Origin of the sequence: Alkaliphilus sp. B6464 (genome assembly GCF_018141165.1) — a bacterium.
Classification (GTDB): domain Bacteria; phylum Bacillota; class Clostridia; order Peptostreptococcales; family Natronincolaceae; genus Alkaliphilus_B.
On sequence record NZ_CP058557.1, the window covers coordinates 2,018,500 to 2,133,842 of the forward strand.

The window sequence follows — 115,343 nt, forward strand, 5'->3', positions numbered from 1 at the left end:
TATTCCAACTGTTAATATTACAAAGGATTTTCCATGGAATTCAGAAGTAGTTAATTCAATTATGGATATGACAAGAAAGTTTGGTACTCCATACTTTGCTAATTTTTTAAATTCTGATTTGTCACCTGAGGATATTAGATCTATGTGCTGTAGACTAAGACTGGATAATCGTGAGCTTAGAAAAAGAGGGGGAGGATTATTTGGAGCAAATCCACTTACAGGCTCAATAAATGTTGTAACATTAAATATGGGTAGAATAGGCTATCTGTCTAACTCTATGGAAGAATTTAAGAAAAGAGTTAGAGAATTAATGGAAATATCTAAAGAAATTTGCGAAACTAAAAGAGATGTATTAGAAAAATATATGGATGCAGGACTATACCCTTATTCAAGATATTACTTAGAAGGAGTAAAAAATGCAACAGGTGGATATTTCAAAAATCACTTCTCTACAATTGGTTTAAATGGAATGAACGAAGCTTGTATAAACTTATTAGGCGTTGACATTACCACAGAAGAAGGTAATGAGTTTGCAGTAGAGATAATGGAATTTATGAATCGTGTTATACAAATATTTCAAGAGGAAACTGGAAGCCTATGGAACCTTGAAGCATCCCCGGCTGAAGGTGCAGCATATAGATTTGCCAGAATAGATAAAAAAATGTATCCGAAGATATATACTCAAGGTGAAAATGAGCCTTATTATACAAACTCCACACAGCTTCCTGTTAATTATACAAAAGATGTTTTTGAAGCTGTAGAATTGCAAGAAAAATTACAGTCCCTATATACCGGTGGAACAGTATTTCACGGATTTATAGGTGAAGAAATTAAAGATGTGGAAACTTGTAAAATGCTAATCAAAAAGGTAATGGAAAGAAGTAGTATTCCATACTTTACTGTTAGTCCTACATTTTCAATATGTTCTGATCATGGATATTTATCTGGAGAGCATTTTGAGTGTCCAGAGTGTGGAAGAGATGCAGAAGTTTGGACTAGGGTAGTTGGTTTCCATAGACCTGTTCAAGCATGGAACAAGGGTAAGCAGGAGGAGTACAAAGATCGTACTGAGTTTGAGGCAGCTAGCAGTTTAGAAACCTTAGAAGTTATGGTAGAAGAGAATATAAATGTAGGATAGATATAAAATGAATATTATAGGAATAGAAAAGTCTTCCTTTATAGACTATCCGAATAATATTTGTACTGTACTATTTACAGGAGGGTGTAACTTTAGGTGCCCTTACTGTCATAATAGCTCTATTGTAAATAATACAGGAGATAAGATAGATGAAGAGGAGATAATTGATTTTTTAAAGAAGAGAAAGAAGTTTATAGATACCTTATGTATTTCTGGAGGAGAGCCAACACTTCAAAAAGACTTATATGATTTTATTTGTAGAGTTAAAGAAGAAGGTTTTATTATAAAATTAGATACTAATGGTACAAATCCTACCATATTAAGAAATTTAATAGATAAAAAACTAATAGATTATGTTGCCATGGATATAAAGGCACCCTTGATTAAATATCCATCTATTGTTAAATCTTTTGTGGATTTAAATGACATACAAGAGAGCATAAATATTTTATTGAAAAATAAAGTTGATTATGAGTTTAGAACTACAATATGCAAAGAGCTACTTAGCATAGAAGATATTGAAACAATAGCTAAAGAACTTAAAGGCTGTAAAACATATGTGCTGCAAAACTTTAGGGATGGAGAAACAGTTTTAGCAGGGAAAAATAGATTTACATCATATAAAGCTGAGGAGCTAAAAGAGATCGAGGAAGCTATATCTTCCCTATTAAATAAGGTCGTTATTCGATAATAAAAACATCTGTATAGTTAGAAAGTGAATTTATACACTTTCAACTATTCAGGTGTTTTTTATTTTGAGAAGTTATATTAAATATACAAATATTTAAACAAATTACAAGGGATTAATAGGAAAAAGAAGAATAGTACTATTATGTCTATTTAATAAAATAAGATTTTATGTAAATCAAATATAACAAGGTTTATTAAAGGAGTTTTATTAGAGAATATACTAGGACATCAAAAATTAAATTTGAAGATATTTATGGTTCCTGTAGTAGCTGCAAGACTTAAAGAGAGAATACCTGGGGAAGAAGAGTGGTTACTAAGTGTTATAGATATGAAGTTAAAATACCTAGCTGGATAGCTTGTAATATTATATAAAGGGAAACGGCGTGATTATTGTCTATACGCAATTCTTGATAATGAATGGAGATGATTTTAAATGGAATGGATAAAAGATTTTTATATAGATCAGTATAATTTTATGATGAAATTGATGGGGGAAGCCTCACTAGAAATAACTAAACACCACTTGAATCAAGTAAAAATTATAAAAGAAGCATGTGAAGTATATGGAGGGAATATTTTAGAGTTAGGAGCAGGCTTCGGACAATTTGCAGTAGCAGCTGCTGAAGGTGGTTATAATGTAACAGCTATAGAACTTGCCTCCAACGCAGTCCAAAATATGAAGGAACTATCTAATAGATATTTGGCTGGCGGTATAGAAATTATAGAAGGAGATTTTTATGAAATTAACCTAGATAAACAATTCGATGTAGTATGCTATTGGGATGGATTTGGAATTGGTTCTGATAAAGAGCAAAGACATTTACTTAATCGTATTAATAATTGGTTGAAACCAGAAGGTGTTGCATTTATTGATATATACACACCATGGTACTGGGCGGCCGTTAGTGGACAGGAAATGGACTTTGGTAAGATAAAAAGAAAATATAGTTTCGATGCTAAAGAATGTTGTATGTTAGATACATGGTGGTTAGAAGGTGAAGAAGATAAATCTGTAACACAGAAATTACGTTGCTATTCTCCAGTAGATATGGATTTATTACTCCAAGGTATTGGACTGAAAATTGAAAGCATTGAACCTGGAGGAGGAATTAAGGATTATAAAACATTAGAATATGAAGAAAAGGTGTCATTGGATAAAGCAATGTCCTATAGAGTTAAATTAGTAAAAGAATTCAAGGAACGACCAGAACATGATTTAGAGTGTAGCAAGCTTAACGAAGATAAAGTAAAAAAGTATATTTACGAACCAGAGGATTCGACAATAAAGTATAACAAACTTATAAGAGATAAAATTCCAGAAATTTGTTCTAAGAATGGAAAAGAGGCAATAACAAAAGAGCTAAACGATGAAGAATTTGCAGATTTTTTAGCATATAAGTTAAAAGAAGAAAGTGAAGAGTATATAGAAAGTAGAGAAATAGAGGAAATTGCTGATGTGCTAGAAGTTATACATGCTATAACAAAAAATTCTGGTAAGAGATGTATAGATGTAGAAAATATAATGATTGCAAAGAGGGAAGAAAGAGGTGGTTTTGATAAAAAATTATTATTAATCGAAACTAGATCTAAAAAATAAACACAATTATTTTTATTATGTGAAGTATTATTTTTAAAAAATGTAGGAGATATTAGATGATCGATTTTAATATTAAGTAAATGTGCATTATGCAGTTACCTGGAGTGAAAAGGGTAAAAAAGGAAAGAAGATAGTAGTCGGTACCCATGGAAATATAATGTCTATTATTTTAGACTACTATAACGACAAGTATGGCTATGAATTTTGGAGAGGCTTGAGTATGCCTGGCATATAAGTTAAGCTTTGAAGAAAATACTCTAGTTGAAGTAAAAATAATTTGGCAAGATTAGATTGAAAGCAAATACATATAATAGACAGATTTTTTAAAATATGTACAAGATAAATATAATTTGATACTGGAGATAATGCGATGATAGAAATTATTAAAACAATAATTGATCTTAAAAATAAACAAAGCAATACTATGGTAGCTATTGATGGTCTGGGCGGATCGGGCAAAACAACAATAACAAAGAGTATAGCAGAAAATTTAAAAACTAAAGGTTACAATCCAGTTATTATACATATTGATGATTTTATTCAGCCCAAATCAGTTAGATACAATGAAAAATATGAAGAATGGTTTTGCTACTACCATTTACAGTGGAGGTATAAGTATTTAATAGATAATATATTATGCCCAATTTATGACGGAGAAAAAATGATAGATAGAAAAATAGAGTTATATGATAAAGACATAGATGAATATAAAGTAAAAGATTTTAAATATGACTCAGATAAATCACTGTTGATTATTGAAGGTGTTTTTCTTCAAAGACCAGAACTAAAAAAATTTTTGAATTATGTAATATATCTTGATATACCAAAAGATATAAGGTTAGAAAGAGTGATTAAAAGAGATAGATATATAGGAAACGATCAGCAAATAGTAGATAAATATAAAACAAGGTATTTCCCAGCTGAAGAAAGATATATATCTACATGCTGTCCGAAAGATAATGCAGATCTAGTTATTAGCTACATCTAAAATGATATAATTTAAAAATAGATAAGTATAACATAAAAGCACATTATTAAATGAGGGGGAGCTAATATGTTTAAAGAAATGAGAAGAAAAGATAAGGAAATAACAAAAGATGAAATAGAAGAAATTTTGACCAAAGGAGAATATGGAGTTCTTTCCACGATTGATGATAATGGATACCCATATACTGTTCCTTTAAGTTTTGTTTATTATAATAATAGTATATATTTTCATTGTGCTATTGAAGGGCAAAAACTTGATAATATGAGGCAAAATGATAAAGTATCTTTTTGTGTGGTTACAGACACAGAAGTATTGGCTAAAAAGTTTACCACAAAATATAAAAGTGTGGTGATTTTTGGTGCAGCAAGTGAAGTAGTAGACTCTTTAAAAGAAGAGGTTTTATTTGAACTTGCAAATAAGTATTCTCCACAGTTTTTAGTAGAAGGAAAAAAATATATACAAAATGCTAAGGACAAGACAAAAGTAATAAAAATAGATATACACCATATAACAGGAAAGGCTGGAAAGTAATAAAGAATAGTATTAATCGAAACTAAGAACAATATATTAAGGCAGGTAATTTATAAAGATGCTCTTAAAAGATAAATAAACTAGATAGGAAGATGGAAATGGATAAGAAATACTCTAAACCAGATGAAAAGACATTAAAAGAGAAATTAACTACTATTCAATACGAGGTTACACAAAATAATGCTACAGAAAGACCATTTACTAGCGAATATAATAATAACAATGAAGAAGGCATATATGTAGACATAATTTCAGGAGAACCTTTGTTTAGCTCAAAACATAAATTTGATGCAGGTTGTGGATGGCCTAGTTTTTCAGAAACTATAGAAAATGACAATATTATTGAAAAGAGAGATACTAGCCATGGTATGATAAGGACTGAAGTTAGAAGTAAACATGGAAACTCCCACTTAGGTCATTTATTTAATGATGGTCCAAAAGAGATGGGTGGACTTAGATATTGCATAAACGGTGCTTCACTTAGGTTTATTAAGAAAGAAGATTTAGAAAAAGAGGGCTATGGAGAGTATCTGAAAATATTTCAATAATACAGTAGGCTTAAGATAACCAGTAGATAGGAGATTATATAAAAAACAGGAATGACATATTAAAAATCATCCTGTTTTTTTATTTTTGTTTAATATAATTGGGTGTGCAATTCATAAATATAACTAATATTATCACTTATTATTTTATATATATTATTCCATAAATCATATAGCAATAGAAGGAATTATTGGTAAAAAGAAGAATGATATAATAAATGAAGAGGGTAATCATTGATTAGTTTATTTATATTTGACGAAGAATTGAGTATTACAATAAATTAAGCAAGTTCACTAATATCTAGAAGAAAAATCATCTGCTAACAATATGTTCGGCAAAAATGTGCTGGTAGGTAAGGGTCTGGAAATATTATGGAAAAGGTTGATTAATCTTTGTTATTTACTACACCATGTTTTAAAAAATTAAGTGAGAGAGGTAAATTATACTATGATTATGTATTATACAGATAAAAAAGTTGATTATGATAAGTTAAAAACTTTGTTTAATGATGTAGGATGGAATGATAAAACTGAGGATACTAATAGATTAAAAGCCATGGTAGAGAATTCTCAAATAGTAGTTACTGCATGGGATGAAGAAATAATGGTTGGATTTGCCAGGTGTACAACTGATTATGTATTTAATGGACAAATAAATAATGTAGTGGTTGATTCAAAATACAGGAGAAAAGGTATTGGCAAAGTTTTAATAAATAAGATATTAGATAGTAGCAAACAAGTTACATACATGTTAAGGGGAAGTATTAGTAATGAGGAATTCTATAGAGGTTTAGGTTTTGAAGATGGTCCAATATCTTTGGTTTATAAACGCAAAGAATAAGATAGGGTTCGGGAATTGTAAGAATGTTCTCTGAAACATGGCACATGTACGTTCTTCAAGCTTTCGGTTTCTGGATGGCATAGAAAGGAATTTCATTCTTATTTGAAATAACATAATAATGACAATATAAATTAGTAATATAGGAGGAGAGTTAAAATGAAAAGATTTTTGTGTTTATTTATAGTAATGGTGATTTTGTTGGTTGGATGTACCCCATCTAAGGCAATACAAACAAAATCATCGGAATCGTCAGAACCATCAGAGTCATCAGTTCTGTATAAGACTATGCTTTCACCAGATAATAAATTGAGTATTGTCAGAAAACCTAATGCAGCAGATTATTCTTTCATTCATCCAGGAAAAATGACTGAATTGCCAAGCTATAATCCAAATTCAGGTCAAATGTGGCAGGTGGATTTAAGAAGTAGTGACCTAACGAATCTTGACTTATCAGAAAAGCTTGATGACCTGCTTTATGCTGATTTTGATAGCAAGACCAAATGGCCTAATAAATTACCTTATGGTTTTGAGCCGCAGATGATAATGGAGTTAGGAAAAAATCCTGGCCTGAGATTAAGAGAACTTCATAAAAAAGGAATTACGGGAAAAGGAATTGGTCTAGCAATAATTGACCAGGGATTGTTAGTTGATCATATGGAGTATAAAGAACAGTTAAAAATGTATGAAGAAATTCATTGTTCTGATGAAAATGCATCAATGCATGGACCTGCAGTTGCATCTATTGCTGTAGGGAAGACAGTTGGAGTAGCACCTGAAGCAGATCTTTATTATATTGCTGAAACGCATGGAGTTTTCAATGAAAAAGGGCAATTTGATTTGGATCTTTCCTGGCTTGCAAAATCTATAGACCGTATTGTTGAAGTTAATAAGACATTGCCTGAAGGTGAAAAAATCAGAGTCATATCAATTTCCTTAGGAATAGGAGGAAATGCAAATGGATATGGGAAAGCGCTAGAGTCTATTAAAAAGGCAAAACAGGAAGGAATCTATACTGTATATGTAGGAAGTAACCAATATATGGGACTTGGTCGTGATCCTTTAAAAAATGCAGATGATATTACTTCATTTACAAAAGGAGAGTTTTGGAAGAAACAAGAATATAATAAGTACCAGCTTTTAATTCCTATGGATTCTAGATGTACTGCCAGTCCTACGGGTGTTAATGATTATGTGTTTTATAGGAAAGGTGGTCTGAGTTGGTCAATACCTTATGTTGCAGGGTTATATGCATTGGCATGTCAAGTTAAACCTGATATTACACCTGATGTTTTTTGGGAAGAAGCATTTAATACAAGCGATACAATATCTGCCGACAATAGTAGTAAAACGACATTTGGAAGAATTGTTAATCCAGTAAAATTAATTGAAAAAATTGAGAAAATGAAATAGTACTGTTTATAGTTATATAGTAAATGCTAAGTAGCAAGAATAATTGAGATAAAGTCTAAGGAGAATTATTGATGCATGTAGTAAAGGTTATTATAATGGTTTGGAGAGGATATGATGAAAAATAATACACTTTCTCAAATAATACAAGAATATGTAAAAGATATGATATCTACAAAAGATACTATATGACACCCTTAGGCGATTATTTGTGTAGTAAGGATAGTTATTTAATAAAAAATCTAAAAAGCATAAGATATGCACAGATAAAATTGTTAAAGACATATATTGAATAATACTTATAGGAGGCTTGACTATGAACTACAGAAAAATCAAACTTAATGATAGTAGTGACGACAAGGAATTAGAGTTACTTTTAACTCAAATTGCAAAATGGCATAATACTACACCAAAGTTATGGATGCCAGATTACAGAGTATCAACTGTAGATATAGAGGAAACAGTGCAAAGAATTCGAAATACAAAAAATGAAGACTTATTTCTCGTCATTGCAGAAAACGATGAAGACCAAGTACAGGGATTTATATGGGCATATAAACAAGAAAAACCTCAATACAGTGTCATGATTCTATCATTGTATATTACAGAAGGCTACAGAGGGCGTGGTATAGCTACAAATCTAAAAATATTATTAGAACAATGGTGTCGCCTTGAAGGCATTAAAACCATACAGACAACAATTCATTACAACAATCATAATATGATGGCATTGAATCAAAAACTTGGATATATCCCAGGTATGGTATATATGACTAAAACCGTATAAGGTGTTTATTTTATAAAAGACGAGGTAATACGTAAAGTAGAATGTTTTGAATTCATCAGTAGGAGGGTCTAAAATGGAATACATGGGAAGTAAAGAATACCGGGATAAAAAGTTCTTAAATAGAAGTGATAAACTATTAAGTCCTGAAAAATCAATAATTGAAAATATAAAATATTTCAAAGAAGGTTCTGTTCTTGATATAGCCTGTGGAGATGGTAGAAATACTCTACTTTTTCTTGAAAAAGGCTTTAGGGTAACAGGAATTGACTTTAGTAGTAAAGCACTTGAACGTTTGGAGATGTTTGCTAGAAGAAATAATTATTTAGTGAATACAAAACAAATTGATTTAAGTACATCAAATTCATTAAAGAATATTGGTATATTTGATAATATTGTAATTAATCACTATAGATTAAATAAGGAGCAGCTTGCAGACATGAAAAATCATATAGCTGATGATGGTATTTTATTTATCTGTGGCTTTGGATATAAGCATAAAGTTAATTCTAAAATTAGAAAAGAGGATTTAATTCAATCAACTGACTTTGATGACATGGACAAGTCATTTGATCTAATTAGTTATATTGAAAATGAAGACGATAGAGGTTTTTTTGTCACTTATATTTTTCGTAAGAAGAAAAGCTAAAATCGAATTTTTGTGTGAAAATTTATAGGAATGAAAGACGTAATTATTTGTTATGACAAAGTATCTGCATAATGGTTGAGCATTGTTGCTAAGCTTTTAAAAAAGGAGAATTTACTTATGGAATATAGACTTTTAAAAAGAGAAGAAATAGAAAGATTAAGAGAGATAGATCGAAGTGAAATTATTGAGAAATTATATTTAGAAAATAATGGTAGGTTAGAATTGAAAAATGAATTTTATGATGTTAAAAATGAATGGTGGATTAATGAAGAAGTTGAAAAAATACTAGTACCACGTCTATACGATTTATTTGATAGAGGAGGAACAATAATCGGAGTTTTTAAAGGTAGAGAGATCAGCGGTATGGTGGCATTAGAAAGCGAATTTATCGGCAAGAATAAGGACCAACTTAAACTGGATATTCTTTTTGTCAGTAAAAAACATAGAAAAACAGGGATAGGTAAAAATCTTATGAACCTTGCAATAGAAAAAGCTAGAGAAAAAGGCGCATCTAAATTGTATATTTCTGCTACACCTTCTCAAAATACTGTAGATTTTTATCTGAGTCTAGGCTGTAAGGTTGCAACTGAAATTGATAAAGAACTATTTGAATTGGAACCTGAGGATATTCATTTAGAGCTTGAATTATAAGTAGATAATGGATGAATGTGATACTTTATTTATGAAGGGAGATGAAATTTTGATAGTATCTTTTAAGGATATTCCTGGTTCTAATAATTGGAGTATAGTAAAGCCAATTAATAAAGGATGGTCAGATGATAAAAAGTATTATATAAAAACCGTAGATGAAAAAGAGCTATTACTTAGAATATCAGACATAACACAATATGAAAATAAGGAAAAAGAATTTGAAAGCTTAAAATTACTTATTAACATGGATATATTAATGTCTCGTCCTATTGATTTTGGAATTTGCAATAAGGGTCAATTAGTTTATTCTTTGCTTACTTGGATTAATGGTGAAGATGCTGAAGTTATACTCCCTAAGCTTGATAATAAAGAACAATACAATCTAGGCACTAAGGCTGGTGTGTTTCTTAAACAAATACACAGAGCTCCTGCCCCTCAAAACCTACCCAGTTGGGCAGAAAGATTTAATGCTAAAATTGATAAAAAAATAGCTAATTATAAAGATTGTAGTATTCATTTTCATGGTGCTGATAGAATAATTGAATATATTGAACATAATCGTTCTCTTCTATTAAATCGACCACAGTCTTTTCAACATGGAGATTATCATGTTGGGAATATGATTATTACACCAGAAGGGGAATTAGGTATAGTTGATTTTAATAGAATGGATTATGGAGATCCATGGGAGGAATTTAACCGAATTACATTTTGTGTGAGTACGAGTCCTGCATTTGCATCGGGATACATTAACGGATATTTTGATAATAAAGTACCTGATTTGTTTTTTAGATTAATGGCGTTGTATATTGGAATTAATCAGCTTTCATCTATACCTTGGGCTATCCATTTTGGAGAGGAAGAAGTGAATACAATGCTTAAACAGGCGCAAAGTGTTTTGAAATGGTATGACGATTTTAAAACATATATTCCAAACTGGTATGTCACAAACCATGATTAATAAAGCACGGTCTTTATTGTGAGTAAGATAAGTGCAGAGATTATTGATGAGAATGAATATTCGATAATAGAAATGAAGATAGAATTAAAGTAACCTTTTAATAGGCCTAGCTTTCTTTTTCATACATATTAAAATGCATAGTTGCTCTATAGGTAAGCTACCATCATAAAATGAAATATTTAAATATGCAATTAAAGAACGTTATATGTCATATTATGCAGGAGGTTTAGACTGTGAAGAAATATATTGAAATAGCAAATAGAATATATCAAGAGAAGTATAGCAATGCAGAGTTCTTAATATTGGCGGGTTCAATAATCAGAGGCGAAGGGACAATGACGTCTGATTTAGATATAGTTGTAATTTATGAGAAAATAGATTGTGCATTTCGGGAGTCATTTATTTATGAAGGAATTATGGTTGAGGTATTTGCACATGATCTATCTACTGCAAAATATTTCATGCATACTGTAGATTTTAATAATGGTGCACCAATTATTGCGACTATGATTACTGAAGGAATCGTAATACCGAAAAAAATAGGATTATCTGATGAACTAAAGAGGATAGCTGAAGAATTCATATCAAAAGGACCCAATGAAGCAAATATCAACAAAATCAATAGCATGAGATATTCAATAACAAATCTGATTGACGATTTAATAGATAGCAAAAATAGATATGAACAAATTGCTACAGGATGTAGACTTTATGAAGAAGTTGCAGAGTTATATTTTAGTGCAAATAGAATTTGGAATGGCAAAGCTAAATCTATTGTCCGAGTTATGAAAAAGCATGATCACGAATTTGCAGAACGATATAATGATAGCTTTGATTTATTATTCAAAAATGGGGATGATTCAATGGCAGTTGAAATAAGTGAAGAGGTACTAAATTTGGTTGGTGGTTATTTATTTAATGGCTATAGATTGGTAGCTAAGCCTGAGTGGAGGATAGTATAGAAAACACCTGACAAATCAAGTGAATCTATTTAAGTAAATGCTGGGTGAGTTTATATAGAATTAGAAGATGAGCGGTAAATGAAAAAAGATATATATGAATGATATGTTCTATATTCTTTAGATTTAATATGGGCTAAGCAAACCGCAGAAATCATTGGAAAGCATATGAATTCAAAAGTTATTGAAGAAATGGGACTTCGTGAGATAAATACTGGAATTGCAACAGGAAAAACAAAAAATTGGGTTAAAGAAAATATAAGCCTAGGCCTTGTTATAACTTTGATATAGATCATCAAGCTTGAAGTAGAATTACTAGGGGGAAGTCCATAACCTAACAGTCGGCTTTTATCATAAAAAATTACTATAGCGGAAACTGATAAAATGTTATGCACAGTAATAAATTAAAATCAAGACATTGTAAAGGGGTACTGAAATGGAAAGAGAAAAGATTGAATATTTAATCAAAGGTTTAGCCGTAAGAAATATTGATGGATATTTCTTTGAAACCTTTGAGGAAGCCAAGTCAAAAGCTATAGAGATGATACCTGCTGATGCTAGTATTGGGATTGGTAATTCAATAACTTTGAAAAACATGAGAATAAGTAAAGAGTTAGGGGATAGAGGGAATATTGTATATGATAAGACAATAGCTAAGAGCAAAGAAGAAAGCAAAGAACTCAAAAGAAAATCATTATTGACTGATTGGTATATTACTGGAACTAATGCTATTTCATTAGAAGGGCACTTAGTTAACATGGATCATAGTGGCAACAGGGTAGCTGCTATGCTATATGGTCCCGATAATGTAATAGTTATAATCGGTATTAATAAAATTACAAACACTTTAGATGAAGCAATATATAGGGTAAGAAATATTGCTTCACCTCAAAATGCTAGAAGAGCAGGCTTCAATCCACCATGTGTAGATTTAGGAAGGTGTATAGATTGTAGATCAACTGAAAGAGTGTGCAATAATTTGGTGGTTATAGAAGGACAAAATAATAATGGTAGAATAAAGGTATTTATCGTGAATGAGAATGATGGTTTTTAGTTACTAGAGGAATATGGCTAAAAATCACAGAGTATGGTACTGCATACAAGTAGAGAGTGTATCAACACATTAATGAATGTATTTCCAGGTTGGTATCGAAGGATTTACTGGCAAAGTAAGTATATTTTAGGAGGAAAAAAATGAGTCAACAAATGATTACTAAAAAAATTGAACAAATAGTAGAGGAACAGTGCAAAGCGGATACTAATGCTTTTGGTTATGGAATATGGACTCATCATATTGTGGTTGTTGTTAAATATGCTAGAATGCTTGCACACAGACTAGATGTGGATTTAGAAATAGTTGAAATATCTGCATTATTGCACGACTACGCTAGCATCAAAGATAAGGAATTATATAAGGAACACCATATTCATGGAGCAACTGAAGCAGAAAGAATTTTAAAGAAATTGAATTATCCAATAGAAAAAATTGAAGCTGTGAAAGATTGTATTTTATCACATAGGGGGAGTGTAAGTAAGAAAATTAAAACGAAAGAAGCACTTTGCATTGCAAGTGCAGATGCAATGGCTCACATTGATTATATTCCGTCACTACTGCATTTAGCATATGTAAAATTAGAAATGGATACAGATGATGGAGCAAAGTGGGTAAGAGAGAAAATAGAAAGAAGTTGGAATAAACTATGTCCAGAAGCAAGAGAAATAATGCTGGATAAATATAATAGTGCTATAAGTGTGTTAAAAAGTAACACAAACATTTTTTAAAAATAACTATAGTTAAAAACTAAAAAAAGTATTGATAATAATTGTTTAATAAGTAGTAACTCCACGTTATCATCTGATATTAGTTGAAGGAGGAACAATAAGTGATAAACGGAATTAATCATATAACATTTGCAATAATAAATTTAGAACGATCTTTGGATTTTTATGTTAATTTGTTAGGACTTAGATTAGTTGGAAAATGGGAAAAAGGAGCATATTTATTAGCTGGGAATCAGTGGATTGCTTTAAATGTTGATGAAGAGAGAATTATAGAACCTACGAAAGATTATACACATATCGCATTTAATGTCCTATCTTCAGATTTTAAGAGTCTAAAAGAAAAACTTGAAAAAGCAGGAGTAAAATCATTCAAAGAAAATACATCAGAGGGAGAATCATTTTATTTTCTTGATCCAGATGGTCACAAATTGGAACTACATTACAATACTTTGGAAGATCGATTGAAATGGGTGAGAGAAAATAATTGGTCGACATTTAAACACGTGTAATGAAGAATTTGATTTTTTATTGGAAGAAGAATTGAAAAGAGATAACTGGATTGTTGACGAAAACTATAATAGAACAATAAAACAGAGAATTGATAAATGTGATACTGTTATCTATTTGGATTATTCTCGACTTACTTGTTTAAGAGGTGTAATAAAAAGAGTAATAAGTAATTATAGCAAAGTTCGTTCAGATATGGGGGAAGGTTGTCCTGAAAAATTTGACTTTGGGTTTCTAAAATGGATATGGAATTTCAATAACCAACACCGAAATAATTACTATATTTTACTTAATAATTTGGAAGATAAAAAAGTTCTTATATTCAAAAACAGAAAACAATGTTCCGCTTTTATAAATAACATAAACCACTCAACAAAATAAAGCTAATCTATCAATAGAATTGAAGCTACAATAACACCTGTGAATGATGCATCTGTTAAAGCACTAAGCAAGCTAAATTTCATTCAAGAAGGAATAGTCAGAGAAAGGGATTTGATAAAGGGAAAACTAGAGGATGGAATAATTATGTCAATTCTCAAGAGAGATTATATAAAAAAATTTGAGTTATATAAAACATGTGAATTATGAGTTCGTAATAATTATTAAGTAGCTAAGAAACCGCTGTCGATATAAAGGGGATAATATTTATGATAAGGCAATTTCAAGATACAGTAATAGATGTATACGGAAAAGAAGGAAAAAAGTTTTTATATAGGTTACCAGAACTATTAAAAAGTTGCGCTTCTAAGTGGTCGTTAACTGAGATTAATGAGTTTGATAATTTATCATATAATTATGTAGCTAGGGCTATAAGTGAAACTAATCAAGAAGTAGTGTTAAAGCTAGGGATACAATCAAAGGAGTTTTTATCAGAGGTTGAAGCATTAAAATTATATGCTGGGCAAGGATGTGCTAGATTACTGGATTATGATGAAAATTTAGGGGCCATGCTTCTAGAGCGTTTGGCTCCTGGAACTGTATTGTCAACTTTAAAAGATGATGATCAAGCAACATTAGTTGCAGCTAAGCTAATGTCTAGAATTAAGATTAAGGAGCCAAAAGAACATAAATTTCAAAGCTTAATGGACTGGGCTAAGGATTTAGAAAATTTAAGGAAGCATTTTGGTAATGGAATGGGGCCATTTTCTAAGGAATTATTGGAGAGAGCTGAAATAAATTATTATTATTTGATAGACTCAACAAAAGAGAATATGTTATTACATGGAGATTTGCACCATGACAATATATTGTCTACAAATAAGAGCTGGAAAGCAATAGATCCCAAAGGAGTAGTTGGAGATCCAGTATTTGAGCCAGTAAATTATATGAAAAATTATCTATTGAGAACCAATAATCCAAAGGAGGCTTTAGCTCGCCGTATACATATTTTTTCAAAGGAATTAGGATATGATAAGCAACGGCTAATTAGTTGGGGAGTAGCTCATTCAGTATTATCAGCATTATGGAGCTATGAAGATCATGGAGAAATACCCCAAGAGACATTAATTTGTGCTAGATTATTTAGAGATATGGAAAAGGGTATATGTTAGGCGGCCTAGAAGTAGCAAATCGTTTACAAAAATCATTATAAAGGCAATAAAGGTCTAATTTACTACTATCATAATACTTTCTTGTTTTAACTCACTACTTTATGTAAAATTTCATAAAATATAGAAGGGATTATTGGTAAAAAGAAGAAATACATAATTATAAGTTTATGATAATTTGATAGAAGATGGTGGGGAAGCTATGGGAGAAAGTAGAGATTATAGAAAGGATTTTCAATGGGCAATATTGATTACCATAGGGGTAATGATACTACATCTATTTGTAATCAATATATTCGTAAATGGGAAAATATTAGGTGTTTGGATTGGATCTTTAATAGGAAGTCTGATGGGATTTTTTGTAAGAGATAAAGAAAAAAATGGGAAGGACAAAGAAGCTTTTCTTATTTCTATAGTTATGATAGGAAACTTTATTCTTTTTAAAAATGATATCTACATACCTGATTATATTGTATTTTTCGTAAGTATCGGACTGATGTGTGTATACTATTCGACTAAGATAGAATCTAAATATAAACTTGTTAATTTAGGGCTAGTATTTATATTATTTATAGGTTTTTTCTCTTTAGATTATTATATGTATTCTAATCGCCTTATAAAAGATCGTAATTTATATAGAGCTGTAAAACATGAATATAATATTACTGAAAAAATAGACAAGGATAGTTTAAGGGGTATAGAAAAATTAAATATTGGAAGTAGAGAGAACACAAATAGTTTAAAAGGTATCGAGCATTTTGAGGATTTGAAAACCTTGTATATATGGGAAGGCCAAAGGATAAAAGATCTTACACCTATAAATCTATCACCTAATTTAGAACACCTAATGCTATGGTATATTAATCTAGAACAGCTACAACAGTTAAATGGAATAGAAACATTAGAGTGGCTAGAAATTATATATCCTAAAAAGGGCGAACTGAGTACTTTAGATAATTTATCTAGCTTAAAGCATTTAGAGCTACAAGGTATGAATTTGGATAACTTAAATGGGTTAAGAGGTGCTAAAAAATTAGAGAAGTTGAGTATTGCTTATGGTCAAATAGGTAGCCTTGATGGAATAGAAAGCTTTCCCTATTTAAAAGAAGTAAGCATATCTAACCTTGATGTTATTGATATAAGTCCACTATTTAGATTAGAAAATATAGAGAACATTTCTCTTCACAATTGTAAAATAGATAATGATGATGAACGTATTAAAAATGCTAGAGAAAAAGGAATAAAAATAGAAATAACAAACACAAATAATGATTTTTTAAAGAGGTTATAAAACTGAAACCAAGTAAAAATTAAATCAAATCTTCTTTTAGTATTACAAATGATATTTATTCAAATAATACCTATTCTCCTACTATTCATTAATTGGATGAAGTACAAAGTTTAGTTGAGAAAACTGGATACACAGGTAAATAAATAGGAAGAATATAAGACTCCATACAAGTGGAGTCCTACTATTTCAAAAATACAATTATAAAAGATTTTTCTCTCCCCACACACTCATGCTCTGTAAAACAGGTAATAGAGATTTTCCTAGTTCTGTTAAAGAATACTCAACCTTTGGAGGAACTTGAGGATATTCTTCACGATGTATTAATCCATTAGCCTCTAGTTCTTTTAATTGCTGACTTAACATTTTATGAGTAATTCCAGAAAGGCTCCTCTTTATTTCCCCATATCTCATTACTTTATCATTTGTCAGATGCCATAATATAACAAGCTTCCACTTTCCACCTATCATATCTAATGTATACTGAATCGGACAATTAGAGTGCAATTCCTTTGAGTTTTTCATAATAAATGACACTATCCTTTCGTATAGTACCTTACTTAAAAGTGCATACTTTTATATTTACTAATATGGTATATAATTTTAGTATAACAATAATTATTTAAAACATAAAGAGAAATTTTAAAATGCAGATGAGTAGCAATACTCTAATAGAATAACAATACAGTTGCATTAAATTTTTAGGGATACAGATACTACCAATAATTAATTAAAAAAGAGAGGAAGATTTGAAATGACAAAAGATTTTTATACTGCTGTAAAAGAAAGAAGAACAATATATGGGATTAGTAAAGAAACAACTATTTCAGATGAAAGAATTCAGGAAATAATAAACGATGCTATAAAGTATACTCCTTCAGCATTTAACTCTCAGAGTGCAAGAGTTGTTGTTTTATTTAATGAAAACCATGATAAATTATGGGATATAACAAAAGAGGCTTTAAGAAAGGTTGTTCCAGAAAATAATTTTGCTCCTACTGAAGAAAAAATTAACTCATTCAAAAATGGATATGGTACAGTTTTGTTTTTTGAGGATAATAGTGTAATCGAATCACTACAACAACAATTTGCAGCTTATAAAGATAATTTTCCGATTTGGTCACAACAAGCTTCAGGTATGAATCAATATGTAATTTGGACTTCGCTATCAATCGAAGGAATGGGAGTATCATTACAGCATTATAATGAACTTATTGAAGAGGATGTAAAGAAGCAGTGGGATATACCAAATAACTGGAAGCTAATTGCACAGATGCCTTTTGGAAAACCAACAGCTTCTGCCGGTGATAAGGAATTTATTCCACTAGAAGAAAGAATAAAGGTCTTTAAATAATATGAAAAAAGGGTATTAGATTTATACAAAATAAAGTAAGTGAGGTGATATTATGTTAAGAAAACTAGAAAATAGTAACATGGGGAGAAGTGACCTAGGCTGGCTTAAAAGTATATTCCATTTTTCTTTTGCAGAGTACTATAACTCAAAAAATATAAATTTTGGAGTACTGAGAGTTATAAATGATGATTTAATTGAACCAGATAAAGGGTTTGATACACATCCTCATAGGGATATGGAGATTATTTCCTATGTTATAAATGGTGAATTAACCCATGGAGATAGTATGGGTAATAAAGGCACCATTACTCGCGGACATGTTCAGTATATGAGTGCTGGAACAGGAGTGTATCATAGTGAACATAATTTTGGCCATGAAACTACAAGGCTTTTACAGATATGGATTATTCCAGATGAAAAGGGACACACCCCAAGCTATGGAGATTATGAATTTGAATGGGAAATGAGAAAAAACAGGTGGTTGCATATAGTTTCTAGTAAAGATGGAGATGCTCCAATAAAAATAAATCAAGATGTAAATTTTTATGTTTTAGAGTTAGATGAGAAAAATAAAATAGATTTTTCAGTTCAAAAAGGTAGGCAAGCATATTTAGTACAAATAGAAGGATCTTCACAAATAAAAGATAATATATTAAATGCTAGAGATGCTATGGAGATTACTGAAGAAGACATCTTGATAACAGCTAATGAAAATTCACACTTGCTTATTATCGAAATGGAAAAAGAAAAGTAATTTATTAAATGTAAGGAATAAGACTCTATATTGAGTCTTATTTCTTATGCTTGTTATTAGGTTTTGAAAATGTATTTATACTATACACCGGGGTAAAGATGTTAACGGATGAAAAACACAAAAAAATAATATATACTATTATTAGTTAGGGAAAATTGATTAGACTGGGAGTGATTGTATGAACAATGAATATAGAGCTTTTTGTTCTTGGAGTGGTGGGAAAGATTCTTGTCTTGCTCTTTACAGAGCATTAGAAAAAGGAATTAAAGTAGAATATTTATTTACTATGCTTAATGAGGATGGCTCAAGATCTAGGGGACATGGATTAAAACCAGAAATAATAAAAAAGTATGCAGAGCTTTTGGATATAGATTTTATCCATGGAATGGCAACATGGGGAGGCTATGAGAAGGCATTTAAAGAAAAAATGAATATACTAGAGAGTAAGGGAATAAATATGGGCATATTTGGTGACATAGACATATTAGCTCATAGGGAGTGGCTACTAGAAACATTTAAAGATACAGATATAGAAGTTTTTCATCCTCTTTGGGGAGAGCAGCGTAAAGCGATTATTGAAGAGTTTGTTGATAGAGGCTTTAAATCTATTATTAACACTGTAAATGGTGAAAAGCTTTCTAAAGAATATTTAGGAAGATTATTCGACAAAACTCTAATAACTGAGTTTGAGGAATTAGGCATAGATGCTTGTGGGGAAAATGGTGAATTTCATACTGTAGTAATAGATGGACCTATATTTAAAGAAGCTCTAAAATTGAAGGAGAAAGACATAATACAAGTAGATAAATATTGGATGCTCGATTTGGAATTAGAATAAACTAATAAAACATATACATATCTATAAATTCAACCCATATTATTTAAAAAAGCATTGCAAGATATTAAATAATAGGAATAAATACATTCTAGTTATGAACCTAGTAGTTTTCGCTACTAGGTTCATTTTTAAATTTTTGAAGAAATTATGAAAGGGATTATCTAATAATATATAGGTGGTTTATTTTGTTACCTAACTAAAATAACAGCATAATAGATAAACTAAACTAATAATATAAGAGATAAATTAAAATAATAATGCTATGAATATAAATTATGGAGATATTAAAATATAAGTAATATAATTTATAAAAAGTAAGAGGTGGTAATCATATGTACAATAAAGAAAAAGATGTGATATTAAAGGAATTAGATACAAACTTAGAAAATGGACTTGTAAAAGGCCAGGTAGTTGAAAGGGCAAAGAACGGTAGAAATGAGCTAACAGCTGATAAACCTAGATCTTTATTTATGAAAATTTTAGATCAATTAAATGAACCTATGGTATATATATTAATTGTAGCTTCAGCCGTTTCGGCTATTATGAAAGAGATAAGTGATGCAGTTATAATTATGATAGTAATAGTATTAAATGCAGTGGTTGGGCTCGTACAAGAAGATAGAGCGCAAAAATCCTTAGATGCTTTAAAAAAGCTTTCCACACCAAAAACTTTAGTAAAACGAAATGGGGTTTTAGAAGAAGTCCCTGTGGAGGAATTAGTAGCTGGAGATATTGTACATATTGAAGCAGGGCGTTATATACCAGCAGATTTAAGGCTTGTGGAAGTAGCAAATTTAAAGATAGATGAATCTATTTTAACTGGAGAATCAGTTCCAGTAGAAAAAATAGATGGCATTGTTAGTGAAGAAAATACGGCATTAGGAGATTTGAAAAATATGGCCTTCATGTCTAGTTATGCCACCTATGGCAGGGGGATTGGTGTTGTTACATCAATAGGCATGAATACTGAAATTGGAAAAATTGCAGCTATGATAGATAAGGCAGAACAAATTAAAACTCCATTGCAAAAGAGATTAGAAAAATTAAGTAAATACTTAGGAATAGGAGCACTTTTAATTTGTATTTTAATATTTGGTATCGCTATTGTACAAGGTAAGAATTTAATGGAAATGCTTCTAGTATCGATATCTCTTGCAGTTGCTATTATTCCAGAAGGACTTCCAGCAGTAATTACTGTTGTGTTAGCATTAGGTGTACAAAAAATGATAAAGCACAATGCTATAGTAAAAAAGTTGCCGGCAGTAGAGACCTTAGGTTCTGTTAATGTTATATGTTCAGATAAAACTGGAACTATTACTCAAAACAAAATGACAGTAACTAAAGTATATTATAATAATAATTTAAAGTCAGTTGAGGAGTTAACAGAAAAGGATAGATTATTGGTAGATGGTTTTATGCTATGTAATGATGCTGGTAATGAAGGTAACCTTGTTGGGGATCCAACTGAAATAGCACTTTTGGATATGGGAAGTGTTCTTTCTTTAAAGAAGAGCAGTATAGATAAAAATTTTCCACGTATAGATGAAATACCATTTGATTCTGATAGGAAGATGATGACTACTGTAAATAAGTATAATGGAAAGGATATAGTATTTACTAAGGGTGCATTAGACTTATTACTTAAAAAGACTACTCATATATTATTAGAGGATAATAAACAACCTATTGAAAATTATCTAGATGAAATACATAATAATGCTGCTAATATGTCAAAGGAAGCTTTAAGAGTATTAGCCTTAGCTTATAAAGAAAAAGATGGAGAAGAATATGAAAGCGATTTAACGTTTATTGGATTAGTCGGTATGATAGATCCTGCTAGGGAGGAAGTAAAGGAAGCTGTTGAAAAATGTTACAGTGCAGGGATTAGGACTGTAATGATAACTGGAGATCATAAGGATACAGCTTTTGCCATAGCTAATGAAGTAGGCATTAGCCAAAATATAGATCAAGTAATGGAAGGTAAAACACTGGCCAATATGCAGCAAGAAAAATTAAATGAAATTATAGATCAGTATAGAGTATTTGCAAGGGTACAGCCTGAGCATAAGGTAATGATAGTAAAAGCTCTACAATCTAAAGGCTATGTTGTTTCTATGACTGGTGATGGAGTAAATGATGCACCATCATTAAAAGCAGCTAATATTGGAGTTGCCATGGGAATTACGGGCAGTGATGTATCTAAAGAAGCCGCTGATATGATTTTGACTGATGACAATTTTGCTACTATTGTTAAAGCAGTAGAAGAAGGCAGGAACATATATAATAACATTAAAAAAGCTATTTTATTTTTACTATCCTGTAACTTAGGAGAGCTTTTTGCGCTGTTTGTAGCCGTAATACTAAACTGGTCTATTCCATTAAAACCAATTCATATTTTATGGGTAAACTTAGTTACTGATACGTTCCCCGCCTTATCCTTAGGAGTAGATCCTGGTACTGCCGATGTAATGACAGAAAAACCACGGAGTCAAGATGAAAGTATTTTTTCGGAAGGTGGGCTTATATATTTACTTCTAAATGGGCTCTTTATAGGTATAATTACATTGATAGCATTTAGATATGGACTAAAGGATGGAAGCTTGACTCATGGGCAGACTATGGCATTTTTAGTACTAAGTATATCTCAGTTATTCCACTCAATGAATAATAGAAATTTAAAACAGTCTATTTTTAAAACAGGTATATCTAGAAATAAGTTTTTAATATATTCAATAGTGCTTGGAATAGTTCTTCAATCGGCTATAGTACAAATACCAATCTTTAATAATATATTTAGTACTACACCTTTAACTTTTATGGATTGGATTATTGTTATAGGAATTTCGCTATCAATAATTTTAGTTAATGAGATAGGAAAAGCACTGTTTATAAAGAGAGAAGAAAAGTAGATTATTGTATAGCTACATATTAATTGGAATTATAAACTCCTAGCAAAAAAACTAGGAGTTTATAATTTATATTTATTAGTAATATAGATGAGGATAGGTTACTAAGTGATCAAAATTTCATATATAAAACTCCATTAGGAATTTCTAAAGGAATATTAGAATTTATAGGTATAAAGTATAATCAAGATGGTAAAGAAGATAATATAAGTCAGTGGCAAAGGAAGATAAAGACATATAGAAGTTATATTAAAAATATTAATATAACTTCTATATATATTAATAAAATTAAAAAGATTTATTAATTATTTAAAAAAATATATTTAATACTATGAAAAATATAAGATTTGTAATATAATTATGATTATAAGGGACATACATATATTTTCCAATTTCTATACTAAGTATGTTAAATTGGAAACAATAAAAATCACAAAGGAAGAGGAAGATAATAGTGAACAATCATTTTAAAGGCTTAAGTCAAAATGAGGTAGAGCTATCAAGACAAAAGAATGGGTCTAACTCTCTAACACAATTGGAAACTGAGACTTTTTGGCAAAAGTTTATTGGGAATTTTAATGATCCAATTATAAAAATATTAATTTTTGCCTTAGTCATCAATGTTATATTTGTATTTATGGGTAAAGCTCATTGGTATGAATCAGCAGGTATTGCAGTTGCAGTTTTACTTGCAACACTTGTAGGTACTTGGTCAGAGCATAGTAATGAAAATGCCTTTCAGAAATTACAGGAAGATGCATCTAAAATTAAGGTTAAGGTGTTTAGAGATAGTAAAATAGAGGAAGTATTAATAGATGATATTGTTGTAGAGGATTTAGTTGTTCTACAGTCAGGAGATTTAATTCCAGCAGATGGAAAACTGATTGATGGGGAATTAAGAGTAGACCAGGCAACTTTAAATGGTGAGTCTAAAGAAGCTAAGAAATTTGTTATGCCTAAGGACTATATTGAGACAGAAGAAGAAAAGAAAAAAAACTTCTTCAACGAGTATAAACTATTTAGGGGAACTGTTGTAGTAAGTGGGGAAGGTGTTATGGAGGTTATAACTGTAGGTGATAATACACAATACGGAAAACTGGCTCAAGAGATGCAGACCGAAGACAGAGAATCTCCACTTAAAATCAAACTTGAAAAATTAGCAGAACAAATTTCGATGTTTGGATATATCGGCGGTGGATTAATAACTATTGCCTACTTTTTTCAAAGATCAGTAATTGACAATAACTTTGATATGGCAAAAATCGCCACATATTTTAGTAATTGGTCTAATCCTGTTAATGATTTAGTAACTGCTATTATTCTTGGTGTAATTATTATAGTTGTTGCTGTTCCAGAAGGATTACCTATGATGATAGCCATGGTGCTTTCATTAAACATGAGAAAGATGCTTAGGGATAACGTTCTTGTTAGAAAGCTAGTTGGTATAGAGACTGCTGGAGGTCTAAATATATTGTTTTCAGATAAAACTGGTACAATTACTAAAGGCCAGCTTGAGGTAGTAGAATTTATAACTGGAGATATTCAAAAGCATAATAATTATGACTCTATTCAAAGTAACTTAAAAAAAATACTACATTTATCATTAACTGAAAATACAAATGCTCTCATTAGTGAGCCAGAGAAGGATAATGGCACATATCAAATAATTGGAGGTAATGCTACCGAGAGAGCTGTTCTTGGATTTATAAATCATAGCAAGAAACAAGATCTTTATAATGTAAAAAAAGTAAAAACTATGCCTTTTAGCTCTGATAAAAAGTATTCAGCTAGTCAAGTTGATGGCGATTACAACTTAACTCTAATAAAAGGCGCACCAGAAAAAATTATTTCAAAGTGTAAATTTTATTATGATGAAAATGGGGACAAGCAGGCTTTCAAAAATTATGAAGAAATTGAAAATCAAATGAATGAAATGGCATCAAGGGCAATTAGAATACTAGCTATAGCAACTTCTGAGGAAGCATTAGATGAAGATGGAGAATTTGATAATCTTACTCTTGTAGGTATTCTAGGTATAAGAGATGATGTAAGACCAGAGGCTACTAAGGCTATCCGTGAAGTGCAACAAGCGGGAATACAGGTTGTTATGATTACTGGCGATAGAAAAGAAACTGCAGTATCTATTGCAAGAGATTCGGGTCTATTAACGGATGAAAGTCAGATAGTATTAACTTCTGATGAACTACAAAAAATATCAGATGAAGATTTAAAGAAAATGCTTCCAAATATTCGGGTTATAGCAAGAGCATTGCCTACTGATAAATCTAGACTTGTAAGGATTTCACAAGAGCTTAACCTTGTAGTTGGTATGACAGGAGATGGAGTTAATGACTCTCCTGCTTTAAAACAAGCTGATGTTGGGTTTGCTATGGGTTCTGGAACAGAGGTAGCAAAAGAAGCCGGAGATATTGTTATTTTAGATGATAACTTCCAATCTATCGCTAGAGCAGTGTTGTATGGAAGAACAATTTTTAAGAGTATTAGAAAGTTTATTATTTTCCAATTAACAATAAATGTTTCAGCGGTATTTATAAGTTTTATAGGACCATTTATTGGTATTCATGAAGCTCTGACTATTACACAAATGCTTTGGGTTAATTTAGTTATGGATACGTTAGCTGCTCTTGCTTTTGGTGGAGAGCCAGCCCTTAAGCGATATATGAATGAAAAGCCAAAAAGAAGAGACGAGAATATTCTTTCAAAATATATGTGGTCTTCAATAGGTGTAGGGGGAATTTTTACAGCATTAGTTAGCATATTCTTCCTGACTTCTAAGACTGTTGGTGACATGTTTATAGGTGGAAGTCAAGGACTACACCATATGACTGCGTTTTTCAGCTTCTTTATTTTAACTGCAGTATTTAACAGCTTTAATGCTAGAACATCAAACATGAATATATTCGAGCATATTGGTCAAAATAAAGATTTCCTAAAGGTTATGGGGCTTATTGTAATTATTCAAGTAGTTATGACATATATAGGCGGTGTAGTTTTAAGAACTACTCCTCTTGCATTAAATGAATGGCTGATTGTATTGTTATTCTCAGTAATGATTATACCGGTAGATTTAATAAGAAAAACAATAATGAAAAGCGATGAAGCTTACTAAATAAATAACAAAATACCTCTATTCAGAAATGAATAGAGGTATTTTGTAGTATAATAAATTAGAACGGAGATGATAAAATGATTAATAGTACTAAAACTGTTCTTGTAGTGGATGATGAGGAGAATATAGTTAACGTTGTAAAGGCCTATTTAGAGAAAGAAGGCTATACTGTATTAATTTCATATAAAGGTCAAGAAGCTTTAAATATATTTGATGAGAAAGAAATTGACTTTATTATATTAGACCTAATGCTACCTGATTTGTCGGGAGAAGAAGTGTGTAAGAAAATAAGAATAAAATCAAATGTACCTATCTTGATGCTAACAGCTAAGGTCGGTGAAGGCGATAGGATATATGGATTAGACATCGGGGCAGATGATTATATGCCTAAGCCATTTAGTCCGAAGGAATTAGTAGCTAGGGTTAGGGCAATTTTAAGAAGAACAGCTGGAAATAGAATAGCTACTGAAATACTAGAACTTAATAGTGGAGATCTAACAATTAATTTTAAAAATATGGAAGTAAAAAAACAAGGTAAGCTGGTAGACTTAACAGCTACAGAACTTAGACTTTTAAGTTTATTGGCTCAAAATATAGGTATGGTTTTCTCGAGAGATGCATTAATTGAGAAAGTGCTTGGATATGATTATGAAGGCTATGATAGAACAATAGATACCCATATCAAAAACATAAGACAAAAAATTGAGGACAAAGATATTAAATATATTGTTACTGTTTATGGTGTAGGATACAAATTTGTGGAGGAATAGGAATGTTTAATAAACTTAAGTCTAGACTTATTTTGCTTATTATGGGTGGCGCAATATTTGCTATTGCATTGGTGAGTATTATTACTAACGTTACACTATTTAACCAGTTCGATATATACATGGCTACGAAACAGGATAAAAAAATAGATGCAGTAGTTGATATGATCTATGAAGCATATATTACAGATGGTTATTGGTCAAATAAGGTTCTACAATATATTAGCTTATCTCCCTTAACTAGTGACTTTGATATCGTAATTAAGGATAGTAAAGATAGTATTATTTTTGAAGATGTTTTAGATGATACAATGGTAAGTCATCATAATCGAATGATGCAAAGAATGGGACATGGGATGATGAGGAAAAATTATTCTAATAGTATGGATGAATTAGCGAAAAATGAGGATTATGTTAAGACAAGTTATACATTAAATGTGGATAATAATAAGATAGGAACTGTTGATATTGGCTATGTAGGCCCTTTTTATGTATCTGAAAGTGATGTTATCTTTACAGAAGGAATCAACAGATCTATATTTTATGCAGCACTTATTTCAATTTTAGCTTCTATTATTTTAGGGCTTTATTCATCAAAAGTTTTTTCAAAGCCTATTCTAAAAATAACTAAGGTGGCCAACGATATACGTGATGGGAAATTGGATACTAAGGTGGATGAGAATAACAATATTATTGAGTTAAGAGAACTGTCTAAATCTATAAATCATCTTTCAAAGTCCCTAGGTGAGCAAGAATTATTAAGAAAAAGATTGACTTCTGATATTTCACATGAATTAAGAACACCTCTAACCGTACTACAAAGCCATATTGAAGCTATAATTGATGGCGTGTGGGAACCTACTGAAGAAAGGTTAAATGTTTGTAAAAATGAGGTTGTACGCCTAATTAAACTTGTTGAAGAACTTAAATATTTAACTGATATAGATAATCGTAAAATTATATTAGAAAATAAAAGTTATAATTTGTCTAGAGAAATAATAGAAGTTGTTGAAGGTTTTAAGTCACAATTTATAGAAAAGGAAATTACTTTAAATAGTAATATAATGGAGGATGTTTTTTTAGTAGGAGATCGGGATAAAATTAGACAAGTGATAATTAATCTACTCTCAAATGCATTAAAATTTACTAATACAGGTGGTAGAGTAGAGGTTAAATTAGAGGATAATGGAAATGAGGTAGTTATTACAGTTAATGATAATGGTATTGGCGTAGATAAAAAGGATATACCTTATTTATTTGAAAGATTATATAGAAGTGATATTTCTAGAAATAGAAAAACCGGAGGTATGGGCATAGGTCTTACTATTACTAAATCGTTAATAGAGGAACATGGTGGTAGAATTGAAGTGGAAAGTGAGAAGGATAGAGGAACTAAAGTTATAGTTAAGTTACCCAAAAAAGTAAAATAAGTAAATCCATATTACAAAAATAACTTTTTTGTTTTTTCAAAGCATTGAAATTTAAGGACTATTAGTTTATAGTATAATTATTCATATAAATATAAAGGAGGGGACGATATATTGAAAAAATTTATTTTAATATTGGTCGCGTTATTGATAATTATAAGTCCTAGTACCTTTAGTTATGCAGAGGGCGAAATAGGAACTACAGAGCAGGTTCAGTCAGAATTGGTAAAGGCAAAGATTTTAAATGTTGAACAATTAGAAAATGATCCTGATAATCCAATTTTTACAAAGCTTATGATGGTAAAAGTTGAAATATTAAATGGTGAATATAAAGGAGAACAATTTGAAATACCTCATAATTTAACTGGAAGTTATGGATATGACATTGATGTAGAACCAGGAGATAAGGTATTAGTTACAGTTGAAAAGATAGAGGATGGTAGTGTAGAGGTATATATTTCTGAACACTTAAGGGATACATATGTTTACATTGTCGCCGCAATATTTGTTGCTCTAATATTAATTATTGGTAGAGTAAAAGGTTTAAAAACAATAATTACTCTAATACTAACTATTTTATTAGTATTAAAGGGATTATTACCAGGATTACTAGCAGGCTATAATCCTATATTATTAACAATTGGTATAGCCTTTATTATTACAGTTGTAACAATTTTAACTGTTGGTGGTATAAATAGGAAAAGCTATGCGGCAATTATTGGAGTGCTAGGTGGAGTTTTTGTAGCAGGTTTAATTGCTTATGTTATAGGTTCCAAAGTTAAGCTGACAGGATTATCTAGTGAAGAAGCAGTAATGTTAATGTATATACCACAAGGAATAAAGTTTGATTTTAAAGGACTATTATTTGCTGGTATTATTATGGGTGCTTTAGGGGCAGTGATGGATGTAGGTATGTCAATTTCCTCATCTATGGAGGAGATTAAAAATGCAGATCCTACTATGTCAACAAAGACTTTAATAATGTCTGGTATGAATGTAGGTAAGGATATTATGGGTACTATGGCTAATACTCTTATATTAGCTTATACAGGAAGTTCTATCCCTTTATTGCTACTATTTACTGCTTATGGAGAAGACTTTACTAAAATTATTAATCTAGATATTATAGCTACAGAAATTATACGTGCATTTGCAGGTAGTATAGGACTTATTTTATGTATCCCATTAACTGCATTAGTGGCAGGAGTGTTAATGGAGAAACATAAAACTGCTGAAGAAAATATAACTGATATGGATAAGATATAGGGATCCCTATATCTTATTCAATATAAACAATGGCTCAGTTAACATTGGGTCTTAGGATTATTAGATATCAGATTAATGTATTAAAGAGGATGATTGAAAATGGATTTAAGAAAAATTGTATCCAGTGTTCAAAATATTTCAGAAGCAATATCTAGTGTTATAAAAGTAGATGTAACGGTTGTTGACAATAAGCTAAATAGGATTGCTGGTACAGGGTGCTATAAGTGGAGAATTGGGGAGACAGTAAGTAATAACTCTGTTTTTGGATTTGCACTAAGACAAGGAGAAAGTTTTATTATAGAAAATCCAGGAGAGCATAGTGCGTGTTTAAAGTGCGATAATATAGGAGACTGCAATGAATATGCAGAGGTTTGTTGTCCTATTAAGATAGAAAATCATATAGTTGGTGTTATTGGATTAATTGCATTTGAGGAAGATCAAAGAAGTGCTATTGTTAGCAATCAGAAAAATCTAATTAAGTTTTTAAACAAGATGGCAGAATTGATTTCATCTAAGCTTTTAGAACAAGAAAATACGGATAAAATTAAGCTTTTAGCAAGGGAGCTAGAAATTGTACTAAATTCTGTAGATAAAGGAATTATTGCTGTTGACAATATTGGTCAGGTACTGCGTTATAATAAAAAGGCAATTGAATTATTTAAAATTGATGAAAATATTGCTGATAAAATGAATATTCGTGATTTTATTGGAGATTTTGATTTTACATTACTGGTAAATGAATGTGCAGGAGTAAAGAATATTGAATTTATATATAATAGAGCTAAGCATCGGTTTAGAGGTGTTTTTGATGCTAATATTATTAGCCTAGAAAATAAAACTTTTGGTTTCTTGTTTACCTTTAGTAATCTTTCTGAAGTATTAAACATTGTAAACGACATTACTACTGGAAATATTATGACTAACTTTGAGGATATTATAGGGAATAGTATCTCATTTAAAAATGTAAAGATTAAGGCAGAAAGAGCTGCAAGATCAACTTCTACTATATTAATTCAGGGCGAGAGCGGAACTGGAAAAGAGTTATTTGCAAGAGCAATACATCTACATAGTTATCAGAATAATGGGCCATTTATTGCTATAAATTGTGCTGCAATTCCAGAACAACTTTTGGAAAGTGAACTTTTTGGATATGAGGAAGGAGCATTTACAGGTGCTATAAGAGGAGGTAAGGCCGGGAAATTTGAATTGGCCAATAAAGGAACTATTTTTCTTGATGAGATAGGAGATATGCCCCTACATTTACAAACTAAGCTTTTAAGGGTACTACAAGACCATGTAATAGAAAAGGTAGGGGGCAAGGAACTTATACCAATAGATGTAAGAATAATCGCGGCAACTAATAAGGATTTAGAAAAAAAGGTTTTAGACGGAGAATTTAGACAAGATTTATTTTATAGAATTAATGTTATACCTATTAATATTCCACCTCTTAGATATAGATTGGACGACATATTTATATTGGTCGAATATTTATTGGGAAAATGCAATGATAAGTTAGGAAAACACATTAATCAAGTTGATGAAAATGTATTTAATATTTTTATGAATTATGAGTGGCCAGGAAATGTAAGAGAGCTAGAAAATACTATAGAATATGCTGTTAATATGTGTACTACTAATATTATAGAAGAAAAAGACTTGCCTAATAGGCTAATAAGAAAGAATAGGATGCGAGATAAGAGTTGTTTTGAAGGCATAACTCCTATTAAAGAATTAGAAAAAAAAGAAATTGAAAAGGCACTTCTATATTTTCAAAATAGAAATCAGTCTATTAACTGTGCAGCAAAGGCATTGGGTATAAGTAGGGCGACCTTATATAGAAAGATAAAAGAATACGAAATAAAGATAATATAAACAAAAGCAGTCTCAAAATGATACGAAATATCATTTTGAGACTGCTTTTATAAAACTATTATCATTTTGAGAAAAAGTATTAAAATGATGGCTATTTTTCAATGATTTTATGTTGGCATGGTAATTGCTTTTTAAATCTATATAGTGAAATATAGACTTAAGAGGAGGTCGATTAGCATGCAATTAGAAGAATTGATATTAAGAACATTAAAAGAGGAAGTAGTACCAGCAATGGGATGTACAGATCCAGTAGCTGTAGCTTTAGCATGCGCAAAGGCTATGGAGTTAGTTAATCATCAAGAAATATTAAGTTTAGATATTTGGCTTAGTCCAAATATTTATAAAAATGGATTAGCTGTAGGAATACCTAATACTAATGAAGTAGGATTACCCATTGCGTCAGCACTAGGGGCAATGGGTGGACGGAGTGAAAAGGGCCTCGAAGTACTAGAAGGGATTACTGATAAGGAAATAGAATTGGCAAATAAATTGATCGAAAGCGATAGAATTTCTATAAATATTAAAGATACAACAGAAAAAATATATATAGAAGTAAAATTGTATACTGAAAAAGGATATTCTATCGTAATTATACAGAACAAACATAATGAATTTGTTTATCTAGAAACAGACAAAAAAATAATATTAAATAAAATACAAACTAATAATGAAAATATAAAATCAATAAATCCTTTATATGAATTAAATATAAAAGATATTATAAGTGAAATTGAAAGGATAGATTATGAAAAGCTTAGTTTCATGTTAGAAGGTTTAGAAATGAATGAGAAAATAGCAATGGCTGGACTAAGTAAAAAGTCTGGTATGTCAGTAGGATTAACAATCTACGAAAATGTACAAAAAGGAATTTTAGCTGATGATTTAATGAATAGAGCTATGATGTTAACGGCAGCAGGAGCTGATGCTAGGATGTCTGGTATTAATATGCCAGTTATGAGTAGCAACGGAAGTGGAAATAATGGTTTAACTGCTATTTTGCCTATTTTAGCTTATCATAAAAAATTCTCTGTTGATAACGAAAAATTAGCTAGAGCTATAGCTATTAGTCATATTTTAAATAGTTATATTAAGCACTATATAGGTAGATTATCAGCTTTATGTGGTTGTGGAGTAGCTGCTGCAACGGGAGCAAGTGTGGCTATAGCATGGTTAATGGGAGCTAAAGAACAACAAATAGATGCTGTAGTTAAAAATATGCTAGCAAATATAAGTGGTATGATTTGTGATGGTGCTAAAGTAGGTTGTGCATTAAAACTTGCAACTTCTGCATCGGCAGCAATTCAATCAGCATTATTGGCTTTAAATGATCAAGTTGTTCCTAATAAAAATGGAATGATAGCAAATACCGCTGAGGATACTATTAGAAATCTAGGTATATTATCGGAGGAAGGAATGAACGTTACAGACCATGTAATATTAAAAGTTATGAGACAAATGGAAGCATAATATTAATTTAAAAGATTAAGAGAGTGTAAATAATTTTGGCAACGATTTTTATCATCGGATAGTATGCCTTTAACCCAAGTAGCATAGGCTGTTCATCACCCGTTATGGTTTAGTCGCTAAGTTTCTCTAGGAGGTAATGCATCATCTTTTCTAGATATGAGGCACTATCCGTTCTTCGAACATAATAATAAGTTGATTGATGTATTGGACCTAGTTTCTATGATGCTGGGTTCATTTTTTTATGATATTTTTACTGGATAGATAAAGCATCTTTGAATTAGTGCCTTAGTATACGCTGTGGCGATTGCCTATTTTAATCCAGTTAAACCTTCTACACCACTTTTTTAAAATTAATTTTAAAAAGTGGTTGATTATCTTGACTTAAATTTCTTTTTATATAGTGTAAGACGAAACAAGTTGGCCAACAGAGAAAGTCTTAAAAAAATAAAAAAACTAAAGGAGGAAATGTAATGGTAACTTATTCAATACCAAGTCGTTCAGATGGCATAACTATAATTACACAATTAAGTGCTCAAAGATATGGTCAAGAAACAGCTCATACATTCTTAAAAGGAGCAAAAGCTCGTGAATTTGCAAGAGGACTTAGAGATTCATCTGTAAAGAGCGTACTTACGCTAATATTAGGCTTAACAAGTGTTTATACCGGTATTTATGCAGGGGTATATACATTGTATAAACAAAGTATTATTGATCAAATCATGGATTATTCAGATACTTACCCAGGAGTTTATATAAAAGTAATTGATTCAACTTATGGCCGATTCTATGCTGTAGAGCCTTGGGAAGATACATCAAGGGCTACTGTAAGTTTAGTAAACTCCGAAACTACTTCTGAAAGGATTGCAGAAGTGATTCGCTATTAGTCAAAGTATAAAATAACTTAATGTATATAGTGTATTATATTTAAAAGGCGCATCTTTATGATGTGCCTTCTCTGCCTTTTTATATAAGAAACTCAACACCTGTATTTTATGCTTTTAGGTATACTTGAATCCATATATTACATATGATATTATTGCGAGTATGAACTACATTAAAATTTGATTAGAAGGGAGTTGACAAAAGTTATATGACTTATAATGAGAGTACAATTAAAGTATTTATAATAATTGGTTTTTTAATTCTAATAAGTGCTATTATACAAAAAAAATTCCCTTATCTATATGAAAAAATAGTAGTTTGGGATAATTCAAAAAATATCTTTAAATTCAAATCTAAATTCATCTCAAAATTAATAACTGCATGTTCTTTTTTTATATACTCAATATTTATGGCTCGATTTCCTAGCTTAAGGAGAGTTGAAGTCGCATTTGTATTTGTTATTTTATATCACATTTACATTTGGATTTTTACAAAAATACTTCAAAATAAAGATAAACAAAAATGATTATATTAGATAATTGAAAATTTATTTTCTTTAAAGTAATATCGCTCCGGTAATTTATAATGATATAGAACACATGATTATAGTAACAAAGGATGCAAATGGCTATTATTCCAAAAGTGAGATTGTACTTAATGAAGAAGAAACTAACGTTATAAAAGTTAAAGATTTAAGTAATATAATAATCACATTCTCATATAAAGAACCCACTGATGTTTAAATTAGTGGGTTTTAGTATAATACTATTTATTTTTCATTGCCTCTTCTGCAAATTTTGTAGTAACAACTTTATCGTATGGCACTCGCTGGTTTAGCTCTCCCGCTTCTGTCATGACATCTTGAAGCCTATTCAGACCTTCTTCTGTCATTATAAGATCTGGAGCCCAAGCGCCTATAGAACGGTATCTGTCTGCTACATTGGCCAATACATCTAAATCAGCATCTGGAAAGTGGGGTTGTAGCGACTTTGCTATCTCTTCCGCACTATGACTTTCAACCCATAGCGTCCCTTTATATATTGCATTACTAAACTTTTGTATTATATCAGGATTCTTTTCTATATAGCTCTTTTTGGCACTGTATGCTGTATAAGGAATATATCCACTTTCTTCTCCGACTGAAGCAACTACAAATCCTTTACCTTCTTTTTCCATCAAAGATGCTACTGGCTCGAAGAGTGTTGTGTAATCCCCTTCTCCACCAGCAAAGGCACCAGCCATTACATCGAACTGAATGTCGGTACGTACATTTAAGTCTTTACCAGGTACTAAGCCATTTTTCTTTAAAACATACTCTAATGTCATGTTAGGCATTCCGCCCTTACGTCCACCAAGTAGTTCTTTTCCTCTAAGATCTTCTAATTTAAAATTAGGGTTTGGCTCTCTAGCCACTATAAATGAGCCATCACGTTGAGTTAGTTGGGCAAAGTTAATAGCGTAATCCTCTTTACCTTGATTATAAACATAGATTGAAGCTTCAGGACCCATAAAGCCAATTTCCACTTGATTACTTAATAGAGCTGCCATGGTCTTATCAGCACCTTTACCATCTATAATCTCGACCTTTAACCCTTCTTCTTCAAAGAACCCTTCAGTAACTGCGATATAATGGGGTGCATAAAATACGGAATGGGTTACTTCCATTACTTGTATTTTAGTAAGTTTTGTCTTACCACTGCATCCTGATAAGATCATGGTAGTAATCATTAGCAAAACAATTAGAAAGCTAAGATACTTTTTGTGTATCAATTTAATCCCCTCCAGCTTAAAAATAGAAAACTATGTAATCTATTATATTCTTATGTAAAATTTGTGTTACTTCATTGATAAACAAAGATAGTCGTTTAGAAGGGGTTTTACGACTGTTTGCTATCAAATGAATAAGAATGAAAAAACTGGCATAAAATCTTAGTATAGCGGACTAGAGGGGGGATTAGATTGTTCAATATAAAGGTTAATTATGGAACTAAAAGTAGATATGGTTATATAAAAGGAGAAATTGATAATTTTAGCTGGTTTGCATTAGTTCATAAGGATGAAGTAGAATTTGGAATAAATCCCGAAAATTTAGAAATAGGTAAAGGTAGAGTATCTAGATTATGTTTATATAAGGATATACCTATGTCAAACTATACAAAGAGACTAATTTATGCTAATTATAAAAGAGAATGGGATGTATTTAATAGAACCTATGAAGAAATGATAATGGATTTAGTTGGATATTTAGATAGAATATATTCTATTAAGGCAGTAAAATAGTATAAAGCTTAAATCAAATAATTTCTGGTATAAGTTTTGCAAATTTAATAAAATATGGTATTATTTATATTGTATGGTACATAGTCACAAAAATTGCTCTGAGACGAGGTGTATTAATGAACTTACCAAACATATTGACTACCGTGCGTTTTATGCTTATACCATTATTTGTAGGAGTATTTTTTTCACCTTTAGAAAAAAGCTTATTATATTCTGTTATAATCTTTATTCTTGCAGGAATTACAGATGTTTTAGATGGATATATTGCAAGAAAATATGATGTTATAACTAAGTGGGGACAAGCTATGGATCCATTAGCAGATAAATTAATGCAGCTAACAGTACTTATCTGCTTTACATTAAAGCAGTTTATACCAATATGGGTTATAAGCATATATGGAATAAAGGAGATTTCTATGATACTGGGAGGAATTGTTCTATATACTAAGAAAGATAAATTAGTAGTCCCAGCAAATTCCTATGGAAAGATAGCCACTATAGTTTTTTATATCGCTATTTTAGCTATAGCTTTTGATTTTATATATGGTAAAGCCTTGATTATAATTGCAGCATTACTTACTTTATATGCATTTGTAAGATATGCACTCTTAGGAATACAGGAAATAAAAAAACCGCCAATCTCTGGAACACCTGAGTAAAAATTAGTATTATAATATAATTATGGTGATGTTATTTAAAGATTATGTTATATAATAAAAAATAAATTTGAGAAACCTATTGACAAATCCTGTTAAATGGTTATAATAATATTAAATTTTATTAAGTAATCAACAATGATGAAGAGGAGTAAATAGTACACCCTTAAGAGATAAAAACCCATAGGCTGAAAGGTTTTTTAGGGCAAAGGCTATTGAAGGTAGCTTCTGAGTTTCTACGCTGAATAGAGTAGGTGTAGACGGGTAAACCGTTATATTTATTTAAGTGTCTATTTACATTATTTTTTGTAAATAGAAATTAAGGTGGTACCGCGAATATATCCTTCGTCCTTATTTTGGACGGAGGATTTTTTTATTTAAGAAAATATAAAATTTGAAGGAGGAATAGGTAATGGAAAATAATTTAGAAAAGAATTATAATCCTCAGGCGTTTGAAGAACGTATTTATAAACATTGGATGGATGCTAATTATTTTAAAGCAAAAGTAGATCCAGAAAAACAACCATTCAGCATTGTTCTGCCGCCACCAAACATAACAGGACAACTCCATATGGGTCATGCACTAGATCATACACTTCAAGATATTTTAATTCGTTGGAAAAGGATGCAGGGTTATGAAGCATTATGGCAGCCAGGCACAGACCATGCAAGTATAGCAACAGAGGTAAAGGTAGTTGAAAGTATTAAGGAAGAAGAAGGACTAAGTAAGCTGGATGTAGGTAGAGAAGGATTTTTAGAAAGAGCCTGGAAGTGGAAAGAGGAGTATGGGGGAAGAATAGTAGATCAAATGAAAAAATTAGGGGACTCTTGTGACTGGTCTAGAGAACGATTTACATTAGATGAAGGACTTAGTAATGCAGTAACAGAGGTATTTGTTAAATTATATGAAAAGGGATTAATATATAGAGGAAATCGTATTATTAATTGGTGTCCAGAGTGTAAAACTTCTCTTTCAGATGTAGAAGTTGAACATGATGAGAAGGCAGGACATTTTTGGCATATAAACTATCCAATTAAGGATAGTGATGAAGTAATAGAAATTGCAACAACAAGACCAGAAACTATGCTTGGTGATACAGCTATTGCAGTACATCCAGAAGATGAAAGATATAAGCACTTAATTGGTAAATATGCAATTTTACCTCTAGTTAATAGAGAAATTATCATAGTAGCCGATGAATATGTAGATCCTAAATTTGGAACAGGAGCTGTAAAAATTACTCCAGCCCATGATCCTAACGACTTTGAAGTAGGACTAAGACATAATCTTCCTCAAATTATTGTTATGAATGATGATGCTACAATAAATGCAAAGGGTGGCAAATATGCAGGTATGTCAAGATACGAGGCAAGGAAGGCTATTGTAAAGGATTTAGAGGAACAAGGATTGTTAGTTAAAATTAAGGAGCATAGCCATAATGTAGGCCAATGCTATAGATGTGATACAGTAGTAGAACCTTTAACATCAGATCAATGGTTTGTAAAAATGGAACCTCTTGCAGCACCAGCTATTGAAGCTGTTAAGGATGGAAGAATTAAATTTGTTCCAGATCGTTTCTCTAAAACCTATCTACATTGGTTAGAAAATATTAGAGACTGGTGTATTTCTAGACAATTATGGTGGGGTCATCGTATTCCAGCTTATTATTGTTCTGATTGTGGACACCTAGTTGTTTCAAAGGAAGCACCAACTACTTGTGAAAAATGTAATTCAAATAACTTTAAACAGGATGAGGATGTATTAGATACTTGGTTTAGCTCAGCTCTATGGCCATTTTCCACATTAGGTTGGCCAGAGGCAACTAAGGAACTTGAATATTTCTACCCAACAGATGTATTAGTAACAGGATATGATATTATTTTCTTCTGGGTAGTTCGTATGGCTTTTTCAGGACTAGAGTTTATGAATGAGATACCATTTAAACATGTATTTATTCATGGACTTGTAAGAGATGCAGAAGGTAGAAAAATGAGCAAATCCTTAGGGAATGGTATTGATCCCCTTGAAATTATAGATCAATATGGAGCAGATGCATTAAGATTTACTTTAGTTACGGGAAATTCCCCGGGAAATGACATGCGATTCCATATGGAAAAATTAGAATCTAGTCGAAATTTTGCAAATAAGCTATGGAATGCTACAAGATTTGTATTAATGAACTTAGATGTTGATTATATTGATAAGGACAGTGTAGAGGCTGAACTTACTGTAGTAGATAGATGGATAATTTCTAGACTTAATAAAGTATCCAGAGAAATAACAGAAAACATGGATAAATTTGAGTTAGGTCTTGCTGTACAAAAACTTTATGATTTTATATGGAATGAGTATTGTGACTGGTATATCGAGTTAGTAAAGCCAAGACTTTATGGCGAAGACATTAATAAGAAAAGAGCAGCACAATATACTCTAACTTATATATTAGAGAATATTTTAAAACTGTTACATCCGTTTATGCCATTTATAACAGAAGAGATATGGCAAAATTTACCTACTGTGAAAGATAGTGTAATTGTAGCAGAGTGGCCTAAGTACAAAGAAAATGAAATATGCAGTTTAGCAGAAGAGCAAATGGAATTAATCATGAATGCAATTAAAAGCATTCGTAATGTTAGAGCAGAGATGAATGTTATCCCTTCAAGAAAAGCAAAGCTTATTGCTCTAACTACAAAGGATGAAATTGCTAAAACAATATTAGACAACGAGGAATATTTTAGGACTTTAGCAAGTGTTTCAGAAATTGAGTTGGCAAAAAGTAAAGATCAAATACCTTCTGATGCTGTATCTACAGTTATTCAAGGAGCCGAGCTGTTTTTACCTTTAGATGACTTAATTGACTTTGAAAAGGAAATTGAAAGATTAGAAAAGGAAAAGTCAAAACTAGAGGGAGAAATTAAAAGAGTAGTAGGTAAACTTTCTAACGAAGGATTTGTTAGTAAGGCGCCAGCTCATTTAATAGAGGAAGAAAAGCAGAAACAGGCAAAGTATGAGCAAATGCTAAACAGTGTGTTAGAAAGATTAGAATCACTAAAAAATAGAGGATAAACAATATAAACAGTAGCCTGCATTTAATGTAGGCTATTTTTACTTAATAAAAAATAAGATTTAATATATATCCAAACTTTGATATTATAATTAAAAGACTAAATATTATAACATTTAGAATGGAGTGGAAAAATGAATTATCAGGAAGCCTTGGATTACATTCATGGAACTTATAAATTTGGTAGCAAATTAGGTTTAGAAAATATAAAGTATTTATTAAGCCTATTGGGTGATCCACATAAAAAACTAAAAATTATACATGTAGCAGGGACAAATGGCAAAGGATCGACCTCTTCATATATACACAGCATATTAAAAGAAGCAGGATATCGTGTTGGACTATATACCTCACCATACCTTGAGGAATTTACCGAAAGAATGAGGATAAATGGTGAAAATATTCCGAAGGATAAACTGGCTAATATAACTGCTATTGTTAAAGAGAAAATAGAAGGAATGGTTAATGAAGGGAAAAATCATCCTACGGAGTTTGAGGTTGTAACAGCTATAGCATTTTACTATTATGCTAAGGAAAATATAGATTTTCTTGTATTAGAAGTAGGGCTTGGTGGCAGATTGGATGCGACTAATGTTGTAGAAGATCCACTTCTATCTGTAATTACACCTATTGGACTGGATCATACAGAATATTTAGGAGATACACTAGATAAAATTGCATATGAAAAAGGCGGTATAATTAAAGAAAATAGCTTGGTATTATCTTATCCTCAGGAAGCGGAAGTTATAGATGTATTTAGAAATTTATGCGCGGAAAGAAATAGTAAACTTTTCGTAACAAGCTTTAACGAGTTAACCATACATAAAAGTACTATAGAAGAACAAGTTTTTTCAGTAAATATATTAGGTAATGTTTATGATAATATAAAAATACAATTAGTTGGAATCCACCAAATATATAATGCTTGCACAGCTATTGGTGCAGTTGAAGTTTTGCGTAAGTATAGAAATATTAATATTAGCGATGAAGCAGTATTAGGTGGGCTTTATAATGCAAAATGGCCAGGTCGCTTCGAAGTTTTACAAAGAGATCCGGTAGTAATTATTGATGGAGCACATAATCTACATGGTGCAGAAGCGCTTAGAAAAAGTATAGGGGCTTTACTAAAAGATTATAAAATTACTTTTGTTATAGGAATGCTTCAAGACAAGGATGTGGAAGGAGTGCTTAAGGATCTTATACCTTTAATGAGTAAGATTATTGCTACAAGGCCAGCTAATCCAAGAGCTATGAATGCAATAGATTTGGCAGATAAGTTAAAGGTATTTGGAAAAGAAACCTATGTAAGTGAAGATATTAAGGAAGCGATAAACATGGCTATTGAAGAAACAGAAGCAAATGAAGCAATTATTTTTGCAGGGTCACTTTATATGATAGGAGAAGTAAGAAAATTATTAATTAAATAAGCCGTAGATTTAGGTGTTAGATTTAAAATCTCTTATAAGGACAATAGGCAATATTATTATTTTAATAAAGAAAAGATATAACACGTATCCTCTGTCACATATATAAAATGCAATCATAAGATAATAAATATAGTTGAGTAGTCGGAAATATATTTTGTATACTTTTGATTGAGAGGTGATGGGATGAAGTGTTTATCCAATGACACTTTAATCATTTCTAACTTCTCCGATGATTCTATTTCCGTTATAGATTTAGTCGGAGGAAGAGAAATCCAAAGAATTAAATTATGCTATAATGGACAACGCTCTTCATCTTCACAATTCGGGCCTCACCATATTGCTCTGGATGAAAGAAGTAAACTTTTGTATGTCCCTAATAGCTGGCACAGTAGTGTTTCTGTAGTAGATTTAATTAGTGAGAAGATAATTGATACTATCTTTGTAGGAAGTTGCCCAAGTCAAGTTATCCTATGCCCCAAATACAATCATATATACGTGGCAAATACGGATTCTAATAGTCTGTCGATTTTAAGTATGGATAATCTGAAATTAATTATACAGCTTCCTACAGGAGAAATGCCTCACGGTATGGCTATGACAAATGATCAGGAGCGCATTTTTATAGGTAATTATGGTTCTGGCGAGATAACTGAGATTGAAACTAGAACAAACGAGAGACTTAAAAACCATAAGGTGAAATGTAACCCATGGCATTTAAGAATTGATGCTAGTGGTGAGTTTTTATTTGCAGTTAATTATAGTGATCAATTTAGTCGAAAAGGAAAGGTAGTTATTTACGAAACAAAAACATTAAAAGAAATAAAAACAATAACTATTGGCAAAATGCCAGTTGAAGCAACTAGTGATAAAACAAATGAATACTTATATATTACAGATTCTGATATGAGCTGCGTTCATATATATGATATACAAAATAATAAATATTCTGGAGAGATTAAAGTTAACTCTATGCCCCATGGTATAGAGTTAGATAGCGAAAAAGGAAGACTCTTTGTTACTAGTATACAGAAAAATACGGTTGATATAGTTGATACACATACAAGAAAAGTGATACAAAGTATATCAGTAGGTAAAGAGCCTACTAGCATAATTAAAAAATCCTTTAATTAAATCCTACTCTAGTGTTATTACTTATACAACTCATATAGCTGGCATATTTCTACATAGTAGATATTATGCCAGCTAATACTTTAAACATAAAACTATTCAATTAATAGATTGATAATTTGACCATACAGGCTTGGAGCACTTTCACGCCATTTTTCACAAATTTGTTTTGCATGTTTATTATTAGCTACACTTAATTTTAAATTAATAATAGGCATGTCTTTCTCAATTACTCCAAGCTTAACTAAATATTCATCATCTTTTATCTTTATGTAATCAGCCTTAACTTGTGTGTTCTTTATAAACTTTTCTTTTTGAACATTTAACAATTGATCTATTCGATCAATTTGAGATTTGGGGATACGATTAACAAAATAACTTAATGCGCTTTTTCCCTTTTCTGTAATTATAAAAATATGTTCATTATCCTTTTGTTTTTCAATAATAAACTTTGAATCCTTTAGCTCACCTAAAAATTGTTGAAGCATAAAATAATTCATAATATCATTTTCTAAAACAAACTGAGTAATCTGTGGGTTTGACATTGGAAACTCAATACGATCAAATATATGAAGAAGAAGCAGTTTGTTTTCTGCTAACTGTTGAGAGTTATTGGTAAACATAAATACACCTCTTTCTAAAAACGTTTAACCTTTATATAATATATTAATCTATTTATAGCTATTTTTAAAGTATAATTGTTGAAATGAATTATAATATATGACTTTTAATCTAAAAAACAAGATGATATTTAAAGAGGCACTGAAAAAGCATAGTTTTTCCGGTACCTTCTTTAAATAGACTATTTTTTAATATATTGGATCTACTATAGGTGATAAAGGTGTAAATGGCATTGTAAAAGAAGACAAACTAGGCTTCTACAATATATATTTAAGCTAAGCGTTGAGATATTGATAGAAGAGTTAGAATATCCGAATTAGAAAAAGTTCTATACAAAACTAATAATTTTAATGAAATTGTTGTATGTGTCGGAATATGTTCTATAATGCCATATGGTTATCATTGAATAATATGAAAACATATAGTAGTATGTTATTGAGTACAAGTCATGGTAAAATATGTAATAAAATATTAAATTTGGTATATAAACTTGTATTCTTATAAATGATTATTATAACTTGTAGTTCTTCCTTATACATGCTTTGATGTTTAAAATAATGTGATTAACATTAATGGTATATTTCACCACATACTTTTTTGGTTTTATAAAATCATATTTTAATATTTATCAAAGAATAACTTGCTAATACTCTAAATTATGATTTTATAATAAATATGAATATATACATGTATATATATAAATCAAACTAAATGGTGCATCATTTAGTAAAAAAATCAAATTTATGGAGGGTATAATAATGAAAAAAAGTAAATTGCTTATTAATTTAGCTTTATGTCTTGTCGTTTTGATTTGTTTTTCAGTTAGCGTGAATGCTGAAACTGCTTCTGTTGTTCTAGATGCAAGTGAATCGTCTGATTCTACAGATATTATTGGCCTTAGTGATTATGTAAATTATGAGGCAGCTAATTCGCCTAACTCACTGTTTAGTGTTTATGCTACTGTACATCGTTCTTTTCCCGGAAAAGGGTGGAGTAAAGAAAGAGAATCGCTTATGGCTAAAGGTACCGGCTCTAAAGGCAAAGTTACCGCTACTCAAGATGCAAATTGGCAATTAGAATTAAATCCTAAAGGATGGGGCTTTATAGGGTGTGAAGCTGTAGGTTCAATTTGGTATTAAACAGATGTTTATTAACTATTTCTAGCATATAATCATTAGATGGAGAAGAAATTCTCCATCTAATAATTTTATAAAATTTGCAATTTAAAGGGGAATTTAAATGATTACTTTAATAAGAAATAATTTTAAGTTATTTTTTAAAAGTATATATTTAGCATTAGGATTCTTTATATTTTCTATTGTAGTAAATGTGTATTTAATTGAAGGTATTTATAAATTGTCAATACATAAAGATGCACTATATTATCTAATTCATAGTCAAAAAATTAGTATAATTTATTTTGTTTTCTTTGTATTTATATCCTATGAATACTTAGTAAAAAGTAAAAATGAAAGCATATTAGAATGTTTTTCAGTGATAAACAATGGAAAATTTGAATTGTATTTTTCTAAATTAGCAGTATTGGTGATTACAATATTAATAATGACTTTAAATATAATGATATATAATTATATTGTATATTTTGTTATGAATGTAAATTCATTACCTTATGCGTATCATATATTCTTAAATAATTTTTTAAATGTTTTTTTAGTATCATTTTTAGGTGTTTGTATAGGGACTGTAACTTCATTATATTTAAAAAGATTTCCGGCATATCTTATAATGATATTCTCAACAGTTTTAATAAGTCCTATTTGTGAATTCGTACCTTATGTACTCTTTATGGGTTTTGAAGTAAATATATATCCACTTAGAGAAATATTTGATATTTTACCTCCAAATTTAGATTGGGTTGAAGAAGAACTATATGGATTGTCAATAGAGCCTTATAGATGGAACTTGTTAATATTTTGGATATGTTTTTTGAGTTCCTTTGTATTGTTAAAATTAAGCACTAAAAAATATAAATTATTAAATTTTGTAGCCATAATATTACTATCTTTTTCACTTATCAATTTGTATTCATATACTAAACCAGGTAGCATCGTAAAGAAAGATTATAACCCTAACAGTTTTGTGGCCTTTGATGAATTGTATTATATAAAGGATGTTCAAAAAGAAGAAAATGTAGAATTTAATATTTTAGCATATGATATGGATCTTACTATAGGCAGGCAATTACATAGTGATATAAAAATCTCCTTAGATGAAAAAGAATATTTAAATAGCTATAAATTTACCCTATATAGAAATTATAATGTTGAAAAAATACTTAGTAAAAAAAATGAAATATTAGAATTCAGAAGAGAAGGGGATTATCTAGAAGTATTCAACCCTACTAATGAAAAACTAGAAGAAATAAGAATTTTATATAGTGGATATAGTCCAGTATTTTATAGCAATTCTCAGGGAGTTTTACTTCCAGGCTGTTTTCCGTACTATCCAATAGAAGGATATAAAAAAATATATTTGAAGGAACAATCTGTATATATTCCAATAATAAGAGATGATAGTATTAAATTTAATGTATCCATAAAATCTAACTTAGATATTTACTCAAATTTACAAAAAGAGAATAATAATTTCTTTGGTGAAGCACAAGCGGTTACCTTAATTGGAGGTTTTGTAGAAGAAAAGAATATTGGAAATAATATTTTTTATGGCTTAACTTTAGAAAAATTAAATACAAATGCTTTATTAGATATTAACAATATATTGCAACCATACAAAAACATGTTTCTAGAAAATGAGGAACTTAATATTACTGGCAAAAAAATTTTTCAATCTCCAGCTACATTTACTAGTCGTGTAATGGATAATGGTTTAGTAAGTTTTAAAGACCATATTTTTGTATATAGTTTAAATAAAGAAAATTTAATACATGATTTCTTGCAATCTACTATACCACAAGATATTAAAAAAATAGAAATTAAAACTATATTCTTTGATTATCTTTTATATAAGAATAGAATTCTTAATATCCCTAAAGAAAAATTAGAAAATAACAAATCTTATAAATTGCATAATTTATTTTTGAAAAAAATAAATGAATTAGGAGAAGATTATGTTCTTAAAAATACTTATGATTTTTTAAGAAATAAAAATGATACAAGAGATTCAACTACATTTATTAGAGATTTAACAAAAGGAGGTAGTTAAAGTGTTAGAGATTTTAGATTTAAATAAATCATTTAAAAAAAAAGAAGTATTGAAAGGGATCTCTATAAGTTTAAAAACTGGGGTATATGGACTTTTAGGTCCAAATGGAGCAGGCAAAACAACGTTAATTAGGTGTATAGTTAACTTATATGATATCACTAAAGGAAATATAAGATTTCAAGGAATAGACGTTACTAATAATAATGCATTTTCAAAAAACATAGGATATCTTCCTCAAAAATTTGGATTATTTAAAGAATTAACTGCATATGATAATCTTCAATACTTTGCTGCTCTAAAAAAAATACCTAAGGAGTCTATGGATGCTTGTATTAAAGAGAGTTTGGAAAAAGTTAATTTACAAGATAGAATTAATAATAAAGTATCAACTTTATCTGGTGGGATGGTTAGAAGACTAGGTATTGCTCAAGCAATATTAGGAGATCCTCAAATAATAATTTTTGATGAACCAACTGCTGGACTTGACCCAGAAGAAAGAATAAGATTTAAAAATCTTTTGTCCTCTATAAAAGAGGACAAGATAATTATAATTTCTACCCATATTGTAGAAGATGTTGAAACATGTTGCAATAAAATGATAATCATGAATGATGGAAAAATATTTAAAATGGGAAATAGCGAAGAAATTATATCTATAGCAAGAGGAAAAGTTTTTGAAGTAAAACAAGGAATAGGAATCGATTCTAATTGGTATGTTGAAAAAACTTTTTTTAGAAATGGAGAAGAGTTTTTAAGGATACTTTCAAACAAAAAACAAGGACACAAAAGTTTAGAACCTACTATCGAAGATGGATATATGTGCATATTGAAAGGAATATAATATCATGAACATAAAACCGATATATTTTTCTTTCAAAAACTTAAAGATATATTATTTTATTCCTTTATTTATTTTATATGTTTTTCTACCTATTGTAAGTGTTGGAATAGTTTATATGTCAGGTAGTATAGAGAATTCTTATTTTCTGATATTTAGAGAAGTGGAAAAGTATATACCTATTTTATCTTTGTGGTGGATTACTTTTATATTTAAAGAATATATTGAAGGAGATGGAAATGAAATCTTATATTGTATTGACGAGTCCGGCAAAGTTAAGGTTTTTCAAATACTTTTAATATTCATCTGGTATATTATACATATTAGTATACTTTTTTTAGGGTACAGTATATTTTTGGATAATGTATTTTTAGAGTTCTTGAAAACAGTTATTCAATGTTTCTTTTTTACCTCGTTATTATATATGCTAATCTATACTTTAAAGTCAACTACTATTAGTTTTATGGTTTTACTTATATATGAATTGTTTGCAATTTTTATAAATTCTGAGATCGCTAATTATATAAGTATATTTGAGAATGGTGAAAAAATAATTTTAAGAACTATTACCACAAAGTATTCGTTGGTCTTATTAGTGTCACTTGTTTTCTTAATGATTGGTGTGTATAAAAACAAGAAATTCTATTATTAAAATATGATTTCTATATATTGTTACTGTTCTTAGGAATAACAAATCATTTGTCTTATACACTGCTGAAAAGTATTAGACGGCATATATATAATTTGCAAACTAAAAAATGAGATGCTCACTAGAGCATCTCATTTTTTATGATAAATATTTTATATTAAACTATAATTTTATTATTTTCCACTCATTTGTCTTTGAGCCATTTCAACCAAACGTTTTGTCATATATCCACCAACGTATCCGTTTTGTCTAGCTGTCAAATTACCCTTGTCTACTTGATCATAATTAGAAAGACCTAACTCACTAGCTATTTCTAACTTCATTTGATTAAGAGCTTGGCGAGCTTCTGGAACAACAACTTTATTTCTTGAAGCCATAATTTTCTCCTCCTCATCTGAATTATATTTTAGCAACATCTTTTGATGTTGTATATATAATTTAACCACTTTTGATAATGAATATGTTAGAAGTTTTTTCATAGATTAATTAATTATGCCAATGCTTTAAAGTGCTTCAAATTTCAATAAAAACATAGGGCGAAAAATTATCCACCCTATGTAGAGGTTTTATTTGGAGTGTAATTCTACAATCGTTTCTTTACCATGGTCATAGATATTCTCTAACTGGCCTGGCTTAGGCTTAAATTCTCTGTTAAAATGTCGACTATCATATCTAAAAGTACGAGAACTAGCTTCTACACGGTGACCATTCACATTTGTCCATTGGCTTTTACGAATAGACATAAATACACTCCTTTCGTAATTAGAATGAATAAAATCATTCATAATTAGTTTTAACTTAAAATTTTTTAAAATGTGTATTAATTATTGGTAATATTAAAGTTATTATTTTTTTATAATCCATTGTACTGCGCCTACAATAATGCCCGTGAAGGGAAGAAGAATTAGAGTACTAAAAACATTAAAAATTGTATGAGCATTAGCAATTTGTCTTGATGGATTAAGTGGTGATAAAGAAACTGATATTGCACATAATAAATTGATAAAGGGAAAAATTAAAACTACACCCATAATATTAAAAAAAAGATGTACAAAAGCAGTTTGTTTAGCAGCTCTATTTAAAGATAAACTTGATATTATAGATGTTATACAAGTGCCAACATTCATACCAAGCATAATTGATACAGCGGAATACATGGATATTGACCCATTACTAGCTAATGTTTGTAGAATTGCTACACCTGTACTACTGCTTTGTAGTATGGATATAGCAGAAAAGCCTATTAAAGCACCTAATATAGGCATTTTTCCAAACTCTTCTAAAATTTTTTGAAATGCTAATATATCTTTTAGAGGTGAGAGACCTTCAGTTAATAGATCAATACCAATAAAGATAAGAGAAAAACCTATTAGCACTTCTCCTATATAACAAATTTTTTTATTTTTAGATGTCAAATTAATTAAAATACCCAATATAAATGGAATAAATGAGTATTTACCCATATTAAACGCTATTAACTGGGATGTTACAGTTGTGCCTATATTGGCTCCCATAATAATTGGTGTAGCTTGGTAAAGTGTGAGTAAATTAGACTGAACAAGGCCAACTAAGATAACTGTCATACCGCTGCTGGACTGTAAGATACCTGTAATGATACAGCCTATTAAAACTCCGAGTAATGGATGAATTTTTAGATTAATAAGCATATATCTAAATCTACTAGATGTAAATCGATCTAATCCTTCTGTAAGAAATCTCATACCTAATAAAAATAATCCTAAACCTATAGATGTAGCAGAAATAATCTCAAACAATAAAAACACCCCCCAGGTTAAATATACGTAGGAGGGTTTACATATAAAACAATAATTAAAAAATTAGTTGAAGCTTTAATAATCTTTGCTTAAGCTCTTCTATTATTTCAATTTCTTCGGCCTGGCTATTCGCATTGAATGTAACAGATAGTCGTAAATAGGCCCCAGCGTCATCCCAAGGCACTGTAGATATTAATGAATTTCTTATTAGATAATCTGAAACTTCTTCCGCAGTCTCGAAAATAATACCTGATTTAGTTCCTTTTGGTATGGTGACATAACAATAGAAAGTTCCTTTAGGTTTTTTAGCGGAGAATCCTACTTCGTTTAAGGCGCTAACTAATAGGTCAAGACGTCTAGAATATCTTTCACAATTTCTTAAGCTAATTTCATTATTATTTAATGCATAAATAGCTGCTTTCTGTATAGCTCTAAACTGACCAGAATCCGTATTATCTTTTACTGTTCCATAAACTTTAATAGCTAATGGGTCACCTACAATAAATGCTAATCTCCAACCTGTCATATTATATCCCTTAGATAAACTATGAAGTTCCACTCCGACATCTTTAGCTCCTTCAACAGATAGAAAGCTTAAAGGTTCACATCCATCAAAGGTAATAGGAGCATAGGCGGCATCAGACACAACAATGATATTGTTTTTATATGCAAATTCTACTACTTCTTTATAAAATTCTTTAGTTGCGACTTGTCCAGTTGGGTTATTAGGATAGTTAATATATAATAGCTTAGCTCGTTTTAAAATATTTTTAGGAATTGTAGAAAAATTAGGATAGAAGTTATTTTCTTTATATAGAGGTAGGGTATATACATCACCTCCAAGATAACGAGTATATGTTGAAATTATAGGATAACCTGGAGTTGTTGTGAGGGTAATGTCTCCATGATTAATAAAACACATAGGTAGCATTGATAAAATGGATTTAGACCCCATTCCATGAATTATATCGGTTGAAGGATTGATGTTTTTTAGACCATAGATTTCTTCTAGGTATTTTGCAGCCGCTTCTTGAAATTCGGGAATACCATTATCCGCATATAGACGATTTTCTGGCCTGCCAGCTTCCAATGACAGTGTATTTACAACTCCTATATCTGCCGGTTTATCTGGTTCACCTATACCAAGATCTATTAAAGATAGATGAGGGTGCATCTTTATGGCATCTTCTTTTGCTTTTTTAATCTTTGCAAATTTGTATGCTTCTGTTTTTTTACTAAACATTTTACCACCAAGACGTTCTGAAATCTTGTCGGTATAAAAGCTCATCCTGTCTCCTCCTTACTATTTTAATTAATAAATAAATGTTATCTCAATGAAATAGAATCCTTCCAATTATTCTATTAACCTAACATTGATTTTGATACAGTAATTATGCATAAAACAAGTTACAAGGAATAAACTTTAATATAATCTTTAGTACAGGGGGAGTAATATGAAGGTATATATTTTACAGAAAAGGATTCTATCAATTTTGCTATGTACTGTGCTAGTCTTAGGGGGATTGATATTTTACTCGAGAACTACTGAGGACGGGATAATAGGTGTTTTTTCAAACCAAAAGAGATTGCCTATTTATAGTGTAGAAACCAACGATAAAAAGATAGCCATAAGCTTTGATGCAGCATGGGGTGATGAATTTACAGATAATATACTAGATACATTAGACAAGTATAATATTAAAACAACATTTTTTTTAGTAGCATTTTGGGTAGACAAATATCCAGATATGGTAAAGAAAATTTATGATAGGGGACATGAAATAGGTAATCATTCAACTACTCATCCTCATATGTCTAAGTTAACTAAGGAACAAATAGCTAATGAATTAAAGACTACTGGAGATAAAATTGCAAAAATAACTGGGAAAGATCCTGTAGTTTTTAGACCACCGTTTGGTGATTATAACAATCTGTTAATTGAGACAGCAGAAGAGCTAAACTATCATACAATTCAGTGGGATGTGGATTCCTTAGACTGGAAAGAAATGGGAGTACAACCGGTAGTAGATAGAGTTACTAGAAATGTAAAAAAGGGTTCTATAGTATTGTTTCATAATAATGCTAAATATGTAAGTGAATTTTTACCTCTAGTTCTTGAAAAATTGCAGGAACAAGGATATGAAATAGTTCCCGTATCAGAGTTAATTTATAAAGAAAATTATACAATTGATAATACAGGAAGACAACAAAAAAATTAAAATCCCTCCTATAGCGAGGGTATTTTTTTGATTGTGTATAATTGGACTTTGAAATACAAAACATAAACAATATTAACTCTAACCGATTAGGATAGTGGGAGGATATACACTAATGATGATAGATGGCATAAAAATTAAAGGAATAACTTCGGATTCTAGACAAGTTAGAAAAGATTATGTATTTGTAGCTTTAACAGGCCAAAATAAAGATGGAAATGAATTTATTAATGAAGCGGTAGAAAGTGGTGCGGTTATTGTTTATACAGAAAAGGATATTTATAGAAAAGATTGTATCGTGAAAAAGGTTAATAATGGGAGAATAAAGCTTGCTGAGCTGTGCAATGAATTTTATGGTTATCCATCAGAGAAATTATTAGTTATTGGAGTTACAGGTACAAATGGTAAAACAACAACTACTAATTTAATTTATCATATTCTTAAGGAAGCTGGGATTGCTGTTGGCATAATAGGGACCTTACATATTAAAATTGGTAAAGAACAATACCCATCAAAATTAACTACTCCAATTACAGAGGATATTTACTATTATTTAAATAGAATGGTAGAAGAAAACATAAGGGTTGCAGTATTAGAAGTATCTTCCCATGGTTTAAAAAATGATAGAGTTTATGGAATTAAATTTGATATTGCAATACATACAAATATTAATCAGGATCATTTAAACTTTCATAAAACTATTACTGATTATATTAAGTCTAAAAAGAAACTATTTGATAGTTTAGCAGCAGGTAAAATTGCTTTAATAAATCATGATGATAATTATGGACTAAAAATGTTGGAAGGAAATAATGAAATATTAATTATTAGTTATGGATTGAGCTCTAAATCTACGGTTACTGCTTCTAGTATCGATATGGATTTTTTAACATCTTTTAACTATTGTCTACAAAGAGGCATTACAACATTATCTGGAGTAGAAATAGAAGTATTTGAATATCCAATTACCTCTAACCTATTAGGAAATCATAATATTTACAATGCTTTATCAGCTATTAGTACATGCTTATTATTAGATGTTCCAATTGAAAAAATAGCAAAGGCCATAAAAAGTTATCCACCTGTAACAAGAAGGATGGAAATTGTCTACAAAGATAAATATACTGTTATAGATGATTATTGTCATAATCCTGCTAGTTATGAAGCGGTATTTCATACTATACAAACCCTTCAGTATAATAACCTTTATATTGTAAATGGTGTTAGAGGAAATAGAGGATTAGATATTAATCGTAGAAATGCTGAGGTCTTAAAACAATGGTATGAAATACTAAATGTAAAAAAACTTATTATTACAGATAGTGTAGATTGTGTAGATAATCTTAATCGGGTAAGTAATGAAGAAAGACAAGTATATTTTGAAGTACTAAAAGATAGTTTATTTTTGTTTAAATATGAAGCATCCTTAAGAAATGCTATAAAAGAAATACTTAAGGAATTAAAGCCTAATGATATACTTTTATTGTTGGGAGCACAATCTATGGATAAGGGGAAGGGTATATTTTTAGACTTAATTAATGAAAAAGAAAGTATTAATATAATTCAGCAACAATCAAAAATATACGATAATATTTTTGATAATCATTAATTTTTTAGTCATTAAAAATTTAGTATTATTTTTCACTAAAGAAAACATAATTTAGTCCCACTCTGAATAAACATGTTTATAGATTAGTCCAAAAATATTATAAACATAAGAATAGAAGGGAGAGTGGGGTAAGATGACACTTGATCATCTTATGGATACGAATGTTGTAACAATAGTGGGAAAGGTTGTTGGAGAAAAAGAGTTTAGTCATGAGATTTATGGAGAGGGGTTTTATACATATAATATAGAAATACCTCGACTAAGTGATGCAGTAGATCAGCTACCTTTAACAGTGTCAGAAAGGCTATTGGTGGGGTTAGACTTAGAAGATGGGGACATGATTAGGATAGAGGGGCAGTTAAGGTCCTATAACAAATTTATAGATGGTAGTAACCGTCTAGTATTAACTATATTTGCTAGGGATATTATTCCCTTTGAAGGGGAGGAAGAATTAAAAAATCCTAATGAGATTTTCTTAGAAGGATATATTTGCAAAGCTCCCGTCTATAGAGAAACACCTTTTGGTAGGGAAATTACAGACCTGCTAATTGCAGTAAATAGACTTTATAATAAGTCGGACTACATACCGACAATAGCTTGGGGAAGAAATGCAAGGTTTTCTTCTAAGTTAAATGTTGGTGATAGAATTCGGATCTGGGGACGGATACAAAGTAGGCAATATCAGAAAAAATTATCAGATGGAAATGTTTTAAATAAAATTGCATATGAGGTATCTATTTCTAAAATGGAAAAAGTTGATGAAAACGAAGAAGAGCACGCTATCCCTTAGGATGGTGTGAGTCATGCTATATATATAAAATATATGTATTTAGCAGATTATATACAGATTCTTCAAAGGATTGATTTTTCAATGTTTTAAGTTTAAGCACACTTTACTGTTATGTTGCATGATTCATAAGAACAGGAGAGTGTGTTTTTATGTTGGAATTGCAAGAGTTAGTGGAAGAATTTTTGTTTGATTGTGAGGCAAGGGGTTTAAGCAAGGAAACATTAAAAAGTTATAATTTTTACATGAAAACGTTTATGAGATTTTGCTTAGACAAAGAAGTTAAAAATGTAGATCAACTTAATAGCAGGGTACTAAAACAGTACAGTGTATCGTTAATTAAGAGAGGATACGAAGAAAGTTATATTAATACATTATTAACTGTACTGAAATCATTAATAAGTTATTTGGTAGAAGAAAAGTATATTGATGAAAGAATAGAAGTTAAAAATGTAAAAGAAAAAACAAAAGTTATACAAACATTTTCCGATTTTGAAGTTGAAAAGATGTTAGAAACTTTAAAGGGTAATAGTTACATTGAAATTAGAGATAGGGCAGTTATTTACATGCTTGTAGACTGTGGACTTCGAGCAGGTGAGGTAATTAGATTAAGAGAAAAGGATATTAAGGAAAATAATACTTTATTTATTCAAGGGAAAGGTAAGAAGGAAAGATTTGTACCATTTTCTGCACAGTTAAAAAGGGCTATGTTAAAGTATGAAAGGGCTAAAAATAGTTTCTTTATAGATAAAAAACATACACCAGATTATTATTTTTTAGGTAGATATGGACAACCCTTAAGTAATTTTATAATACAAGATATATGTAGGAAAGTAGGAGAAAGGGCAAATATAACTGAAACAAGAGTGTTTCCACATAATTTCAGGCACTACTATGCCGTCAAAAATCTACGTGAAGGATTGGACTTATATAGTTTGTCACGTTTATTAGGTCATTCCGATATTGCAACTACTTCTATATATACTTCTTCGCTAAGAAACGAAGAATTATTTGATATTGTGAAGGAAAGAACTCCACTTACCACTTTTAACAAAAGAGGTGGTAGGAGAATATGAAATTAACTAAATATAACTACCATCAGTTTGTAAAGTTAAATCCTACTCAAAAGGTTATACTGGACTGTGTATTGTCTTATGCTTACGGTAATAAAAACTATGCTTTTCCATCACAAGAAACCATAGCAGAAGAAATAAACGTATGTAGACACACTGTAATGCGTAATTTAAGGAAAATAGAACAAATTAGGATAAGGTAGTCTACCTTTTATGATTAGGAAGCCTAGAAGGTCAAATACGGGCAAATACGAGCATACAATTTACATATTCCCTTGGCTTAATAAGCCGAATGATTATATAAGACAGATGCAACTAGAAATTATTAATGAATTAATAAGAAAGTATTCTGATGAAGCAATAGAAGAATATGAAAATAGTAGCCATGTAACAGAAAATGAACGGAAGATTAATAGACAGAACTATGTATTATCTATCTATAGCAAAATCAACAAAATAAAGAAATATGCTAATTCAAAAGCAAATGATGTGTTGAAAGTACTTGTAAGAGTTGGAAATACACTAGCAGAAGGTAATATTATATATAGTTTGGAGAAGTATTTAATGCAATCATTTAAAGAGATCGGTTATGAGATGCGAACAACTAAAGCAATACAAGAATTATATTTTATGTTAATAGGCGATAATGATCTATTTGAAATCAATTTAGATGGATATATTGATGATTTATTAAGTATATAGTTCTATTTACTGTAAAATCAAATATTATATTTAGCCTTGTAGTTATTATTTACAAAAAATAGTAATTAGAAGGCTAATTGTAATACCATTCGTCATGGAGTACGAACGGAAAAATCTGTTGGTTAGAGTATTCGACTTTAAAGTCGAGTAAAGCCATCGTCAAAAATGACGAAGGTGTCTCATCTGACAAAATTGTCAAACGAGAAATTGGTGCCACAATCGTCAAATTTGACGAACGTGAGACTCACACTCCTTTAAAACGTTGGAATATAGGCTAACTACATTCTGAGTAGGGTTTTTTATCCTAGAATTATAGTCGGACTACAATTGGGAGCGCAAAAACACTACTGGCATTGTAGTATAATAAGAGATATTAATATAATAAGAGATATTAAGTTATATGCGGACTACAAGTAGTTAGTTCACATACGAATGTTGAAAATAAAACTGAAGTACTTTAAATTTAAGGGAGTTGCCATTTTTGGCGATATCCTTTTGAGGGACAGCCGATTTTAAATCTAAATAATCTAAACTATATTCAAAATTTTCCTCGTCATTATATTTATGGTATAATATGACAAGATACTATACTTTTAGGGAGGTATAAGCATGAAGCAAATAGGCAAATATAAAGCCAATGAGTACATTGTTAATGTTTTTAATAGTATGAGAATAAATACAGGGTTTGAAAATGAAACTATGCTTGAAATTATAGCCGAACATATGGGAAACGTATTAGAAAATATAGATGATGATATAATGTTAAACAAAGATGATATTAATGTAGTTATATCAATAGAACAGGATCAAAAAGACAAAAACGTAATTAATGTAAATATTTTAGCAGCAATGACTAACGAAAATATAATAAATATAGAAGAATTATTCTAAATTAGCATTAGAAGTGATTAAGAGGTGGAATTAACCACTTCTTTTTTTATTGGATACAATACACCTTATAACGCATTAAACGCGAATACGGGCAATTGTGAGCGAATTAGAGGTATAAGAAAAGGTAGTACAAAATTTCGGACACCTTTAATATAGTTTTATGTATTATTTATTACCAATGTCGACTTTTTGCTCGATATTAAACTTCCTATTTTATGTATTGGTAATGTTAATCCCATGAAAATGGCTAGATGTATAGTAGAATTGGAAAGAATTTATGGGATAAAAGAAGGGAACAATCAATGGAACAAAGATAATCTTGGTGGCAAGACTCAGAAAGAATTAGCTCAACAAATAGGTGTAACTGACCAGCAATTACGTGACTACAAAAAACTAAACATGCTAATCCCAGAACTTCAAGAGTTAGTTGAAACCGACCAACTTAAAGCAACAACTGCATATAAAATATGGCGATAAAAAAGGTATCCTAACTCAGGACACCTTAATTTTTTATGTCTATTATATCGTTTGGAGTGCAATCAAGAGCGATACATATTTTCTCTAATACGTCAAAAGAAATACTTTTATTCTTCCCCTTTGTAAGATTGGATAAATTGTTGTAAGCAATGTTAGTTTCTTTAGATAACCAGTACATTGTTTTATCATTTGTTTTTAAAACTTCTTCTAATTTAATTTTTACCATTTATAACTACCTCCCTATAGCTATAGTATAGGAAAGTATAACATTTTGCAATATAGTACCTTGACATACTATATACAATACTATATTATAGTATCTATAGATAGTATAATTACAAATACGATGAAAATAAGGGAGGAATAGAAATGGGCAAAAGCATAATAAACAACAGAGAAGTAAGTAGAGAAGTTTTTTTGATGTATAAATTTTTAACTAAAGGTGATAAAGATTTAGAAATGTTATTTTCTATGATATTAGATGAGTGTAAAATAACAGGATCAGCAATAGTTAGATTTCAAAAATACATTAGAGAAAATAGAAATACAGACTTTGATAAAATCTTAAAAGCCTGTAGTGATAAAGATGTATTAGAATGCAAGGATTTACTTGAGGAATTGTTTTTAGAGTCAATAGACATGGATTTAGTAGTTGCTAGAATGGATAGTCAAGGTTGGAATTTAGAAAGTTTAATATTAGAACACAAAAGACATCCAGAGAAGAGAATACATAGAATATTGAACATTCCATACTCATCGTTTGTAAATAGAAAGGCTGCCTAATGGTGGTCTTTTTCTATTGGATATTATCATAATTTAGGAAAATAGAAACTATCATCAATCCCAGTGTTTTCAATGACTATAGCGATTAGGACTAAAAATTAAATAATGAATAGAAGTGTAGATGATGTTCAAATTTTAACGTTTATAAAGGTTTTGTTCATTTCCCTTTAGGGAAGAAGATAATGGTCAATAAGGGAAGATAACATCCAATAGAAAAAAGTACTGCAACGGTTGTTTTAATAAAAAACGAAAAAGTGATATTAATGAAAATGCTAAAAAATACTACAAAAACAAGAAAAAACTATAATTTTATACAATTAGAAAGCACCATCAAGCCCAGTATTTGCAACAGGTTCGTAAAAAAATATATTTTTCTTATATGAAGAGATACACATAATTAATAGATTTTCACGTTTTGCAATCCAACTTTTTTGAACATTAGTTATTGCAATAGTTTGAGTGCGAACTTAATTCCTTGTATATGATATATGACAAAATTAAGACAGAAAAAACGGAACAACACGCAAAATAACCACCATTATAAAATATACCTAAACCTAGTAAACACAATGGGTCGGCTGTAAGTATGGTCATTGCTAAAGTGGGAATCGAACAAAATGCTGTAGCAGTTGTTGGAAGGAAAAAGAGAAGGAACAAACGAGAAAAAAAGTCCAAATACGAGATTTGACAAAAATGTAGTAAAACTAGAATTCTCATGACTAAAATATAATGCAAGTCGTTCAAATCAAGTGTTTCCAATATGTATAGAAATAGCTAATTTCCTTGTATATAGTATATAAAGCATGTTTTTACTTATGTTTTTATAATTTATTTTTTAAATAAACAATACATAAAATTACAAAATAATTATTACTCAAAATCGCACTCTAAAATCGTTTTTAAGAAATAAATTGCTCTATTAAAGTGTTTACTCATTTGTAAAATTTAAACGCTATATGGGCTTGCTAGTAAAAATTCGAAGCCTGTAACCGTTGAAAATACATAACTCAATTTTAATAAAATTAACCTTAATATTAGTACTTTATAACTAGAGTGTTAATATTAGAGTTAATTCTCTACTTTTAGTTACTTTCTCCATTGCGGGGAAGTAATAAATTCTACTTTACCATAATAGTTTAAATGTTTTTTTAACATTACTATAAGTTGTCGATTACTTTCGGGTAGCAAATCCCGAGTCCTCCTAAAGCAACCTTAATCGACTGTGCTGTGGGAATTGATGCGTAGCAAGGTGGACGAAATTACGACCACCATTTCTTTTTAATATAATGCCTTATGGCATATTATATATACCTTCATTGTTTAAAAAGGTAAGTAGTAGTTGTTTGACTGCTGCTTATTTTTTTAATGCAAAAAATTGCTAAACAATGAAGGAAAACAAAATTATTATAATGGAGGTATGTTGTATGTTTGAATTTGAAGAAAAAGAAAGTTTTACACTAGATGAAGTTAAAAGGCTAGTAGCAGGTTGGAAAAGTGAATATGACCAACTAATGCAAGAAAAGGAAACAACTATTAATGATCTTAACACAAAGGTGGAGGGTATTGCCGAGTTAGAAAGGGCAAATAAGGACTTAACTATTAAGCATCTAGCACTACAAAATGGAATAAGTGAAGATATGTTGGACTTAGTTGCAGACGATAATTTAGAAGTTGTTAGCGCTAAGATTGCAAAATTAAAAGAACTAACTAAAAAACAGAATATCGACAATAGTTATAAACCAGATCAGAAACGTAAAGATGATGATTACTCTAAGGCAGAAAAGAGTAACGATGTTGAAGGAATGTTGAAATCTAAATTAGGAAGATTATTTGGATAGTATGTTGAAATACTATCTTTTTTTATTACTAAAATTAAACTTTAAAAATGAAAGGAAATGATAATAATGATTTTATCAAATAATGAGAACATTAAACAATTAGACTTAACAAAGGAATTAGTATTACTAGATCATACGGAGATGCCTTTTACATCTTTATTATTAAAGAATGGTAGACAAAAGGCAACTTCTACTATTGTAAGTTGGGATTATGAGCAATTAGACAGTAGCAGAAAATTAGCCTTAGAAGGTGCAGATATTACAGATTTCCAAGAGTCTGATAGAACAACTGGAGATAGTAACGTGTGTCAAATTATGAATAAGGCAGTTAGTGTATCTGATACGGCTCAAGCAGTGTCTATCGAACACATTAACAACTTATTCGCCCATGAATTAACTAACAGAATGGTTGAGATTAAGAGAGATTTAGAATGGTATTTAATTAATGGTGTTAGAGACGAAGGTACAACAGGAAATCCAAGGCAAATGAATGGATTACTACAATTTGTTAAGCCACAAAATAAAACAGAAGTCACAAAAGCATTAGATATTAAGCAGTTACAAAATATGGCTAAGGCTATGAAACAAGCAGGTACAGCAAGTCAAAATCTTGTATTACTGTGCGACTATAATACATACGATATTGTAGCAGACTTATTTGTAGATAAAACTTACTATGCAGGTGTAACTAATGAATTTGGTTCTCCAGTTAAAAAGTTAAACTTAACCTATGCTACTGTAGTACCTTATTTAGTTAACGATATGCCAGTAGATACCTGTTTAATGGCTAATATGAATTACTTAAAATTTGCAGAGTTAAGAGCATTAGCATATAGTGATCTTGCTAAAACAGGAAGTTCTAAAAAGGGCTATATTGAAATGGAGAATACTTTAAAAGTATTACATCCAGATGCGATTATGCAATATAGCAAGAAGCAAGCATAATTTAACAAACAGTAATAGGTAGGGGCTTAGTTGTCCCTATCTTTTTTTAATGCAAATTATTGCCTAAGGAGGTTAGAAGATGAACGAAAGAATTGAATATAAATTAGAACGTATAAGAAAAAAAATAAAACTTAAAGATGTTGCAAAAGAAATAGGTATTAGCACTGGAACAGTAAGTAGATACGAGAATAACAAAAGAGAAATGACGGAAGAACATATACAAAAATATAAAAAATATATAGAAGAAAATTAAGAGGCAGGGAAAATTAATTAATTATATTAAATAGAAAGCATTTTGCAGAATGGCGAAAAGGTGGAAGGGAGATATCAAAAGATGGAAAAAACACATTTGGTAGTATTTAATCCAAGAATGGCGCGACTTTTGTTGAAAATGGGATATATGATAACCGATATTAAACCACATAAAAATGTTGAGAATGCAAGTGTATTTATATTCTTAAATGAAGAAGGACTAGAAGAAGAACTTAACAAGATGATAAATGAATTTAAAAATAAGTAAAAGAGGGGTATTGTATGAAAAAATATGTAAGCGATGTAATTACAACTAAACATATAAATAATTGGAATAATGGAGATGTAATATTAATTACAGCTCCAACAGGCAGGGGAAAAAGTACATTAATTTTAAGAGATTTGCAGGAGATAGCAAAGTTAGAGAATGAAAAAATATTACTATTAACTAATAGGGATTTATTGAAAAATCAATTTAAAAATATAATTACAACTACAGATACGATTAAGGTTATTAATTATCAGTTGTTGGAGAATATTATCCTTAATCAAAAAGAAATTAAAGAGTTGAGTAATTATAAATATATAATTTGTGATGAAGCCCACTATTTTTTTACAGATAGTGGCTTTAATAATTTAACAGACTTATCTTTAAAATGGATACTAGAACAATACGATAAAATAAGAATTATGATGAGTGCTACAGCATCTACAATTACAAACTATATTAAACAAATTGGAATAGAATTTAAGGAATATAAACTTAAACATGACTATAGTTACATAGATACATTATATTTTTATGAAGATGATCAAGTATTAAAAAAGATGTTGTTTGAATTGCCTAGTAATGAAAAAGCATTATACTTTACATTAGCAAAAAAGGCATATGAAACAAGTCAAGAGTTAGATAATGCTAGTTTCCTATGTAGTAAGCATAATAAAAGATATAGTCAGTATGTAGATAATGAAATTAGAAAACAGATAGTTGAACAGGATATGTTTTCTAGTCAAATACTATGTACTACTACAACATTAGATAATGGTGTAAATATCAAAGATAATCAAGTCAAACATATAATTATAGATGTGTTTGATGTAGATACGATAGAACAATGCTTAGGCAGAAGAAGAATAGGACAAGGCGAAAAAACAAATGTATATATTAAAAAATATTCCAATCAATCATTATCAGGAAAAAGACAGGGATTAATTAATACAATGCGATATGCTAATATGTTGAGAAATGAAGGTATAGAAGAATTGATTAAACAATATCCTAGAAAAAGTTATGGTAATTTAATATATGATGTTGTAGATAATGGTAACGTACAAAAGAGAATAAACGAAATAATGTATTTCAAGTGTGAAGATACCATTAATTTTTGTGATGACTTGTTGAGCAGTAATAAAAAGGACAATTATGCAAGGTATATAGCAAAGAGATTTAAGTATGATTATAAAAATACTTTCAATTTAGATGATATGTATAATTGTTTGACTTTATCGGACAAGTTGGAAAAATTAATCGGCATTAAATTATATAAACAAGACCAGTTAAAATTAATTGATGATATAGATGTTAGAGTTGACGGAAAACAGCAAAGGTCAATATCTAAATTAAATGAAGGATTGAAAATGTTAAAATTACCTTATTTGATTATTAAGAATGTTGACAAGGATAGAAAGTTACTAAACGGTGAGGACAATCCAAACAGAGATAAGACATATTGGCAAGTAATTAAAAGTTTGGGGTAAAAATCTGCGATAAGCATTATATATATGCTTTACGCAAAAAAATCCCCCAAGATTAAAATAGTTAAAATCCAACGTGAAGGGGTTTTAAGCGTAGCGTAAACCACTGAACAACAAGCAATGTGAAGCGGAGCGAAACATTGTGCGTTAGGGGGTTGTAGGGGTTCACCCCTATATGTAACATTAATTCATACAGACTATTATTTGCGGGAACAAGTTCCCTTTACCTTCACCTGCTAAAGCAGGTTCAGGATATATTAATTAAATAATTATTTGAGAAATGGAGGTTTTACAGATGAATGACACAAATATATGGAGAGAAATACAATATATTAAAAATCCCAACAGGAAAGCATATTTCCAATGGAAGAATAAAATACAAAACATAAAAAGGGACTATGGTGCATTGTCGGAAGAAGAATTTTTAGAGTATATTGGTGGCAAGGGCGAATTCATGAATTATATGAAGCGATGGGAAAGTAGCCCAGAATATAAACGATTAGTATTCTTATTAAAGGAAGATAGTTTTGCTACTGATTTGCTAGAAACATATAACAAAGTAAAAGAATTGGCATTAACTGGTGATAGTCAAGCAATTAAGAATATGATTATGTTGCAGAAGGAGATTAAGAAGTATAGACAGGATATAGATAGTTTTAATGCTATAGAAGAAGAAAAAGAAGAAGATGATGGGTTAGAGATATAGGGGTGTAGTCAAAAGTGGCTATACCCTTTTATATTGCTCATAAATAGGAAGGTGATATTATGGCTAAGAAAAAACTAAGCACTAAAGAAAAACTAGCAATTATTAATAATGATATAGAATTGTGGTTAAGTAATTTTGTGAAGATACCATCTAATACAGGTGAAATGATACCTTTTAAGATAAATGCAGAGCAAAAGGATTTTGTAGAAAATAAGGAAAGGTATAATATAATCCTAAAATCAAGACAGTTAGGTTTTAGTACGTTGTCATTAGGTATAATGCTATATTATGCCCATCAAAGACCTAACACTACTTATATATTAATAGCAGATAAGGGTGATAGTAGCAGTAACTTGTTTGAACGTTTAAAGATGATGTATGAGTCAATTCCAGATCAATACAGATTAAAACAAAGAAGAAGTAATAGAGATGAATTGGTATTTGAAAATAATAGTCGTATTGCAGTAATGGTTGCAGGTTCAAAGGAATTAGGAAGATCATTTACAGCACAAATAATACATTGTTCTGAATTTGCGTTCTGGGGTGGTAATCAACAAGAGCGTGGATTAGTTGCCTTAGAACAAGCATTAGCAAAGAATGATGATGCAATGATTATATTAGAAAGTACAGCAAATGGAATCGGTAACAACTACTATAATATATTTGGTAATGCAGAAAAGAGAAGAAGTAAGTATAAACATTTCTTTTATGGGTGGACTAATAAGTCGCACTTAGACCAATTTAGACCAGAAATTAATGAAGCAGTAGAATGGTATAGGTCAATTAATAAGGGTGCTAAATTAAAGAATGATCCATTAGAATTATATCCATATGAACAGAAACTACTAAAAGAAACTAATGTTACTTTATTACAACTCATGTGGCGACAATGGAAAATTCAAGATATGGGCGAAGATATGTTTAAACAGGAATACCCTGCATATCCGATTGAAGCCTTTATAAGTACTGATACAGGTGTATTTGATGCAAATATTATTACTGAAAGAATGTATAATATCCCCGAACCATTAAAGGTTGTTGAGGGGTTACCTGCATCACTACAAAAGTTTATAGGAAATGGACTTAATATATATCAATTGCCTAAGCCTAAAGATTGGTACTTTGGTGGAATAGATACAGCAGCAGGATTAAAGGGCGACTATTCAAGTATAACAATATTAGATGCAGAAGGTGAGCAAGTTGCTACATTTAATAGAAATGATATTCCAGTTTATAAGTTTGTAGACATTGTTGTCCAACTTGGACAATTTTATAATTACTGTATGTATCTACCCGAACGTAACACCTATGGGCTAGATTTAATTAACAGATTGACTAGGGAAAAGAATTATATACAGGTGCTAAAGATAAAGAAATTCGATAAAATTAAAGGTCGCAGGACTTGGGAATATGGTTGGTATAGTGATAGTGTTTCAAAAACTAAAATGGTTAATGATTTGAAAGAAGCCTTTGAGATAGGCACTATATTAGTTAATGATAAAGAAACATTAGAGCAGATGAAAATATTTACAGAGAATAAAGGTAGTTTTGGTAATGCAAATGGTAAGGGAAATTATGACGATTTAGTGGACGGTTTGGGACTTGCAGTACAGAGTTTGAAACAAGGGCGATATTATATATAACGTTTCAAAGACTAGACTTGTGTGTAGGTCACGATGGCATCGTTGGCTAAGTTGCACATTCTAGTGCATCTTTAAAAATAACAAATTAATGGTGGTATAAGAACATTTATACTAGATTTTCAGTGATAGCGCATTTTTGCGCCGTCAAATTTAACGGATAGGGTTCGACACTAATGGCGAAAGATTATTGGCAGTAAATATATTAAAAATATGGAGGTATATATGAAAAATAATAATTTTAAATATGAAATAAATAAACTTTGGGAAGATGCATATAATTGGATATTGATGAAACATAATGCATCAGAAAAATATATTAATGTGGTAAAATATTACGAACTGACGAAAAGCATAGGAAGTGTGTGGAATTTAGGAGAATACAAAAAACTTACTTCCCAATATGAAAAAACTATATTAGATTATGAAGAAATGTTAAAAAAAATAGATAGAATTATTTTAAATTATAGTAAAAAATACAGTCATATAGATTCAGAAATTTTTATGTACAATTGGGTGATTCATGCGTTTGTAAATGCAGTTATGGAAAATAGTAATTTTTATATAGATAAACAACTAAACAGAAATTATTCAAAAGAAAGAGAAGAAAAAAACAAAAAAATGATCTGTATATTTCGGGAATTAATGGAAGATGCAGATTATTCAAATTTTGATAATAATCTAAAAGTAGATAGGGTAGATAACAAAATAATTTATAGCGTTAAAAATATACCTTTATTTTCTGATATATTAACACTACAAAAAAAAGAGGAGTTGTGGCACGGAACAACTCTATTTAATGCAATTTCAATAATTCAAATGGATCTATTAAAGTCGAGTAATAATATTAGTTTTAATAAAAATAAAATTTTCTTTAGTGATAATGTAGATGATTCGATTAGTTATGGAAAAAGGTGGAGTAAAAATTCAGAAATTGTATTATTTAAGTTTGATTTAAGTAATTTAAATATATATAAAAGAGAACATACTTTAGTTAGTAGGGAAGGAAATTTATATTTTATTGAATGTGATAAATTAAACATTAAAGATTATCTAAAAGAGGTTTATCTAGTAGATTTAGAAGGTAATGTGAAAAAGATTAGTATGGAGAAAGTCGAAGAAATTGCTAAATTAAAAAATAAAGATTGTATAGCGGCAATTATGGCTGAAAAAATGTTAAAGGAGAAGGGCATTTCTCTTTTTCATGAATTTGACAAGATGTCAAATATACAGAACTTTAATACTATCAATAGTGAAAATCTTAGATTATATCATTCCACATCTATTGAAAATTACAAGAAAATACTAATGGATGGCATTATGAAACCATGTAAAATAATAAAGTCAGATAAATTCAATTACGGAAAAATATTTCTTTCAGATGATATTAATTATGCTAGGAATTTTGGAAGAGGTGAAAGTGCCATAAATAAAACAAATAATTATATTATGCTAGAAATTGATTTAACAGGCTATGATGTATTTGTGCATTATTTTCCAAATGAATATTTTGTAATTGGTGACATCAAAGCAGATGCTATTAAGAAGATATATAGGTTTGAAAATGATAAGTTGATTGATACATTAGACTTAGAGGAATAAAACATTAATTGTAGGAGGTTATCGTGTGAGTTTAGAAAAATATATAAATGTAAAATATGAAGGTGATTCGTTATGGTTTGAGCAGGAAGTTGCTGATAGTTGGCAAATGCAAAGGATAAATAGGATATTAGAGAATAAAGACTACCTTGCAGGAAAACATAAAATTAAAATGCGAGTAGATGAAGTATATAATGGTAAGACGTTTGAAACTAGAAAGATAGCATTAAATTATGCTAAGACTTTACTAGAATTTGAAACGTCTTTTTTATTGAAGAATGATGTTACATTAACAAGTAATGATTTGGAAGCCCTAGAGCAATATAAGAAGGTTTATAGGGAAGGTAAATATAATAAAATAGATTATAGAATATTATCTAATATGGTTAGATATGGTGAATGTTACGAATACGTCTATATTGACGAGAATAAACGAATTAAGAGTAATATTATTGCAGGTGAGGACAGTTATCCTATATATGACCATACAGGGCAAATGGTGGCATTTATAGAGTACTATATTTTCGATGGTACAAGTTATTATGCTATTTACAGTGATGATAAAGTAGAACAATATAATGATATTGATGGAGATTTACACAAAGTAGGAGAATATAAAAATCTAAGTGGATTGCCTATACCATATGTATTATCAAGCGAATTAGATGAATTAGTAGGCAATGCAAGTCTAAGGGAATATATAGATATATTGGACAGTATGGAAGATTTAATAAGCAAATATATGGATAGTTTCTATAAATTTCTTAATCCTATTCCAGTTGTGAAGGGAACAAAGTTGAGTAGTAAAGATGGACAGATAGATCAGAATGTTGTCGGTTATGCTATGCAGTTAATGGATGATGCAGAGTTTAAATTTGTTAATAGTAAGATGGACTTTAATAGTTTTAAGACGTTGTGGCAGACTTTGAAGCAGTCATTGCTGGATATATCTATGACACCTGGTGTTAGTATGAATAGCCAAGATGTATCTAATCTATCTGAAACAAGTATAAGAATGTTGTATGGTATGGCTGAGATTAAGGGGTCTATGAATAGCAGATACCTACATGAAGGATTTGAAAAGAGATGGGGCAAGATTAAGGCATTATTAAGAGTATTAGGAAATGATATAATAGAAGATGCTTATATAGATTGTCAATATAATCCTAATATACCTCAAAATGATAAGGAAGTAATAGAGAACCTTAAAACATTAAAAGAGATAAACGGTATAAGTCTAGAGAGATTATTGGAAGTAAGTCCATACACTAATGATGTTAATGAGGAATTAGATAAGATAGATAGTGTTAACCGAGTTGAAGGATAAAGTTAACGATTGATGTTGTAGTATGTTTGTGATGTTTGGTAGTTGATTGTTTGGATTAGTCGGCTAGTTGGAGTGTGTGGCTAGTCGGCTGTTTTGTTTTATGTGGTGATGGGGTGTGAGGGAATGGCTTAATGATATAGATTATCAATTGAAAGTATTTCAGTTATAAACTCACGCCTGTTATAATAGGTATTTCGGATTTTTCCGAAGTACATTTATAAACTATATATTAAAGGATATAAGATATATTAATAATCATATAACTGAAAATCCTTATCAATTAGAATGATGAATAAACCTAAGTATTGGAAAAAGAGCAGTATATGAATTGTAATAGATATGCAACTATGTGTATAATTAAACTACACAGAAGTATAGAAAAGATTGATTTTATATTAAATTATAGCAGAATAGGTTTACATAATAATATTTTAAGAGTAAAAACAACTAAAAAGTAATAGGGAATAGTAGACTAAAAAGCATAAATGGCTAAATATCAATATATAAGCAACTTTTATATAAGACGCAACTATACCGTAAATGTAGTTTTAGGGAATAGTTGATTATATTAGGGCTAAAACTCTAAATGTATAAACTAATTAATATACATCGATTGATTACCGCATTGTTCAAAAATATTAGCCAGAGTAGACTATTTTACACACATGAAAAAATTCGACAATTTTAGAAATATTAACCTGCATTATTACCAACTATGGTATAATATAGAAAAATAAAAGGGAGGGGTTTTATGGAGGGTCTACTAATGCTTGTAATGTTATGTTTAGGAATGGGAATTATTTTCTTGTTTATTAACAAATCTAAAAATGAACAGAGGGTTAAAAATGAAAAACTAGAACAAGGTATTTACGGGGACATAAGATCCATTCATTTACATGGGTTAAAATATCCTTCTAATGTAGTTTTTAATGTCAAATTATATAATGATTATCTATTATTTACATATGAGAATGAACAAATTAAGTTAGATTTAAGAAAAATTAAAAGTGCATCTATTGAAAATGTTAAAGAAATAAATGAAAGCAAAGGATTTTCCGTTGGAAATGCAACATTAGGAGGTATACTATTTGGGCAATTAGGAGCTATTATTGGTGGTTTTAGTGGATCACAAAACCTTAAATTTAAAATTTTGATCATTAATTATATTGATTCAGAGAATAATCTAAAACATATCAGTTTTATGCCTGATTATTTTTTAAATGTAACAAATAAAAGTATGACAGATTATAGAAATGGATTCTTATCTGAGTTTTATAATGAATTAAAGAAAAAAATTGATAAATTTAGCGAGTATAAAGAAATTCAATTAGAAGAACTTTAATGGTGTAATATGCTAAAGGAGGATTTTAATATGAATAAAAAATTATTAGGTATTTTATTATGTATTCTTTTAGTTTTAACTGCCTGTCAATCTAAAATTCCAGATGGTGTAAGTGAGGAGTTTTATAAAGAGGTAAAAGGTCTTGTGGTGCATTTAGTTGAAAATATAGATGAATATAAAAGCGGAAAACCCCATAGTTTAATGTCAACTCCAGAGTATAAAAAAGTATTAGAGATGCAAAACAATTATGAGAATTACAACGGAGCAGAACAAGATATAATAGACTATCTCTGGCTTTTGTATGATTCAGTGAACTTTTATTATAGTGATTCTAGTAGTTTTGATATTGACGATATAATTGAAATTGGAACTAAGCTTAGTGAACTGATGAATTTTAAAATTGATGTGCCTAAATTAATTAAATAAAATATTAATTCTGTAATAGACCATGAAAACTTATGGTCTATTTTTTATGTTCAAATTAGTAAAATTCAACTTGAAGGTTACTAAATATTCAAGGTCGATTATATTCGACTATGCAAATAAATAGTTAAAGGGACATAAAGTCCATTTTAAAATACAGGAGGTTTTATATCAATGACAAATTTAGAGCGTCTTAAAATGGAAATTAAGGGCATAGATTTTCCAGTGGAAGAATTACAAGTATATCTATTAGAGAATGACCTACAGCATGATGCAGAGTATGAGCCAACTTCTAACACAAATAAGAAAAATATCTATCGTACAGCAGTAGCCATATTAGAAAGTATTGCAAATAATCCTCGACTAATGAAAAATTACAAGACCGAGGATGTAACTACAACACATTTCCATACTAACTTATTAAATCAGATAGATAACCTAAATCGTAAAATTAGAAATATGGTTGATGATGATCTTAATACTGAAAATGATGCTAAGTTTATATACCTATTCAAATAAAGGGGGATAATATGAATTTATTTAACATACCAATAGACAACGATATTACCTATTTACTTAGTGAACTAGGGCATAATATTAAAATTAATAATGTAGCAGCCAAAGGTATTATTAATAATGCAAGTATGGAACGGACTTTTGACGATAAAAGACTAATTACAAATGCGGAGTTAAAAAGAGGTTATTATATTAATTATAATGACCTTAATTTTTTAGTATTGAACGAGATTAATGATAAGCGACTTTCTTCCTATTATAAGGGGATTATTAGACATTGTAATTTTGACTTAAAATTTATTATAGATAATAAACTATACTTATTCTACAGTTGCATAGAAGGGGATAAATTTTCTTTGCAAAAAGGAATAATTACATATTCAGCCGATACAATTACAGTTACATTACCTTATACACCTATTACTAACCAACTTAAAATAGGCGATAGTTTTATTTCAATGGGTAGTGTATGGAAAATAGAAGGAATTGACTATACTAAGGTAGGAATAATTAATTTGTACTCTAAAAAAGATGCTATAAGCACTACAGACGATGATCTTCAAAATAAAATTGCTGATAGATATGATAGAGGAGTAGATAGATTAAATGGCAACATTACACCTATTTTACCTTTTGATGAAGTGGAAGAACCAGAAGAACCAACATTACCAGAAACTCCAGTTGAACCAGAGCCACCTGCCGATAATTTCACGTATGAATTACAGGGTAGTAGTACATTAACACTTAATCAAACTGGAATATATACAGCCGTTAAAAAGAATAATAATGAAGTTGTAGAAGCAGGATTTAACTGGACAATAGACTATAAAGGCAATGCAACAAGTACAGTATCTATTGTAGAAGAAACTAATACAAATATTAAATTAAAAGGAAGTAGTAATAATAGTCATGTAGGAAAATATTTTAGATTAATTGCTACAGATACAGAAACAGGGGATATAGTTGAAAAGGATATTATGATTAAGAGTTTATTTTAAAAGGGGTAACAGAGTTGTTATACCCCTTTGAGGTATCTACCCGTCGAATATGATGGCTGAGGGTTGAATATGACACTCAGGTGTTGCATATTTACAAGTCGTGTCAGTAAGTGAGACTTTTAATTGACTTTGCAATTAGACAAGTATATTATTATAGATAAGATTGTTCAAAAAATTAAATAAGTTGCCACCTTTTTAAGATGCTACCAACATCTAAAAAGGAATTATACCTTTAAGTGCTACCAACACAAAAAGATACTAGGCAACTATGTATATAGATTATAACCATTACATAGTTACTTAGTCAATATTAAGTGTCAGTTCTCTTAGAGGATTGGCACTTTTTTAATTTAACGAATCAATAATAATCTAATAAAATGAATCTAGCAATATTACAGTGAAAATGTTTGAAAATAAAACTTAATAAACATTGAAAAATAGCCATTTTAACAAAATAAAGTCGGACTACATACCGACAATAGCTTGGGGAAGAAATGCAAGGTTTTCTTCTAAGTTAAATGTTGGTGATAGAATTCGGATCTGGGGACGGATACAAAGTAGGCAATATCAGAAAAAATTATCAGATGGAAATGTTTTAAATAAAATTGCATATGAGGTATCTATTTCTAAAATGGAAAAAGTTGATGAAAACGAAGAAGAGCACGCTATCCCTTAGGATGGTGTGTTCTTCTTCGTTTTTATATTAGAATAAGAATTTTTTATTAAAAACTTTTCAAATAATAGAATAAATAATATAATCATTTGAAAGGAGGTATTAAAATGACTAAATACATCGTACCAATCCTAATTTTATTTATTATATTAATATCTATACAATACTCTATAAATAAGGTTATTGTTTTATTAAAAGAGATTAAGGAAATATTAATCCAGCAAAAAAACAATAAGCATAATTAATTAAAGTTAAAACAAATAAAATTTTATAAAATAATTAGCATATAAAAATCTAATACTTATTGTAGGAATATTTGACAAGGATTTTTATTTGCATTAAAATATTAATAATATGGTTTTATTGGAGGGAAAGTTAATGGATATAGATAAAAAGGTATGGGAAGTACTTTGTTCAGAAGAAGACATTTCAAATAGACTTAAGGAATTAGGACAAGAAATTTCTGATGTTTATAGAGATAAGAAATTATATGTTGTTTCATTACTTAGAGGTAGTTTTGTTTTTACGGCAGACTTAGTAAGAAAGCTGGATATTCCAGTTAAAATAGACTTTATGACAACATCTAGTTATGGTCATGGAACAGAAAGCAGTGGCTCAGTAAAAATTGTTAATGATATAAAAGAAAATTTAGAGGATTACCATATACTAGTAGTAGATGATATTACAGACTCAGGTTTAACTATGAAATATGTAATAGAGCATTTAAAAACAAAAAATCCTGTTAGTGTAAAATGTTGTGTATTATTAGACAAACCAGAACGTAGGAAAGTAGAAATTGAGCCGGATTATGTAGGATTTACTATTCCAGATAAATTTGTTGTAGGATATGGATTAAACTATGGAGATTATTACCGCAATATTCCTTATGTATTCGTTGTAACAGATAAAGATAGATAGAAGAATATGAAACAGAGCACTTCTTAAAAAAGAGGTGCTTTATGCTATGCATAAATCTTTTAATCTTAATAAAATAGTTTTAATGTATGCAGTACAAGTATTTAGTAATATAATAAAATAAATAAGTGGATTGGTAGATTAATAAATGAAGGGGAGAATAAAATATTATGAATGATATGTTAAATAAAAAAAGGTTAAAAGTATTAGATGCAAATCTATTATATCTTATTGGAGCTATATTGTTTTGGACCTTAGGGGCTTATGTTCAGGGAAGAAGTCTGCAAAGTGGATTAATAATTACACAATATGTTATTATACTTTTACCGCCTATAATCTACATCAAAGCAAAAAAACTAAACATAAAGGAAACTCTTAAACTAAATAAAATAAGTTTTAAACATGGATTCTTGGTAGCTTGTATCACCATTTTAACTTATCCAGCGGCAGTTTTTGCAAATGCATTACTAATGACTATAATGAGTCTAATAGGAAATCTAAATATACCACAATTACCTACTGCTGCAAGTAGTAGTGAATATTTAATACTTATGTTTGTTATATCTATATCAGCAGGTATTTGTGAAGAAGTATTTTTTAGAGGATTTATTTTATCTGGTTACGAAAGAATGGGAAAGAAAAAAGCAATTATTTTATCAGCAATTTTATTTGGATTCTTTCATTTTAACTTGTATAATTTAATGGGCCCAATAGTGCTAGGTCTAGTTTTTGGGTATTTAGTTGTAGAAACAAACTCTATTTTTGCTGGCATGATTGGACATATAGTTAATAATGGGTTTGCTGTTACTTTAGGGTTTATATTAAATTTAGTTTCTGAGGTTCTTCCAAATATGGATACGGCTAGCGAAGCTGCTGTTGAACTACCGACGTCTATAGCTATGTTAAGTGGTACTATTGTGTTTGGAATTATTTCAGCAGTAACCGTGCTAATTGCTTATCAGCTTATTAAGATTATAAAAAAAGATCGTGCAGAATTAAATTCAAAAGTATGTAGTGATGAGACAAACGTAGAAGTAAAGGGAGTCGAATTTACGCCTTTAATTTTTACAGGTATTTTATTTATTATTATAGCAATAGTACAAATAAAAGAAATTATTTCTTTGGGTTAAGTATACAGAAAGAAAAAAAGGTGATCTAAAAAAGATCATCTTTTTTTATGGGTAATTTTAAATAAAATGAAACATACTAAATCTAAATACGAATGAGGAGGTTTTTTATGAAAAATACAAATACGCTAATTATTTTTGGTCATCCAAATCCAGATAGTTTTAATGGAGCTATATTAAAAGCTATAGAAAATAAGCTTAAAGAAAAACAATATAAATTTATTTCTAAAAACTTATATCAATTAAATTTTAATCCTATTTTAACTATGAACGATTTTGCGAGAATGAGAAATTCTACCGTAACTGAAGATATAGCAATAGAACATAGAGATATTGAGTGGGCCAAAAATATTATATTTATATATCCTGTATGGTGGGCAGGTCAACCTGCTATTGTTAAAGGATGGATCGATCGAGTATTTAGTCGAGGATTTGCATATGCTCCACAACAAGATGGAACCGTAAAAGGACTATTATCAGATAAGACAGTTATGGTTTTTACTACATCTGGTTCTAGTGAAGAAAATATGAATCAGTCAGGCATATCTGCCGCCATGGAGAAAGTGATGATGGAAGGAATACTAGGATTCTGTGGTATAAGCACTATGCTATATAAAAATTTATATGAGATTCCTGCTACAACTGATGAACAAAGAAATATAATGCTAGATGAAATAGATTATTTAATAAATGCAATTTAAAATCAGTATAAGCAGGAAGGAGAATTAGATGATTATAAGGTTAGTAATAATTGCAGTTACACCTATTATTGCCTTAGCTATAGGTATATATTTGACTGATAGATATGATAAAGAGCCATGGACACTATTACTTCGTGTTTTTGCTTTAGGAGCGTTATCTGTAATACCAATAATGTTTGTGCAGAGAATTTTACTTTCGATTAATATTTTTCCTGGGATATTTTCTATAGCTTATACTGCATTTATTGTAGCTGGACTAACGGAAGAATTTTTTAAAAGATCTGCGGTTTTGTATGGTGCTTACAATAATAAAAACTTTAATGAAAAGCTTGATGGTATTGTTTATAGTGTGTTTGCGGCCTTGGGATTTGCCACAGTAGAGAATATTATGTATGTTGTTTTTCGTTATACAGGAAACTACTATGTTGGAATTATGAGAGGAATCTTATCTGTACCTGCACATATGCTATTCGGTGTTACTATGGGCTACTATTTATCTTTAAGTAAATATACACAGGACACAGGATTAAAAACATACTATTATAAAAGATCATTATTAATGCCTGTGATTTTACATGGCCTATTTAACTTTATTTTAATGGCACGAATTCCAATTTTGATGGTGTTTTTTATTCCATATGTTATTTATCTGTGGATTAGCAATTTAAGAAAATTAAACCAATATACACGAGATAGTAGAGATAGATACAATAGAATAGAGGATGAATAGAAATAGAAAAGGTAGTAGAATTTTAAATTCTGCTACCTTTTGTTATGTATAGAATTGTAAAAACTTTAATAATTAGATGTTTATAAATTTTATTTCTTCTGTCCTGCTATAATTTTAACCATATCTTCTATTGTAGCATTAGTAGGAATTTCAAATGAACCGGATTTTAGTCTATGTGCAAGGTTTAAGTTTTCAGCCGCTTGTATAAAGTCTTTTGCATCATCTATTAATCCGTTTTCTTTTAATATTTTTGCAATACCTGATCCAGGTGTGCCATTAGGGATAGACACCGTTTTTTGTTCTGAAGTAATAATATTATCAGAAGGTACATCGGTCTCCTCAGATTCTATATTATCGGTTGTGTCCTCAGGTGTAACTTTATCTTTATCACTATTATTTTTTTCAACTTCCTCATTTCCTACTATATTAGATTGTTTATCATCATTTTCTGATATGGGATTATTATTTTTGTCTTTGGTAATATTAACTGGTTCATCTGCTAATACAGTATTTGAAGAATTAGAAAACCAACTTCCTAAGTTCCATGAAAGCACAACAAACATTACACTGGCTACAACTATAGCAAAAAAAACATCTGAAAAATCATGAAAAAAATCTTTTATCTTCTCCAACTGGATCAGCTCCTTATTAAAATCTATATACCTTAGAATATCATAAAGAAATAAAATCATCAATATTGATATGATAATAAAAAAATTGGTAATATATAAAACAATGTAAATATATATCTGAAATTAAGGTATTTAAAAATGAAATAATGGTAAATTACATAATATCTATATTACAAGTTATAATATGATTAAAGCTGTAATATACAATTAATAACAAAGTCAATATATTTAGGGAGGATTAATTAATGTCACGTAAATTAAAAAAAATTGTTACTGTAGATGAATTAGAAAAGATATTAAGAAGATCAAATAAAAAGCCAGTATTTATTTTTAAACATGATGAGTCTAGTCAGGATAGTGAAGATGCATATGATGAATATTTAAATTTCATTAAAGATAGTGAGGATGATATTATATTTACCATAATATATGTGAGAGAAGATATTGAAGTATCTGATGCGGTCGAAGATGTTCTTGAAGTAACTCATGAGGCTCCACAATTAATTTTAGTAATAGATGAAGAAGCAGTTTGGGATGATACTGATGATAATATAAATGTAAAAAATTTAATAGAAGTTGTTGAAGAATTTATATCTATATAATGTCTGCCCTGTGGACAGTGGACGAAATTGCTTTTAAAGTTGATTTCCATCGTTCACAGTGATAAAATAGGTAAAGAAGTTTATTCTTAAAGTGCAGACAGGGGGACAGAAGATGAAGAATGAAATAATCGAATGGATAAAAACTATTATATTATCCCTAGTTATTGCGTTAATAATTACGACTTTTGTAAAACCAACCATTGTAAAAAATTATTCCATGAGTCCAACACTACAAGAGAATGATTTTTTAATTATCAATAGGTTTCTATATAAAAGGAGTGCACCTAAAAGAGGAGATATAGTTGTTTTTCAGTCTAGTTTAAAGACAGACAATGGTAAGGATAAGTTATTAATTAAACGTGTTATAGCAGTTCCAGGAGACGAAATAATAATTAAAGAAGGTCAAGTTTATGTTAATGGTACTATGTTAGAGGAAGATTATATTTCAGAAACGTATACTGAGGGTGATATAGATATAATCGTGCCAGAAAATAAGATTTTTGTAATGGGAGATAATAGAGGAAATAGTTTGGATAGCCGTGATGAGATTTTAGGTTTGGTAGATTTTGATGTAATTATGGGTAAAGCTTTTGTTCGATTATTCCCATTTAATAAAATTGGATTATTAAAATAATGATTTTGGATTCCTAACATTAGTTAGGAATTTTTTTTGTTATTAATTTTGGTGCTAATAAAAAAATAGAAATTGGAGCAACATATATATGAAGTATATTAAGTGGAGGTGTATATATGAATATAAGAGATGTTATGACTAATAAGGTTTATGCTGCTTTACCAGATGCTTCTATTACTGAAGTAGCAAAAAAAATGAAGGAATTGAATGTAGGATCTATTCCAGTATGTGATAATCAAGATCAGCCTATAGGTATTATTACAGATAGAGATATAGTATTAAGAGGAGTAGTTGAAGGATTAGATAATACATCAAGTGTCAGTGATATAATGTCTAAAGGAATAGTATCTGTTACTCCAGATACTCATGTGCATGAGGCAGCTAAAATAATGGGAGAAAATCAAATAAGAAGGCTACCAGTTATTGAAAATGGTAAAATTGTAGGAATGGTATCTATCGGTGATTTAGCAGTAAGAAATATTTATGAAAATGAGGCGGGGGAAGCACTAAGCAATATCTCTACCCCCAGTAGACCTATGATATAGCAGATAGTCCCTGTTCTTAAGCAGGGACTATTATTCTGTATAATATCAGAGACTTTTGATTTCGATTGAAACTTATGATACTTTAATAATATGTTAATTTATAATGTTAAGTGGGTAACAGTATTCATGGGGTGTTTTAGCACATATAAATAATAATATATTTAATATACTATAATACAATACATAAAAAGCAAAATGGGGGGATTATAAATGATTCAAGATAAAGAGCAATGTACTATTAAAGTTACTTTAGAAAATGAAGGTTCTTTTCAATATGAAAAAGGTATTTCCTTAGAAGAAATTAGTTACGATTTTCAAAAAAATGAACCATATCAAATAGTAGCGGCTATTGTTGATAATCAATTAAGAGAATTAAGTTACAGCTTAAATGAAGATTGTGATATTAAATTTATAAATGAATGTTCTCCTATAGGGGCTAGAATCTACCAAAGAAGCTTGGCTTTTATTTTTATAAGAGCTTGTATGGAATTATTTTCTGGATGTAGAGTTTCTGTAGAACATTCATTAAGTAAAGGTCTATATTGTGAGGTTCATTATAAAAGGCAAATTGATGAAACTGATACACAACGTATAGAGTATCGTATGAAGGAAATTGTTGAAGAAGATGTCCCTTTGACAAAAAGTAGAATCCCTGTAGATGAAGCCATAGATATTTTTAGAGAATACGGACAAATGGGAAAAGTAAATTTAATGAAGTATAGAGAAAAACCTTATATAAATATATATCAATGTGGCTGGTTAAAAAATTATTTTTATGGATATATGGTACCTTCTACGAGGTATATGAAAAAGTTTAAATTAAAATTTTATAGCCCTGGTATCATAATACAATTACCTATAAAAGAGGCAGATGGTCAAATTCCCAACTTTGAAGAGCAACCAAAGTTATTTAAAGTTTTTAGAGAAACAGAAAAGTGGGGAGAAATTTTGGAAATTGATCATGTTGCTACGTTAAATGATTTAATAGTAACAAGAAAAGAAGGAGAATTTATTCGTATTGCAGAGGCATTACATGAAAAGAAGATTGCACAAATTGCAGATACTATTACAGAACATATAGATGAAAAAAAGTTGATTTTAATTGCAGGACCATCTTCTTCTGGAAAAACTACATTTTCTAAGAGATTAGAGATTCAACTAAAGGTAAATGGCTTGAAACCTGTTTCTATTTCGCTAGACGATTATTTTGTAAATAGAGAGGATACACCTTTAGATGATAAGGGTGAGTTTGACTTTGAGGCTCTGAATGCTATTGATCTAGAACTATTTAATAGGGATCTGGAGCGAATATTAGCTGGAGAAGAGGTTGAAATCCCTACATTTAACTTTCATCTGGGCAAGAGAGAATATAGAGGGAACAAGATTAAAATTAATAAAGATCAACCTTTAATATTAGAAGGAATCCATTGTCTAAATGATAAGCTAACAGAATCTATACCTAGAAATAAGAAATTTAAAATATACATAAGTGCTTTGACCCAGTTAAATATTGATGAACATAATCGTATACCTACTACAGATACAAGACTTATTAGGAGGTTAGTCAGAGATAGTAAGTTTAGGTCTAATGATGCTAACAGAACATTATTTCTATGGCAATCTGTTAGAAGAGGTGAAGAAAAAAATATTTTTCCTTTCCAAGAAGAAGCAGATGTTATGTTTAATTCGGCACTGTTCTATGAATTAAGTGTACTTAAAAAGTATGCAGAACCATTGTTGCGACAAGTTGACACAACTAGTCCATATCATGCAGAGGCAAAACGATTATTAAAGTTTCTAAATTATTTTGTTAATCTAGAAAAAGAAGAAGATGTGCCTAAAACCTCAATATTGAGAGAGTTTATAGATGGTGGTAGTTTTCATTAGAAAAAGTGTTGACTAAATCTGCTTAATCTTATATATTCAATTTGCAAGCTATTGTATAAACTTATTGATAGAAGGTGAAGTAATGCAGGCGCAACTTGAAAAAATATTAGATAAAAACAGAAATAAAATACAATATGGAAATCTACCTACGTATATTCCCGAACTTACAAAAGCTAATAAGGATGCCCTAGGAATTTATATTAGCCAACTAGATGGTGAAGAATTTGGAGCAGGAGACTATGGATATAAATTTACTATCCAGAGTATATCTAAAGTAATTACACTAATAATGGCATTAGAGGACTGGGGACCTGCCTACATTTTTGAAAAGGTAGGTATGGAGCCTACAGGAGATGCTTTTAATTCAATGATGAAATTAGAGATAGTGAGACCTTCTAAACCTTTTAATCCAATGATTAATGCAGGAGCTATTGCAGTTACTTCTATGATAAAGGGGAACTCACCAGAAGAAAAGATAGATCGTATTATGAATTTTTTTAAACTCATTACACAAAATCCAACTCTTGAAATAAACAAATCAATATATATGTCTGAGAAAAGAACCGGAGATAGAAATAGGGCAATGGCATACTTTATGAAGGATGTTGGAGTCATTAACGAAGATGTGGAAGGAAATCTAGATGTATACTTTAGACAGTGTTCTATAGAAGTCACTTGTAAGGATATATCTAAAATAGGTTTATTTTTAAGTAATAATGGTATTCTTAAAGAAACGGGACAACAACTAATCAATCCAGAATATAGCAAAATTGCTAAAGCATTTATGGTTACATGCGGTATGTACAATGCATCAGGTGAATTTGCTATAAATGTGGGTATACCAGCTAAGAGTGGTGTTGGTGGAGGTATTATGGCTGTAGTACCAGGAAGGATGGGTATAGGGGTTGTAGGACCTGCCCTAGATGAAAAAGGAAATAGTATTGCGGGTATAGGAGTATTAAAAGATATTTCAAAGGAGCTAGATTTAAGTATTTTTTAGCATAAAAAAAGAAGACGTGAAAAAATCATGTCTTCTTTTATTTCCGATTGAGTAAGCAATCTAGGGGAAGATTGCATTACTCCATTTAATATATATTTATATATTAAAAGGGGGAGTGGGAAAATAGTATTGATATCACAACACAAATTAATTTACCACTAATTAATATTAAAATCAACAAAAAAATATAATATTACAATTAATTAAATATATTATTTAATTTTAGTAATTATATTTTGGAATTTATGACTAATTGTATAATATTCTTTCGATAATTCCATAATAAGGATATGGAGGGATATTTATGACAAAGAATAAGTTAACAAGAAATATAGATGAGTTTACCCCTGATATGATGATGAAATATGAAATTGCTGAAGAACTTGGACTAATAGATAAGGTAAAACGGCTAGGTTGGGGTGGACTTACTGCTAAGGAAACAGGTAGAATTGGTGGTTTAATGACAGTAAGGAAAAAACAAAAGAAAAAGGGGAAATAAGTAATGGTTGATCAGTACTGTGGATTTGCTCATCTTTATGATAGATTGATGGAGGATGTAGACTACGAAGATTGGGCGAATTATGTTGAGAAAGTTATGGTGCAAAATAGAAATAAACCACATAAAATATTAGAGATAGCGTGTGGAACTGGAAATGTTACTATTCCACTTGCAAAGAAAGGCTACAATATATTAGGGTTAGATATATCTAAGGATATGCTTATGATTGCAAAAAATAAGGCATTGGAGAATAATACAAATATACTTTTTATTGAGCAAGATATGATTAACTTAGAATTAGAAGAAAAGTTTGATTGTATTTTGAGTATGTGTGATGGAATAAATTACATTGTTGATATAAATGATTTAATGAAAGTATTCCAAGGAGTGTACAATGCCCTAGAGGATGGGGGAGTTTTTATTTTCGATATTAGCTCTCATTATAAAATTAAAAATATTTTAGGCAATAATACATTTGGTGAAAATTTAGAAGATCTATGTTATTTATGGGAAAATTACTTTGATGAAGGAAGTAATACTATAGAGATGGATTTAACTTTTTTTATTCAAGACGGAAAGTATTATAAAAAAGAAGAAGAGTACCATGTTCAAAGAGCGTACAAGAGCCAAGAAATTATAAAAATATTAAATGAATTAGACTTTAAAGATATAAAAGAATATGATGGATTTACATTTAATCCCTCAAAAGATAATAGTGAACGTATATTTTTTGTAGCAAAGAAGTAAAATATGAATAAATGATAAGAAAGTGTCAACAATATCAGTTGCAGTATATTATATATGTATCATTCAGTCAATGTAATAAAATATTGACATAGAATATGCTGTATGATAGACTGGAAAAGAATAAAGGTACATAAACCTAGGTTCAATAATGTTTTAGGAGGAATTTTCTAATGGAAAAAGGTACAGTTAAATGGTTTAACTCAGAAAAAGGATATGGATTCATTTCAAGAGAAAACGGAGATGATGTATTCGTACATTACTCAGCTATTACTATGGATGGATTCAAAACATTAGAAGAAGGTCAAGCAGTTCAATTTGAAATTGTTCAAGGAGACAAAGGACCTCAAGCTACTAACGTATCAAGAGCATAATTAAAGTTGTTTCATCAAACTTAAAATAGAGTATGTAATCTACAGTTGTTGCAAACCCAGGGGTTTACATAGAGTTTTAGATTAGTACTTTTTATACCATGGTGAAATACTAAAAACAGGTTGGATTACCAACTTGTTTTTTTTATAAAATAATAAATTGTATTGTATATAGATATACTATAAACAAGAGTATAACGAGATAAGAATTGAAAAAGAGGTGACATTTGTGAAAAGTACAATAATAAGAGCAACAGCTGCATCTAATAAAATAAGGGTTTTTGTAGCTAACACAACAGCGATGATAGATAAGGTACATAGGCTTCATGAAACATCGCCAGTAGCTATTGCCGCATTAGGTAGAACTTTAACAGCTACTTCGATTATGGGACTTATGTTAAAGTCTGAAAAAGAAAAGATAACCGTTAATATTAACGGCGGAGGTCCATTAGGGCCAATTGTAGTTGTAGGGAATTCTAAGGGTAATGTAAAAGGTTATGTTTCACATCCTAATACAGAAAGTACTAATTTATATCCTGGAAAGCTGGATGTAGGAAGTGCTGTTGGGAAAGATGGAAGTATTACAGTTATTAAAGATTTAGGACTTAGAGACCCGTATGTTGGATCCTATCCACTAGTTACTGGGGAAATAGCTGAAGATTTTGCTGCATATTTTACATTCTCAGAACAACAGCCATCAGGTGTAGCATTAGGAGTTTTAATCGATGTAGACTATACAATAAAAGCGGCTGGTGGATATATAGTTCAAGTATTACCTGGTATAGATGATGAAACATTAACAAAGCTAGAAGATAAGCTTGCATCTCTAGAACCAATTACTTCTATTATTGAAAAGAAGTCAACTCCAGAAGAAATGTTAGATTATATTTTGGGAGAAATGGAGCCTACTATTTTAGAGTCCTATGAAGTTGATTTTATCTGCGATTGCAACGAAGAAAGATTAGAGCAGGTTTTAATAAGTATTGGTGAAAAGGATTTAAGGGAAATAACTGAAGAGGATAAAAAGGCAGAGTTAGTATGCCATTTTTGCAATAAAAAATATCAATTCAATGAAGAACAACTAAGAAAGTTATTAGATGAAGTGATACAGAAAAATTAATACTATAAAACGGTAAAAAAACAAGAAAGAACATGAAAACTCAGTGTATTTTATTAAAATTAATGAAATTTATTTATTATCGGGTTTGTAGTGAGTGACAAAATATGTTATACTTAATTTTGTCATCATGTTTGGGCGCATAGCTCAGCTGGGAGAGCACCTGCCTTACAAGCAGGGGGTCACAGGTTCAAGTCCTGTTGCGCCCACCAGCCCAGATAGCTCAGTCGGTAGAGCAGGGGACTGAAAATCCCCGTGTCGGTGGTTCGATTCCGCCTCTGGGCACCAAATAAGGCGGCATAGCCAAGTGGTAAGGCAGAGGTCTGCAAAACCTTTATTCCCCAGTTCAAATCTGGGTGTCGCCTCCAAATAAATACAAAAATATTATTTTATTTTTTCTACTGCTTGGTTGAATAAATCAGCAGTAGATTTTTTTATATCTTCTTTTACATGAATATAAATATCATCCGTTGTACTTACTCTTGAATGTCTTAGTCTTTTAGATATTTCTTGGCTAGATGCACCTAACTCAAATAATATAGTTGCGTGAGAATGTCTTAGGCCATGAAATGTTATAGGTTCAATTTCTCTCTTTATAGCAAAGCGTTTAGCAAGCTCTGAGAATCTCTGTGAAATGTAGGTAGGTCTTAGTGGTCTACCATCTTCCCAGCTACATACAAATTCTAACTCTATTCCAGTTTTTAATTTGTATTTTTTATATTCTTTATCTATTTGCTTTAGTTTATCCAGTAGATCCTTTGTCATAGCTACGGTGTCTTTTGAAGATTCGGTTTTTGGTTCTTCTAACACTGGGCCCTCTTTTGTTTTTTCAACCATATTATGATTTATTTTTATCAGTTCTGCTTTGAAATCTATATCATATTTAAATCTTAATGCTGCAATCTCTCCTTCACGTAGACCTGTATTAAATGCTATGAAAGATGGTAAGTATATTTTTTCATCTTTTATATAATCAAGAAAATCATTTATTATGTTTAAGCTCCAGGTATTCTTATTCCTTTTATCATCATCTGGAGATGTAGCATAGTCAACTGGATTTTTATCGATCATATCCCAACCTACAGCCTTACCCATAGCTTGTCTAAAAAGTTTATGAACTTTTAATATGGTTCCATCCATATATCTTCTTTTAGTTGTGCCATCTTTTAGAATAATCATTTCTAGTTTTAGATCCGCATAAAATCGGTCTATAATGGGAGTTCTTAGCTTGTCTAATGTAATATGTCCTAAATGTTCTTTAACGCAATTTATGAGAGTTCTATAGCGCTTTTGAGTATTGTACTTTGTGTTAGCTATTACATAAGTATCATACCAGTATTCAAGATACTCGGATAATTTAATATCTCCATTTAAACTTAAATTTCCAGTCTTATAGGCTTGAAGAATATCTCGCTCCCAATCCTTTGCATCTTTTTGTTTTTTAAATGTTTTAGTTTTTCTTATCTTTTTTCCTGTTGATGAATTAATACCTAAGAATACTTCAGCTTTGTACCCATCTCCAACTTTTCTTACTGACATTATTTTCACCTCCTTTCCAAGAAATAAGAACATAAGTTCTTGAAAAATATTTTAAAAATTAGCAAGTTGCTTTAATACAGTATGCGGGATACCTACACAACTGGCTATTTGTTCTAAAGTCATATTATTTAATTCTATTCCATCAAATTCTATGTTACTCAATTTGAGAGCAAAATAATTAGCTTGTTTCTCTAGTTTATATCTATTTAGCAAGTGCGTATTATATGAATTTCGGATATTAGGATGTAATATGGCATGTCCTAATTCATGTCTTATGTAGAATTTTTCACTTTCTTCTGCTAAATCATTTCTTATAAATATTGTCTCTGTTTCTAGATAATTTCTAATATAAATACTATTATTCCTACAGAGTATAGGGTCAGTTCTTTCCAATTTTACAATGTCTATTCCTAATAAAGTACATAGTTTATAGGGACAAGTTGTGTCGTAGGTGTCCAACAGACCAATAACCACTTCATTAATTTGCTGCATTTAACATTCCCCCTTTGAATGTCTACTTCTTGTACTTATAGCTAACCATTCGCATTTGTTCTAGCAGAGCATTAGCAAATTCTAAAATTTCAACATCATCTAATCTATCTGCGTCAAATCCATCAGAGCCAAATATTTGATGTTTATCTACATATGCACGTGCTTCGTCAGCGTCTGTGAACTCTTCTGGTACTATAGGCAAATCACTTTCTATAGTTTTTTCATTTTTATTTACATTTTTATTATTAATATTATCTTTAAAGAAATCATAAACTGAAACTTCTAAGGCGTCTGCTATTTTTTGAAGTGTTTCTATTGAAGGGTTCTTACGTTTGTTGTTTTCTAAATTACTAATATAACTTGCATTAATCCCTGACATTCTGGACAACTGATTTACTCCTAAGCTTTTACTTTCCCTAATTTTACGTAAATTTTCCCCTATCACACAAAACACTCCTTTATATTCTAAATGTATTCTACTAGATTATATTATACTCTACTAGACTATAAAGTCAATAGATATATTAAGAAAAAAAGAGTAATTGTTTGTAAGACAATGATATTTCACTTATACGTTGTCTAACAGACTACAATACCACTTTTGTTTTCTGTTAGTCAATGATACCATATACTCACAGACAACAACAGGAGGTGAAAACATGAACGAAATTAAAAGTATAAGACTACAATTAGGATTGTCTATATACGATATTGCAGAGATTACAGGATTAACAGCAGGTTACATATCAAACCTTGAAAACAATCGCCGAACTAATCCATCTAAAGAATCTATGGAAAAAATAGCAGAAGCTTTAAATTCTACTGTACCAGATGTGTTTTTTTCAAAGAAAGCAGTTTAGAAAATAAATTGGAGGGGGGCATTAACAAAATGAATCCAAGAATCTACACAGTTAAAGAATTTGCAGAGATTCTCGGTGTATCTGATGCAACGATAAGAAAAGTCGAAGCATTATGCCTTTTAGATGTGCTAGAAAATGATGCGCGACTTAGAGAAATCTACATAACGATAGTAAAAGAAATGGCGATTAAATACGGAGCTTAGAAAGGGTGGTCAAGATGATAACTATGGAAGTTCCTAAGCTCTTTAATTTAAAAGAAGTTGTAGAGCAATGTTTAGAACAATAAAAAATATAATAAAATTTATAAAGGAGCTGGTAATTATGACATTTAAACCAAATTCAGCGATTGTAAGAAGTTATGTAATTTTGATTTTAGCGGAGAAAATGGAATATGACGAAGTACCGAAGTTATTTAATCTTCGTGAAGCAGTACAAGACGCATTAGAAATTTAACTCTAGAAGGTTTTTTTATTTAGACGATAGGGAATTAGTGAAACACAGTAATAAGAATGCTGTGTCATAAAAGGTAATCTTTTATATTAATATATACTGGAGTATAATGGAAATGAAAGGGGCTGATATTAATGGAGGTTTCAAATATAATAATTATTTTGTTGTTTATATTACCTGGAATGCTCTCTGAAAAAATTGCACATGAGTTAGATTGTCCATCTAAACCAAGTCATTCAGACTTTAAAGTTACAATTAACGGAGTAATGCTCAGTTTCCCTATATTATTTATTAATGGGATGTTTTTCGCCTTGGCATACCACATAGTTACTTTGGAGAGCTTTATTGAAAAATTTGATGATTTCTTTTTTCTTTTGCGCTTTACTTTAGCTGTTTTGTTTACTTCTTTTGCTTTGGGAGTCTCAAGGGAATATTTAAATAAATTATGGACAATGTTCATAGATTATTTACGAGGAATGCGCAATAAGATGCCTTCTTCTACAAAAAATTGTTGGCAAAAATTTCTTATAGAAAAAAACGAATGTAGATTTCTAGAAGTTATTCAAGATGGACAGTCTTATAAAGGATTTGCCTATGAATATTCAACTCTAAATGAAGATATGTCGATTGTATTGGGGATTGACAAAAGTTTTTATGAACACGATGATTTTGATATAGATCGATTGTTTACTAAAGTGATTGGTACTTATATAGACATAGAGAAAAATGTCGTAATCAAAGATTACGACATGAGTGAATATTACAAATGGAATGAAGAAAAAATATTAGAAAGTCAAGCTACTTCTTAGGAGGTGGTGGAGGAACAGGTCTTGGTGGAGATACTGAATTAGGTACATCTCTTGTCTCTGGTATTCTAGGGGTTGGACTTGGTGGCGTTGGTCTTGGCGTTTGTGGTGCTGGTCTTTTATCGGTTCCCATAATATCACCTCGCTTTTTCATTAGAATAGGGAGATAATAAAATGAATATGCTCCCACATCAAAATTCTACACGAATTAACCTAAACCTTTAACAAAATATCGCAATAATCGACAGAGTATTATTATAATCAGATATGAAGCATCCGTCAGGGTGCTTTTTTCATGGAAATTTATACGCAACATCAATAACATCCAAGAAGGGTGTATTTTTATGCCCTTCTTTAATTTATTTCAAAAAAATTTAAATTAAAGCTTGACTTCCTTTCTTTTTTACCTATAATGTTTGTACTTTAAAAAAGAGAGGAGGGGATTGATATGCTTTTAATATTAACTAGTCTGGTTTTAATAGTAGTTGGGTTGGTGTGTTTCTGTAAACTAGATAGTGAAGGATATCAAAGAATTAGTTTTATGCTAACATATCTTACACTTATATTATATTTAGTAGACAAATTATCTATATAGTTTCAAAAAAGAACTTGGTTATCCAGGTTCTTTTTATTTTTAGAAAGAAGGTGTATTTATGAAGAAATATATAGTAGTTATAGATCCGGGCCATGGTGGAAGTGATCCAGGAGCAGTAGGACCTACAGGATTAAAAGAAAGCCATATAGCTTTTAAAATCGCATGCATGGTAGCAGAAATATTAATGCGATATGGCATAGAAAATATATTTACAAGAGTAGGAGATACAAGGGTTAGTTTGGACGAACGTGTAAAGATAGCGAACAAATCTAAAGCTGATTTTTTTGTATCTATTCATATAAATAGTGCAGGTAATCCTTTGGCTACAGGAACAGAAACATATGCTTATAAGCAGGGTGTAGAAGGAGATAGACTAGCACACTCTATACAAAACAATCTAGTACAAGCAATAGGATTAGCAGATCGTGGAGTTAAATATAACAGTCTGCAAGTTGTTAGAGAAACTAAAATACCAACTTGCCTAGTGGAAGTGGGTTTTATAAATAATCCTGCGGAGGAACAACTATTTAAAAATGATGAATTTTCAGAGAAGGCAGCTATAGGAATTTCAAAAGGAATATTAGAGCATATTGGCATTGATTATATGCAAAAGGAGGATAAATCTATGGATACACCACAATGGAAAAAGGAAGGAATAGAATATCTAGCAGAAAATAAATTAATGAGTGATCCGGAAGGATGGATTAAAAAAATAGAAGAACCTATGCCAGTATGGGCAATAGCAACTTTATTTATGAATCTACATAAGGATTTGAAAGGAGATAAATAATGGACGATAAAACAATAGTAAATAGTATAGCAGCATTTATAGGAACAGGGATTACATATTTTCTGGGTGGATGGGATTTAGCCTTAAAGACATTAGTTTTATTGGTTGTAATAGACTATATTACCGGGCTTATGAAAGCATGGAAAGATAAAAACTTAGATAGTGATATAGGATTTGTTGGGATTGTAAGAAAGATGGCTATATTTTTAGTTGTCGTAGTAGCTAATCAGTTAGATTTAATTATTGCAATAGAAAATCCCATCTTTAGAACTATGGCAGTTTTATTCTATACAGCAAATGAAGGTATAAGTGTAACGGAAAACATAGCACTATTGGGTGTACCTTTACCTCCTGGTATACTAGATGCATTAAAGAAATTAAAAGATAATACAGAGAATAAGATGTTAGGGTAGTTGACAAATTAAATAGATATGGGCGATTTGGTTACATACTACGTGATATGTAACTATTTTAATATTAGGGTAGGGCTTAGGCTCTACCATTTTTTTATTTTTTGAGAAAATTTTTAAGAAAACTATTGATTTAGACCCAATTTGATTTATAAAATACTCCTAACAAACAAGAGAGGAGGGATAAAATGTCGAGTTTAACTAACTTTAACATAAGTGTAGGGTCTTTAGCTATAACAGCTGGGTTAATATTACTAGGATTATATTACAGTTGGTCGAAAATAAAAGGAAAGACAGTTTCATTAATAGCTTTATTTTTATCTGTAGCGTTTATATTCTACGGTTTAGCTGTAATTTGGAATGCTTAAATCAAGGGTGGGGCTTAGGCTGTACCCTATTTTTTATGTCTGTTTTTACTCTTTACACGGAACTGATGTTCTGGTAATATATAATTAAGAACACACGTTTGGAGTGATGACATGGTAAATCAATCATTAAAGTACTCATTAAGTAACCATAAAGTAATAGAAATTATGTATATGAAAGACTTAGAAATAACTCAAAGAAGAATCCAGGTATTGAAGATGGATAATGAAATAATAAAAGCCTTGGACATAAGTAAGGGACAATTAAGGACCTTTAAAATAGATAACATACTATCAGCAATAGATACAAAATTAATTGATAGTAGCGAAGGTATAAAGGGGAATTATCATGTTAACTGAAAGACAAATGGGAATTTTAAAAGCAATACATCAATATATACAGGCTAATAGTATAAGTCCAACTGTAAGGAATATTGTAGATTTAGTAGGAGTAAAATCAAGTAGTACAGTACATGGACATCTTAGTAGTTTAGAAAAGGAAGGATATATAGCTAAGATAGATGGTAGTCCAAGGTCTATAAGTATAACCGAAAAGGGAATAAGTGCACTAGAAGAATATAAGAAATAGAAAAAAGGGCGATAATCTAATTAAAGACTATCGCTTTTTATGTTGCGGTTGGCATTGCCTACTGGTTGCTAACCATGGGGACATTTTCTAAAAAGTCAATAAACGATAATAAGATACTATAAAACAAATAGTTTTGTTTAAAACTGTTGGAATATCTACATTGCAAAAGAGTTTAAAATATAATAAACTATATTAGAATAAAAGATTTATTCATAACCTATATCTAATATTCTGATTTGGGAAAATGTAGAATTAATCTTACAAAAAATTTATATGTTCTTTATCTTGAATTACCATTGATATTTCATTAATTGCTTGCTAATTAAGGATGTAGTACAATAATCTTATATTTAGATAGAAAAGGGGGATTTTTATGGGATTATTCGGAAAAAAAGAAATGTGCTCAATTTGTAATAATCATGAAGGGAAAAACAAATTAAGTGGGCACGTTGCTTGTAATCACTGTTTTGCAAATGGCAGATACTTTTTAAGTCCAGTAGAGATTATGAATTCTAAAAATCTGGAGTTATCAGTAATGATAGATGCAGTTAATAAAGCCACAAGAAGTGAAGAACTAAGCAATGTATTCTCTACTACACAGCAAATCGCAGATAATTTTTACATTGATGAAAATAACAGACTTTGGGCTGTTATCGTTGATACATTTAATGAAAAAAAGAGAATAGTATTTAAATTTGAGGATGTGGCTGCATTTGAATTACTACAGGATGGAGAAACAATAACTAAGGGAGGAATAGGATCTGTAGTTACTGGAAGTTTAATAGCTCGTGACATGGGGGCTATTATTGGAGGATTAATAGGTAGTAAGCAAACAAAAAAAGTAATCCAAAAATTTGAAATAAGAGTTGATTTGAAAGACTCATTTAAACCTTTTTATATTAATTTATTAAAAGGAGTGGGCTGGGGAACTAGTATAAAATCAGACTCTCTTCCATATAAAACAGCTTGTAAGGATGCTGAGAATATACTATCAGCTTTATCAAGACTTACGGATTTAGGAGGAAGTGTTGAAGAATCGAGCGTAACTTCAACTAGTTTATCTGATGAGATTATAAAGTTAAAAGCATTATTTGATGAAGGCATACTTACAGAAGAAGAGTTTAATGCTGCAAAGGCAAGATTATTGCAACAGTAATATGATGTTTTGAAATAAAAAAGTGATAATCTATTAGGACTATCGCTTTTTATATTGTGGTTATAATCAAAAGTATTGATTTTAGCAATAATAATGGGGGAATTTATGTGAAAATATGTGAGTATTGTGAAACAAAGACACTAGATGATGTTATGCGATGTAAGAGTTGTGGCTCAAAAGAATTTAAAAATATATGTGAAAACTGTGGAGATATATTTTCTGGAACTACATGCCCTAAATGTAGGGTAACAATTAGCGATAAGCCGCGCATTTGCTATGATTGCGGGAAGAAAACATACCTTAAAATATGCGAGTATTGTGAAGCTGATCGTGTTAACAGGAAACAGAACATACCTACTTATACAAACGCTAACATAAGCAATACTCAGATGCCATACGAAACGAAAAAGAAATCCAAATCAGCATTAGAAATAATTGCTGTATTTATTATCATTTCAGTTATTGTTATTGGCAGCCCACACATTATGGCAACTATTATAAATGAAAATAATGCAAAACTTCCAGATAATTTATCTGACATGGATATACTTACTTTTCCAGGGCATCCGAAATTTTATGGAAAGTATGGCGAAGCAAAACGCTTTTGGATAAAATATAGAAAGAAAGTTAAAGTAGTAAATGCAATGGAGACTATTTACAATAATGATGCATTATTGCTTGTAACAACTGGTAATGAAGATAAAGGTGTGATAACAAAGGTTATTATAAATTTTCCGAAGTCAAATGAACTGACTATAGACGATGTTTTAAAAGTAGTTTGCGAATATATTGATTATGATATTATAGAAAAATATTATTCATTTAATGAATCTTTTCATGAAACACATGTGGATGGTGACTATGAAGGATTCCACTATGTTATGAAACTGAATGAAGAAGGTAAAGCTGCTAATAAAAGTGGAGAAGTATATTATCAAGATAAATTTGCATTTAACATAGGACGACTTAAAAACAATGAGCAATGGACTGCTGAGATTAGTTATATGATGTACAAAGGAGAACATGATAAATTTCATCCCAAAGCATACAATGTAGAAAACTGGGATATAGACTTAAATAAATTTAAATGATTTTAAAAAAACTACATATTTACGTAATATTATTATAAGATTCGCAATAGGGAATTGAACTCCATTCTATACTGAGAGATAAATGTATATGAAAGGTTTAGAAATAACTCAAAGAAGAATCCAGGTACTTAAAACGGATAGTGAAACTATAAAAGCCTTAGACGTAGACAAAGGGGAGCTTAGGACTTTTAAAGTAGAGAACCCAACTGTAAGGAATATTAGAGATTTAGTAGGAGTAAAATCAAGCAGCACGGTACATGGATACCTTACTGCTTTAGAGCATGAAGGATATATTACCAAAGTAGAAGGCAGTCCAAGATCTATAGCTATAACCGAAAAAGGACTAAATCTAATTAATACTAAAGAGTAAAAAGGGGTGCGATAATGAGTAAAATAAAAGTAGAGATTGTAAATCCAGAAGCAATACCAGCTGCAAGAGACAAATTAACATTAATGCTTATAGAGTTAATGGAGGAAAAATTGTATAAAGAAAAAGTAAAGGATCTCGAAATAAAATTGACTGATGTCAAATAGAACAACATAAGACAAGTTTCCATTCGGGTTACATTAATACAGATAAATTTATTCGGTATATGAAAAAAGAAATTGAAAATTAGATGAATCATAGAACAAAGGAGACAATTAAATGGATAAACTATTAACTCAAAAAGATTTGGCTGAAAAGTGGCAAGTTGATGTTGCTACTATAACTAAGTATAGAAATGAAGGAGTTATAACACCTTGTAAAGGTATCCCAGCCATAAGGTTTAGTCGCCAACATATTGCTGAACTAGAAGGTGTAAGACTAGAAAGAAGAAAGATTCTCTCCAATCGAAAGAAGAAAATTAGAATTGGAAATTGAGAAAAGAAAATGAGTTGCTAAAAGAGTATGCTAGAAATATTTTTCAGCAGAGTGCTATGTTTATCGGAATGTTAAAGTAGGAAAAGGTGATAGTCTTTTGTAGATTATCACCTTTTTTTATTCCCACAAACTTCCCATTTTACATATAAACCTATAAAATATAACTATCTTAAAAAAGGTGTCCTAAAAGTGTCCTTTTACTCTTTTAAATAGTATTTTATAATTTACAATAGAAAAGCATATAAATAAACAAACGTGTATTTTACTGCGTTTGGTATAAAATATTACATAATATTTAGTCATGTTTTAAGGCTTCTAAGAACTGCAAAACCTTTATTCCCCAGTTCAAATCTGGGTGTCGCCTCCAAATAAATACAAAAATATTATTTTATTTTTTCTACTGCTTGGTTGAATAAATCAGCAGTAGATTTTTTTATATCTTCTTTTACATGAATATAAATATCATCCGTTGTACTTACTCTTGAATGTCTTAGTCTTTTAGATATTTCCTGGCTAGATGCACCTAACTCAAATAATATAGTTGCATGGGAATGTCTTAGTGGTCTACCATCTTCCCAGCTACATACAAAATCTAACTCTATTCCGGTTTTTAATTTGTGTTTTTTATATTCTTTATCTATTTGCTTTAGTTTATCCAGTAGATCGTTTGTCATAGCTACTGTGTCTTTTGAAGATTCGGTTTTTGGTCCTTCTAACACTGGACCCTCTTTTGTTTTTTCAACCATATCAGGAGATGTAGCATAGTCAACTGGATTTTTATCGATCATATCTCAACCTACAGCCTTATCCATATACTGTAGAATTATTTATTAAAACGATTAGAAAGAAACAAGCTGTACATTATGAGAAATAGCGATGTAACTATTAAAATTTAAAATAATAATGTTCTTTAAAAACTGAATAATACGGTATTGAAAAATCAAGAATTTACTATAATAATATAGAAATACAGTATAATTTTGTTAATAGGTAAGTAGATAGTAATTCGCAAAGGGGTATGAGATAATGAAAGCAAATTTATCAAAAATTTTATTTGGTATTGGCACAGTATTATTGATATGCTTTTTAGGTGGTTTAGTGTATATAACCTATGATTATAATACAAATACGGCTTATACCTATGGTTCTACACCATTGTACGTTTATTACTATATTCATGGTTTCATATTTTTGCTACCAAGTATTCTATGCTTTATAGTATCTCTAGTATTAAAACTAAAGTCAAAGATTAAAGCTTAACTAAAATAGCAAAGTAGGACTTTAAATTATATAGATATTCATCATGAAATATAAATATTTTATCTTAATACCGTATTATTCAGAAATGAATAAGCGGTATTTTTTATGTGATAATCTAAGGTTTCTGTACAGATAAATTAAAAAGGGGGCATAAGATGCTAGGGATAAAAACATATAAGGATCTACAATTAGAAAAGGAAATAATTGAGGATAGAATAGAACAATTAAAACAAAATCAAAAGCTTTTAGCCAAGGAGTTAAGAGGTCCAGTAGATATAGCTGCTATAGATTATTCTAAAGATAAAGGAGTAGGGATAACTCCAAGACAATTAGAGGGTGTGCTAGTGGAAACTATGCAATTGGACAGTATGATTTACCTAGAGGAAGAAAGATTAAAGAATACTATTAGGACTATACAAAAGATTGATGCAAGATTACAACAGCTAGAGGGATTACATTATAGAAGGTATGGATTATACTCTCGAAGAAGAAATAAAATATCTAAGCAAATAGTTCATTTGTACAATTTTATTAAACAAATGTCTATAGAAAAGTTACTTAAAGATAAAAAACAAGAATTAGAAAAGAAAAAGTCTTGGAAAGAAAGGATTATAGAGAATTTTGCTAGGAATCCTCTTTTATGTACTAGATGCAAAACTGAAAAAATTTTATGGAAGATATGGCATAAAGACTATGGGTTAATATATGATATAAAGGAGACTAAGAATGTGGAGGATATATCATATGAGTCCTTTAGTGGAACACCGTTATGTAGAAAAATCATACAAATATCACTGTTTTGAATGTAAGTATTGGGAATGGGCTCCAGCTGATGTAGTAGATGAGTTCGCTGATGTGTATGTTTATTGCAGAATAGGAAATTTATACGACACAATTAACACCTAGAAGAGCTTTTTATGCCCTTCTTACAGTCGTAGGGCAAACACATATAAATTTTTAGGGCTTGGCCCTTTTATTTTCATGGATTAATAAGTATAATTTATTATGTGAAGCAAAAGAAAAGAGGGGAAGGAGATTTAACTTGAATATAGATATTTCATATGAAATTCCAAATTCAAAAGAGTATAATAATTTAAGGATAATTGCAGGATTGAGTCCTAAGGATGAAGCAGCATCAGAAATAGGATTGAAAAATTCTATTTTTATGATTACTTTAAGAGATTCTGATAAATTAATTGGTATGGGAAGAATTATAGGAGATGGAGGATGCCTTTATCATATAGTAGATATCGCTGTTGCTCCTTCTTATCAGGGTAATGGATTCGGTAATTTAATTATGTCAGAAATAACTAAATATCTAGATAATCACGCACCAAAAGGCTCCTATGTAAGCCTAATTGCTGATGTTCCAGCTGATAGATTATACAAAAAGTTTGGATTTGATTATTCAGCACCAAAGTCTGTTGGCATGGCAAAAAGGTATTAAAATTAAAATTAACATTATCTAATACCTATATTTTATTTAACAAGAAGAGAATAGGTTTAATTTTACAAAAAAAGAACTTGGTTAACCCAGGTTCTTTTTAATTCTAGAAAGCAGGTGAAGTTATGCAAAAATATATAGTAGTTATAGACCCAGGCCATGGTGGAAGTGATCCAGGAGCAGTAGGTCCTACAGGATTAAAAGAAAGCCATATATATTGCAAACAAAGATGAAGCCAATTATATATCACACCTCACTCAGTTTCGAAAGGTAGTAAAATATATGTTTTCTTTTATCTTCTTAATTATTTATATTATGTTGTGCGTATTGACGTAAGTTTTTTAATTGAAAAAGATAAAGGGAACATAATTAGGGTAGAGCTTAGGCTATACCTTTTTTTATTTTCAACATGAAATATAGAACAGTTTATATGAAATTGCATAGTATGTATTACAACTAAGTATAGTCCTAAAAGGTAAATTAAGTTGTGTATTTAGCAGTACTTAAAATAAAAAAAGGTAGGTGTAATACATGGGCGGATGTGATAGAGGTTTTGGTGGTTTTTTTGGAAATCGAAGTAGCTTACTTTTCTTCTTCTTGATCTTAGTGATAATTTTCTGTAACAGTGGTATTTTTAAAGGATCAGGAGATAGCTTATTATTCTTCTTCCTATTACTTGTTGTACTATTTTGTGGATGCGGACGTGAAGGATTCTTATTCTTCTAAAAAGAAGATTAACAGAATTGGGGTAGAGCTTGGCTTTACCCTGATTTTGTTTTTGAAGAATTTTAACAACTAAATTTAATGTTTTGGGGAGTGATAATTAGATAAAAATAAAAGCCCCTAAGGGCTTAAATCATTGCTACTATTTTAGATATTTTCTACATCGTAGTATATACTATTAGATATTGAAGACACTCTAATTGTTCCATTTTTCATTAAATCAGTAGAAGTTTTTTTGGTAATCAAAAGCGAATTTTCATTTATCATATGAATACGATATCTTGCAAAAATATATAAAAAAGGATTGATATATATCAAATTATTGTCAATATGAACAAATCCAGCTATTAAAATAAAATTGTTCAAAATGAATCCTATGAGGTATTAGAAAAATATCAAAATTATTATCAGAAATTTCCCAAATTAATTTATGGAAGATAGGTTGATTATGCAAAAACTAGCCTATAAATTAAAAGAAGTAGCTGAAATGCTAAGCGTAAGTTACTCAACTATATTTCGTATGGTTGAAAGGGGAGAAATAGCTACAGTAAAAGTTAGTACTGTAAGAAGAATACCATTGTGGGAAGTAGAACGATTAGTGGGCTAATAAAGGAGGATTAGGTTATGAAAGAAAAAAATTAAAAGTCGCTATCGTTAACCCAGAAGCTATAGACGGAGCAAAGAAAAAATTTACAGAATGTGTTTTTAAAGCATATGAGAAAAAAATATATGAGGAATTAGAAAAATTAACTAAAGAAGAACAGGACAAAAGCAAAATAGATGAGTAGAGGTGAAAATATGACGCTACAATAGCTTGAAGAACAAAGGCCAGCAAAGACACCTGTTATAGTAGCTGCTAAAATAATGCAAGTGACTCCGGGGTTTTTGCAGATGGGACTACAACAAGATATCATTATATATCATAAAAAAGAACCTCCTTGTGTTTGGTTTCTGGACAAAACCATTAAACCACAAAGAGGTTCTTTTTTTATTGTTAAATTATTTCCAATGTCAATCTGTAATTATTTCTTTGACGCAACACTAGAAGCTTAGGCTCTATCTTTTTTATTTTTATCCAGATATATCACAATCTATAGGTCATTTCATAATATATATTAAAGCTACTAATAATTTTAAAACAGAAAGAAAGGCTGTATACATAGTAGCAATTGAAATTGAAAAGGTGGTGTAACATATGAGTCAAAACGTTGAAAATAAGGGTTTATTTGGAGGCTGTGGTTGTGGTGGTTTTTTCGGAGGCGGTTTCATTTCCTTCATCTTTATAATTATTATAATATGTTTTGTATTTGGACTATTTGGACGTGAACGTAGATGCGGGTGTGGATGCTAGTTCTGTAATTGTAAAAGACAAAAGAAATGTGATTAGGGTAGAGCTTAGGCTTTACTCTTTTTTATTTTCAACATAAAATATAGAACAATTTATACGAAATTTCATAATATATATTACAGCTAAGTATACTCCTAAAAGATAAATTAAGTTGTGTATTTAGTAGCATTTAAAATAAAAGAAGGTAGGTGTGATATATGTCTGAAATTGCTAAAAAAGGTGGAGGTTTTGGTGGTTTTTTTGGAAATCGAAGTAGCTTACTTTTCTTCTTCTTGATCTTGGTTATAATTTTCTGTAACTGTGGCCTTTTTAGAGAATCAGGAGATAGTTTGCTTTTCTTCTTCCTATTACTTGTTGTACTATTTTGCGGATGCGGACGTGAAGGATTCTTATTCTTCTAAAAAGAAGCTTAACAGAATTAGGGTAGGGCTTAGGCTCTACTCTCTTTTTTATTTATTTTGTATTAAAGATATCACAGTTTATATGAAATTTCATAATATATTATAGCTACTAAAATTTTAGAGCAGAAAGAAAAAAGTTCTATACTTAGTGGTAATTAAAGTAAAAAGGCAGGTGTGATATATGTCTGAAATTGCTAAAAAAGGTGGTTTCTTTGGAAATCAAAGTAGTATGCTTTTCTTCTTCTTGATCTTGGTTATAATTTTCTGTAACTGTGGTATTTTTGTAGAATCAGGAGATAGTTTACTTTTCTTCTTCCTATTACTTGTTGTGCTATTTTGTGGATGTGGACGTGAAGGATTCTTCTTCTTCTAAAAAGATGGGTTAACAGAATTAGGGTAGAGCTTAAGCTCTACCCTGGTTTATACTTTACAGTTAATTTAAATCGAATAGTTGGATCCCATTTGCTACTAAGCCCTAAGCTAGAAATTATTTCATAAGTTAAAGGTAAGTAGTTTACATTTTTATATCTTCTTTTACGTGGATATAAATACCATCTGTAAGAAGGCATTAAATGAAATGAGACTTGAAATAGCTGAAGAATTGGGTTTTACGAATAATATTACTGAAGATAAGAACAATTCACTTGTACATGAACAAATTAAAATTGGCGGTAACATGACAACAAGATCAGTAGGAATAGGATAAAACCCACAGTTGTATGTTATACTAGATCAAAAAACAACCTTCTGTGTGTTAATGAGTTGTACAGAATGAATAAATTTTATATTTTGTCTGTTGTAAGTATTATATGTACTTGCAACTTTTTTATTTTTAATTGACTTTTGTATTTAGTGAAAATATAATATAGTTATATAATTCATACTTTTCATACTGAAAGGAGAGCATTGAAAATGAAACAACACAATGATAAATATGCATGGGCTGTCAAGATAGGGGAAAAAGGACAATTTGTTATACCAAAGAAAGCTCGTGACATTTTTGATATCAAGCCAGGTGATACAATTATTGTACTTGCCGATAAAAAGAAAGGAATTGCTATTCCGCCAAAGTCAATGTTCGCAAAACTGGCGGAAACAGTTTTTGAGGGGGATCTATCCGAAATGGAGGATGACTATGAGTAAGATCGTGTTTTTTTGTATTCCTGCACACGGACATACTAATCCTACAATAGAAGTGGTTCGAGAATTGACATTAAGGGGACATGAGGTGTGGTACTACTCATTTGAAGAATTTAGAGAAAAAATAGAATCAGCAGGAGCTAAATATATTTCGTGTGACCCTTTTCTTCCTCCAACACCCATAGATATTGATAAAAAGGTTGGGAAAGATTTTGCAGCACTGATCGAAATGGTCGCTGATACTACAATTAGTCTTGATAAAGCAGTTTGTTCAGCACTAAAAGAATTCAGTCCGGACTGCGTTGTTTCAGATTCGATATGTTTTTGGGGCAAACTTTTCTCTATAAAGCTTAAGATTCCATTTGTTTGTTCAACAACTACCTTTGCTTTTAATCAATATACAGCAAAGATGATGAAACCGGGATTGAAAGAGACGTTTCGTATGCTTACAGGAATGCCGAGAATCAATGCAAAAATGCGAATGTTAAAAGAACATGGTTATGATGTGGATGATTTTTTTAAGATTATACAAAATGATAATGATACGAATACTATTGTTTATACATCGAAAGAATTCCAACCTATGTCAGAAACATTTTCGGACAAATATACATTTGTTGGGCCATCAATTGCAGATGTTGATGTAGATGTTGCACCAAAACAAAATCCGATTATATATATTTCTCTGGGAACCGTTCTGAATAAAAATGGATTGTTTTATAAAAATTGCATTGAAGCTCTGAACGATTGTAATTTCGATGTTATTATGTCAGTAGGTGATAAAACAGATATATCATCGTTGGGAATAATACCAAATAATTTTGATATAAAGACAAGAGTATCTCAAATCCAAGTCCTTAAGAATGCAGATGCTTTTATTACGCACTGCGGAATGAATAGTGTTAATGAAAGCATATACTGCGGCGTGCCAATGGTGCTTTTTCCTCAACATTCCGAACAAAGGCTCGTTGCTGCCCGTGCAGAGGAGCTTGGTGCAGGTATTAAACTTAATGGAAATAAATCAAAGCTTATAAAAGAAGCAGTTTATGAGGTGTTCAATAATAAGTTATATAAGCAAAATGCAGAAAAGTTAGCCAGCACCTTTAAAAAGGCCGGTGGTGCTTCGAAAGCTGCTGATGCAATTGAAAGTGTTATAATATCTTCCAGTAATTTTTAATACGATATGGGAATTCGAATGCTATTGAGAGTGTAATATAACTTTTAATCCATTACTCATGTAGGATTATGTCCAATTTACTGATAGTTGCCAAATGACTCGTGATTGCGATATCACAATTTGTAGATCATTTCATAATATATAGTGCAACTAAGCTAACCTTTAGTTAGCCTAGTTGTTTTTTAGTTTTTAAAACATTCCAACGTATAAATTATATGCTATATAACAAAATATTAAAGTATCAGTAATATTATCCATAATATATGAGAGGAGAATGTATATGGGAGCATGGAAAAAACACTCAGGTTTCTTACTATTTTACTAGTAGTTATTATTGGGTTAGTCGACTGTCATACTTCGAAGATACCAATAAATGAAAGAATTAGAACTCCTGTTGGAAAAACAACTGAAGAAACAACTCTAGTAAAACCTTAGACACAATCTCCTAAGACAGGATATCTACAAAAAGGCAATTTGCCTAGTAACGACAAATTGTCTCAATAATCTCTTACGCTAAAGGTGATAAAGGATCTTCAATTAATGTGGTAAAGGTAGTTTCATGGAAATGACCATCATCCATTGTAGTTCTTGCTGTAACAAGATGCACGTGTTTACCACCACCTACATTAATAGCAGGGCCAGTTTCAGCCGCAAGTTCGTGGTGGTGATTCATGAAGAAATCAGTGTTTGTAAATAACCCATGTTTATGATTACCGCCTGGCAATGGAATTACTTCACTTGTAACACCAGCAAGGCGATGGTTATGACGATCGTCACCTTCTTCTGCTAATTTAACACTACCTAAAAATTCATGGTCATGTGTTTGAGAGTTCTCTTCAGGGGGACGAGGGCAATGACATCGGTCATCCTGGTAATATTGTTCATCGTCGTAGTTTTTATATGAAGATTTCATCATTATTATACCTCCTATTAAAGTTTTATAAAACTTACATATAGATCTAATACTTTTTGGTCTCCTATGCGGTTTTACACTACATTATATCGAGATGTATCCAATGTGTGCTATAGAGTAAAATATATTTATAACTTGAGTCTCGTAAAAATAAAGGAGAATCCTTAAGTATCTTAAAACTTGGTTTTGAGGAAGTGTTATTAAAAAGCGTATAGAAAGTATTGAAAATAAATCTATGGAAAAATAGTAGATACATAAGTAAAATGCAAAGAGATATAGTTCTTTTTCTAGAAAATCTAATAATTATTACAATAATAAAAAATGATGAGATTTAGAAATCTCATCATTTTATGTATTATACTAAACTAATCCTAATAATCTAGTAGATTGGGTTATTACGAATAAAAGGATTATTGCAATAGCAGTTGGCATTACTGTACCAAATAAGGCCCATTTCATGCTACCACTTTCTTTTTTTATGGTCCAAACTGTGGTACCGCAGGGAAAGTGAAGTAATGAAAATAGCATAAAGTTTAATGCTGTTAACCAGGTCCATCCATTGGCGAAGAAAAGTTCCTTCATGGCTTGAATGCTATCTAGCTCGAGCATTGCTCCTTCTGTCATATAGCTCATTATTAAAATAGGGAGGACTATTTCATTTGCTGGAAATCCTAAAATAAATGCCATTATTATAAAGCCATCTAAGCCAATTAAATTTGCAAAGGGTTCAAGAAAAGTGGCACTATGGTTTAATATGCTTTGTCCTCCAATACTTATATTAGCTAGTAACCAAATCACTAATCCTGCTGGAGCCGCAACCGCTACTGCTCTACCTAGTACAAATATTGTTCTATCGATAAGAGATTGATATACTATTCTACCCAATTGCGGTTTTCTATAGGGTGGAAGTTCTAAAGTAAATGAAGATGGTACACCCTTTAAAAGAGTTTTAGAAAGTAACCAAGATACTAATAATGTTATTGCGATACCAAATAAAACTAGAACTGATACAAAAAAAGATGCGGCTAAAGTGCTAAATTGACTGGTAACGAAACCGCCAACAATAATAGTTGATAGAGCTATTAATGTTGGAAAACGGCCATTACATGGAACAAAATTATTTGTAAGCATTGCAATGAGTCTTTCCCTAGGAGACTCAATAATTCTACAGGCAATTACGCCTGCAGCGTTACATCCAAACCCCATGCTCATAGTGAGAGATTGCTTTCCGTGGGCACCAGCTTTTTTAAATAATCTGTCTAAGTTAAATGCTATACGGGGCAGATAGCCTAGATCTTCTAGCAGTGTAAAACAAGGGAAAAAGATTGCCATTGGGGGTAGCATTACGGATATAACCCAAGCCAGAGTCCTATATACACCCAATATTAATATTCCGTGAAGCCATTCTGGGGCATTTGCCGCCATAAACCAGTTGGTTAGATGTGCTTCTATTCCAAAGAACATATCTGAAAGCATTTTAGAAGGATAATTAGATCCAACTATTGTTAACCAAAATACAAGCCCCAATAGTAAAAACATTATTGGGAAACCTGTATACTTTGAAGTAAGGATATCATCTAGTTTTTTATCCCAATCAACCTTTTTATGGTTTTCCTTGGATACTACATTTTTAGCTATACTTTCCGCTTGTATATATATGCTGCTAACGATAGTATCTTTTAATTCATGTTGTTTTTCATTATACATTTCATTTTGCAAAGTTTTTAATGCATTATATCGATTAAGGTCTCGATTAGTACTCATATATACAAGCCTCCTCTTTTTCTATAGATTGTGTATTATAGTCGAATAAAAATTTGCCAATTGAATCTAGTATTGTTGTATCTCCTTCAATTAATCTTAGCGCTACCCATCTGCTATTTAATTTATCTTTTAAAATATTTTGCAATCTTTCAGAAAGTTTATCAATTTCTTCTTCTACTTCCCGGGGATATTCAATTGTTTTAGGAAATGTGTTTTCAATTCCTAAGGCAATATTGTAAGTTCTATCCATTAGTTCATTTAGACCCGATCCATTTCTTGCTGTAGTAGCTACTACAGGAATCCCGAGTTTTTCTTCTAATCCTTGTATATTTACTGTAATGCCCTTCCTTTTAGCCTCATCCATAAGATTTACACATAAAACAACCTTATCTGTTAGTTCCATTACTTGCATAACTAGATTTAAGTTTCTTTCAAGGCAAGTGGCATCAGTAACAACTATGGTAGCATTGGGTTGACCAAAGCATATAAAATCCCTTGCAACTTGCTCCTCCACTGAATTAGCTAATAGTGAATAGGTGCCAGGCAGATCGACAAGAACAAATTTTTTATCCTTATGAGTATAATTCCCCCTAGCATTTGCTACTGTTTTTCCAGGCCAGTTGCCTGTATGTTGGTTAAGTCCAGTTAAGGCATTAAATACTGTACTTTTTCCCACATTTGGGTTGCCTGCTAATGCAATTACTAATTCGTCATCACTACCTAATTTAATATTAAATTTTTCGCTTAGCACTGCTTTTCCACAGGACTGATGAGTTAATCCCATAATGTTTCCTCCTCTACTCTTTACTATAAATAAATTAACTAATTAATTTGACTAAAATTTGATCTGACTCTTCTTTTCTTAAGGCAATCATTGCACCTCGGATATTATAAGCAATTGGATCACCTAAAGGACTTTTTCGTATAATCTCTATAATTGTTCCTGGAATAAGACCTAAGTCTAACATTCTTCTTCTTGGTAGCCCAGTAGATAAAAGATTCGAAATCTGAACTTTAGATCCTACGGGCATTTTAGAAAGAGAAATAGATTGTATGTACACATGTTGTTCTTTCATAGTTAGCCTCCTTTAAATAAATAGTGAATATTCTATAAAATTTTGAATTATAATCAAAAGTTAGTTTAAGCTACAAAAAGTTACCTTAAGCTAACTTAATGTTCTCCATATAAAATATGAATTTGAGTAGATATATGCAACTTGTCTAGCATAAAATATTTATTTAAACATATATTTTACAAGAATATTTTTACTTTAAAGAGGTGAAATAATGAGAGAAGATTTCTTTACTTTTAGTGAATATATAAAAAAAGATCAAGGTTTACTAACTCCATCTATGGAAGATTATGTTGAAATGATATATAGATTATCAATGCATAATGGATACACCAGGATAAATGAGTTATCTGAGTCATTAAATGTACAACCTCCTTCAGTTACTCGAATGGTGCAGAAATTAGCTGATATAAATATGGTTAATTATGAAAGATATGGGAAAATCACTTTAACAGAGAGTGGAATACTAAAAGGTAATATGTTACTTATGCGTCACAATATAATAGAACGTTTTCTTAGATCAATAGGTGTATTTAGAGGAATATTGGAAGAAACAGAAAAAATAGAGCATACGATAAGTAAAGAGACATTGGAGTGCATAGTGAACTATTTGAGTTTTTTAAAAGAAAATCCAGATATTGAAAAAAAATTTGAGACTTACAGAGAATCTAGAGTAAATGAATAAATTTACTCTGTTTTTTTAGGTGAGGAAATTGCATAATTCAAAGTCTGAAATTAAAACAACTATATATTGTATGTTGATCGCTTTAAATATACAGTATATATAAAATTTTTTATAAAAAGTTAAATATGCAATTTTCTCAGGTATATAAGAGCATAAAAATTGTTAGCTATCGGATTAATTTCAATATTATGTAATACGTATCACTAGAATAGTATTAAAGATTAGGCATATACTACTATTACAGCAGAAGGGAGTGATGACAATTGAATTTACTGGCTATTTTGGCAGAAAGAAGTGCAAATAAAGTGCAAGAAAAAATACAACCGATACTTGAATCCTTTTATAATGAAGGTATCGATGTAGAAGAAAGAATATATTATATAGAACCTCTTTATTATTTAAACTATAGTGTAGATACTGAAAATATAAGAAACTATCCAATTGATGATTTTATAAATATATTTAAATTTTGTATAGCTAATGCTCTTTGTGAGTATATAAAAGATATTGAAGAACCAAGTTTGATTCGTCATATAATAAGTACAGATTATTATTATTTCGATGTGAAGGAAAGATTAGAAATATATAAAAATTCCTTAGATATATTAAATGAAGAAAATATAGATATATTTTTTCAAAAACATGGAGTTGCTAATGCTAAATCTAAAATTCTACAACATTTAATTGATTACTTAAATACTAATACTCAAATTAATTTAAGTGGGTTTATCTTATTTAGATTAAAAGATTATTTACTAGAGTTAAATGAAACTGTTGAAAAAGCAGTAGAAGATTTTTTAGTAGACAAGGAATATAATGAGTTTATTAAGTTATTGAAATACTTTGTAGACATTCAAGAGGCTAAATCTGATATAGTTAATGTGGTTTTTGATGAGGAGGCTAAGTTTAGACTTTATGATAAACATAGTTGCCTTTTAAATAATGACCATATAAGCAGTATTGCAGTAGAACTTGCAGAAAGCAATATTAACCAAGATGATTTACTTATAAGTGCTTTGATAACTCTCGCACCTAAGGAAATATTTATCCATAATATATCCATGCTTAAAACTAGTGAAATTATTAAAACTCTAGAAAAAATATTTCCAGATAGGATACATTGTTGTAATAGCTGCGAATGGTGTACTGTGCAAATTAATGCTAATAAGGAATAAACATCTATCCCCCAAAAACAGGGGGTTTTTTACGTCTATTATGGACATCATATTTATATCGTGATATAATTCTTTCTATAGTATAGGAATGTGTCCTTTTTTATCCTATTTTGTTGGATAAGAGAGAATACTTTCATATACTTATATTTATATTTAAGGTATATATAGGAGAGATAAAATTATGGTCGTACAATTACTAATATTAGCTATAGTAGGTGGCGTTATAGGTTGGATTACAAATCTATTAGCAATTAAAATGTTATTTAGACCCTTTCAGCCCGTTAGTATTCCTTTAATTAATTTTAAGATACAAGGACTTATACCAAAACGTAAAGCAGAAATAGCAAGAAGTATAGGGCAAACTGTGGAAACTGAGTTATTATCAATAGAAGAAATTATCGATAAATTAGTTAAAAGCAATAATAAAGATGAAATTTTAATATTACTTAAAAACAAGATAACAGTAATTGTTGCAAATCACCTTCCTTCTATTATTCCATCTACTTTTAAAGGAATGATTTCAAAATATATTAATGATGTAATAGATGAAGAAGGCGATAAAATAATTACAGAGGCTATAGAAAAAATGATTGAGAAGGCTACTACTAGTATAGAACTTAGTAAAATGATAGAAGATAAAGTAAATGAGTTTGAGATGGAAGAACTAGAGAGAATAGTTGTTAATATAGCGAAAACTGAACTAAAACATATTGAAGTATTGGGTGGTATACTTGGTTTTATAATTGGTATTTTTCAAGGTATAATTATTTTATTATTGTAAATTATGCTGTTTCTACTGCTGTTGCAATAGTCGGCTTATCTTATGGTGCTGTGATTTCTGCAGGAATGCAAGTATTCATCAAATGTTTTTAAAAAATTGATAATTAACTTGACAAAATTGGTATTAACTATTATAATTATGGAAATATTATAAAATAACTCAATATTTTATTGCATTGAAGGGGAAGAGTAAATTAGTCCCAATATTAAGAGAGGAAGCATCGTGGCTGAAAGTGCTTCTATATATGGATAGTTGAAAACTACCTCTGAGCTGTTACCTATTAGCTAAATGGTGAAAGGATAACCGGTGACTCCGTTACAGTCCCAAAAGTGGAAATATCAATTTAGGTGGAACCGCGGGAATATATCTCTCGTCCTATTAGTTTTAATAGGATGAGGGATTTTTTTATTGTACATTATAAAATAATAATCTTCTAATTATTGAGGGTTTATAGAAAAGTGAAAAGTTGGGGATATTTCAAGTGTAATAGTATCAGATAACTTTTATATAAAGTTTAAAACAATAAAAATAAAGAATAGGAGGAATAACTATGTCAAAAGTAAATGTTAAACTAAAAGATGGTTCAGTTCGTGAGGTAGAGAAGGGAACATCTATATTAGATTTTGCAAAACAGATTAGTGAAGGGCTTGCACGTGTAGCTATAGGTGCAGAATTGAATGGAGAAAGTGCTGACTTAATGACTACTATAGAAGAAGATTGTAATTTAAATATTTTAAGGTTTGAGGACGAAAATGGAAAAGACTTTTTACGTCATACAAGTTCTCATATTCTAGCTCAAGCTGTTAAACGACTTTATCCAGGTACAAAGCTAGCTATTGGACCATCTGTAGATAATGGATTTTATTATGACTTTGACTCTGATCATACTTTTACACCAGAGGATTTAGAAAAGATTGAAAAAGAAATGCAAAATATAGTTAAGGAAGATCTAGCTTTAGAAAAATTTGTTCTTCCTAGAGATGAAGCAATAGATTTTGTTAAAAAACAAGGTGAAGATTACAAAGTGGAATTAATTCAAGATCTGCCAGAGGATGAAACAATATCCTTCTATCGTCAAGGTGACTTTGTAGATCTTTGTGCAGGACCTCACGTGCCTTCTACAGGAAAAGTAAAAGCGATTAAACTTTTAAATATTGCAGGCGCATACTGGAGAGGTAGCGAAAAGAATAAAATGCTTCAAAGAATTTATGGAACATCCTTTACTAAAAAAGCCGATTTAGAAGAATATCTTAATAGATTAGAGGAAGCTAAAAAGAGAGATCATAGAAAAATAGGTAAAGAGCTAGATTTATTCAGCTTAAATGAAGAAGGACCAGGTTTTCCATTCTTCCATCCAAAGGGAATGGTTATCAGAAACATACTAGAGGATTTCTGGAGATCAGAACATGTAAAACGTGGTTATGATGAAATAAAAACACCTGTTATTTTAAATGAGCAGCTTTGGAAACAATCAGGACACTGGGATCACTATAAAGAAAATATGTATTTTACAAATATTGATGATATGAATTATGCTGTAAAACCAATGAACTGCCCAGGATCTATTTTAATGTTTGATAGAAAAAAACATAGTTATAGAGATCTTCCTATTAGAATGGGTGAGTTAGGATTAGTTCATAGACATGAATTATCTGGAGCTCTACATGGACTTATGAGAGTTCGATGCTTTACACAAGATGATGCTCATTTATTTATGCTACCAGAACAAATTAAGGACGAAATAATTGGAGTAATAGATTTTGTTGACTATGTATATAATACTTTTGGTTTTAAATACCATATAGAGTTATCTACAAGACCAGAGGATTCTATGGGATCAGACGAAGATTGGGAAATAGCTACAAGCTCACTAAGAGCTGCTCTTGAAGAAAAGGGTTTACCATATAAGATTAATGAAGGTGACGGGGCATTCTATGGTCCGAAGATCGATTTCCATTTAGAAGATTGTATTGGACGTACATGGCAATGTGGAACAATTCAATTAGACTTCCAAATGCCTCAAAGGTTTGACCTATCCTATGTTGGAGCTGATGGTGAAAAACATAGACCAATTATGATTCATAGGGTAATTTTTGGAAGTATCGAAAGATTTATTGGTATTTTAATCGAACACTACGCAGGCAAGTTCCCAACATGGCTTGCTCCAGTTCAAGTTAAAATACTACCAATTACAGATAAGCACCTTGAGTATTCATTAAAACTTGAAAAAGAAATGAAGCAAAAAGGAATCCGTGTGGAAGTAGATACAAGAAATGAAAAGATAGGATATAAAATAAGAGAAGCACAACTTTCAAGAGTTCCGTATATGTTAGTAATTGGAGACAAGGAAGTAGAATCAGGAGAAGTAGCAGTTAGATCTAGAGATAAAGGTGATTTAGGTGCTGTAACAGTAGACAACTTTATTAATGATACTATTAAAGAAATTGAAGAGAAAAGATAATATGATATAAGAAGAGTAAATAAATTTAGAAGTTAAATATATTAAAATTTACCCTATAGAATAGATAAACTTAAAAATCTACTATAGGGTTTTTTTTGTGATTCTTATTATAAAATGTATTTTAAAAATTTGGACAAATACATTGACACTTATCTATGTCTAGGTATATTATTGATATAGATAAATGTCTATATATTTAAATAGATTTAATATGGAGGTGACTAGATTAGATAAAGATTATGCACAATACGCATTGTTTATGAAAGCACTAGCAGATGAGACGAGAGTAAAGATATTTGATATGCTTTCCAAAGGAGAACTTTGTGCTTGTAATATACTTGAGGATTTTGATATAACGCAACCTACACTTTCATATCATATGAAAATATTGAGCAAAAGCGGTTTAGTAGACAGCCGGCGTGATGGCGTATGGATGAAATATTCGATTAATAAAGATGGATTAGATTTGTTAAAAAATCTCTTTGATTATATTAGTGAAAGCATTAGAAAGTAAAATAAGGCTATGTAAAAAATATTAAGGGGACGGCTTCTATGATTATTTTTGAATGGTTAAATAATCAACTACTTAAAATGGAGTGGCTCTATAATTGGGTAACACTATTAATGCAAAATATATTTGGAAATTAATCTTTTAGATAACAATAGCTTAGTAGGCATCAAAATTTATTATACAATAATGTGTAGGCATACTGGAATTTATGGACATAATGTAGATAGTCTACATAGAAATAAGATTTAAGTAGAGTTAACACTTAATCTGAATCAAGTTTTATTTATTATCCTTGATATAATAAATTATAAATAGGCAAAGGAGGTGGATATTATGTCCCTACTTGAATTTCAAAATGTATTTTTTATGGATGATAATCGATCAATACTTGATGATATAACAATATCAATTAACTCTGGAGATTACATTTCTATTGTCGGACCATCCGGTAGTGGTAAAAGTACCTTTCTTAAACTGTGCGGCCATCTTATAAGCCCTACTATGGGAAAAATAATATATAGAGATAAATCTATAGAGGAATATAATCCTACTGATTTAAGAAAGAATATATCTTATTGTTTTCAAATTCCTTATCTTTTTGGAGATACAGTTATGGACAACATATCTTTTCCATATTCAATAAGAAATAGTAAGGTAGATTTTAGTAGGGTAGAAGAACTTTTTTCTGTTTTTAAGATTGATATAAACTATTTAAATAAAGATATAAAGAATCTTTCAGGTGGAGAAAAACAGAGAATAGCCCTTATTAGGACATTGTTATTTATGCCAGAGATACTTCTTTTAGATGAAGTGACTTCTGCTCTTGATGTAGATAATAGCTTGATTGTGGAGAGCGTGATGAAATCCTTGAATAAGGATGGTACTACTATATTATGGATAACACATAACCTAGATCAAAGTAAAAGAAATGCGAATAAATTATTAACTATCGAAGCTGGAAAAGTAAAATCTTTGGAGGTGTTAAAATGAATGAGACTAATATTATAACTAATTCTTCACTTTTAATATCCTCATCTCTTGTATTAATATCTATACTATTTTCCTATTCACAAAACTTAAAGCTCGAGAAAGAAACTATTATTGGTGTAGTTAGAGCAATAATACAATTAACTATTGTTGGTTATCTTCTCAATTACATATTTGGACTTGAGAATCCAATATTTACAACATTGTTACTTTTATTTATGGCATTCAATGCTTCGTATAATGCTTCTAAAAGAGGTAAGGTAATTAGAAATGGAACGTTAATATCGTTTATTTCAATATCGGTAGGAACAATAAGTACTTTAATCATTCTCCTATTATCTGGTGCAATTAAATATGAACCATATCAGATTATACCCGTAAGCGGAATGATTATAAGTAATTCAATGGTAGCTTTAGGATTATGCTATAGACAATTGGGTGCAGATTTTAAAAATAAAAGAGAAGAAATTGAAACTAAGCTTTCTCTTGGGGCAGATATTTTACCATCATCTATTGAAATAATTAGAAATTCAATTAAAACAGGGATGCTACCAACAATTGATTCCACTAAAACATTGGGTATAGTTTCTTTACCTGGTATGATGACAGGTCTTATACTTGCTGGTACTTCGCCTGTTCAGGCGATTAAATATCAAATTATGGTAACGTTTATGCTTCTTTCAACAACGTCTATATCATCTTTCATAGCCTGCTATCTATCATATAAAAACTTTTTTAATGAAAGAAAACAATTGTTGCAAAAGATATAATTTTTTTAGCCACTCTAAACGGAAAGAAGCTAGGCAGGCAGCTATGTATAAAAAAAGGTACGAGTTTATAAACGCAATACTTGGATTTGCTGAAAGCTATAGAGACGAAGTAAAGATCATGTAAAGAAAGTTTTTATCATAAATATAATAAAATGAGCTTAGAAATGCACATACTTTCTAAGCTCATTTTATTATAAATTTAGGTATAAATTTAGTTATAAAAAACGCAACAAATATTTTATACAGCTTCTAGCTTCTCTTTTTCATCTTTAGTTTCAGGTGTTGGAGGGAAATCTCCTAATAATTCATCTAACTCGCTACTATTTAAAGTTTCTCTTGTTAAAAGAGCAGTAGAAATTTTTTCTAGCTCGTTCCTATATTTTTTTAAATAATTATAAGTTGTATTGTAACACTCATATATTATTTTGTTAATTTCCTGGTTTATAGAATCACTTAAAGAGCGTATCATACTAGGCTCGTTATAAATAAAGCCTAGATCACTCATACCATATTCACACACCATCTGCATAGCAACCTCAGTTACCTTTTTTAGGTCATCCTTTGCTCCAGTAGATAAATGATTAAAAATCAATTCTTCAGCAGCTCTGCCCCCTAGCATTACCATCATTTTATCGCATAGTTCTTCTTTAGTTAAAACATATCTATCTTCTTGTGGCATATGTATAACATAGCCTAATGCTTGTCCTCTAGGAATTATAGAAACTTTGTGGACCATATCTGTACGTAGTATTTTTCCTACAAGGGCGTGGCCAGCCTCATGGTAGGAAACAACTTCTTTTTCCTTAGGTAAAATGGTAGGATTTTTAACTTGTAGCCCTGCAATTACCCTTTCAATGGCTTGTTCAAAATGAGCTATTGTAATTATATGTTTATTCTCTCTAACCGCAATTATTGCAGCTTCATTTGCAACATTCGATAAGTGTGCTCCACTCATACCGTGTGTTTTACGAGCTAAATCAGAAATGCTTATACTTGGATCTAGAGGTTTATTTCTTGTATGTACCTTCAAGATCTCTTCTCTTGCTTTTACATTCGGATTGCTAATATACATGTGTCTATCAAATCTACCAGGACGAAGTAGTGCTTCGTCTAAAAGATCTATTCTATTGGTAGCTGCAATAACTACTACAGTCTGATCTGTATTAAATCCATCAAGTTCAACTAATAATTGATTTAGAGTTTGGTCTTTCTCATTATTACTATCTAGATGACGTTTAGCTCCAATAGCATCAATTTCATCAATGAAAATAACACTAGGTGCTTCTTTTCTAGCTTTTTCAAAAAGTGTACGTATTCTTTTTGCCCCAACACCTACATATTTTTCAACAAATTCTGAACCACTGGCAGAAAAGAAGGCAGATTTTGTCTCTCCAGCTACAGCAGAGGCAAGTAATGTTTTACCTGTTCCAGGAGGCCCATGAAACAGTATGCCTTTAGGGATTTTGGCTCCCATTTTTTTGTATTTCTCCGATTGATTAATAAAGTCAATGACCTCTATTAATTCTTCCTTTACCTCTTCCAATCCCGCAACATCTTGAAATGTAACCTTTGGTTTAGTAAAAAACTCATTGGAGTTTTGATCTTTTTCTTTCTTTTCTGTATTTATAGTAGCATGTGCATATTGAGGATTTTTATCTAATTTCATATAATAGATAAAAAGCAGTATGGTAATTCCTAAAATTAACAAGCGGTCTCCGGATGTTAATCTATTAATTAATGAGCTATTTGTCCATCTGACAAAGTTAGAAACAATGTTTAATGCTACGAATATACAAAGGACAATCAATATTATTTTCTTTTTTAATTTTATTTTTACTTTCACTTACTCACCCACCTTTTATAGTCTTTAATGTTATAGTGCCCAAAAAAAATTTAAACATAAATATTATAGATATAAAAAATGCAGGAAAAAAATTCATATTATATTGTATAGTAAGGATATAATAAATCTAATAATATAAAAAAGTATTGACAAAACAATTTATGGCTGTTAAACTATACAAGTAAAGAAAGTAGAAGACGTCCGCTTCTCACCTTACAACTATAGTTAGTAAGGTTAATATTTTGATTGTATTCATTGTGTTTTATCAATGACAGTCATATTGAATCTATGCGGATAGTCTAACTATCCGCTTTGTTTTTGTATAATAGACTATACTTTTATAATTATAGGTATTTCTAAAGAAGTAGAAGATTGACAATACTTTGAGCATTTGAAATTTTAAAACACAAGCTTTAAAATTAAATGCGATAGGAGTCAATGCGATAGCATAAGACAACTTTAAAGTTTTCAAAAAATATAGGAGGTGTCAAGTTATTAAAGAAATTAATGAACAGCAAATTAATGAAGAGATTAGAGAGAAAGAAATAAGAGTAATTGACACAAATGGTGATCAATTAGGCATTATGTCAGCTAAAGATGCTCAGAAAATTGCAAACAGCAAAAGCTTAGACTTGGTAAAAATCGCACCTCAAGCTAAACCACCTGTTTGCAAAATTATGGACTACGGAAAATATAAGTATGAGCTGGCAAAGAAAGAAAAAGAAGCAAGAAAGAATCAAAAAATCGTGGATGTTAAAGAAATAAGACTTAGTCCAAGTATTGAAGCACACGATTTAAGTGTTAAGGCTAACAATGCTATTAAGTTCTTGAAAAGTGGAGATAAGGTAAAAGTTAGCATGAGATTTAGAGGAAGAGAACTTAATAATATAAGTAAGGGTCAAGGTGTAATTAAACAGTTTGCTTCCATGCTTGAAGAAGTAAGCGTTGTTGAAAAGGAAGCAAAACTTGAAGGAAAACAAATGATTATGATTTTGGCTCCGAAAAACGCATAATTTGAAGGGAGGAAACACTAATGCCAAAAATGAAAACTCATAGAGGTGCAGCAAAAAGATTTAAAAAGACTGGTACAGGTAAAATTAAAAGAAGTAAAGCTTATACAAGCCATATTTTAACTAAGAAGTCACCTAAGAGAAAAAGAAAGCTTAGAAAAGCTGGCATAGTATTCAAGGGCGATCAAAGAAGAATAGCACAATTATTACCATATTAGATAACGTAGGAAGAAAAGGAGGTTGTAAATAATGGCTAGAGTTAAAAAGGGTACTGCTGCCCATAAAAAACATAAAAAAGTTTTAAAGTTAGCAAAAGGTTTCAGAGGAGCTAGAAGCAAACTGTTTAGACCAGCTAACCAATTCGTAATGAAAGCGTTAAAACATGCTTATGTTGGTAGAAAATTAAGAAAAAGAGATTTCAGAAGACTTTGGATCACAAGAATAAATGCTGCAGCTAGAGCAAATGGCATTTCTTATTCAAGACTTATGAATGGCTTAAAGCTATCTGGTATTGAAATGAATAGAAAAATGTTATCTGAAATGGCTATTTATGACAAAGAAGGTTTTGCACAATTAGTTGAAACAGCAAAACAAAAATTAAACGCATAATTTAGAGTCCTTATTAATAAGGACTCTTTATAATTTTATATAATATCTAAAATT

At 30.2% G+C, this 115,343-nt stretch carries 133 protein-coding genes, 3 tRNA genes, 2 pseudogenes and 2 other annotated features (1 of these 140 running past the window's edge); of the genes and pseudogenes, 119 read left to right on the plus strand and 19 right to left on the minus strand.

The features are described from left to right. From HYG84_RS09765 to HYG84_RS09870, 22 genes and pseudogenes are all read left to right on the plus strand, one after another. A protein-coding gene (locus HYG84_RS09765) for a ribonucleoside triphosphate reductase (protein ID WP_212376412.1) crosses the window boundary here: on the plus strand, nucleotides 1-1,138 show its 3' portion. Its footprint begins 995 nt before the window's first position; 1,138 of the gene's 2,133 nt are visible here — the last part of the coding sequence; the start codon falls outside the window, past its left edge; its stop codon occupies nucleotides 1,136-1,138. Nucleotides 1,139-1,145: 7 nt separating this feature from the next. Then, the gene (locus tag HYG84_RS09770) at nucleotides 1,146-1,829 is read left to right on the plus strand and encodes an anaerobic ribonucleoside-triphosphate reductase activating protein (RefSeq protein ID WP_212376415.1); all 684 of its coding nucleotides are present in this window, start codon (nucleotides 1,146-1,148) and stop codon (nucleotides 1,827-1,829) included. A 432-nt stretch (nucleotides 1,830-2,261) separates the two neighbouring features. Further along, nucleotides 2,262-3,425, plus strand: coding sequence for a methyltransferase domain-containing protein (locus HYG84_RS09775; protein WP_212376418.1), 1,164 nt, complete (start codon nucleotides 2,262-2,264; stop codon nucleotides 3,423-3,425). An 82-nt stretch (nucleotides 3,426-3,507) separates the two neighbouring features. Beyond that, a complete protein-coding gene (locus HYG84_RS09780; RefSeq protein ID WP_212376421.1) occupies nucleotides 3,508-3,660 on the plus strand; it encodes a hypothetical protein in 153 nt (50 codons plus the stop codon). A 135-nt stretch (nucleotides 3,661-3,795) separates the two neighbouring features. Next, the gene (locus HYG84_RS09785; protein ID WP_212376424.1) at nucleotides 3,796-4,413 is read left to right on the plus strand and encodes a uridine kinase; all 618 of its coding nucleotides are present in this window, start codon (nucleotides 3,796-3,798) and stop codon (nucleotides 4,411-4,413) included. Nucleotides 4,414-4,479: 66 nt separating this feature from the next. Continuing rightward, nucleotides 4,480-4,944, plus strand: coding sequence for a pyridoxamine 5'-phosphate oxidase family protein (locus HYG84_RS09790; RefSeq protein ID WP_212376427.1), 465 nt, complete (start codon nucleotides 4,480-4,482; stop codon nucleotides 4,942-4,944). Nucleotides 4,945-5,078: 134 nt separating this feature from the next. After that, nucleotides 5,079-5,492, plus strand: a pseudogene (gene msrB / locus HYG84_RS09795) (peptide-methionine (R)-S-oxide reductase MsrB); the annotation flags it as partial. A 451-nt stretch (nucleotides 5,493-5,943) separates the two neighbouring features. Then, nucleotides 5,944-6,330 carry a GNAT family N-acetyltransferase gene (locus tag HYG84_RS09800; RefSeq protein WP_212376433.1) on the plus strand — a complete coding sequence of 129 codons (387 nt, stop codon included), beginning with the start codon at nucleotides 5,944-5,946 and terminating at the stop codon, nucleotides 6,328-6,330. 156 nt (nucleotides 6,331-6,486) lie between these two features. Next, nucleotides 6,487-7,740, plus strand: a complete 1,254-nt coding sequence (locus HYG84_RS09805) for a S8 family serine peptidase (protein ID WP_212376436.1) — start codon at nucleotides 6,487-6,489, stop codon at nucleotides 7,738-7,740. A 313-nt stretch (nucleotides 7,741-8,053) separates the two neighbouring features. Then, entirely contained in the window at nucleotides 8,054-8,524 is a 471-nt protein-coding gene (locus tag HYG84_RS09810; RefSeq protein ID WP_212376439.1) for a GNAT family N-acetyltransferase, read from the plus strand. A gap of 73 nt (nucleotides 8,525-8,597) precedes the next feature. Next, complete coding sequence (locus HYG84_RS09815; protein WP_212376442.1) at nucleotides 8,598-9,170, plus strand: class I SAM-dependent methyltransferase; 573 nt, start codon at nucleotides 8,598-8,600, stop codon at nucleotides 9,168-9,170. Nucleotides 9,171-9,287: 117 nt separating this feature from the next. Continuing rightward, a complete protein-coding gene (locus tag HYG84_RS09820; protein ID WP_212376445.1) occupies nucleotides 9,288-9,821 on the plus strand; it encodes a GNAT family N-acetyltransferase in 534 nt (177 codons plus the stop codon). 7 nt (nucleotides 9,822-9,828) lie between these two features. Further along, a complete protein-coding gene (locus tag HYG84_RS09825; RefSeq protein WP_249168576.1) occupies nucleotides 9,829-10,782 on the plus strand; it encodes an aminoglycoside phosphotransferase family protein in 954 nt (317 codons plus the stop codon). A gap of 233 nt (nucleotides 10,783-11,015) precedes the next feature. Further along, nucleotides 11,016-11,744 carry a nucleotidyltransferase domain-containing protein gene (locus tag HYG84_RS09830; RefSeq protein ID WP_212376449.1) on the plus strand — a complete coding sequence of 243 codons (729 nt, stop codon included), beginning with the start codon at nucleotides 11,016-11,018 and terminating at the stop codon, nucleotides 11,742-11,744. Between the two features lie 165 nt (nucleotides 11,745-11,909). Then, the gene (locus tag HYG84_RS09835) at nucleotides 11,910-12,032 is read left to right on the plus strand and encodes a hypothetical protein (RefSeq protein ID WP_249168577.1); all 123 of its coding nucleotides are present in this window, start codon (nucleotides 11,910-11,912) and stop codon (nucleotides 12,030-12,032) included. Between the two features lie 145 nt (nucleotides 12,033-12,177). Beyond that, nucleotides 12,178-12,795 carry a lactate utilization protein gene (locus tag HYG84_RS09840; protein WP_212376452.1) on the plus strand — a complete coding sequence of 206 codons (618 nt, stop codon included), beginning with the start codon at nucleotides 12,178-12,180 and terminating at the stop codon, nucleotides 12,793-12,795. Nucleotides 12,796-12,935: 140 nt separating this feature from the next. Then, nucleotides 12,936-13,523, plus strand: coding sequence for an HD domain-containing protein (locus HYG84_RS09845; RefSeq protein WP_212376457.1), 588 nt, complete (start codon nucleotides 12,936-12,938; stop codon nucleotides 13,521-13,523). Nucleotides 13,524-13,624: 101 nt separating this feature from the next. Further along, the gene (locus HYG84_RS09850; RefSeq protein ID WP_212376462.1) at nucleotides 13,625-14,032 is read left to right on the plus strand and encodes a fosfomycin resistance glutathione transferase; all 408 of its coding nucleotides are present in this window, start codon (nucleotides 13,625-13,627) and stop codon (nucleotides 14,030-14,032) included. A 31-nt stretch (nucleotides 14,033-14,063) separates the two neighbouring features. After that, nucleotides 14,064-14,411 carry a hypothetical protein gene (locus HYG84_RS09855; protein WP_212376465.1) on the plus strand — a complete coding sequence of 116 codons (348 nt, stop codon included), beginning with the start codon at nucleotides 14,064-14,066 and terminating at the stop codon, nucleotides 14,409-14,411. Between the two features lie 39 nt (nucleotides 14,412-14,450). Then, a complete protein-coding gene (locus tag HYG84_RS09860; protein ID WP_212376476.1) occupies nucleotides 14,451-14,618 on the plus strand; it encodes a GNAT family N-acetyltransferase in 168 nt (55 codons plus the stop codon). Nucleotides 14,619-14,677: 59 nt separating this feature from the next. Beyond that, nucleotides 14,678-15,580: an aminoglycoside phosphotransferase family protein gene (locus tag HYG84_RS09865; RefSeq protein ID WP_212376478.1), complete on the plus strand. Its 903-nt coding sequence runs from the start codon at nucleotides 14,678-14,680 to the stop codon at nucleotides 15,578-15,580. A 175-nt stretch (nucleotides 15,581-15,755) separates the two neighbouring features. Then, nucleotides 15,756-16,868 carry a hypothetical protein gene (locus HYG84_RS09870; RefSeq protein WP_212376481.1) on the plus strand — a complete coding sequence of 371 codons (1,113 nt, stop codon included), beginning with the start codon at nucleotides 15,756-15,758 and terminating at the stop codon, nucleotides 16,866-16,868. A 198-nt stretch (nucleotides 16,869-17,066) separates the two neighbouring features. Here the strand turns inward: HYG84_RS09870 and HYG84_RS09875 are convergent, their stop codons facing one another. Continuing rightward, entirely contained in the window at nucleotides 17,067-17,390 is a 324-nt protein-coding gene (locus tag HYG84_RS09875) for a winged helix-turn-helix transcriptional regulator (protein ID WP_212376483.1), read from the minus strand. Nucleotides 17,391-17,619: 229 nt separating this feature from the next. On the opposite strand from HYG84_RS09875, the gene HYG84_RS09880 reads away from it, so the two are divergent. The 11 genes from HYG84_RS09880 to HYG84_RS09930 all read left to right on the plus strand — a co-directional run bounded on the left by HYG84_RS09880 (nucleotide 17,620) and on the right by HYG84_RS09930 (nucleotide 33,533). Further along, the gene (locus HYG84_RS09880) at nucleotides 17,620-18,219 is read left to right on the plus strand and encodes a nitroreductase family protein (protein WP_212376484.1); all 600 of its coding nucleotides are present in this window, start codon (nucleotides 17,620-17,622) and stop codon (nucleotides 18,217-18,219) included. A 52-nt stretch (nucleotides 18,220-18,271) separates the two neighbouring features. Then, nucleotides 18,272-18,973, plus strand: coding sequence for a pirin family protein (locus HYG84_RS09885; protein ID WP_212376485.1), 702 nt, complete (start codon nucleotides 18,272-18,274; stop codon nucleotides 18,971-18,973). 178 nt (nucleotides 18,974-19,151) lie between these two features. Beyond that, a complete protein-coding gene (locus HYG84_RS09890) occupies nucleotides 19,152-19,811 on the plus strand; it encodes a diphthine--ammonia ligase (RefSeq protein ID WP_212376487.1) in 660 nt (219 codons plus the stop codon). 332 nt (nucleotides 19,812-20,143) lie between these two features. Continuing rightward, a complete protein-coding gene (locus HYG84_RS09895) occupies nucleotides 20,144-22,720 on the plus strand; it encodes a calcium-translocating P-type ATPase, PMCA-type (RefSeq protein ID WP_212376489.1) in 2,577 nt (858 codons plus the stop codon). A 451-nt stretch (nucleotides 22,721-23,171) separates the two neighbouring features. Beyond that, on the plus strand, nucleotides 23,172-25,847 hold the full coding sequence (locus HYG84_RS09900; RefSeq protein WP_212376492.1) for a calcium-translocating P-type ATPase, PMCA-type: 2,676 nt from the start codon (nucleotides 23,172-23,174) through the stop codon (nucleotides 25,845-25,847). A gap of 77 nt (nucleotides 25,848-25,924) precedes the next feature. Beyond that, nucleotides 25,925-26,617 carry a response regulator transcription factor gene (locus tag HYG84_RS09905; protein ID WP_212376494.1) on the plus strand — a complete coding sequence of 231 codons (693 nt, stop codon included), beginning with the start codon at nucleotides 25,925-25,927 and terminating at the stop codon, nucleotides 26,615-26,617. Between the two features lie 2 nt (nucleotides 26,618-26,619). Next, the gene (locus HYG84_RS09910; RefSeq protein WP_212376495.1) at nucleotides 26,620-28,044 is read left to right on the plus strand and encodes a sensor histidine kinase; all 1,425 of its coding nucleotides are present in this window, start codon (nucleotides 26,620-26,622) and stop codon (nucleotides 28,042-28,044) included. Between the two features lie 111 nt (nucleotides 28,045-28,155). Beyond that, entirely contained in the window at nucleotides 28,156-29,307 is a 1,152-nt protein-coding gene (locus HYG84_RS09915) for a YibE/F family protein (protein WP_212376500.1), read from the plus strand. A gap of 99 nt (nucleotides 29,308-29,406) precedes the next feature. Continuing rightward, entirely contained in the window at nucleotides 29,407-31,182 is a 1,776-nt protein-coding gene (locus HYG84_RS09920) for a sigma-54-dependent Fis family transcriptional regulator (protein ID WP_212376503.1), read from the plus strand. Between the two features lie 177 nt (nucleotides 31,183-31,359). Then, complete coding sequence (locus HYG84_RS09925; RefSeq protein WP_212376506.1) at nucleotides 31,360-32,649, plus strand: L-cysteine desulfidase family protein; 1,290 nt, start codon at nucleotides 31,360-31,362, stop codon at nucleotides 32,647-32,649. Nucleotides 32,650-33,119: 470 nt separating this feature from the next. Then, a complete protein-coding gene (locus HYG84_RS09930; protein WP_212376508.1) occupies nucleotides 33,120-33,533 on the plus strand; it encodes a hypothetical protein in 414 nt (137 codons plus the stop codon). A 763-nt stretch (nucleotides 33,534-34,296) separates the two neighbouring features. On the opposite strand, the gene HYG84_RS09935 is transcribed toward HYG84_RS09930, so the two are convergent. Then, complete coding sequence (locus tag HYG84_RS09935; RefSeq protein WP_330655427.1) at nucleotides 34,297-35,301, minus strand: ABC transporter substrate-binding protein; 1,005 nt, start codon at nucleotides 35,299-35,301, stop codon at nucleotides 34,297-34,299. 189 nt (nucleotides 35,302-35,490) lie between these two features. Between HYG84_RS09935 and HYG84_RS09940 the strand changes: the two genes are divergently transcribed. From HYG84_RS09940 to HYG84_RS09960, 5 genes are all read left to right on the plus strand, one after another. Beyond that, on the plus strand, nucleotides 35,491-35,811 hold the full coding sequence (locus HYG84_RS09940) for a hypothetical protein (protein WP_212376511.1): 321 nt from the start codon (nucleotides 35,491-35,493) through the stop codon (nucleotides 35,809-35,811). A 116-nt stretch (nucleotides 35,812-35,927) separates the two neighbouring features. Next, the gene (gene pgsA / locus HYG84_RS09945) at nucleotides 35,928-36,470 is read left to right on the plus strand and encodes a CDP-diacylglycerol--glycerol-3-phosphate 3-phosphatidyltransferase (RefSeq protein WP_212376513.1); all 543 of its coding nucleotides are present in this window, start codon (nucleotides 35,928-35,930) and stop codon (nucleotides 36,468-36,470) included. Between the two features lie 126 nt (nucleotides 36,471-36,596). Further along, nucleotides 36,597-36,823: a binding site (T-box leader), on the plus strand. A gap of 56 nt (nucleotides 36,824-36,879) precedes the next feature. Then, nucleotides 36,880-39,534: a valine--tRNA ligase gene (locus HYG84_RS09950; protein WP_212376514.1), complete on the plus strand. Its 2,655-nt coding sequence runs from the start codon at nucleotides 36,880-36,882 to the stop codon at nucleotides 39,532-39,534. 132 nt (nucleotides 39,535-39,666) lie between these two features. Further along, on the plus strand, nucleotides 39,667-40,959 hold the full coding sequence (locus HYG84_RS09955; protein ID WP_212376516.1) for a bifunctional folylpolyglutamate synthase/dihydrofolate synthase: 1,293 nt from the start codon (nucleotides 39,667-39,669) through the stop codon (nucleotides 40,957-40,959). Between the two features lie 183 nt (nucleotides 40,960-41,142). Then, a complete protein-coding gene (locus HYG84_RS09960; RefSeq protein ID WP_212376518.1) occupies nucleotides 41,143-42,090 on the plus strand; it encodes a YncE family protein in 948 nt (315 codons plus the stop codon). Nucleotides 42,091-42,182: 92 nt separating this feature from the next. Here the strand turns inward: HYG84_RS09960 and HYG84_RS09965 are convergent, their stop codons facing one another. Beyond that, nucleotides 42,183-42,710 (minus strand): DUF4364 family protein, encoded by a 528-nt coding sequence (locus HYG84_RS09965; RefSeq protein ID WP_212376520.1) that lies wholly within the window; start codon nucleotides 42,708-42,710, stop codon nucleotides 42,183-42,185. A gap of 756 nt (nucleotides 42,711-43,466) precedes the next feature. On the opposite strand from HYG84_RS09965, the gene HYG84_RS09970 reads away from it, so the two are divergent. The 3 genes from HYG84_RS09970 to HYG84_RS09980 all read left to right on the plus strand — a co-directional run bounded on the left by HYG84_RS09970 (nucleotide 43,467) and on the right by HYG84_RS09980 (nucleotide 46,732). After that, nucleotides 43,467-43,847, plus strand: a complete 381-nt coding sequence (locus HYG84_RS09970) for a hypothetical protein (protein ID WP_212376523.1) — start codon at nucleotides 43,467-43,469, stop codon at nucleotides 43,845-43,847. A gap of 100 nt (nucleotides 43,848-43,947) precedes the next feature. After that, on the plus strand, nucleotides 43,948-45,891 hold the full coding sequence (locus tag HYG84_RS09975) for an ABC transporter permease (RefSeq protein ID WP_212376528.1): 1,944 nt from the start codon (nucleotides 43,948-43,950) through the stop codon (nucleotides 45,889-45,891). A 1-nt stretch (nucleotide 45,892) separates the two neighbouring features. Next, complete coding sequence (locus HYG84_RS09980; protein WP_212376531.1) at nucleotides 45,893-46,732, plus strand: ABC transporter ATP-binding protein; 840 nt, start codon at nucleotides 45,893-45,895, stop codon at nucleotides 46,730-46,732. Between the two features lie 819 nt (nucleotides 46,733-47,551). Here HYG84_RS09980 and HYG84_RS09985 read toward each other — a convergent pair. The 4 genes from HYG84_RS09985 to HYG84_RS10000 all read right to left on the minus strand — a co-directional run bounded on the left by HYG84_RS09985 (nucleotide 47,552) and on the right by HYG84_RS10000 (nucleotide 50,441). After that, entirely contained in the window at nucleotides 47,552-47,755 is a 204-nt protein-coding gene (locus tag HYG84_RS09985) for an alpha/beta-type small acid-soluble spore protein (RefSeq protein ID WP_212376534.1), read from the minus strand. Nucleotides 47,756-47,944: 189 nt separating this feature from the next. Next, nucleotides 47,945-48,121: a hypothetical protein gene (locus HYG84_RS09990; protein WP_212376536.1), complete on the minus strand. Its 177-nt coding sequence runs from the start codon at nucleotides 48,119-48,121 to the stop codon at nucleotides 47,945-47,947. A gap of 102 nt (nucleotides 48,122-48,223) precedes the next feature. After that, nucleotides 48,224-49,153, minus strand: a complete 930-nt coding sequence (locus HYG84_RS09995) for a Na/Pi cotransporter family protein (protein ID WP_212376539.1) — start codon at nucleotides 49,151-49,153, stop codon at nucleotides 48,224-48,226. A gap of 55 nt (nucleotides 49,154-49,208) precedes the next feature. Further along, nucleotides 49,209-50,441, minus strand: a complete 1,233-nt coding sequence (locus HYG84_RS10000; RefSeq protein WP_212376542.1) for an LL-diaminopimelate aminotransferase — start codon at nucleotides 50,439-50,441, stop codon at nucleotides 49,209-49,211. A gap of 166 nt (nucleotides 50,442-50,607) precedes the next feature. Between HYG84_RS10000 and pdaB the strand changes: the two genes are divergently transcribed. The 8 genes from pdaB to HYG84_RS10040 all read left to right on the plus strand — a co-directional run bounded on the left by pdaB (nucleotide 50,608) and on the right by HYG84_RS10040 (nucleotide 56,908). After that, a complete protein-coding gene (pdaB, locus tag HYG84_RS10005; protein ID WP_212376546.1) occupies nucleotides 50,608-51,372 on the plus strand; it encodes a polysaccharide deacetylase family sporulation protein PdaB in 765 nt (254 codons plus the stop codon). Between the two features lie 112 nt (nucleotides 51,373-51,484). Then, nucleotides 51,485-52,978 (plus strand): Mur ligase family protein, encoded by a 1,494-nt coding sequence (locus tag HYG84_RS10010; protein ID WP_212376549.1) that lies wholly within the window; start codon nucleotides 51,485-51,487, stop codon nucleotides 52,976-52,978. Nucleotides 52,979-53,111: 133 nt separating this feature from the next. Continuing rightward, nucleotides 53,112-53,768, plus strand: coding sequence for a single-stranded DNA-binding protein (locus tag HYG84_RS10015; protein ID WP_212376552.1), 657 nt, complete (start codon nucleotides 53,112-53,114; stop codon nucleotides 53,766-53,768). A 149-nt stretch (nucleotides 53,769-53,917) separates the two neighbouring features. Beyond that, nucleotides 53,918-54,841, plus strand: coding sequence for a tyrosine-type recombinase/integrase (locus HYG84_RS10020; RefSeq protein ID WP_212376555.1), 924 nt, complete (start codon nucleotides 53,918-53,920; stop codon nucleotides 54,839-54,841). Then, nucleotides 54,838-55,041, plus strand: a complete 204-nt coding sequence (locus HYG84_RS10025) for a helix-turn-helix domain-containing protein (RefSeq protein ID WP_212376558.1) — start codon at nucleotides 54,838-54,840, stop codon at nucleotides 55,039-55,041. The genes HYG84_RS10020 and HYG84_RS10025 overlap by 4 nt, the downstream gene beginning before the upstream one ends. A 10-nt stretch (nucleotides 55,042-55,051) precedes the next feature. After that, entirely contained in the window at nucleotides 55,052-55,540 is a 489-nt protein-coding gene (locus HYG84_RS10030) for a hypothetical protein (protein ID WP_212376561.1), read from the plus strand. A 609-nt stretch (nucleotides 55,541-56,149) separates the two neighbouring features. Beyond that, a complete protein-coding gene (locus HYG84_RS10035) occupies nucleotides 56,150-56,431 on the plus strand; it encodes a hypothetical protein (protein WP_212376564.1) in 282 nt (93 codons plus the stop codon). Between the two features lie 243 nt (nucleotides 56,432-56,674). Next, nucleotides 56,675-56,908: a hypothetical protein gene (locus HYG84_RS10040; RefSeq protein WP_212376567.1), complete on the plus strand. Its 234-nt coding sequence runs from the start codon at nucleotides 56,675-56,677 to the stop codon at nucleotides 56,906-56,908. Between the two features lie 25 nt (nucleotides 56,909-56,933). Here the strand turns inward: HYG84_RS10040 and HYG84_RS10045 are convergent, their stop codons facing one another. Continuing rightward, nucleotides 56,934-57,134 carry a helix-turn-helix domain-containing protein gene (locus HYG84_RS10045; protein ID WP_212376570.1) on the minus strand — a complete coding sequence of 67 codons (201 nt, stop codon included), beginning with the start codon at nucleotides 57,132-57,134 and terminating at the stop codon, nucleotides 56,934-56,936. 143 nt (nucleotides 57,135-57,277) lie between these two features. Here HYG84_RS10045 and HYG84_RS10050 point away from each other — a divergent pair, with 143 nt between their 5' ends. The 20 genes from HYG84_RS10050 (at nucleotide 57,278) to HYG84_RS10145 (ending at nucleotide 75,178) form a co-directional block, all read left to right on the plus strand. Beyond that, a complete protein-coding gene (locus HYG84_RS10050) occupies nucleotides 57,278-57,691 on the plus strand; it encodes a hypothetical protein (protein ID WP_212376573.1) in 414 nt (137 codons plus the stop codon). Nucleotides 57,692-59,115: 1,424 nt separating this feature from the next. Then, the gene (locus HYG84_RS10055) at nucleotides 59,116-59,529 is read left to right on the plus strand and encodes a hypothetical protein (protein ID WP_212376576.1); all 414 of its coding nucleotides are present in this window, start codon (nucleotides 59,116-59,118) and stop codon (nucleotides 59,527-59,529) included. 66 nt (nucleotides 59,530-59,595) lie between these two features. Next, nucleotides 59,596-60,474, plus strand: coding sequence for an SU10 major capsid protein (locus HYG84_RS10060; protein WP_212376578.1), 879 nt, complete (start codon nucleotides 59,596-59,598; stop codon nucleotides 60,472-60,474). Between the two features lie 79 nt (nucleotides 60,475-60,553). After that, the gene (locus HYG84_RS10065; protein ID WP_212376581.1) at nucleotides 60,554-60,727 is read left to right on the plus strand and encodes a helix-turn-helix domain-containing protein; all 174 of its coding nucleotides are present in this window, start codon (nucleotides 60,554-60,556) and stop codon (nucleotides 60,725-60,727) included. 42 nt (nucleotides 60,728-60,769) lie between these two features. Further along, nucleotides 60,770-60,994 (plus strand): hypothetical protein, encoded by a 225-nt coding sequence (locus tag HYG84_RS10070; protein ID WP_212376584.1) that lies wholly within the window; start codon nucleotides 60,770-60,772, stop codon nucleotides 60,992-60,994. Nucleotides 60,995-61,008: 14 nt separating this feature from the next. Beyond that, nucleotides 61,009-62,484, plus strand: coding sequence for a DEAD/DEAH box helicase family protein (locus tag HYG84_RS10075; protein WP_212376587.1), 1,476 nt, complete (start codon nucleotides 61,009-61,011; stop codon nucleotides 62,482-62,484). Nucleotides 62,485-62,776: 292 nt separating this feature from the next. Next, nucleotides 62,777-63,187: a hypothetical protein gene (locus HYG84_RS10080; protein WP_212376590.1), complete on the plus strand. Its 411-nt coding sequence runs from the start codon at nucleotides 62,777-62,779 to the stop codon at nucleotides 63,185-63,187. A gap of 59 nt (nucleotides 63,188-63,246) precedes the next feature. Continuing rightward, nucleotides 63,247-64,830: a DNA packaging protein gene (locus HYG84_RS10085; RefSeq protein WP_212376593.1), complete on the plus strand. Its 1,584-nt coding sequence runs from the start codon at nucleotides 63,247-63,249 to the stop codon at nucleotides 64,828-64,830. A gap of 222 nt (nucleotides 64,831-65,052) precedes the next feature. Then, nucleotides 65,053-66,429 carry a hypothetical protein gene (locus HYG84_RS10090; protein WP_212376596.1) on the plus strand — a complete coding sequence of 459 codons (1,377 nt, stop codon included), beginning with the start codon at nucleotides 65,053-65,055 and terminating at the stop codon, nucleotides 66,427-66,429. A gap of 25 nt (nucleotides 66,430-66,454) precedes the next feature. After that, nucleotides 66,455-67,753, plus strand: a complete 1,299-nt coding sequence (locus tag HYG84_RS10095; protein WP_212376599.1) for a phage portal protein — start codon at nucleotides 66,455-66,457, stop codon at nucleotides 67,751-67,753. Nucleotides 67,754-68,504: 751 nt separating this feature from the next. Then, a complete protein-coding gene (locus HYG84_RS10100; protein ID WP_212376602.1) occupies nucleotides 68,505-69,095 on the plus strand; it encodes a hypothetical protein in 591 nt (196 codons plus the stop codon). A gap of 30 nt (nucleotides 69,096-69,125) precedes the next feature. Then, nucleotides 69,126-69,521 (plus strand): hypothetical protein, encoded by a 396-nt coding sequence (locus tag HYG84_RS10105; RefSeq protein ID WP_212376605.1) that lies wholly within the window; start codon nucleotides 69,126-69,128, stop codon nucleotides 69,519-69,521. A gap of 171 nt (nucleotides 69,522-69,692) precedes the next feature. Beyond that, nucleotides 69,693-70,037, plus strand: a complete 345-nt coding sequence (locus HYG84_RS10110) for a hypothetical protein (protein WP_212376608.1) — start codon at nucleotides 69,693-69,695, stop codon at nucleotides 70,035-70,037. 11 nt (nucleotides 70,038-70,048) lie between these two features. Then, nucleotides 70,049-71,032: a hypothetical protein gene (locus HYG84_RS10115; RefSeq protein WP_212376611.1), complete on the plus strand. Its 984-nt coding sequence runs from the start codon at nucleotides 70,049-70,051 to the stop codon at nucleotides 71,030-71,032. 430 nt (nucleotides 71,033-71,462) lie between these two features. Beyond that, nucleotides 71,463-71,708, plus strand: a complete 246-nt coding sequence (locus tag HYG84_RS10120) for a single-stranded DNA-binding protein (protein WP_330655428.1) — start codon at nucleotides 71,463-71,465, stop codon at nucleotides 71,706-71,708. Between the two features lie 104 nt (nucleotides 71,709-71,812). Next, on the plus strand, nucleotides 71,813-71,950 hold the full coding sequence (locus HYG84_RS10125) for a hypothetical protein (protein WP_212376614.1): 138 nt from the start codon (nucleotides 71,813-71,815) through the stop codon (nucleotides 71,948-71,950). 133 nt (nucleotides 71,951-72,083) lie between these two features. Beyond that, entirely contained in the window at nucleotides 72,084-72,623 is a 540-nt protein-coding gene (gene hpt / locus HYG84_RS10130; protein ID WP_212376617.1) for a hypoxanthine phosphoribosyltransferase, read from the plus strand. A gap of 167 nt (nucleotides 72,624-72,790) precedes the next feature. Next, nucleotides 72,791-73,750, plus strand: a complete 960-nt coding sequence (locus tag HYG84_RS10135) for a type II CAAX endopeptidase family protein (protein WP_249168578.1) — start codon at nucleotides 72,791-72,793, stop codon at nucleotides 73,748-73,750. Nucleotides 73,751-73,857: 107 nt separating this feature from the next. Continuing rightward, on the plus strand, nucleotides 73,858-74,448 hold the full coding sequence (locus HYG84_RS10140) for an NAD(P)H-dependent oxidoreductase (protein ID WP_212376620.1): 591 nt from the start codon (nucleotides 73,858-73,860) through the stop codon (nucleotides 74,446-74,448). A gap of 28 nt (nucleotides 74,449-74,476) precedes the next feature. Beyond that, on the plus strand, nucleotides 74,477-75,178 hold the full coding sequence (locus HYG84_RS10145; RefSeq protein ID WP_212376623.1) for a PrsW family intramembrane metalloprotease: 702 nt from the start codon (nucleotides 74,477-74,479) through the stop codon (nucleotides 75,176-75,178). Nucleotides 75,179-75,267: 89 nt separating this feature from the next. On the opposite strand, the gene HYG84_RS10150 is transcribed toward HYG84_RS10145, so the two are convergent. Further along, nucleotides 75,268-75,810: a hypothetical protein gene (locus HYG84_RS10150; RefSeq protein ID WP_212376626.1), complete on the minus strand. Its 543-nt coding sequence runs from the start codon at nucleotides 75,808-75,810 to the stop codon at nucleotides 75,268-75,270. Between the two features lie 245 nt (nucleotides 75,811-76,055). Between HYG84_RS10150 and HYG84_RS10155 the strand changes: the two genes are divergently transcribed. The 12 genes from HYG84_RS10155 (at nucleotide 76,056) to HYG84_RS10210 (ending at nucleotide 83,577) form a co-directional block, all read left to right on the plus strand. After that, nucleotides 76,056-76,412, plus strand: a complete 357-nt coding sequence (locus HYG84_RS10155) for a monothiol bacilliredoxin BrxC family protein (RefSeq protein WP_212376629.1) — start codon at nucleotides 76,056-76,058, stop codon at nucleotides 76,410-76,412. A 112-nt stretch (nucleotides 76,413-76,524) separates the two neighbouring features. Beyond that, a complete protein-coding gene (lepB, locus tag HYG84_RS10160) occupies nucleotides 76,525-77,046 on the plus strand; it encodes a signal peptidase I (RefSeq protein WP_212376632.1) in 522 nt (173 codons plus the stop codon). Nucleotides 77,047-77,162: 116 nt separating this feature from the next. Next, nucleotides 77,163-77,591: a CBS domain-containing protein gene (locus HYG84_RS10165; RefSeq protein WP_212376635.1), complete on the plus strand. Its 429-nt coding sequence runs from the start codon at nucleotides 77,163-77,165 to the stop codon at nucleotides 77,589-77,591. A gap of 210 nt (nucleotides 77,592-77,801) precedes the next feature. After that, complete coding sequence (locus HYG84_RS10170) at nucleotides 77,802-79,478, plus strand: nucleoside kinase (RefSeq protein ID WP_212376636.1); 1,677 nt, start codon at nucleotides 77,802-77,804, stop codon at nucleotides 79,476-79,478. 82 nt (nucleotides 79,479-79,560) lie between these two features. Further along, nucleotides 79,561-80,478, plus strand: a complete 918-nt coding sequence (gene glsA, locus HYG84_RS10175) for a glutaminase A (RefSeq protein WP_212376639.1) — start codon at nucleotides 79,561-79,563, stop codon at nucleotides 80,476-80,478. Between the two features lie 304 nt (nucleotides 80,479-80,782). After that, on the plus strand, nucleotides 80,783-80,977 hold the full coding sequence (locus tag HYG84_RS10180; protein ID WP_212376642.1) for a small, acid-soluble spore protein, alpha/beta type: 195 nt from the start codon (nucleotides 80,783-80,785) through the stop codon (nucleotides 80,975-80,977). 3 nt (nucleotides 80,978-80,980) lie between these two features. Next, nucleotides 80,981-81,724, plus strand: a complete 744-nt coding sequence (locus HYG84_RS10185; RefSeq protein ID WP_212376645.1) for a class I SAM-dependent DNA methyltransferase — start codon at nucleotides 80,981-80,983, stop codon at nucleotides 81,722-81,724. Between the two features lie 170 nt (nucleotides 81,725-81,894). Then, the gene (locus HYG84_RS10190) at nucleotides 81,895-82,095 is read left to right on the plus strand and encodes a cold-shock protein (protein ID WP_212376648.1); all 201 of its coding nucleotides are present in this window, start codon (nucleotides 81,895-81,897) and stop codon (nucleotides 82,093-82,095) included. Nucleotides 82,096-82,321: 226 nt separating this feature from the next. Continuing rightward, a complete protein-coding gene (gene hslO / locus HYG84_RS10195; protein WP_212376651.1) occupies nucleotides 82,322-83,212 on the plus strand; it encodes an Hsp33 family molecular chaperone HslO in 891 nt (296 codons plus the stop codon). 133 nt (nucleotides 83,213-83,345) lie between these two features. Then, nucleotides 83,346-83,421 (plus strand) — tRNA-Val (locus HYG84_RS10200). Beyond that, nucleotides 83,422-83,497, plus strand: a tRNA-Phe gene (locus tag HYG84_RS10205). Between the two features lie 5 nt (nucleotides 83,498-83,502). Then, nucleotides 83,503-83,577, plus strand: a tRNA-Cys gene (locus tag HYG84_RS10210). Nucleotides 83,578-83,593: 16 nt separating this feature from the next. On the opposite strand, the gene HYG84_RS10215 is transcribed toward HYG84_RS10210, so the two are convergent. Genes HYG84_RS10215 through HYG84_RS10225 form a run of 3 tightly spaced genes read right to left on the minus strand, consistent with a single transcriptional unit; the run spans nucleotide 83,594 to nucleotide 85,685 of the window. Then, nucleotides 83,594-84,748, minus strand: a complete 1,155-nt coding sequence (locus tag HYG84_RS10215; RefSeq protein WP_212376654.1) for a tyrosine-type recombinase/integrase — start codon at nucleotides 84,746-84,748, stop codon at nucleotides 83,594-83,596. Between the two features lie 51 nt (nucleotides 84,749-84,799). Continuing rightward, nucleotides 84,800-85,240: an ImmA/IrrE family metallo-endopeptidase gene (locus HYG84_RS10220; protein WP_212376657.1), complete on the minus strand. Its 441-nt coding sequence runs from the start codon at nucleotides 85,238-85,240 to the stop codon at nucleotides 84,800-84,802. 22 nt (nucleotides 85,241-85,262) lie between these two features. Next, a complete protein-coding gene (locus HYG84_RS10225; protein WP_212376660.1) occupies nucleotides 85,263-85,685 on the minus strand; it encodes a helix-turn-helix domain-containing protein in 423 nt (140 codons plus the stop codon). A 214-nt stretch (nucleotides 85,686-85,899) separates the two neighbouring features. On the opposite strand from HYG84_RS10225, the gene HYG84_RS10230 reads away from it, so the two are divergent. The 4 genes from HYG84_RS10230 (at nucleotide 85,900) to HYG84_RS10240 (ending at nucleotide 87,359) form a co-directional block, all read left to right on the plus strand. Further along, nucleotides 85,900-86,100, plus strand: coding sequence for a helix-turn-helix domain-containing protein (locus tag HYG84_RS10230; RefSeq protein WP_212376663.1), 201 nt, complete (start codon nucleotides 85,900-85,902; stop codon nucleotides 86,098-86,100). 29 nt (nucleotides 86,101-86,129) lie between these two features. After that, entirely contained in the window at nucleotides 86,130-86,303 is a 174-nt protein-coding gene (locus HYG84_RS10235; protein ID WP_212376666.1) for a hypothetical protein, read from the plus strand. Between the two features lie 118 nt (nucleotides 86,304-86,421). Further along, nucleotides 86,422-86,553: a hypothetical protein gene (locus HYG84_RS20525; protein WP_256442526.1), complete on the plus strand. Its 132-nt coding sequence runs from the start codon at nucleotides 86,422-86,424 to the stop codon at nucleotides 86,551-86,553. Nucleotides 86,554-86,684: 131 nt separating this feature from the next. Next, nucleotides 86,685-87,359 (plus strand): hypothetical protein, encoded by a 675-nt coding sequence (locus tag HYG84_RS10240; RefSeq protein WP_212376669.1) that lies wholly within the window; start codon nucleotides 86,685-86,687, stop codon nucleotides 87,357-87,359. On the opposite strand, the gene HYG84_RS10245 is transcribed toward HYG84_RS10240, so the two are convergent. Further along, nucleotides 87,349-87,510, minus strand: coding sequence for a hypothetical protein (locus tag HYG84_RS10245; RefSeq protein WP_212376672.1), 162 nt, complete (start codon nucleotides 87,508-87,510; stop codon nucleotides 87,349-87,351). The genes HYG84_RS10240 and HYG84_RS10245 overlap by 11 nt on opposite strands. 294 nt (nucleotides 87,511-87,804) lie before the next feature. Here HYG84_RS10245 and HYG84_RS10250 point away from each other — a divergent pair, with 294 nt between their 5' ends. From HYG84_RS10250 to HYG84_RS10300, 11 genes are all read left to right on the plus strand, one after another. After that, nucleotides 87,805-87,951: a hypothetical protein gene (locus HYG84_RS10250; protein WP_212376675.1), complete on the plus strand. Its 147-nt coding sequence runs from the start codon at nucleotides 87,805-87,807 to the stop codon at nucleotides 87,949-87,951. Between the two features lie 58 nt (nucleotides 87,952-88,009). Beyond that, entirely contained in the window at nucleotides 88,010-88,741 is a 732-nt protein-coding gene (locus HYG84_RS10255) for an N-acetylmuramoyl-L-alanine amidase family protein (protein ID WP_212376678.1), read from the plus strand. After that, nucleotides 88,741-89,154, plus strand: coding sequence for a phage holin family protein (locus HYG84_RS10260; RefSeq protein WP_212376681.1), 414 nt, complete (start codon nucleotides 88,741-88,743; stop codon nucleotides 89,152-89,154). Before HYG84_RS10255 ends, HYG84_RS10260 begins: the two co-directional genes overlap by 1 nt. Nucleotides 89,155-89,339: 185 nt before the next feature. Then, entirely contained in the window at nucleotides 89,340-89,519 is a 180-nt protein-coding gene (locus tag HYG84_RS10265) for a hypothetical protein (protein ID WP_212376683.1), read from the plus strand. A gap of 111 nt (nucleotides 89,520-89,630) precedes the next feature. Beyond that, on the plus strand, nucleotides 89,631-89,876 hold the full coding sequence (locus HYG84_RS10270) for a hypothetical protein (protein WP_212376686.1): 246 nt from the start codon (nucleotides 89,631-89,633) through the stop codon (nucleotides 89,874-89,876). After that, complete coding sequence (locus HYG84_RS10275; protein WP_212376688.1) at nucleotides 89,866-90,105, plus strand: LexA family protein; 240 nt, start codon at nucleotides 89,866-89,868, stop codon at nucleotides 90,103-90,105. The genes HYG84_RS10270 and HYG84_RS10275 overlap by 11 nt, the downstream gene beginning before the upstream one ends. Before the next feature lie 373 nt (nucleotides 90,106-90,478). Continuing rightward, complete coding sequence (locus HYG84_RS10280; protein ID WP_212376691.1) at nucleotides 90,479-91,261, plus strand: SHOCT domain-containing protein; 783 nt, start codon at nucleotides 90,479-90,481, stop codon at nucleotides 91,259-91,261. 107 nt (nucleotides 91,262-91,368) lie between these two features. After that, nucleotides 91,369-92,352 (plus strand): hypothetical protein, encoded by a 984-nt coding sequence (locus HYG84_RS10285; protein ID WP_212376695.1) that lies wholly within the window; start codon nucleotides 91,369-91,371, stop codon nucleotides 92,350-92,352. An 88-nt stretch (nucleotides 92,353-92,440) separates the two neighbouring features. Next, entirely contained in the window at nucleotides 92,441-92,722 is a 282-nt protein-coding gene (locus HYG84_RS10290; RefSeq protein ID WP_212376698.1) for a LexA family protein, read from the plus strand. Nucleotides 92,723-92,736: 14 nt separating this feature from the next. Continuing rightward, nucleotides 92,737-92,886, plus strand: coding sequence for a hypothetical protein (locus tag HYG84_RS10295; RefSeq protein WP_212376701.1), 150 nt, complete (start codon nucleotides 92,737-92,739; stop codon nucleotides 92,884-92,886). A gap of 112 nt (nucleotides 92,887-92,998) precedes the next feature. Beyond that, a complete protein-coding gene (locus HYG84_RS10300; protein ID WP_330655429.1) occupies nucleotides 92,999-93,214 on the plus strand; it encodes a helix-turn-helix domain-containing protein in 216 nt (71 codons plus the stop codon). 383 nt (nucleotides 93,215-93,597) lie between these two features. On the opposite strand, the gene HYG84_RS10305 is transcribed toward HYG84_RS10300, so the two are convergent. After that, nucleotides 93,598-94,002 (minus strand): tyrosine-type recombinase/integrase, encoded by a 405-nt coding sequence (locus tag HYG84_RS10305; protein ID WP_212376704.1) that lies wholly within the window; start codon nucleotides 94,000-94,002, stop codon nucleotides 93,598-93,600. Between the two features lie 238 nt (nucleotides 94,003-94,240). On the opposite strand from HYG84_RS10305, the gene HYG84_RS10310 reads away from it, so the two are divergent. From HYG84_RS10310 to HYG84_RS10370, 13 genes and pseudogenes are all read left to right on the plus strand, one after another. Next, nucleotides 94,241-94,474 (plus strand): hypothetical protein, encoded by a 234-nt coding sequence (locus HYG84_RS10310; protein ID WP_249168579.1) that lies wholly within the window; start codon nucleotides 94,241-94,243, stop codon nucleotides 94,472-94,474. 461 nt (nucleotides 94,475-94,935) lie between these two features. Then, nucleotides 94,936-95,277, plus strand: a pseudogene (locus HYG84_RS20870) (IS91 family transposase); the annotation flags it as partial. Nucleotides 95,278-95,516: 239 nt separating this feature from the next. Then, the gene (locus HYG84_RS10320) at nucleotides 95,517-95,921 is read left to right on the plus strand and encodes a GNAT family N-acetyltransferase (protein ID WP_212376710.1); all 405 of its coding nucleotides are present in this window, start codon (nucleotides 95,517-95,519) and stop codon (nucleotides 95,919-95,921) included. A 122-nt stretch (nucleotides 95,922-96,043) separates the two neighbouring features. Continuing rightward, complete coding sequence (locus HYG84_RS10325) at nucleotides 96,044-96,151, plus strand: N-acetylmuramoyl-L-alanine amidase (RefSeq protein ID WP_249168580.1); 108 nt, start codon at nucleotides 96,044-96,046, stop codon at nucleotides 96,149-96,151. A gap of 298 nt (nucleotides 96,152-96,449) precedes the next feature. Further along, complete coding sequence (locus HYG84_RS10330) at nucleotides 96,450-96,644, plus strand: hypothetical protein (protein WP_212376712.1); 195 nt, start codon at nucleotides 96,450-96,452, stop codon at nucleotides 96,642-96,644. Between the two features lie 427 nt (nucleotides 96,645-97,071). Continuing rightward, nucleotides 97,072-97,248: a helix-turn-helix domain-containing protein gene (locus HYG84_RS10335; protein WP_212376715.1), complete on the plus strand. Its 177-nt coding sequence runs from the start codon at nucleotides 97,072-97,074 to the stop codon at nucleotides 97,246-97,248. Between the two features lie 588 nt (nucleotides 97,249-97,836). Continuing rightward, on the plus strand, nucleotides 97,837-97,992 hold the full coding sequence (locus HYG84_RS10340) for a hypothetical protein (RefSeq protein ID WP_212376718.1): 156 nt from the start codon (nucleotides 97,837-97,839) through the stop codon (nucleotides 97,990-97,992). Between the two features lie 194 nt (nucleotides 97,993-98,186). After that, nucleotides 98,187-98,390 (plus strand): hypothetical protein, encoded by a 204-nt coding sequence (locus tag HYG84_RS10345; protein WP_212376721.1) that lies wholly within the window; start codon nucleotides 98,187-98,189, stop codon nucleotides 98,388-98,390. Between the two features lie 181 nt (nucleotides 98,391-98,571). Beyond that, on the plus strand, nucleotides 98,572-98,763 hold the full coding sequence (locus HYG84_RS10350) for a hypothetical protein (protein ID WP_212376724.1): 192 nt from the start codon (nucleotides 98,572-98,574) through the stop codon (nucleotides 98,761-98,763). Between the two features lie 165 nt (nucleotides 98,764-98,928). Continuing rightward, on the plus strand, nucleotides 98,929-99,096 hold the full coding sequence (locus tag HYG84_RS10355; RefSeq protein ID WP_212376727.1) for a small, acid-soluble spore protein, alpha/beta type: 168 nt from the start codon (nucleotides 98,929-98,931) through the stop codon (nucleotides 99,094-99,096). 206 nt (nucleotides 99,097-99,302) lie between these two features. After that, a complete protein-coding gene (locus tag HYG84_RS10360) occupies nucleotides 99,303-99,533 on the plus strand; it encodes an AbrB/MazE/SpoVT family DNA-binding domain-containing protein (protein ID WP_212376729.1) in 231 nt (76 codons plus the stop codon). Continuing rightward, nucleotides 99,526-100,707, plus strand: coding sequence for a macrolide family glycosyltransferase (locus tag HYG84_RS10365; protein ID WP_212376732.1), 1,182 nt, complete (start codon nucleotides 99,526-99,528; stop codon nucleotides 100,705-100,707). Before HYG84_RS10360 ends, HYG84_RS10365 begins: the two co-directional genes overlap by 8 nt. Before the next feature lie 288 nt (nucleotides 100,708-100,995). Beyond that, a complete protein-coding gene (locus HYG84_RS10370) occupies nucleotides 100,996-101,142 on the plus strand; it encodes a hypothetical protein (protein WP_212376735.1) in 147 nt (48 codons plus the stop codon). Nucleotides 101,143-101,215: 73 nt separating this feature from the next. On the opposite strand, the gene HYG84_RS10375 is transcribed toward HYG84_RS10370, so the two are convergent. The 4 genes from HYG84_RS10375 to HYG84_RS10390 form a co-directional block, all read right to left on the minus strand. Beyond that, nucleotides 101,216-101,623 carry a YmaF family protein gene (locus HYG84_RS10375; RefSeq protein WP_330655430.1) on the minus strand — a complete coding sequence of 136 codons (408 nt, stop codon included), beginning with the start codon at nucleotides 101,621-101,623 and terminating at the stop codon, nucleotides 101,216-101,218. 357 nt (nucleotides 101,624-101,980) lie between these two features. Continuing rightward, a complete protein-coding gene (locus HYG84_RS10380) occupies nucleotides 101,981-103,384 on the minus strand; it encodes a ferrous iron transporter B (protein WP_212376738.1) in 1,404 nt (467 codons plus the stop codon). Next, nucleotides 103,374-104,168 (minus strand): FeoB small GTPase domain-containing protein, encoded by a 795-nt coding sequence (locus tag HYG84_RS10385; protein ID WP_212376741.1) that lies wholly within the window; start codon nucleotides 104,166-104,168, stop codon nucleotides 103,374-103,376. The genes HYG84_RS10380 and HYG84_RS10385 overlap by 11 nt, the downstream gene beginning before the upstream one ends. 34 nt (nucleotides 104,169-104,202) lie before the next feature. Then, nucleotides 104,203-104,460, minus strand: a complete 258-nt coding sequence (locus HYG84_RS10390) for a FeoA family protein (RefSeq protein ID WP_212376745.1) — start codon at nucleotides 104,458-104,460, stop codon at nucleotides 104,203-104,205. Between the two features lie 211 nt (nucleotides 104,461-104,671). On the opposite strand from HYG84_RS10390, the gene HYG84_RS10395 reads away from it, so the two are divergent. The 7 genes from HYG84_RS10395 (at nucleotide 104,672) to HYG84_RS10425 (ending at nucleotide 111,827) form a co-directional block, all read left to right on the plus strand. Further along, complete coding sequence (locus HYG84_RS10395; RefSeq protein ID WP_330655431.1) at nucleotides 104,672-105,142, plus strand: metal-dependent transcriptional regulator; 471 nt, start codon at nucleotides 104,672-104,674, stop codon at nucleotides 105,140-105,142. 263 nt (nucleotides 105,143-105,405) lie between these two features. Continuing rightward, on the plus strand, nucleotides 105,406-106,317 hold the full coding sequence (gene ytxC / locus HYG84_RS10400) for a putative sporulation protein YtxC (protein ID WP_212376748.1): 912 nt from the start codon (nucleotides 105,406-105,408) through the stop codon (nucleotides 106,315-106,317). Between the two features lie 181 nt (nucleotides 106,318-106,498). Further along, the gene (locus HYG84_RS10405; protein ID WP_249168581.1) at nucleotides 106,499-107,098 is read left to right on the plus strand and encodes a DUF445 domain-containing protein; all 600 of its coding nucleotides are present in this window, start codon (nucleotides 106,499-106,501) and stop codon (nucleotides 107,096-107,098) included. 166 nt (nucleotides 107,099-107,264) lie between these two features. After that, nucleotides 107,265-107,479: a binding site (T-box leader), on the plus strand. Nucleotides 107,480-107,648: 169 nt separating this feature from the next. After that, nucleotides 107,649-109,559 (plus strand): threonine--tRNA ligase, encoded by a 1,911-nt coding sequence (thrS, locus tag HYG84_RS10410; protein WP_212376751.1) that lies wholly within the window; start codon nucleotides 107,649-107,651, stop codon nucleotides 109,557-109,559. Nucleotides 109,560-109,770: 211 nt separating this feature from the next. Further along, nucleotides 109,771-110,073: an ArsR/SmtB family transcription factor gene (locus HYG84_RS10415; protein ID WP_212376754.1), complete on the plus strand. Its 303-nt coding sequence runs from the start codon at nucleotides 109,771-109,773 to the stop codon at nucleotides 110,071-110,073. 330 nt (nucleotides 110,074-110,403) lie between these two features. Further along, the gene (locus tag HYG84_RS10420) at nucleotides 110,404-111,060 is read left to right on the plus strand and encodes an ABC transporter ATP-binding protein (RefSeq protein WP_212376757.1); all 657 of its coding nucleotides are present in this window, start codon (nucleotides 110,404-110,406) and stop codon (nucleotides 111,058-111,060) included. Next, nucleotides 111,057-111,827: an ABC transporter permease gene (locus HYG84_RS10425; RefSeq protein ID WP_212376760.1), complete on the plus strand. Its 771-nt coding sequence runs from the start codon at nucleotides 111,057-111,059 to the stop codon at nucleotides 111,825-111,827. The genes HYG84_RS10420 and HYG84_RS10425 overlap by 4 nt, the downstream gene beginning before the upstream one ends. Before the next feature lie 238 nt (nucleotides 111,828-112,065). Here HYG84_RS10425 and ftsH read toward each other — a convergent pair whose 3' ends face one another. Continuing rightward, a complete protein-coding gene (ftsH, locus tag HYG84_RS10430; RefSeq protein WP_442860806.1) occupies nucleotides 112,066-113,493 on the minus strand; it encodes an ATP-dependent zinc metalloprotease FtsH in 1,428 nt (475 codons plus the stop codon). Nucleotides 113,494-114,224: 731 nt separating this feature from the next. On the opposite strand from ftsH, the gene infC reads away from it, so the two are divergent. From infC to rplT, 3 genes are read left to right on the plus strand one after another with little or no spacing between them, the layout of a single operon-like run. Next, nucleotides 114,225-114,683 carry a translation initiation factor IF-3 gene (gene infC / locus HYG84_RS10435; RefSeq protein ID WP_442860807.1) on the plus strand — a complete coding sequence of 153 codons (459 nt, stop codon included), beginning with the start codon at nucleotides 114,225-114,227 and terminating at the stop codon, nucleotides 114,681-114,683. 20 nt (nucleotides 114,684-114,703) lie between these two features. After that, nucleotides 114,704-114,898 (plus strand): 50S ribosomal protein L35, encoded by a 195-nt coding sequence (gene rpmI / locus HYG84_RS10440; protein WP_012159827.1) that lies wholly within the window; start codon nucleotides 114,704-114,706, stop codon nucleotides 114,896-114,898. Nucleotides 114,899-114,929: 31 nt separating this feature from the next. Then, nucleotides 114,930-115,289, plus strand: coding sequence for a 50S ribosomal protein L20 (gene rplT, locus HYG84_RS10445; RefSeq protein ID WP_212376763.1), 360 nt, complete (start codon nucleotides 114,930-114,932; stop codon nucleotides 115,287-115,289). Nucleotides 115,290-115,343 lie beyond the last annotated feature (54 nt).

What these genes read in the sequence shown, in the direction of transcription:
- HYG84_RS09770 (WP_212376415.1), top strand. Translation starts at nt 1,146, where the DNA reads ATGAATATTATAGGAATAGAAAAGTCTTCCTTTATAGACTATCCGAAT.
- HYG84_RS09775 (WP_212376418.1), top strand. Translation starts at nt 2,262, where the DNA reads ATGGAATGGATAAAAGATTTTTATATAGATCAGTATAATTTTATGATG.
- HYG84_RS09785 (WP_212376424.1), top strand. Translation starts at nt 3,796, where the DNA reads ATGATAGAAATTATTAAAACAATAATTGATCTTAAAAATAAACAAAGC.
- HYG84_RS09790 (WP_212376427.1), top strand. Translation starts at nt 4,480, where the DNA reads ATGTTTAAAGAAATGAGAAGAAAAGATAAGGAAATAACAAAAGATGAA.
- HYG84_RS09800 (WP_212376433.1), top strand. Translation starts at nt 5,944, where the DNA reads ATGTATTATACAGATAAAAAAGTTGATTATGATAAGTTAAAAACTTTG.
- HYG84_RS09805 (WP_212376436.1), top strand. Translation starts at nt 6,487, where the DNA reads ATGAAAAGATTTTTGTGTTTATTTATAGTAATGGTGATTTTGTTGGTT.
- HYG84_RS09810 (WP_212376439.1), top strand. Translation starts at nt 8,054, where the DNA reads ATGAACTACAGAAAAATCAAACTTAATGATAGTAGTGACGACAAGGAA.
- HYG84_RS09815 (WP_212376442.1), top strand. Translation starts at nt 8,598, where the DNA reads ATGGAATACATGGGAAGTAAAGAATACCGGGATAAAAAGTTCTTAAAT.
- HYG84_RS09820 (WP_212376445.1), top strand. Translation starts at nt 9,288, where the DNA reads ATGGAATATAGACTTTTAAAAAGAGAAGAAATAGAAAGATTAAGAGAG.
- HYG84_RS09825 (WP_249168576.1), top strand. Translation starts at nt 9,829, where the DNA reads ATGGATGAATGTGATACTTTATTTATGAAGGGAGATGAAATTTTGATA.
- HYG84_RS09835 (WP_249168577.1), top strand. Translation starts at nt 11,910, where the DNA reads ATGAATTCAAAAGTTATTGAAGAAATGGGACTTCGTGAGATAAATACT.
- HYG84_RS09840 (WP_212376452.1), top strand. Translation starts at nt 12,178, where the DNA reads ATGGAAAGAGAAAAGATTGAATATTTAATCAAAGGTTTAGCCGTAAGA.
- HYG84_RS09845 (WP_212376457.1), top strand. Translation starts at nt 12,936, where the DNA reads ATGAGTCAACAAATGATTACTAAAAAAATTGAACAAATAGTAGAGGAA.
- HYG84_RS09865 (WP_212376478.1), top strand. Translation starts at nt 14,678, where the DNA reads ATGATAAGGCAATTTCAAGATACAGTAATAGATGTATACGGAAAAGAA.
- HYG84_RS09875 (WP_212376483.1), bottom strand. Translation starts at nt 17,390, where the DNA reads ATGAAAAACTCAAAGGAATTGCACTCTAATTGTCCGATTCAGTATACA.
- HYG84_RS09880 (WP_212376484.1), top strand. Translation starts at nt 17,620, where the DNA reads ATGACAAAAGATTTTTATACTGCTGTAAAAGAAAGAAGAACAATATAT.
- HYG84_RS09885 (WP_212376485.1), top strand. Translation starts at nt 18,272, where the DNA reads ATGTTAAGAAAACTAGAAAATAGTAACATGGGGAGAAGTGACCTAGGC.
- HYG84_RS09890 (WP_212376487.1), top strand. Translation starts at nt 19,152, where the DNA reads ATGAACAATGAATATAGAGCTTTTTGTTCTTGGAGTGGTGGGAAAGAT.
- HYG84_RS09895 (WP_212376489.1), top strand. Translation starts at nt 20,144, where the DNA reads ATGTACAATAAAGAAAAAGATGTGATATTAAAGGAATTAGATACAAAC.
- HYG84_RS09905 (WP_212376494.1), top strand. Translation starts at nt 25,925, where the DNA reads ATGATTAATAGTACTAAAACTGTTCTTGTAGTGGATGATGAGGAGAAT.
- HYG84_RS09910 (WP_212376495.1), top strand. Translation starts at nt 26,620, where the DNA reads ATGTTTAATAAACTTAAGTCTAGACTTATTTTGCTTATTATGGGTGGC.
- HYG84_RS09920 (WP_212376503.1), top strand. Translation starts at nt 29,407, where the DNA reads ATGGATTTAAGAAAAATTGTATCCAGTGTTCAAAATATTTCAGAAGCA.
- HYG84_RS09925 (WP_212376506.1), top strand. Translation starts at nt 31,360, where the DNA reads ATGCAATTAGAAGAATTGATATTAAGAACATTAAAAGAGGAAGTAGTA.
- HYG84_RS09930 (WP_212376508.1), top strand. Translation starts at nt 33,120, where the DNA reads ATGGTAACTTATTCAATACCAAGTCGTTCAGATGGCATAACTATAATT.
- pgsA (WP_212376513.1), top strand. Translation starts at nt 35,928, where the DNA reads ATGAACTTACCAAACATATTGACTACCGTGCGTTTTATGCTTATACCA.
- HYG84_RS09950 (WP_212376514.1), top strand. Translation starts at nt 36,880, where the DNA reads ATGGAAAATAATTTAGAAAAGAATTATAATCCTCAGGCGTTTGAAGAA.
- HYG84_RS09955 (WP_212376516.1), top strand. Translation starts at nt 39,667, where the DNA reads ATGAATTATCAGGAAGCCTTGGATTACATTCATGGAACTTATAAATTT.
- HYG84_RS09960 (WP_212376518.1), top strand. Translation starts at nt 41,143, where the DNA reads ATGAAGTGTTTATCCAATGACACTTTAATCATTTCTAACTTCTCCGAT.
- HYG84_RS09965 (WP_212376520.1), bottom strand. Translation starts at nt 42,710, where the DNA reads ATGTTTACCAATAACTCTCAACAGTTAGCAGAAAACAAACTGCTTCTT.
- HYG84_RS09970 (WP_212376523.1), top strand. Translation starts at nt 43,467, where the DNA reads ATGAAAAAAAGTAAATTGCTTATTAATTTAGCTTTATGTCTTGTCGTT.
- HYG84_RS09975 (WP_212376528.1), top strand. Translation starts at nt 43,948, where the DNA reads ATGATTACTTTAATAAGAAATAATTTTAAGTTATTTTTTAAAAGTATA.
- HYG84_RS09985 (WP_212376534.1), bottom strand. Translation starts at nt 47,755, where the DNA reads ATGGCTTCAAGAAATAAAGTTGTTGTTCCAGAAGCTCGCCAAGCTCTT.
- HYG84_RS09990 (WP_212376536.1), bottom strand. Translation starts at nt 48,121, where the DNA reads ATGTCTATTCGTAAAAGCCAATGGACAAATGTGAATGGTCACCGTGTA.
- HYG84_RS10000 (WP_212376542.1), bottom strand. Translation starts at nt 50,441, where the DNA reads ATGAGCTTTTATACCGACAAGATTTCAGAACGTCTTGGTGGTAAAATG.
- pdaB (WP_212376546.1), top strand. Translation starts at nt 50,608, where the DNA reads ATGAAGGTATATATTTTACAGAAAAGGATTCTATCAATTTTGCTATGT.
- HYG84_RS10010 (WP_212376549.1), top strand. Translation starts at nt 51,485, where the DNA reads ATGATGATAGATGGCATAAAAATTAAAGGAATAACTTCGGATTCTAGA.
- HYG84_RS10015 (WP_212376552.1), top strand. Translation starts at nt 53,112, where the DNA reads ATGACACTTGATCATCTTATGGATACGAATGTTGTAACAATAGTGGGA.
- HYG84_RS10020 (WP_212376555.1), top strand. Translation starts at nt 53,918, where the DNA reads ATGTTGGAATTGCAAGAGTTAGTGGAAGAATTTTTGTTTGATTGTGAG.
- HYG84_RS10025 (WP_212376558.1), top strand. Translation starts at nt 54,838, where the DNA reads ATGAAATTAACTAAATATAACTACCATCAGTTTGTAAAGTTAAATCCT.
- HYG84_RS10030 (WP_212376561.1), top strand. Translation starts at nt 55,052, where the DNA reads ATGATTAGGAAGCCTAGAAGGTCAAATACGGGCAAATACGAGCATACA.
- HYG84_RS10035 (WP_212376564.1), top strand. Translation starts at nt 56,150, where the DNA reads ATGAAGCAAATAGGCAAATATAAAGCCAATGAGTACATTGTTAATGTT.
- HYG84_RS10040 (WP_212376567.1), top strand. Translation starts at nt 56,675, where the DNA reads ATGGCTAGATGTATAGTAGAATTGGAAAGAATTTATGGGATAAAAGAA.
- HYG84_RS10045 (WP_212376570.1), bottom strand. Translation starts at nt 57,134, where the DNA reads ATGGTAAAAATTAAATTAGAAGAAGTTTTAAAAACAAATGATAAAACA.
- HYG84_RS10050 (WP_212376573.1), top strand. Translation starts at nt 57,278, where the DNA reads ATGGGCAAAAGCATAATAAACAACAGAGAAGTAAGTAGAGAAGTTTTT.
- HYG84_RS10055 (WP_212376576.1), top strand. Translation starts at nt 59,116, where the DNA reads ATGTTTGAATTTGAAGAAAAAGAAAGTTTTACACTAGATGAAGTTAAA.
- HYG84_RS10060 (WP_212376578.1), top strand. Translation starts at nt 59,596, where the DNA reads ATGATTTTATCAAATAATGAGAACATTAAACAATTAGACTTAACAAAG.
- HYG84_RS10065 (WP_212376581.1), top strand. Translation starts at nt 60,554, where the DNA reads ATGAACGAAAGAATTGAATATAAATTAGAACGTATAAGAAAAAAAATA.
- HYG84_RS10075 (WP_212376587.1), top strand. Translation starts at nt 61,009, where the DNA reads ATGAAAAAATATGTAAGCGATGTAATTACAACTAAACATATAAATAAT.
- HYG84_RS10080 (WP_212376590.1), top strand. Translation starts at nt 62,777, where the DNA reads ATGAATGACACAAATATATGGAGAGAAATACAATATATTAAAAATCCC.
- HYG84_RS10085 (WP_212376593.1), top strand. Translation starts at nt 63,247, where the DNA reads ATGGCTAAGAAAAAACTAAGCACTAAAGAAAAACTAGCAATTATTAAT.
- HYG84_RS10090 (WP_212376596.1), top strand. Translation starts at nt 65,053, where the DNA reads ATGAAAAATAATAATTTTAAATATGAAATAAATAAACTTTGGGAAGAT.
- HYG84_RS10100 (WP_212376602.1), top strand. Translation starts at nt 68,505, where the DNA reads ATGGAGGGTCTACTAATGCTTGTAATGTTATGTTTAGGAATGGGAATT.
- HYG84_RS10105 (WP_212376605.1), top strand. Translation starts at nt 69,126, where the DNA reads ATGAATAAAAAATTATTAGGTATTTTATTATGTATTCTTTTAGTTTTA.
- HYG84_RS10110 (WP_212376608.1), top strand. Translation starts at nt 69,693, where the DNA reads ATGACAAATTTAGAGCGTCTTAAAATGGAAATTAAGGGCATAGATTTT.
- HYG84_RS10115 (WP_212376611.1), top strand. Translation starts at nt 70,049, where the DNA reads ATGAATTTATTTAACATACCAATAGACAACGATATTACCTATTTACTT.
- HYG84_RS10125 (WP_212376614.1), top strand. Translation starts at nt 71,813, where the DNA reads ATGACTAAATACATCGTACCAATCCTAATTTTATTTATTATATTAATA.
- hpt (WP_212376617.1), top strand. Translation starts at nt 72,084, where the DNA reads ATGGATATAGATAAAAAGGTATGGGAAGTACTTTGTTCAGAAGAAGAC.
- HYG84_RS10135 (WP_249168578.1), top strand. Translation starts at nt 72,791, where the DNA reads ATGAATGATATGTTAAATAAAAAAAGGTTAAAAGTATTAGATGCAAAT.
- HYG84_RS10140 (WP_212376620.1), top strand. Translation starts at nt 73,858, where the DNA reads ATGAAAAATACAAATACGCTAATTATTTTTGGTCATCCAAATCCAGAT.
- HYG84_RS10145 (WP_212376623.1), top strand. Translation starts at nt 74,477, where the DNA reads ATGATTATAAGGTTAGTAATAATTGCAGTTACACCTATTATTGCCTTA.
- HYG84_RS10155 (WP_212376629.1), top strand. Translation starts at nt 76,056, where the DNA reads ATGTCACGTAAATTAAAAAAAATTGTTACTGTAGATGAATTAGAAAAG.
- lepB (WP_212376632.1), top strand. Translation starts at nt 76,525, where the DNA reads ATGAAGAATGAAATAATCGAATGGATAAAAACTATTATATTATCCCTA.
- HYG84_RS10165 (WP_212376635.1), top strand. Translation starts at nt 77,163, where the DNA reads ATGAATATAAGAGATGTTATGACTAATAAGGTTTATGCTGCTTTACCA.
- HYG84_RS10170 (WP_212376636.1), top strand. Translation starts at nt 77,802, where the DNA reads ATGATTCAAGATAAAGAGCAATGTACTATTAAAGTTACTTTAGAAAAT.
- glsA (WP_212376639.1), top strand. Translation starts at nt 79,561, where the DNA reads ATGCAGGCGCAACTTGAAAAAATATTAGATAAAAACAGAAATAAAATA.
- HYG84_RS10180 (WP_212376642.1), top strand. Translation starts at nt 80,783, where the DNA reads ATGACAAAGAATAAGTTAACAAGAAATATAGATGAGTTTACCCCTGAT.
- HYG84_RS10185 (WP_212376645.1), top strand. Translation starts at nt 80,981, where the DNA reads ATGGTTGATCAGTACTGTGGATTTGCTCATCTTTATGATAGATTGATG.
- HYG84_RS10190 (WP_212376648.1), top strand. Translation starts at nt 81,895, where the DNA reads ATGGAAAAAGGTACAGTTAAATGGTTTAACTCAGAAAAAGGATATGGA.
- HYG84_RS10215 (WP_212376654.1), bottom strand. Translation starts at nt 84,748, where the DNA reads ATGTCAGTAAGAAAAGTTGGAGATGGGTACAAAGCTGAAGTATTCTTA.
- HYG84_RS10220 (WP_212376657.1), bottom strand. Translation starts at nt 85,240, where the DNA reads ATGCAGCAAATTAATGAAGTGGTTATTGGTCTGTTGGACACCTACGAC.
- HYG84_RS10230 (WP_212376663.1), top strand. Translation starts at nt 85,900, where the DNA reads ATGAACGAAATTAAAAGTATAAGACTACAATTAGGATTGTCTATATAC.
- HYG84_RS10235 (WP_212376666.1), top strand. Translation starts at nt 86,130, where the DNA reads ATGAATCCAAGAATCTACACAGTTAAAGAATTTGCAGAGATTCTCGGT.
- HYG84_RS20525 (WP_256442526.1), top strand. Translation starts at nt 86,422, where the DNA reads ATGACATTTAAACCAAATTCAGCGATTGTAAGAAGTTATGTAATTTTG.
- HYG84_RS10240 (WP_212376669.1), top strand. Translation starts at nt 86,685, where the DNA reads ATGGAGGTTTCAAATATAATAATTATTTTGTTGTTTATATTACCTGGA.
- HYG84_RS10245 (WP_212376672.1), bottom strand. Translation starts at nt 87,510, where the DNA reads ATGAAAAAGCGAGGTGATATTATGGGAACCGATAAAAGACCAGCACCA.
- HYG84_RS10250 (WP_212376675.1), top strand. Translation starts at nt 87,805, where the DNA reads ATGCTTTTAATATTAACTAGTCTGGTTTTAATAGTAGTTGGGTTGGTG.
- HYG84_RS10255 (WP_212376678.1), top strand. Translation starts at nt 88,010, where the DNA reads ATGAAGAAATATATAGTAGTTATAGATCCGGGCCATGGTGGAAGTGAT.
- HYG84_RS10260 (WP_212376681.1), top strand. Translation starts at nt 88,741, where the DNA reads ATGGACGATAAAACAATAGTAAATAGTATAGCAGCATTTATAGGAACA.
- HYG84_RS10265 (WP_212376683.1), top strand. Translation starts at nt 89,340, where the DNA reads ATGTCGAGTTTAACTAACTTTAACATAAGTGTAGGGTCTTTAGCTATA.
- HYG84_RS10270 (WP_212376686.1), top strand. Translation starts at nt 89,631, where the DNA reads ATGGTAAATCAATCATTAAAGTACTCATTAAGTAACCATAAAGTAATA.
- HYG84_RS10275 (WP_212376688.1), top strand. Translation starts at nt 89,866, where the DNA reads ATGTTAACTGAAAGACAAATGGGAATTTTAAAAGCAATACATCAATAT.
- HYG84_RS10280 (WP_212376691.1), top strand. Translation starts at nt 90,479, where the DNA reads ATGGGATTATTCGGAAAAAAAGAAATGTGCTCAATTTGTAATAATCAT.
- HYG84_RS10290 (WP_212376698.1), top strand. Translation starts at nt 92,441, where the DNA reads ATGAAAGGTTTAGAAATAACTCAAAGAAGAATCCAGGTACTTAAAACG.
- HYG84_RS10295 (WP_212376701.1), top strand. Translation starts at nt 92,737, where the DNA reads ATGAGTAAAATAAAAGTAGAGATTGTAAATCCAGAAGCAATACCAGCT.
- HYG84_RS10300 (WP_330655429.1), top strand. Translation starts at nt 92,999, where the DNA reads ATGGATAAACTATTAACTCAAAAAGATTTGGCTGAAAAGTGGCAAGTT.
- HYG84_RS10305 (WP_212376704.1), bottom strand. Translation starts at nt 94,002, where the DNA reads ATGATCGATAAAAATCCAGTTGACTATGCTACATCTCCTGATATGGTT.
- HYG84_RS10310 (WP_249168579.1), top strand. Translation starts at nt 94,241, where the DNA reads ATGAAAGCAAATTTATCAAAAATTTTATTTGGTATTGGCACAGTATTA.
- HYG84_RS10325 (WP_249168580.1), top strand. Translation starts at nt 96,044, where the DNA reads ATGCAAAAATATATAGTAGTTATAGACCCAGGCCATGGTGGAAGTGAT.
- HYG84_RS10330 (WP_212376712.1), top strand. Translation starts at nt 96,450, where the DNA reads ATGGGCGGATGTGATAGAGGTTTTGGTGGTTTTTTTGGAAATCGAAGT.
- HYG84_RS10335 (WP_212376715.1), top strand. Translation starts at nt 97,072, where the DNA reads ATGGAAGATAGGTTGATTATGCAAAAACTAGCCTATAAATTAAAAGAA.
- HYG84_RS10340 (WP_212376718.1), top strand. Translation starts at nt 97,837, where the DNA reads ATGAGTCAAAACGTTGAAAATAAGGGTTTATTTGGAGGCTGTGGTTGT.
- HYG84_RS10345 (WP_212376721.1), top strand. Translation starts at nt 98,187, where the DNA reads ATGTCTGAAATTGCTAAAAAAGGTGGAGGTTTTGGTGGTTTTTTTGGA.
- HYG84_RS10350 (WP_212376724.1), top strand. Translation starts at nt 98,572, where the DNA reads ATGTCTGAAATTGCTAAAAAAGGTGGTTTCTTTGGAAATCAAAGTAGT.
- HYG84_RS10360 (WP_212376729.1), top strand. Translation starts at nt 99,303, where the DNA reads ATGAAACAACACAATGATAAATATGCATGGGCTGTCAAGATAGGGGAA.
- HYG84_RS10365 (WP_212376732.1), top strand. Translation starts at nt 99,526, where the DNA reads ATGAGTAAGATCGTGTTTTTTTGTATTCCTGCACACGGACATACTAAT.
- HYG84_RS10370 (WP_212376735.1), top strand. Translation starts at nt 100,996, where the DNA reads ATGGAAAAAACACTCAGGTTTCTTACTATTTTACTAGTAGTTATTATT.
- HYG84_RS10375 (WP_330655430.1), bottom strand. Translation starts at nt 101,623, where the DNA reads ATGATGAAATCTTCATATAAAAACTACGACGATGAACAATATTACCAG.
- HYG84_RS10380 (WP_212376738.1), bottom strand. Translation starts at nt 103,384, where the DNA reads ATGAGTACTAATCGAGACCTTAATCGATATAATGCATTAAAAACTTTG.
- HYG84_RS10385 (WP_212376741.1), bottom strand. Translation starts at nt 104,168, where the DNA reads ATGGGATTAACTCATCAGTCCTGTGGAAAAGCAGTGCTAAGCGAAAAA.
- HYG84_RS10390 (WP_212376745.1), bottom strand. Translation starts at nt 104,460, where the DNA reads ATGAAAGAACAACATGTGTACATACAATCTATTTCTCTTTCTAAAATG.
- HYG84_RS10395 (WP_330655431.1), top strand. Translation starts at nt 104,672, where the DNA reads ATGAGAGAAGATTTCTTTACTTTTAGTGAATATATAAAAAAAGATCAA.
- HYG84_RS10405 (WP_249168581.1), top strand. Translation starts at nt 106,499, where the DNA reads ATGGTCGTACAATTACTAATATTAGCTATAGTAGGTGGCGTTATAGGT.
- thrS (WP_212376751.1), top strand. Translation starts at nt 107,649, where the DNA reads ATGTCAAAAGTAAATGTTAAACTAAAAGATGGTTCAGTTCGTGAGGTA.
- HYG84_RS10415 (WP_212376754.1), top strand. Translation starts at nt 109,771, where the DNA reads ATGGAGGTGACTAGATTAGATAAAGATTATGCACAATACGCATTGTTT.
- HYG84_RS10420 (WP_212376757.1), top strand. Translation starts at nt 110,404, where the DNA reads ATGTCCCTACTTGAATTTCAAAATGTATTTTTTATGGATGATAATCGA.
- HYG84_RS10425 (WP_212376760.1), top strand. Translation starts at nt 111,057, where the DNA reads ATGAATGAGACTAATATTATAACTAATTCTTCACTTTTAATATCCTCA.
- ftsH (WP_442860806.1), bottom strand. Translation starts at nt 113,493, where the DNA reads ATGAAATTAGATAAAAATCCTCAATATGCACATGCTACTATAAATACA.
- rpmI (WP_012159827.1), top strand. Translation starts at nt 114,704, where the DNA reads ATGCCAAAAATGAAAACTCATAGAGGTGCAGCAAAAAGATTTAAAAAG.
- rplT (WP_212376763.1), top strand. Translation starts at nt 114,930, where the DNA reads ATGGCTAGAGTTAAAAAGGGTACTGCTGCCCATAAAAAACATAAAAAA.